General features: G+C 71.9%; 112 protein-coding genes and 3 tRNA genes (1 of these 115 running past the window's edge). 43 read left to right on the top strand and 72 right to left on the bottom strand.

The features are described 5' to 3' along the window. Positions 1-482: 482 nt before the first annotated feature. Positions 483-1,748, bottom strand: coding sequence for a tyrosine--tRNA ligase (gene tyrS, locus L2K70_RS18270; RefSeq protein WP_236404699.1), 1,266 nt, complete (start codon positions 1,746-1,748; stop codon positions 483-485). Between the two features lie 73 nt (positions 1,749-1,821). On the opposite strand from tyrS, the gene L2K70_RS18275 reads away from it, so the two are divergent. Continuing rightward, entirely contained in the window at positions 1,822-3,228 is a 1,407-nt protein-coding gene (locus L2K70_RS18275) for a serine/threonine-protein kinase (protein ID WP_236404700.1), read from the top strand. A gap of 2 nt (positions 3,229-3,230) precedes the next feature. Here the strand turns inward: L2K70_RS18275 and L2K70_RS18280 are convergent, their stop codons facing one another. From L2K70_RS18280 to L2K70_RS18290, 3 genes are all read right to left on the bottom strand, one after another. Beyond that, complete coding sequence (locus L2K70_RS18280) at positions 3,231-3,890, bottom strand: response regulator (RefSeq protein WP_236404701.1); 660 nt, start codon at positions 3,888-3,890, stop codon at positions 3,231-3,233. After that, positions 3,887-5,143, bottom strand: a complete 1,257-nt coding sequence (locus L2K70_RS21815; protein WP_236404702.1) for a sensor histidine kinase — start codon at positions 5,141-5,143, stop codon at positions 3,887-3,889. Before L2K70_RS21815 ends, L2K70_RS18280 begins: the two co-directional genes overlap by 4 nt. Positions 5,144-5,218: 75 nt before the next feature. Then, complete coding sequence (locus tag L2K70_RS18290; protein ID WP_236404703.1) at positions 5,219-5,872, bottom strand: hypothetical protein; 654 nt, start codon at positions 5,870-5,872, stop codon at positions 5,219-5,221. A 157-nt stretch (positions 5,873-6,029) separates the two neighbouring features. Between L2K70_RS18290 and L2K70_RS18295 the strand changes: the two genes are divergently transcribed. Continuing rightward, a complete protein-coding gene (locus tag L2K70_RS18295; protein ID WP_236404705.1) occupies positions 6,030-7,502 on the top strand; it encodes a serine/threonine-protein kinase in 1,473 nt (490 codons plus the stop codon). Between the two features lie 24 nt (positions 7,503-7,526). Here the strand turns inward: L2K70_RS18295 and L2K70_RS18300 are convergent. Continuing rightward, positions 7,527-7,600: transfer RNA gene (locus tag L2K70_RS18300), tRNA-Ile, on the bottom strand. A 284-nt stretch (positions 7,601-7,884) separates the two neighbouring features. Between L2K70_RS18300 and L2K70_RS18305 the strand changes: the two genes are divergently transcribed. The 3 genes from L2K70_RS18305 (at position 7,885) to L2K70_RS18315 (ending at position 11,432) form a co-directional block, all read left to right on the top strand. Further along, entirely contained in the window at positions 7,885-8,523 is a 639-nt protein-coding gene (locus L2K70_RS18305) for a hypothetical protein (protein ID WP_236404707.1), read from the top strand. 151 nt (positions 8,524-8,674) lie between these two features. Continuing rightward, positions 8,675-10,135, top strand: coding sequence for a DUF1800 domain-containing protein (locus tag L2K70_RS18310; RefSeq protein ID WP_236404710.1), 1,461 nt, complete (start codon positions 8,675-8,677; stop codon positions 10,133-10,135). A gap of 1 nt (position 10,136) precedes the next feature. Next, on the top strand, positions 10,137-11,432 hold the full coding sequence (locus tag L2K70_RS18315; protein ID WP_236404711.1) for a DUF1501 domain-containing protein: 1,296 nt from the start codon (positions 10,137-10,139) through the stop codon (positions 11,430-11,432). A gap of 37 nt (positions 11,433-11,469) precedes the next feature. Here the strand turns inward: L2K70_RS18315 and L2K70_RS18320 are convergent, their stop codons facing one another. Further along, positions 11,470-12,672: a sulfite oxidase gene (locus L2K70_RS18320; RefSeq protein WP_236404713.1), complete on the bottom strand. Its 1,203-nt coding sequence runs from the start codon at positions 12,670-12,672 to the stop codon at positions 11,470-11,472. 67 nt (positions 12,673-12,739) lie between these two features. Between L2K70_RS18320 and L2K70_RS18325 the strand changes: the two genes are divergently transcribed. Next, positions 12,740-13,495, top strand: coding sequence for a PIG-L deacetylase family protein (locus tag L2K70_RS18325; RefSeq protein ID WP_236404715.1), 756 nt, complete (start codon positions 12,740-12,742; stop codon positions 13,493-13,495). A 7-nt stretch (positions 13,496-13,502) separates the two neighbouring features. Here the strand turns inward: L2K70_RS18325 and L2K70_RS18330 are convergent, their stop codons facing one another. The 4 genes from L2K70_RS18330 to dnaG form a co-directional block, all read right to left on the bottom strand. Continuing rightward, the gene (locus tag L2K70_RS18330) at positions 13,503-14,306 is read right to left on the bottom strand and encodes a hypothetical protein (RefSeq protein WP_236404716.1); all 804 of its coding nucleotides are present in this window, start codon (positions 14,304-14,306) and stop codon (positions 13,503-13,505) included. 142 nt (positions 14,307-14,448) lie between these two features. Continuing rightward, a tRNA-Asn gene (locus L2K70_RS18335) sits at positions 14,449-14,521 on the bottom strand. A 52-nt stretch (positions 14,522-14,573) separates the two neighbouring features. After that, positions 14,574-15,086: a hypothetical protein gene (locus L2K70_RS18340; RefSeq protein ID WP_236404718.1), complete on the bottom strand. Its 513-nt coding sequence runs from the start codon at positions 15,084-15,086 to the stop codon at positions 14,574-14,576. Beyond that, positions 15,083-16,987 carry a DNA primase gene (dnaG, locus tag L2K70_RS18345; RefSeq protein WP_236404720.1) on the bottom strand — a complete coding sequence of 635 codons (1,905 nt, stop codon included), beginning with the start codon at positions 16,985-16,987 and terminating at the stop codon, positions 15,083-15,085. Before dnaG ends, L2K70_RS18340 begins: the two co-directional genes overlap by 4 nt. A gap of 129 nt (positions 16,988-17,116) precedes the next feature. Between dnaG and L2K70_RS18350 the strand changes: the two genes are divergently transcribed. Genes L2K70_RS18350 through L2K70_RS18360 form a run of 3 tightly spaced genes read left to right on the top strand, consistent with a single transcriptional unit; the run spans position 17,117 to position 18,163 of the window. Next, entirely contained in the window at positions 17,117-17,524 is a 408-nt protein-coding gene (locus tag L2K70_RS18350; RefSeq protein ID WP_236404722.1) for a phage holin family protein, read from the top strand. After that, positions 17,517-17,786 (top strand): DUF3618 domain-containing protein, encoded by a 270-nt coding sequence (locus tag L2K70_RS18355; RefSeq protein ID WP_236404723.1) that lies wholly within the window; start codon positions 17,517-17,519, stop codon positions 17,784-17,786. The genes L2K70_RS18350 and L2K70_RS18355 overlap by 8 nt, the downstream gene beginning before the upstream one ends. 44 nt (positions 17,787-17,830) lie before the next feature. Next, positions 17,831-18,163 (top strand): YtxH domain-containing protein, encoded by a 333-nt coding sequence (locus L2K70_RS18360; RefSeq protein ID WP_236404724.1) that lies wholly within the window; start codon positions 17,831-17,833, stop codon positions 18,161-18,163. A 37-nt stretch (positions 18,164-18,200) separates the two neighbouring features. On the opposite strand, the gene L2K70_RS18365 is transcribed toward L2K70_RS18360, so the two are convergent. From L2K70_RS18365 to L2K70_RS18390, 6 genes are all read right to left on the bottom strand, one after another. Continuing rightward, on the bottom strand, positions 18,201-19,472 hold the full coding sequence (locus L2K70_RS18365; protein WP_236404725.1) for a deoxyguanosinetriphosphate triphosphohydrolase: 1,272 nt from the start codon (positions 19,470-19,472) through the stop codon (positions 18,201-18,203). Between the two features lie 49 nt (positions 19,473-19,521). Continuing rightward, positions 19,522-20,367: a VldE C-terminal domain-containing protein gene (locus tag L2K70_RS18370; protein WP_236404726.1), complete on the bottom strand. Its 846-nt coding sequence runs from the start codon at positions 20,365-20,367 to the stop codon at positions 19,522-19,524. Positions 20,368-20,666: 299 nt separating this feature from the next. Beyond that, the gene (gene dusB / locus L2K70_RS18375; RefSeq protein WP_236404727.1) at positions 20,667-21,836 is read right to left on the bottom strand and encodes a tRNA dihydrouridine synthase DusB; all 1,170 of its coding nucleotides are present in this window, start codon (positions 21,834-21,836) and stop codon (positions 20,667-20,669) included. Positions 21,837-21,872: 36 nt separating this feature from the next. Beyond that, positions 21,873-22,511 carry a hypothetical protein gene (locus L2K70_RS18380; protein ID WP_236404728.1) on the bottom strand — a complete coding sequence of 213 codons (639 nt, stop codon included), beginning with the start codon at positions 22,509-22,511 and terminating at the stop codon, positions 21,873-21,875. A gap of 138 nt (positions 22,512-22,649) precedes the next feature. Beyond that, positions 22,650-24,050, bottom strand: a complete 1,401-nt coding sequence (locus L2K70_RS18385) for a glycine--tRNA ligase (protein WP_236404729.1) — start codon at positions 24,048-24,050, stop codon at positions 22,650-22,652. A 59-nt stretch (positions 24,051-24,109) separates the two neighbouring features. Further along, positions 24,110-24,451: an antibiotic biosynthesis monooxygenase family protein gene (locus L2K70_RS18390; RefSeq protein ID WP_236404731.1), complete on the bottom strand. Its 342-nt coding sequence runs from the start codon at positions 24,449-24,451 to the stop codon at positions 24,110-24,112. A 131-nt stretch (positions 24,452-24,582) separates the two neighbouring features. Here L2K70_RS18390 and L2K70_RS18395 point away from each other — a divergent pair, with 131 nt between their 5' ends. The 4 genes from L2K70_RS18395 to L2K70_RS18410 are packed head-to-tail and all read left to right on the top strand — an operon-like array spanning position 24,583 to position 27,736. Next, positions 24,583-25,524, top strand: a complete 942-nt coding sequence (locus L2K70_RS18395; RefSeq protein ID WP_236404733.1) for a metal ABC transporter substrate-binding protein — start codon at positions 24,583-24,585, stop codon at positions 25,522-25,524. Further along, entirely contained in the window at positions 25,521-26,336 is an 816-nt protein-coding gene (locus L2K70_RS18400; protein WP_236404734.1) for a metal ABC transporter ATP-binding protein, read from the top strand. Before L2K70_RS18395 ends, L2K70_RS18400 begins: the two co-directional genes overlap by 4 nt. Positions 26,337-26,340: 4 nt before the next feature. Beyond that, entirely contained in the window at positions 26,341-27,345 is a 1,005-nt protein-coding gene (locus L2K70_RS18405; protein ID WP_236404735.1) for a metal ABC transporter permease, read from the top strand. Next, a complete protein-coding gene (locus tag L2K70_RS18410) occupies positions 27,332-27,736 on the top strand; it encodes a Fur family transcriptional regulator (protein ID WP_236404736.1) in 405 nt (134 codons plus the stop codon). Before L2K70_RS18405 ends, L2K70_RS18410 begins: the two co-directional genes overlap by 14 nt. Here L2K70_RS18410 and L2K70_RS18415 read toward each other — a convergent pair. The 6 genes from L2K70_RS18415 to L2K70_RS18440 form a co-directional block, all read right to left on the bottom strand. Beyond that, positions 27,733-28,512: an isoprenyl transferase gene (locus tag L2K70_RS18415; protein WP_236404737.1), complete on the bottom strand. Its 780-nt coding sequence runs from the start codon at positions 28,510-28,512 to the stop codon at positions 27,733-27,735. The genes L2K70_RS18410 and L2K70_RS18415 overlap by 4 nt on opposite strands. 21 nt (positions 28,513-28,533) lie before the next feature. Beyond that, complete coding sequence (locus L2K70_RS18420) at positions 28,534-29,040, bottom strand: DUF1697 domain-containing protein (RefSeq protein WP_236404738.1); 507 nt, start codon at positions 29,038-29,040, stop codon at positions 28,534-28,536. After that, positions 29,037-29,765 carry a DNA repair protein RecO gene (gene recO, locus L2K70_RS18425; protein WP_236404739.1) on the bottom strand — a complete coding sequence of 243 codons (729 nt, stop codon included), beginning with the start codon at positions 29,763-29,765 and terminating at the stop codon, positions 29,037-29,039. The genes L2K70_RS18420 and recO overlap by 4 nt, the downstream gene beginning before the upstream one ends. Before the next feature lie 45 nt (positions 29,766-29,810). Further along, positions 29,811-30,677 (bottom strand): alpha/beta fold hydrolase, encoded by an 867-nt coding sequence (locus tag L2K70_RS18430; protein WP_236404740.1) that lies wholly within the window; start codon positions 30,675-30,677, stop codon positions 29,811-29,813. Between the two features lie 16 nt (positions 30,678-30,693). Continuing rightward, the gene (leuA, locus tag L2K70_RS18435) at positions 30,694-32,421 is read right to left on the bottom strand and encodes a 2-isopropylmalate synthase (RefSeq protein ID WP_236404741.1); all 1,728 of its coding nucleotides are present in this window, start codon (positions 32,419-32,421) and stop codon (positions 30,694-30,696) included. 171 nt (positions 32,422-32,592) lie between these two features. Then, a complete protein-coding gene (locus L2K70_RS18440) occupies positions 32,593-33,351 on the bottom strand; it encodes a class I SAM-dependent methyltransferase (RefSeq protein ID WP_236404743.1) in 759 nt (252 codons plus the stop codon). 35 nt (positions 33,352-33,386) lie between these two features. Between L2K70_RS18440 and L2K70_RS18445 the strand changes: the two genes are divergently transcribed. Together L2K70_RS18445 and L2K70_RS18450 are read left to right on the top strand one after the other, a co-directional pair. Next, a complete protein-coding gene (locus L2K70_RS18445) occupies positions 33,387-33,872 on the top strand; it encodes an NAD(P)H-dependent oxidoreductase (protein WP_236404745.1) in 486 nt (161 codons plus the stop codon). Next, complete coding sequence (locus tag L2K70_RS18450; protein WP_236404746.1) at positions 33,869-34,690, top strand: septum formation family protein; 822 nt, start codon at positions 33,869-33,871, stop codon at positions 34,688-34,690. Before L2K70_RS18445 ends, L2K70_RS18450 begins: the two co-directional genes overlap by 4 nt. Positions 34,691-34,706: 16 nt before the next feature. Here L2K70_RS18450 and L2K70_RS18455 read toward each other — a convergent pair whose 3' ends face one another. Further along, on the bottom strand, positions 34,707-35,690 hold the full coding sequence (locus L2K70_RS18455; RefSeq protein WP_236404747.1) for a glycoside hydrolase family 26 protein: 984 nt from the start codon (positions 35,688-35,690) through the stop codon (positions 34,707-34,709). 105 nt (positions 35,691-35,795) lie between these two features. Here L2K70_RS18455 and L2K70_RS18460 point away from each other — a divergent pair, with 105 nt between their 5' ends. Beyond that, positions 35,796-36,440 carry a pyridoxamine 5'-phosphate oxidase family protein gene (locus L2K70_RS18460; protein ID WP_236404748.1) on the top strand — a complete coding sequence of 215 codons (645 nt, stop codon included), beginning with the start codon at positions 35,796-35,798 and terminating at the stop codon, positions 36,438-36,440. Here the strand turns inward: L2K70_RS18460 and era are convergent. The 6 genes from era to L2K70_RS18490 form a co-directional block, all read right to left on the bottom strand. Further along, positions 36,437-37,474 carry a GTPase Era gene (era, locus tag L2K70_RS18465; RefSeq protein ID WP_236404749.1) on the bottom strand — a complete coding sequence of 346 codons (1,038 nt, stop codon included), beginning with the start codon at positions 37,472-37,474 and terminating at the stop codon, positions 36,437-36,439. The two genes, L2K70_RS18460 and era, sit on opposite strands and share 4 nt — an antisense overlap. Further along, positions 37,467-38,243, bottom strand: coding sequence for a siderophore-interacting protein (locus L2K70_RS18470; protein WP_236404750.1), 777 nt, complete (start codon positions 38,241-38,243; stop codon positions 37,467-37,469). Before L2K70_RS18470 ends, era begins: the two co-directional genes overlap by 8 nt. Before the next feature lie 20 nt (positions 38,244-38,263). Continuing rightward, the gene (locus L2K70_RS18475; protein WP_236404751.1) at positions 38,264-39,571 is read right to left on the bottom strand and encodes an SAM-dependent methyltransferase; all 1,308 of its coding nucleotides are present in this window, start codon (positions 39,569-39,571) and stop codon (positions 38,264-38,266) included. After that, the gene (locus tag L2K70_RS18480; RefSeq protein WP_236404752.1) at positions 39,568-40,920 is read right to left on the bottom strand and encodes an FAD-binding oxidoreductase; all 1,353 of its coding nucleotides are present in this window, start codon (positions 40,918-40,920) and stop codon (positions 39,568-39,570) included. The genes L2K70_RS18475 and L2K70_RS18480 overlap by 4 nt, the downstream gene beginning before the upstream one ends. 86 nt (positions 40,921-41,006) lie before the next feature. Then, a complete protein-coding gene (locus L2K70_RS18485; RefSeq protein ID WP_236404753.1) occupies positions 41,007-41,366 on the bottom strand; it encodes a cytidine deaminase-like protein in 360 nt (119 codons plus the stop codon). A 10-nt stretch (positions 41,367-41,376) separates the two neighbouring features. Beyond that, positions 41,377-42,096 carry a winged helix-turn-helix transcriptional regulator gene (locus L2K70_RS18490; protein WP_236404755.1) on the bottom strand — a complete coding sequence of 240 codons (720 nt, stop codon included), beginning with the start codon at positions 42,094-42,096 and terminating at the stop codon, positions 41,377-41,379. A gap of 111 nt (positions 42,097-42,207) precedes the next feature. Here L2K70_RS18490 and L2K70_RS18495 point away from each other — a divergent pair, with 111 nt between their 5' ends. Beyond that, positions 42,208-43,071, top strand: a complete 864-nt coding sequence (locus L2K70_RS18495; protein WP_236404756.1) for a class I SAM-dependent methyltransferase — start codon at positions 42,208-42,210, stop codon at positions 43,069-43,071. Here L2K70_RS18495 and L2K70_RS18500 read toward each other — a convergent pair. The 5 genes from L2K70_RS18500 to L2K70_RS18520 all read right to left on the bottom strand — a co-directional run bounded on the left by L2K70_RS18500 (position 43,052) and on the right by L2K70_RS18520 (position 47,660). Then, positions 43,052-44,380 (bottom strand): hemolysin family protein, encoded by a 1,329-nt coding sequence (locus tag L2K70_RS18500; protein WP_236404758.1) that lies wholly within the window; start codon positions 44,378-44,380, stop codon positions 43,052-43,054. The two genes, L2K70_RS18495 and L2K70_RS18500, sit on opposite strands and share 20 nt — an antisense overlap. A gap of 10 nt (positions 44,381-44,390) precedes the next feature. Beyond that, positions 44,391-44,846 carry an rRNA maturation RNase YbeY gene (gene ybeY, locus L2K70_RS18505; protein WP_236404760.1) on the bottom strand — a complete coding sequence of 152 codons (456 nt, stop codon included), beginning with the start codon at positions 44,844-44,846 and terminating at the stop codon, positions 44,391-44,393. Then, on the bottom strand, positions 44,843-45,901 hold the full coding sequence (locus L2K70_RS18510) for a PhoH family protein (protein ID WP_236404762.1): 1,059 nt from the start codon (positions 45,899-45,901) through the stop codon (positions 44,843-44,845). The genes ybeY and L2K70_RS18510 overlap by 4 nt, the downstream gene beginning before the upstream one ends. Before the next feature lie 185 nt (positions 45,902-46,086). Then, entirely contained in the window at positions 46,087-47,310 is a 1,224-nt protein-coding gene (locus L2K70_RS18515) for a hypothetical protein (RefSeq protein ID WP_236404763.1), read from the bottom strand. Continuing rightward, on the bottom strand, positions 47,310-47,660 hold the full coding sequence (locus tag L2K70_RS18520; RefSeq protein WP_236404764.1) for an HIT domain-containing protein: 351 nt from the start codon (positions 47,658-47,660) through the stop codon (positions 47,310-47,312). Before L2K70_RS18520 ends, L2K70_RS18515 begins: the two co-directional genes overlap by 1 nt. 74 nt (positions 47,661-47,734) lie before the next feature. Here L2K70_RS18520 and L2K70_RS18525 point away from each other — a divergent pair, with 74 nt between their 5' ends. From L2K70_RS18525 to L2K70_RS18535, 3 genes are all read left to right on the top strand, one after another. Further along, entirely contained in the window at positions 47,735-48,682 is a 948-nt protein-coding gene (locus tag L2K70_RS18525; RefSeq protein WP_236404765.1) for a Gmad2 immunoglobulin-like domain-containing protein, read from the top strand. A gap of 69 nt (positions 48,683-48,751) precedes the next feature. Next, on the top strand, positions 48,752-49,294 hold the full coding sequence (locus tag L2K70_RS18530; protein WP_236404766.1) for a SigE family RNA polymerase sigma factor: 543 nt from the start codon (positions 48,752-48,754) through the stop codon (positions 49,292-49,294). Then, positions 49,291-50,286 (top strand): GerMN domain-containing protein, encoded by a 996-nt coding sequence (locus tag L2K70_RS18535; protein ID WP_236404767.1) that lies wholly within the window; start codon positions 49,291-49,293, stop codon positions 50,284-50,286. Before L2K70_RS18530 ends, L2K70_RS18535 begins: the two co-directional genes overlap by 4 nt. On the opposite strand, the gene L2K70_RS18540 is transcribed toward L2K70_RS18535, so the two are convergent. The 3 genes from L2K70_RS18540 to hrcA are packed head-to-tail and all read right to left on the bottom strand — an operon-like array spanning position 50,283 to position 53,233. Next, a complete protein-coding gene (locus L2K70_RS18540) occupies positions 50,283-51,023 on the bottom strand; it encodes a 16S rRNA (uracil(1498)-N(3))-methyltransferase (protein WP_236404768.1) in 741 nt (246 codons plus the stop codon). The genes L2K70_RS18535 and L2K70_RS18540 overlap by 4 nt on opposite strands. Positions 51,024-51,035: 12 nt before the next feature. After that, complete coding sequence (gene dnaJ / locus L2K70_RS18545; RefSeq protein WP_236404769.1) at positions 51,036-52,214, bottom strand: molecular chaperone DnaJ; 1,179 nt, start codon at positions 52,212-52,214, stop codon at positions 51,036-51,038. Continuing rightward, positions 52,211-53,233, bottom strand: a complete 1,023-nt coding sequence (hrcA, locus tag L2K70_RS18550) for a heat-inducible transcriptional repressor HrcA (protein WP_236404770.1) — start codon at positions 53,231-53,233, stop codon at positions 52,211-52,213. The genes dnaJ and hrcA overlap by 4 nt, the downstream gene beginning before the upstream one ends. Before the next feature lie 79 nt (positions 53,234-53,312). Here hrcA and L2K70_RS18555 point away from each other — a divergent pair, with 79 nt between their 5' ends. Then, entirely contained in the window at positions 53,313-54,176 is an 864-nt protein-coding gene (locus tag L2K70_RS18555) for an MBL fold metallo-hydrolase (protein WP_236404771.1), read from the top strand. Between the two features lie 54 nt (positions 54,177-54,230). Further along, complete coding sequence (locus L2K70_RS18560; protein ID WP_236404772.1) at positions 54,231-54,587, top strand: hypothetical protein; 357 nt, start codon at positions 54,231-54,233, stop codon at positions 54,585-54,587. 3 nt (positions 54,588-54,590) lie between these two features. Here the strand turns inward: L2K70_RS18560 and L2K70_RS18565 are convergent, their stop codons facing one another. Further along, positions 54,591-54,896, bottom strand: coding sequence for a hypothetical protein (locus L2K70_RS18565; protein WP_236404773.1), 306 nt, complete (start codon positions 54,894-54,896; stop codon positions 54,591-54,593). A 93-nt stretch (positions 54,897-54,989) separates the two neighbouring features. Between L2K70_RS18565 and L2K70_RS18570 the strand changes: the two genes are divergently transcribed. After that, a complete protein-coding gene (locus L2K70_RS18570) occupies positions 54,990-55,835 on the top strand; it encodes a DUF3097 domain-containing protein (RefSeq protein WP_236404774.1) in 846 nt (281 codons plus the stop codon). A gap of 105 nt (positions 55,836-55,940) precedes the next feature. Here L2K70_RS18570 and hemW read toward each other — a convergent pair whose 3' ends face one another. The 3 genes from hemW to L2K70_RS18585 form a co-directional block, all read right to left on the bottom strand. Further along, positions 55,941-57,158 (bottom strand): radical SAM family heme chaperone HemW, encoded by a 1,218-nt coding sequence (gene hemW, locus L2K70_RS18575; protein ID WP_236404775.1) that lies wholly within the window; start codon positions 57,156-57,158, stop codon positions 55,941-55,943. Positions 57,159-57,212: 54 nt separating this feature from the next. Next, the gene (locus L2K70_RS18580; protein WP_236404776.1) at positions 57,213-59,033 is read right to left on the bottom strand and encodes an AMP-dependent synthetase/ligase; all 1,821 of its coding nucleotides are present in this window, start codon (positions 59,031-59,033) and stop codon (positions 57,213-57,215) included. Positions 59,034-59,213: 180 nt separating this feature from the next. Further along, entirely contained in the window at positions 59,214-60,158 is a 945-nt protein-coding gene (locus tag L2K70_RS18585) for an aminoglycoside phosphotransferase family protein (protein ID WP_236404777.1), read from the bottom strand. Positions 60,159-60,181: 23 nt separating this feature from the next. On the opposite strand from L2K70_RS18585, the gene L2K70_RS18590 reads away from it, so the two are divergent. Then, a complete protein-coding gene (locus tag L2K70_RS18590) occupies positions 60,182-60,634 on the top strand; it encodes an XdhC family protein (protein WP_236404779.1) in 453 nt (150 codons plus the stop codon). Positions 60,635-60,653: 19 nt separating this feature from the next. On the opposite strand, the gene L2K70_RS18595 is transcribed toward L2K70_RS18590, so the two are convergent. Beyond that, complete coding sequence (locus L2K70_RS18595) at positions 60,654-61,127, bottom strand: SRPBCC family protein (protein ID WP_236404781.1); 474 nt, start codon at positions 61,125-61,127, stop codon at positions 60,654-60,656. Positions 61,128-61,202: 75 nt separating this feature from the next. Here L2K70_RS18595 and L2K70_RS18600 point away from each other — a divergent pair, with 75 nt between their 5' ends. Then, positions 61,203-62,294, top strand: a complete 1,092-nt coding sequence (locus L2K70_RS18600) for a DNA glycosylase AlkZ-like family protein (protein WP_236404782.1) — start codon at positions 61,203-61,205, stop codon at positions 62,292-62,294. 1 nt (position 62,295) lies between these two features. On the opposite strand, the gene L2K70_RS18605 is transcribed toward L2K70_RS18600, so the two are convergent. The 6 genes from L2K70_RS18605 to L2K70_RS18630 form a co-directional block, all read right to left on the bottom strand. Then, positions 62,296-63,138 (bottom strand): alpha/beta hydrolase fold domain-containing protein, encoded by an 843-nt coding sequence (locus L2K70_RS18605; protein ID WP_236404784.1) that lies wholly within the window; start codon positions 63,136-63,138, stop codon positions 62,296-62,298. Between the two features lie 44 nt (positions 63,139-63,182). Beyond that, entirely contained in the window at positions 63,183-63,674 is a 492-nt protein-coding gene (locus tag L2K70_RS18610; protein ID WP_236404786.1) for a HutD/Ves family protein, read from the bottom strand. Then, positions 63,671-65,545 (bottom strand): translation elongation factor 4, encoded by a 1,875-nt coding sequence (gene lepA, locus L2K70_RS18615; RefSeq protein ID WP_236404787.1) that lies wholly within the window; start codon positions 65,543-65,545, stop codon positions 63,671-63,673. The genes L2K70_RS18610 and lepA overlap by 4 nt, the downstream gene beginning before the upstream one ends. An 82-nt stretch (positions 65,546-65,627) precedes the next feature. Continuing rightward, positions 65,628-66,155 (bottom strand): GNAT family N-acetyltransferase, encoded by a 528-nt coding sequence (locus L2K70_RS18620; RefSeq protein ID WP_236404788.1) that lies wholly within the window; start codon positions 66,153-66,155, stop codon positions 65,628-65,630. 104 nt (positions 66,156-66,259) lie between these two features. Beyond that, a complete protein-coding gene (locus L2K70_RS18625) occupies positions 66,260-67,060 on the bottom strand; it encodes a maleylpyruvate isomerase family mycothiol-dependent enzyme (RefSeq protein ID WP_236404789.1) in 801 nt (266 codons plus the stop codon). Beyond that, positions 67,057-67,689 (bottom strand): TetR/AcrR family transcriptional regulator, encoded by a 633-nt coding sequence (locus L2K70_RS18630; RefSeq protein WP_236404790.1) that lies wholly within the window; start codon positions 67,687-67,689, stop codon positions 67,057-67,059. Before L2K70_RS18630 ends, L2K70_RS18625 begins: the two co-directional genes overlap by 4 nt. 87 nt (positions 67,690-67,776) lie before the next feature. Between L2K70_RS18630 and L2K70_RS18635 the strand changes: the two genes are divergently transcribed. From L2K70_RS18635 to rpsT, 4 genes are all read left to right on the top strand, one after another. Beyond that, positions 67,777-68,739 carry a phosphotransferase gene (locus tag L2K70_RS18635; RefSeq protein ID WP_236404791.1) on the top strand — a complete coding sequence of 321 codons (963 nt, stop codon included), beginning with the start codon at positions 67,777-67,779 and terminating at the stop codon, positions 68,737-68,739. Next, complete coding sequence (locus L2K70_RS18640; protein WP_236404792.1) at positions 68,736-69,386, top strand: hypothetical protein; 651 nt, start codon at positions 68,736-68,738, stop codon at positions 69,384-69,386. The genes L2K70_RS18635 and L2K70_RS18640 overlap by 4 nt, the downstream gene beginning before the upstream one ends. Positions 69,387-69,528: 142 nt before the next feature. Then, positions 69,529-69,678, top strand: a complete 150-nt coding sequence (locus tag L2K70_RS18645; RefSeq protein WP_236404793.1) for a hypothetical protein — start codon at positions 69,529-69,531, stop codon at positions 69,676-69,678. Between the two features lie 168 nt (positions 69,679-69,846). Next, a complete protein-coding gene (gene rpsT / locus L2K70_RS18650) occupies positions 69,847-70,107 on the top strand; it encodes a 30S ribosomal protein S20 (RefSeq protein ID WP_236404795.1) in 261 nt (86 codons plus the stop codon). A gap of 56 nt (positions 70,108-70,163) precedes the next feature. Here rpsT and holA read toward each other — a convergent pair whose 3' ends face one another. From holA to leuS, 6 genes are all read right to left on the bottom strand, one after another. Beyond that, complete coding sequence (gene holA, locus L2K70_RS18655) at positions 70,164-71,150, bottom strand: DNA polymerase III subunit delta (RefSeq protein WP_236404797.1); 987 nt, start codon at positions 71,148-71,150, stop codon at positions 70,164-70,166. A 119-nt stretch (positions 71,151-71,269) separates the two neighbouring features. Then, positions 71,270-72,454, bottom strand: a complete 1,185-nt coding sequence (locus tag L2K70_RS18660; RefSeq protein ID WP_236404799.1) for an Ig-like domain-containing protein — start codon at positions 72,452-72,454, stop codon at positions 71,270-71,272. A gap of 101 nt (positions 72,455-72,555) precedes the next feature. Next, a complete protein-coding gene (locus tag L2K70_RS18665; RefSeq protein WP_236404800.1) occupies positions 72,556-74,820 on the bottom strand; it encodes a ComEC/Rec2 family competence protein in 2,265 nt (754 codons plus the stop codon). A gap of 3 nt (positions 74,821-74,823) precedes the next feature. Next, complete coding sequence (locus L2K70_RS18670) at positions 74,824-75,690, bottom strand: ComEA family DNA-binding protein (protein WP_236404801.1); 867 nt, start codon at positions 75,688-75,690, stop codon at positions 74,824-74,826. 144 nt (positions 75,691-75,834) lie between these two features. Then, positions 75,835-76,698, bottom strand: a complete 864-nt coding sequence (locus tag L2K70_RS18675) for a DegV family protein (protein WP_236404802.1) — start codon at positions 76,696-76,698, stop codon at positions 75,835-75,837. A 35-nt stretch (positions 76,699-76,733) separates the two neighbouring features. Next, complete coding sequence (gene leuS / locus L2K70_RS18680) at positions 76,734-79,238, bottom strand: leucine--tRNA ligase (RefSeq protein WP_236404803.1); 2,505 nt, start codon at positions 79,236-79,238, stop codon at positions 76,734-76,736. Between the two features lie 171 nt (positions 79,239-79,409). Here leuS and L2K70_RS18685 point away from each other — a divergent pair, with 171 nt between their 5' ends. After that, positions 79,410-80,183 carry a hypothetical protein gene (locus tag L2K70_RS18685; RefSeq protein ID WP_236404804.1) on the top strand — a complete coding sequence of 258 codons (774 nt, stop codon included), beginning with the start codon at positions 79,410-79,412 and terminating at the stop codon, positions 80,181-80,183. Here L2K70_RS18685 and L2K70_RS18690 read toward each other — a convergent pair. Continuing rightward, on the bottom strand, positions 80,176-80,622 hold the full coding sequence (locus tag L2K70_RS18690) for a DUF4870 domain-containing protein (protein ID WP_236404805.1): 447 nt from the start codon (positions 80,620-80,622) through the stop codon (positions 80,176-80,178). The two genes, L2K70_RS18685 and L2K70_RS18690, sit on opposite strands and share 8 nt — an antisense overlap. Positions 80,623-80,816: 194 nt before the next feature. Here L2K70_RS18690 and L2K70_RS18695 point away from each other — a divergent pair, with 194 nt between their 5' ends. Both L2K70_RS18695 and L2K70_RS18700 read left to right on the top strand, forming a co-directional pair. Then, complete coding sequence (locus L2K70_RS18695) at positions 80,817-81,359, top strand: ArsR/SmtB family transcription factor (protein ID WP_236404806.1); 543 nt, start codon at positions 80,817-80,819, stop codon at positions 81,357-81,359. Next, positions 81,356-82,600, top strand: a complete 1,245-nt coding sequence (locus tag L2K70_RS18700; protein ID WP_236404807.1) for an MFS transporter — start codon at positions 81,356-81,358, stop codon at positions 82,598-82,600. The genes L2K70_RS18695 and L2K70_RS18700 overlap by 4 nt, the downstream gene beginning before the upstream one ends. On the opposite strand, the gene L2K70_RS18705 is transcribed toward L2K70_RS18700, so the two are convergent. Next, positions 82,581-83,048: a hypothetical protein gene (locus L2K70_RS18705; protein WP_236404808.1), complete on the bottom strand. Its 468-nt coding sequence runs from the start codon at positions 83,046-83,048 to the stop codon at positions 82,581-82,583. The two genes, L2K70_RS18700 and L2K70_RS18705, sit on opposite strands and share 20 nt — an antisense overlap. Before the next feature lie 22 nt (positions 83,049-83,070). On the opposite strand from L2K70_RS18705, the gene L2K70_RS18710 reads away from it, so the two are divergent. Next, positions 83,071-83,832 carry an SDR family NAD(P)-dependent oxidoreductase gene (locus tag L2K70_RS18710; protein WP_236404809.1) on the top strand — a complete coding sequence of 254 codons (762 nt, stop codon included), beginning with the start codon at positions 83,071-83,073 and terminating at the stop codon, positions 83,830-83,832. On the opposite strand, the gene L2K70_RS18715 is transcribed toward L2K70_RS18710, so the two are convergent. From L2K70_RS18715 to L2K70_RS18750, 8 genes are all read right to left on the bottom strand, one after another. Beyond that, positions 83,833-85,215: a DUF6226 family protein gene (locus L2K70_RS18715; RefSeq protein WP_236404810.1), complete on the bottom strand. Its 1,383-nt coding sequence runs from the start codon at positions 85,213-85,215 to the stop codon at positions 83,833-83,835. It lies immediately after the preceding gene. An 8-nt stretch (positions 85,216-85,223) separates the two neighbouring features. Then, on the bottom strand, positions 85,224-86,462 hold the full coding sequence (gene rocD, locus L2K70_RS18720) for an ornithine--oxo-acid transaminase (RefSeq protein ID WP_236404811.1): 1,239 nt from the start codon (positions 86,460-86,462) through the stop codon (positions 85,224-85,226). Between the two features lie 120 nt (positions 86,463-86,582). Next, positions 86,583-86,658: transfer RNA gene (locus tag L2K70_RS18725), tRNA-Ala, on the bottom strand. Between the two features lie 48 nt (positions 86,659-86,706). Next, on the bottom strand, positions 86,707-87,330 hold the full coding sequence (locus L2K70_RS18730) for a histidine phosphatase family protein (protein WP_236404813.1): 624 nt from the start codon (positions 87,328-87,330) through the stop codon (positions 86,707-86,709). Next, on the bottom strand, positions 87,327-87,686 hold the full coding sequence (rsfS, locus tag L2K70_RS18735) for a ribosome silencing factor (RefSeq protein WP_236404814.1): 360 nt from the start codon (positions 87,684-87,686) through the stop codon (positions 87,327-87,329). Before rsfS ends, L2K70_RS18730 begins: the two co-directional genes overlap by 4 nt. After that, the gene (gene nadD / locus L2K70_RS18740; RefSeq protein WP_308195851.1) at positions 87,683-88,303 is read right to left on the bottom strand and encodes a nicotinate-nucleotide adenylyltransferase; all 621 of its coding nucleotides are present in this window, start codon (positions 88,301-88,303) and stop codon (positions 87,683-87,685) included. Before nadD ends, rsfS begins: the two co-directional genes overlap by 4 nt. A gap of 4 nt (positions 88,304-88,307) precedes the next feature. Continuing rightward, complete coding sequence (locus tag L2K70_RS18745) at positions 88,308-88,460, bottom strand: hypothetical protein (protein WP_236404815.1); 153 nt, start codon at positions 88,458-88,460, stop codon at positions 88,308-88,310. 33 nt (positions 88,461-88,493) lie between these two features. After that, positions 88,494-89,744 carry a glutamate-5-semialdehyde dehydrogenase gene (locus L2K70_RS18750; protein WP_236404816.1) on the bottom strand — a complete coding sequence of 417 codons (1,251 nt, stop codon included), beginning with the start codon at positions 89,742-89,744 and terminating at the stop codon, positions 88,494-88,496. A 38-nt stretch (positions 89,745-89,782) separates the two neighbouring features. On the opposite strand from L2K70_RS18750, the gene L2K70_RS18755 reads away from it, so the two are divergent. Then, a complete protein-coding gene (locus L2K70_RS18755) occupies positions 89,783-91,318 on the top strand; it encodes a hypothetical protein (protein WP_236404817.1) in 1,536 nt (511 codons plus the stop codon). A 60-nt stretch (positions 91,319-91,378) separates the two neighbouring features. On the opposite strand, the gene L2K70_RS18760 is transcribed toward L2K70_RS18755, so the two are convergent. From L2K70_RS18760 to L2K70_RS18785, 6 genes are all read right to left on the bottom strand, one after another. Beyond that, positions 91,379-92,332, bottom strand: a complete 954-nt coding sequence (locus tag L2K70_RS18760) for an electron transfer flavoprotein subunit alpha/FixB family protein (protein ID WP_236404818.1) — start codon at positions 92,330-92,332, stop codon at positions 91,379-91,381. Between the two features lie 19 nt (positions 92,333-92,351). Continuing rightward, on the bottom strand, positions 92,352-93,134 hold the full coding sequence (locus tag L2K70_RS18765) for an electron transfer flavoprotein subunit beta/FixA family protein (protein WP_236404820.1): 783 nt from the start codon (positions 93,132-93,134) through the stop codon (positions 92,352-92,354). A 139-nt stretch (positions 93,135-93,273) separates the two neighbouring features. Next, the gene (locus L2K70_RS18770; protein WP_236404822.1) at positions 93,274-93,936 is read right to left on the bottom strand and encodes an Ig-like domain-containing protein; all 663 of its coding nucleotides are present in this window, start codon (positions 93,934-93,936) and stop codon (positions 93,274-93,276) included. Next, on the bottom strand, positions 93,936-95,111 hold the full coding sequence (locus tag L2K70_RS18775) for an Ig-like domain-containing protein (protein WP_236404823.1): 1,176 nt from the start codon (positions 95,109-95,111) through the stop codon (positions 93,936-93,938). The genes L2K70_RS18770 and L2K70_RS18775 overlap by 1 nt, the downstream gene beginning before the upstream one ends. A gap of 40 nt (positions 95,112-95,151) precedes the next feature. Further along, positions 95,152-95,454, bottom strand: coding sequence for a hypothetical protein (locus tag L2K70_RS18780; RefSeq protein ID WP_236404824.1), 303 nt, complete (start codon positions 95,452-95,454; stop codon positions 95,152-95,154). Positions 95,455-95,528: 74 nt separating this feature from the next. Further along, positions 95,529-96,305 (bottom strand): enoyl-CoA hydratase/isomerase family protein, encoded by a 777-nt coding sequence (locus L2K70_RS18785; RefSeq protein WP_236404825.1) that lies wholly within the window; start codon positions 96,303-96,305, stop codon positions 95,529-95,531. A 92-nt stretch (positions 96,306-96,397) separates the two neighbouring features. Here L2K70_RS18785 and glgX point away from each other — a divergent pair, with 92 nt between their 5' ends. Further along, positions 96,398-98,578, top strand: coding sequence for a glycogen debranching protein GlgX (gene glgX, locus L2K70_RS18790; protein ID WP_236404826.1), 2,181 nt, complete (start codon positions 96,398-96,400; stop codon positions 98,576-98,578). Positions 98,579-98,604: 26 nt separating this feature from the next. On the opposite strand, the gene L2K70_RS18795 is transcribed toward glgX, so the two are convergent. Beyond that, entirely contained in the window at positions 98,605-99,513 is a 909-nt protein-coding gene (locus L2K70_RS18795) for a helix-turn-helix domain-containing protein (RefSeq protein WP_236404827.1), read from the bottom strand. A gap of 98 nt (positions 99,514-99,611) precedes the next feature. On the opposite strand from L2K70_RS18795, the gene L2K70_RS18800 reads away from it, so the two are divergent. The 3 genes from L2K70_RS18800 (at position 99,612) to L2K70_RS18810 (ending at position 100,843) form a co-directional block, all read left to right on the top strand. Then, complete coding sequence (locus tag L2K70_RS18800) at positions 99,612-99,977, top strand: hypothetical protein (protein ID WP_236404828.1); 366 nt, start codon at positions 99,612-99,614, stop codon at positions 99,975-99,977. A 28-nt stretch (positions 99,978-100,005) separates the two neighbouring features. After that, complete coding sequence (locus L2K70_RS18805) at positions 100,006-100,476, top strand: hypothetical protein (protein ID WP_236404829.1); 471 nt, start codon at positions 100,006-100,008, stop codon at positions 100,474-100,476. A 229-nt stretch (positions 100,477-100,705) separates the two neighbouring features. Next, positions 100,706-100,843, top strand: a complete 138-nt coding sequence (locus L2K70_RS18810; protein WP_236404830.1) for a hypothetical protein — start codon at positions 100,706-100,708, stop codon at positions 100,841-100,843. Positions 100,844-100,871: 28 nt separating this feature from the next. On the opposite strand, the gene glgP is transcribed toward L2K70_RS18810, so the two are convergent. Beyond that, positions 100,872-103,454 carry an alpha-glucan family phosphorylase gene (glgP, locus tag L2K70_RS18815; protein ID WP_236404831.1) on the bottom strand — a complete coding sequence of 861 codons (2,583 nt, stop codon included), beginning with the start codon at positions 103,452-103,454 and terminating at the stop codon, positions 100,872-100,874. A 92-nt stretch (positions 103,455-103,546) separates the two neighbouring features. Between glgP and L2K70_RS18820 the strand changes: the two genes are divergently transcribed. The 5 genes from L2K70_RS18820 to glgB form a co-directional block, all read left to right on the top strand. Then, a complete protein-coding gene (locus tag L2K70_RS18820; protein WP_236404832.1) occupies positions 103,547-107,419 on the top strand; it encodes a M36 family metallopeptidase in 3,873 nt (1,290 codons plus the stop codon). Positions 107,420-107,544: 125 nt separating this feature from the next. Further along, the gene (locus L2K70_RS18825; protein ID WP_236404833.1) at positions 107,545-109,512 is read left to right on the top strand and encodes an alpha-1,4-glucan--maltose-1-phosphate maltosyltransferase; all 1,968 of its coding nucleotides are present in this window, start codon (positions 107,545-107,547) and stop codon (positions 109,510-109,512) included. Between the two features lie 65 nt (positions 109,513-109,577). Next, positions 109,578-111,323: a maltose alpha-D-glucosyltransferase gene (gene treS / locus L2K70_RS18830; RefSeq protein WP_236404966.1), complete on the top strand. Its 1,746-nt coding sequence runs from the start codon at positions 109,578-109,580 to the stop codon at positions 111,321-111,323. Continuing rightward, positions 111,320-112,723 carry a maltokinase N-terminal cap-like domain-containing protein gene (locus L2K70_RS18835; protein ID WP_236404834.1) on the top strand — a complete coding sequence of 468 codons (1,404 nt, stop codon included), beginning with the start codon at positions 111,320-111,322 and terminating at the stop codon, positions 112,721-112,723. Before treS ends, L2K70_RS18835 begins: the two co-directional genes overlap by 4 nt. Next, positions 112,720-113,039, top strand: the beginning of a protein-coding gene (glgB, locus tag L2K70_RS18840) for a 1,4-alpha-glucan branching protein GlgB (protein WP_236404835.1). The gene runs 1,573 nt beyond the window's last position; 320 of the gene's 1,893 nt are visible here — the first part of the coding sequence; the start codon lies at positions 112,720-112,722; its stop codon lies beyond the right edge, outside the window. Before L2K70_RS18835 ends, glgB begins: the two co-directional genes overlap by 4 nt.

Consider the following 113,039-nt stretch of genomic DNA (forward strand, 5'->3'; position numbering starts at 1 on the left):
AAAGAAATCCGCGACCACCCCACCCCAACCCCACAAAAGAGGCCAAGACAAGACAGTCAACGGGGCAAAACAAACTAATTCGTCGACTAATCAAACACACTGTTGAGTTCTCAAGGATCAGACGCACTCACATCGCGATCCGGTGAGGATCTCGGTTGCGTGAGGCAACTGGTAAAACCTAGCGAGCGACTTTCTGACGTGGCAAATCCTCGCCTGTTTCGCTCTGACCCGGTGGTGTCACCGTGACCGATGACCGCTTCGGGTTGTCCTGCCCGGGGCCGGGAACCCGACCTGACCGGTCTTGTTCCCCGCCGCTCCCTGGCGACGAAGAGAACAGTATGCGTACTCATGACATCGCGCAAATCGAGACGGTGTGACCGCGGGCACATCCGCGTTTTCGCAGGTCAGAGGCCTGCTGTGACGCATGGGGCGCGTGGTGTGGCGTGTCGACGCCCCGTTCCACGCGCTCCCGGACCGCTGCCTCAGACCGCCTCGACGCCGGCGAAGTTCTTCTTGCCGCGGCGCAGGACCAGCCACGACCCGCCCACCAGGTCGGCCTCGGTCGGACGCAGCTCGGGGTCCTCGACCCGCACGTTGTTGAGGTAGGCCCCGCCCTCCGCGACCGTACGGCGCGCGTCGCTCCGGCTCTTCACCAGCCCGGCGGTGACGAGGAGGTCGAGGATGCCGGGCAGCTCGCCTGCGGGGACCGTCGTACCTCCGGCCTCCCGCAACGCGGCGGAGAGCGTGTCGGGCTTGATCGAACCGAGGTCTCCCCCGCCGAACAACGCCGCCGCCGCTGCCTTGGCCTGCTCGACCTCGTGCTCCCCGTGGACCAGCGCGGTCACCTCGTCAGCCAGCCGCTTCTGGCCCGCGCGCAGGAAGGGCTTCTCGGCCGTCTGCTCCTCGAGGTCCTCGATCTCCTCGCGCGGGAGGAAGGTGAAGATGCGCAGCAGCTCACCGACCTTCTCGTCCTCGACGTTGAGCCAGAACTGGTGGAAGGCGTAGGGCGACATCATCGAGCCGTCCAGCCAGAGGGCGCCGCCCTCGGTCTTGCCGTACTTGGTGCCGTCGCTCTTGGTGATCAACGGGGTGGCGAACGCGTAGACGCTCTCCCCCGTCACCCGCCGCACGAGCTCGGCGCCGCCGGTGATGTTGCCCCACTGGTCCGAGCCGCCGAACTGCAGCGACACGCCATGCTCCCGGAACAGGTTGAGGTAGTCCATGGACTGGAGCAGCACGTAGGAGAACTCGGTGTAGCTGATGCCGGACTCCAACCGACGCTTCACGGTGTCGCGCGCGAGCATCCGGTTGACCGGGAAGTGCTTGCCGATGTCGCGCAGGAAGTCGATCGTCGACAGGGACGCGGTCCAGTCGTAGTTGTTGACCGTCGAGGCGGCGTTGTCACCCTCGAAGCTCACGAAGCGCGAGACCTGCTCGCGCACCCGCTCGGTCCACTCCTTCACCGTGTCGAGCGAGTTCAACGTGCGCTCGCCCGAGTCGCGCGGGTCGCCGATCATCCCCGTGGCGCCGCCGACGAGGATGTAGGGCGTGTGACCCGCCTCCTGGAGCCGGCGCGCGGTCACCAGCTGGACGAGGTTGCCCATGTGCAGGCTCGGTGCTGTCGGGTCGAAACCCACATAGAACTTGACGCTCCCCTCGCCCAGCGCCGCGCGGAGCGCGTCGCGGTCGGTGGAGTGGGCGATGAGGCCGCGCCACTCCAGCTCGTCGAGGACATTCGGGGTCGTCACGTGGATTCCTTCGGGTGGAGTCGGGTTGGTGGTCGGCCACTAGCCTAGGGCGAGCAGTCAGGAGGGACGGCACGTGATCGCAGGCAGGTACAGGCTCGAGCGGGAGATCGGTCGCGGGGGCTCCGGGACCGTCCACCTCGCGCACGACGACGTCCTCGGCCGGCAGGTGGCCATCAAGCGCATCGGGACGATGCCGGGCTCCGACGACGTCGAGCTCGAGCGGGCCGAGCGGGAGGCCCGGCTCGCCGCCGCGCTCAACCACCCCCACGTGGTGTCGGTGTTCGACCTCGTCGACGAGGCCGACGCCCGCTGGCTGGTCATGGAGTACGTCGACGGCGAGACGCTCAGCGAGCGCGTGCGCCGTTCGGGGCCGATCCCCGCTGACGAGGCGGCCGCTCTCCTCGGCCAGACCGCCGACGCGCTGGTCGAGGCCCATGCCGCCGGGATCGTCCACCGCGACGTGAAGCCGAGCAACATCCTCATCTCCGCCGCCGGTGCCAAGCTCAACGACTTCGGCATCGCCCGCTCGGAGAACGACCCCTCGCTCACGCAGACCGGTCTCGTGACCGGGTCGCCGGCCTACCTGGCACCCGAGGTCGCCAGCGGGTCGTCGGCGACCGCTGCCAGCGACGTGTGGTCGCTCGGCGGGACGCTCTACCACGCGGTCACCGGCAGCCCGCCGTACGACGTCGGGGACAACCTGATCGGCGCGCTCTACAAGATCGTCCACGAGGACCCGCCGCGACTGGCCGACGACCACCCGATGGCCGGCCTGCTCGCGGTGATGATGACCCACGACCCGGACGAGCGGTGGTCGATGCAGCGCGTGCGGGACGACCTCGCCCGGATCGCGCGCGGCCAGCGCTCGACCGCGGCCGTCCCGGCGGCGAGGACACCCGCTCCTGCCGCCGCCGAGCCGACCGGCGTGCTGCCGCCCGTCCGACCTGCACCGCTCCCGCGCGCCGCGCGCCGGCGACGGCACCACTGGGGTCTCATCGCCGCAGCAGCCGTCGCGGCGGTCGCCGCGATCGTCGCGGCCTACGTCCTGGCGGGACGCGGCACTCCCGAGGCCGCGCCGGACGACTCCGCGCGGACCTCCCCGGCCAGCAGTGCCAGCACCAACGACTCCCCCGACGACAACCCCAGCGACAGCCCGGCCCAGCCGACGGCCGAGGAGCAGCGCCGGCAGATGGACGAGTTCATCACGAGCTACCTCGCCACGGTGACGACCGACCCCGAGGCGGCCTTCGACCAGCTGACTCCCGAGTTCCAGGACAAGAGCGGCGGCTACGGCGACTACATCGGCTGGTGGAGCCAGGTGGAGTCGGCCCGGCTCGACAGCGTCTCGAGCAACCCGTCCGACGGGACCGTCGACTACACCGTCAGCTACCGGATGAAGACGGGGCGCACCAACACCGACCGGGTGCGGCTCCAGCTCCAGCGCAGCGGCGACCGGTACCTGATCGCCGGCGAGGCCTGACGTCAGTCGCCGCGAGCGTCCAGGCCGTTGCGCTGCACCCACAGCGCGGCCTGGGTGCGGTCGGCGACGCCGATCCGCTGGTAGGCCGACGTCAGGTGGGCCTTCACGGTGCGCTCGGTGATGCCGAGCCGACCGGCGATCTGCTTGTTGAGCAGCCCCTCGACCACGAGGCGGAGCACCTCCGCCTCCCGGGGCGACAGCGCGGCAGTGTCCGCCGTCGCCGTGACGTCGCCCGGGCGCGCCGCCCGGGACAGCAGCCGTCGAGCCGCCCGGGGATCGAGCGGTGACTCGCCGCGCGCGACCGCGCGGATGCCGTCGAGGAGGGCCTCCGGTTCGGCGTCCTTGAGCAGGTAGCCCACCGCCCCGGCCTCGATGGCGGCGTCGATCCGCGCATGGTCGGAGAACGACGTCAGCACCAGCACCTCCGTGCCGAGCTGCTCATCCACGATCGCGCGCGTTGCGGCGACCCCGTCGACCACCGGCATCTGGAGGTCCATCACGGCGACGTCGGGACGGTGCTCGCGGACCAGCTCCACGGCCTCGCTCCCGTCCTTGGCGAGCCCGACGACCTCGAGGTCGTCGGTCGACTCGAGCAGGCCGGCCAGCCCACGTCGTACGACGGCGTGGTCGTCGGCGAGGACGACGCGGATCGTCGTGGTCATGACAGCGGGACCTCCACCCTGACGATCGTGCCCGACCCGGGCGTCGACTCCACCTCCATCGTGCCGCCGTGCTCGCGCACGAGGCTCTCCGCCGCCCTCAGGCCGAAGCCGGCGTCGTCGGACCGTTCGGACGGCGTGAAGCCCACGCCGTCGTCGACGACCTCGAGCACGAGGTGGTCCTCCTCGCGTCGGACGGTCAGTGACATCCGGCGGGCCCGGGCGTGCCGTGCCACGTTGCGCACGGCCTCCTGGGCCAGCCGCCACACCAGCGCGACGGCCGCCGCGGACGCGTCCTCGTCCCCGCTCACGTCCGCGTCGACCCGTACGCCGGCTCCCGACAGAGGGGCGACCAGGTCCTGCACGGCGGCGGCGAGACCGGCGGTGTGCAGGTCGGGCGGGTAGATCTCGACCAGCAGCGAGCGCAGGGCACGCATGCTGATGCGCAGCGAGCGACCGACCTCGTCGAGGTCGCTGGACATCGGCTCGCTGCTCCGGGTGGCGAGGGTCGACAGCGCCATCGACGAGCCCGCGAGGTCCTGCACCACCCCGTCGTGGAGGTCGCGCGCGATCCGGAGCCGCTCGGCGTCGGACGCCCGGACGGCCGCCTCGAGCAGTCGCTCGCGCTCGCGCGACGACCGCGACAGCCGGCGCGTGAGCAGCAGCATCAGCGGAGTCGTCAGGAGGACCAGCGCGGCCAGCGCGCCGATGGTGATCGGCAGGAAGCGGTCGAGGATCGCCGAGCGCTGCTGGCTCAGCTCGTCGGCGGTGAAGTAGGCCTCGAAGAGCAGCGGCTCGTCCTCGGGTGACCAGACCCGCGTGTAGACCTCGAGGAGGTCGCCGCCGAGAGCGCGCTCGTAGCGGTTCTCGGGCCGGCCCAGGTCCGAGAGCTCGGCGTCCGTGCCGCCGTCCTCGATGACCTCGAGCTCGTCGTCACCGAGCGGGTAGACCGCGCCGATCAGCTCGGTGCGGTCGCTGTAGAGGATGGTGCCGTCGGCGCCCCAGATCTTGATGCGGCGTACGTCGCCCACGAGCAGGCGGTCCAGCACGGTGCGGTCGAGCCGGTCGATGGCCGCGGCGTCGCCGGAGACCAGCCCTTCGGGGATCGCCGGCTGGGCCACGGACCTGCCGAGCACCTGGGTGATGGCGCGGGCATCGGCCACCGCCTCCTCGTCGGCCGCCTGGCGGCTGAGGGCTCCGGTGACGAGGACGACGACCACGAGCGTGACGAATCCCGCGGCGAGGAACTGCGCCACGGGATTCGTCAGCCAACGCATGGGACCTCGGGATCGAGCGGGGATCAGGTGGGCCCGACCGCAGATCGAGCCGGGTCAGTAGTTGACCACACCCCGGCACACCTGCCCGTCGCGGACGGCGCGGAAGGCGATCGCGTCCGCGCCCGCCAGGTCGACGATGCGGCGCTCGACGTCGAAGGAGCCGCTGCGGCCCGCCGTCGTACCGGTCCCGCGGTCGCTGACGGAGCCGTTGTGGCGCAGCGTCCACCGCCACTGCTGGCCCGCGACGTTGCTGTCGATCTCGCCCTCGACCTCGAGCCGGCCGCCGTCGGTCTTGACCTTGAGCTTCCAGTCGGCGCTGCCGCTGCAGCCGCCGGTGCGGATCACCCGGTCGTCGCCTCCCCCGCCGGAGCGCGTACCGCCGTTGTCGTCGGTGCTGTCGTTAGTGCTGTCGTTAGTGCTGTCGTCGGTGCTGCCGTGGGTGCCGTCGTCGTCGCTGCCGCCGGTGCGGGTGCCGCCGTTGTCGTCGGTGCTGTCGTGCGTGCCGTCGTCGTCGCTGCCGCCCGTGCGACCGCCGTTGTCGTCACCGGCCGGGTCGTCGTCGCCGTGGCTGCGCAGGGAGAGCGACCCGACGTGTGCCGAGGCGGCCGGGCTGCTCGCGGCGAGCGCGCCGACGGAGAGGGTGGCGAGGGCGGCGCCGACGGCGATCGCGCGGCCGAGGCCGGTGGTGGCGTTCTTGATGGTGGTCATGGATCCTCCTGGGTAGGTGGCTCCAGCCTTCCTGCGGACCGTGGACCCGACGAGATGTCCGATGGTGCTAGTACCCCCCGATGTCCGGTCCGAACGGGTGTGAGCGGCGACCTGCGGCGCCGTTAACGTGAAGGGCGGTCCAGCGAAAGGGGCACGCGTGATCGCAGGCAGGTACACCCTCGACGGGGAGATCGGGCGCGGGGGCGCCGGCATCGTGCACCTCGCGCACGACGAGGTGCTCGGACGGACGGTCGCGATCAAGAGGATCGGCCTGCTGCCCGGCACGACCGACCAGGACGTCGAGCGTGCGGAGCGGGAGGCGCGGATCGCCGCCGGGCTGACGCATCCCCACGTGGTCTCGATCCTCGACCTGGTCAAGGACGTCGACTGCTACTGGCTCGTGATGGAGCACGTCCGCGGCCGGACCCTCTCCGAGATCGTCGCCGCGGAGGGACCGATGGGCGTCGAGAGGGCGGCCGGGATCCTCGCCCAGGCGGCCGACGGCCTGGTCCAGGTCCACCGCGCCGGGATCGTCCACCGCGACGTGAAGCCCAGCAACGTCCTCGTGAGCGACGACGACCACGCGAAGCTCGGCGACTTCGGCATCGCCCGCAGCGCAGGTGACGCGGCACTGACGGTGACCGGCGAGGTCACCGGCTCGCCGGCCTACCTCGCCCCCGAGGTGGCGTCCGGCTCGCCCGCGAGCGCCGCCAGCGACGTGTGGTCGCTCGGAGCCTCGCTCCACCACGCCGTCGTCGGGCGGGCGCCGTACGACGTCGGCCACAACATCATGGGTGGGCTCTACCGGATCGTGCACGACGAGCCACCCCGCCTGCCGGACGGGCACCCCATGGCCGAGCTGCTGGCCCGCACGATGGTCAAGGACCCCGGCCGGCGGTGGTCGGCCGAGCGCGTCCGGGACGAGCTGCGGCACATCGCTCGAGGGACGCCGTCGCCCGCCTCGGTCGACGCCACCCGCACCACCAGGATGACGGCCGTGCCCGCCGAGCCGGCACCGGCCGCCGCTCCTCGTGCGGCACGACCCACCGCTCCGCCCCACCCGGCGCGCGACGACGACGTACGGCGCGGGCGCGGGCCGTGGGGCTGGATCGCAGCGGTCCTCGTCCTCGCGGTGCTGGCCGGCCTCGGCACCTGGCTCGTCCGCTCCGGTGACGACGAGCGCCCGGGCGCCGGGACCGGACGGTCCGCGAGCCCGGATCCGTCGGACGAGCCGACAGGTGACCCGTCCGAGCCGACGGGAAGTCCGTCCTCCGAGCCATCGTCCGAGCCCAGCTCCGAGTCGACGCCGACGCCGGCGTCGGGCGGAACCCGCGCCGAGGTGCGGACCTTCCTGCAGGACTACTTCTCCCTCGTGACGTCGGACCCGGAGTCGGCGTACGACATGCTCACACCCGAGTTCCAGGACGCCAGCGGGGGCTACGGGCGTTACTCCGGCTTCTGGGGCACGATCAGCTCCGCGCGGCCGCATGACATCGCCGTCGACCCGGCGACCCTCACCACGACGTACACCATCGACTACGTGACCACCGCAGGACGCAGCACCAGCCAGCAGGGCCGGCTGCAGCTCCAGCGCGACGGGGACGGCTACCTGATCGCCGGCGAGGGCTGAGCCTCCGGCGGACGACACGTCGCGTAGGGCGGGTGGGGCTCGAACCCACGACCCAAGGATTATGAGTCCTCTGCTCTGACCGACTGAGCTACCGCCCCTCGAGCGGCACCCTATCCGTGCCGCCGACCGCAGAGCCCATCCGCACCGGCGTCGCGGCGGCTGTGACGCAGCCCACTGCCTACGGGCGTTCTAGGGGTGCTGACGCTCCGGTCCAGACGTCCAGACATCTGTTTCCCCCAAAACCCGGTCAACTCTTGAACCGGCCTGCATGGTTCTCGGCCGCCGCAGCGGGTTCCCTGAACCTAGCGCCCGTGAGGTGCGCTGTCAGCGGGGCCGATTTGGGGTCGGTCCCGATCTTGCTAGATCACTGTGGGGAATTGCTATGACCATTCGCGAACGCCGCGATCTGCCCATCGTCGACCGTGTCGGCGGGACTGTCGTCTCCCGGCGCACCGTCACCCGGGGACTTGCCTGGACCACGCCGGCCGTGGCCGTCGCCGCTGCCGCGCCGGCCTTCGCCGTCTCTGCAGGAACCGTCACCTTCACGCCGCTCGGCGTCGCCTGCAAGCTGCCCGGCGCGTCGTGCCAGAAGAGCACCGGTGTCACCAAGGGCTACGTCGTGCGCGTCCGGGTGTGCTCGACCTTCGACTACCCGGTGACCATCACCGTCCGGGACGCGTCGGTCAGCCTCGGCGGCGCCCCGGACCAGCTGTTCCAGGTCGGTCTCGGCGATGCCAGCGAGAGCTGCGCCTTCGTCACCACGGGCACCGTTTCGGATCCTCAGGCGGGCGAGCAGGACGACGTCACCCTCACGTTCAGCCAGGCCGGCTGCTGCGTGGTGGACTTCGCGCTGCAGGGTGAGCCGAACAGCGACAACACCACCATCAGCGGTACGGCTCCCTACACCTACGTCGTGCCCGGGCACGAGGGCGAGACCAACGGCACCGGCGGTGGCACGTTCGCGCTCACGGCCTCGTCGACGCCGCCGTGCGACAAGTGCCAGCCCCCGGCTGCTCCCTGAGCCGGACCATCTTCACCGCGTGAGAGCGCCGGTTCGGCCGTCCAGGCCGGTCCGGCGCTCCTGCGCGCCCACTCTCGTTCCGTGACCCGATAACCCCTCCACGCATGCCCCGCTCGTGGGACAGTGGCCCCCTCGGGAGGGAAGGAACATCGTGGGCAGGGACCGTGGGAGAGACCGTGCTGCGCTGCTGACGCCGTCGCAGCGCCACCTCGTCACGCGCTTCAGCTACGGCATCGACGCCGCGCTGGCAGACGACGTACGACGTGCCGGCGGCGCGCAGGCGTGGTTCGAGAAGCAGCTCACCAAGCCGGGTGCGTTCCCGGACCGCGGTGCCGACGAGGTACGGCGCTGGTGGCCGGACCTCGACCGGAAGCCGGCCGAGCTCTGGAAGCGCCAGGTCGACGAGGTCCGCGGCGGCTGGCAGGTCATGGAGGACTACGGCCGCTGGCTGCTCGTCCGCCGGATCCGCACCCGGCGCCCGGTGCTGGAGAAGATGACCGAGTTCTGGGAGGGCATGCTGCACGTGCCCGTCAGTGGCGACGCCCACTTCACGTGGCGCGCCGACTACGGCGCGACGATCCGGCGCCACGCCCTCGGCCGCTTCGACCAGATGTTGGCCGAGACGACGACGCACCCGGCGATGCTGATCTTCCTGTCGGCCGCGACGTCGACCAAGCGCGCCCCCAACGAGAACCTCGGACGCGAGCTGCTCGAGCTCCACACGCTGGGTGCGGGCAACTACAGCGAGGACGACGTGAAGGCCTCGGCCCGGATCCTCACCGGGTGGCACGTGGACCTCTGGGAGACATGGGCCGCGTCCTACGTCAAGGAGGACCACTGGACCGGCACCGTGAAGGTGAAGGGGTTCAGCGACAAGAACCGCAAGGGTGACGGCCGGGAGCTGACCGGGGACTACCTGCGCTACCTCGCCCACCACCCACTGACCGCCCGCCACATCGCGGAGCGGCTCGCCACCAAGTTCGTCCGTGACGACCCGCCGTCGTCGCTGGTCGACCGGCTCGCGAAGGTCTACCTCAAGAACGACACCGAGATCGTCCCCGTGCTGCGGGCGCTGGCGGCGAGCAAGGAGTTCCGGCGTTGTGCCGGCCAGAAGCTGCGCGATCCCAGCGAGGACGTCGTGGCGACCTACCGCGCGCTCGGCGTCGAGGTCGGCCGCCCCCGCCACGACGACTCCGGTGCGATCGCGATGCTGTGGCAGGCGTCCGGGCTGGGCCTGTCCCCGCACGCCTGGCCGCGTCCGGACGGCACGCCCGTGCGCAACGACATCTGGGCCTCACCGTCCCGCGCGCTCGGCTCGATGAGCATGCACTGGGGCATGGCGGGTGGCTGGTGGCCGACGGTCGACCTGCGCTACCGCAAGCCGTCGGCGTGGGTGCCGGCGAAGAAGCCGATCAGGTTCGCCGACCTCGTCGACGCGGTCAGCCGCGACCTGCTCCACCGCCCCGCGTCGAAGAACCTCCTCGAGACCGCGTGCCTGGCCACGGGCTGCCGGCCCAAGGAGAAGATCGACCGCGAGCATGGCCTCTACCAGTGGGGCTTCGCGCGGCTGCTGGCCGCCGTCCTCGACTCCCCCGACCACCTGGCGTGCTGAGATGACTGACACCTCCCCCACCTCCGACCCGATCCGCTCCTGCGGGTGCCCCGACTACGACGAGGCGCGGCTGGCCCTCAGCCGGCGCGCGCTCCTCGGCACCGCCCTCGCCGGCGGCGCCCTCGCCCTCGGCCCCGGCCTGACGCGCTCCGGACCGCAGGCGTACGCCGTCACCGGCCGCACCACGAACCGGCTGTCCTCGCCCCTCGGGTCGGTCCTGGTCCTGCTGTCGCTCCGTGGTGCCGCCGACGGGCTGTCGCTCGTCGTGCCGCACGGCGACCCGGCCTACTACGCGGCGCGCCCGCGCATCGGCGTACCCCACACCTCCCTGCTCGCGCCGGACGCGATGTTCGGTCTGCACCCGGCCCTGGCGCCGCTGCTGCCGATGTGGAACGCGGGGACGCTGGCCGCCGTGCACGCCACCGGCATGGCGACCCCGAACCGGTCGCACTTCGCCGCGATGGAGGCCATCGAGGACGCCGCGCCCGGATCGAGCGAGCGCAACGGCTGGCTCAACCGGCTGCTCGGCGACCTGCCCGGCACGTCACCGCTGCAGGGCACCGCGATGGGCAACCAGGTGCCCACGTCCCTGTTCGGCGTGAACCCCGCGTTCGTGGTCAACGGCGTGGACCGCGCCGAGGTGGCCGGTGCCGACGACGACGGCCGACGGGTGCAGTCGCTGCAGCACGCGTGGAAGGGCAGCAGCCCGATGAGCCGCGCGATGCGCGACGCGATCGCCGGGTCGCAGACCTTCAGCGCCGCACGCGACCTGCCCGCGAGCGAGTCGGCGGCCACGCCCTACCCCGACACGCAGCTCGGCAACGCCCTCTCCGACGTCTCGCGGATCGTCCGCTCGGGCGTCGGCGCCGAGGTGGTGACCGTCGACCAGGGTGACTGGGACATGCACACCGACCTCGGCACCGTCGAGTGGGGCGACCTGCGTCGCAACGCCGCCGACCTCGCCGGATCGATTGCCGCCTTCTTCGCCGACCTCGGTCCGTTCGCCGACCGGGTGACGCTCGTGACGCTGAGCGAGTTCGGCCGCCGGGTCAAGGAGAACGACAACTACGGCACCGACCACGGCTTCGGCAACGTCATGTTCGTCGCGGGTGCCGGGGTCCGGGGTGGTCGCTACTACGGGTCATGGCCCGGCCTGACCGACTCCCTCGACGCCGACGTGCTCGTCACGACCGACTACCGCAGCGTGCTCAGCGAGGTCGTCACCCGCCGGTTCGGGGTCTCGACGGCACAGGTCTTCCCGGGCTTCGCGCCGACCCCCGTCGGCGTCATGGCCTGATCCCGGCCCGAGCCTGGCCTGATCCCGGCCCGAGCCGTCAGGCGACCTGCACCGGGTGCCGTACGACGGCGTCGAAGAAGTAGCCCTGGGTGTTGTACGCCGCCTCGAGCGGCTGCGTGCGGCCCTGCTCGTCGGTCGCCCGGGCGAGCAGCTCGTGGCGTCCCGGACGCGGGTTGCCCCACCGCACGGACCACTGCGTCCAGCCCTGGTCCTCGCGGCCCCGGCGGTCCAGGACGGCGAGGCGCCACGACCCACCGCCGTCGAGGCTGACGCTGACCCTGCTGATCCGGCCCGCGCCGCTCCACGATCGGCCGGTGAGGGTGACCGGACGGGCCGGCAGCACCTGGTCCCTCGCCAGCTCCCACGCGGAGCGCACCGGGTTGACCGTGAGCGGCGGCGAGTCGGCGGGCCACTGCGGGCCGGTCATCCGGTAGAAGGTCGTGTTCCACGGCGACGTCAGCTGCGTCCTCGACACCTCCAGCGAGCCCAGCCACTTGATGCTCGCGATGCCGACCCAGCCCGGCAGCACCAGGCGCAGCGGGTAGCCGTGGTCGGGCAGCAGGTCCTCGCCGTTCATCCCCCACGCGAGCAGCGCGTCGTCCAGCGCCTTCTCCACGGGGAACGGCCGGCGCACGCGCCCGTAGTTGGTCCCGCCGGACACGAAGTCGTCATCGAGGCCGGTGGCCTGGATCGAGACGGCGTCGGGCGCGATCCCGACGGCGGCGAGCACGTCACGCAGCCGGACGCCGCTCCACCGGACCGTGCCGACGGCGCCGAGCGTCCAGGCCGTACCGGACACCGACTGACCCTGCTGTGTGGTGAAGAAGCTGCGGCCGTTGCCGGTGCACTCGACGACGGCGGTCAGGTCGGTGTGGGGCAGGCGCTGGAGGTCGGCAAAGGACAGGGTGAGCGCCTCGGCCCCGGAGCGCGGCGTGGCCAGCCCGTCGCCGTACACCCGCAGGGCATAGGTGGAGCGGTCGATCGTCGGCGTCCGGGAGTGGTTGCGCACGAACAGCCGTGATTGCGGCGTCAGGTAGGCCTTCGGGTCCACCGAGCTCCACAGCATCTCGGCGTTGGTGCCGAAGTCCTTGAAGAGGTTCGCCGGCGTCGGCTTGAGGATCGCGGGGTAGGCACCGGCGGCGAGCGACGCGCGCCAGACAGAGGCCGGAAGGAGGGCCGCGCCTCCGACGACGGCTGCGGAGGCGAGGAAGCCACGACGGGTGGGCGCGTAGGACGTCATGATCGGGACCTTATACGAGTAATTGGACCATTTCACTACACAACGCTCGGGCTGCCATGCTCGGGGCATGACGGACGACCGCCCCACTCCCCCCACCTTCGAGGCCCTTCCCGAGGACTGGGAGACCGCGTTGTTCGTGGTCGCCCACCCCGACGACATCGAGTACGGCGGGGCGGCGGCGGTGGCGCGCTGGACCGGTCAGGGCAAGCGTGTCGTCTACTGCATGGTGACCAGCGGGGAGGCCGGGATCGACGGCCTGCACCCAGACGAGAGCGGCCCGCTGCGCGAGGGCGAGGAGATCGCCTCGGCGCGGGCCGTCGGCGTCGACGAGGTCGAGTTCCTGCGGCTGCCCGACGGCATCCTGGAGTACGGCGTCGACCTGCGGCGCACCATCGCCGCGGTCGTGCGCACGCACCGCCCGGACATCGTGATGACGGGCAACTTCCGGGACACCTTCGGCGGCACCAACCTCAACCAGGCCGACCACATCGCCGTGGGCCGCGCGGTGCTCGACGCGGTGCGCGACGCGGGCAACCGGTGGATCTTCCCCGAGCAGCTCACCGACGGCCTCGAGCCGTGGGGAGGCGTCCGCGCCGTGTGGGCGGCCGGTTCGCCGCAGGCGGGCCACGCGGTCGACGTCACCGACACGTTCCAGGACGGCGTCGCCTCGCTGAAGGAGCACAAGGCCTACATCGACGGTCTCGGCTGGGAGGGCTGGGACCCCGAGGAGTTCCTCGACGGCATCCTGCGCGGCGGCGGCCAGGGACTGGGCGTCACCCACGCCGCGACGTTCGAGGTGTTCCCGCTCGGGTGGGGGGACTAGGACACCCCTACCGCCCGAAGCGGCGCGCGCGACGCTCCTTGCGCGGCGGTGCCACGCCGCCGAAGCGGGCGCCCACGAGCGGCGCGGGCGCGGGAGCGGGTTCGGGGGCGGCGGCCGGCTGCTCCACCGCGGCCTCGGGCTCGGTCGCCGTACGGACCGACGCGAGGTCGTGGCCGGCGAGGATCGCGCGGATCTCGTCGATCATCGCGACCAGCCCGTCGTCCTCGGCCGGGTCCATCTGTGCGACGAGCGCGTGCCTGCCGAGCGAGGCGCCGACGACGGTGCCGTGCTCGAAGCGCAGCCGCAGGAAGCCCGCGGCGTGCTGGTCCTCCAGCGAACGGAGGATCGCGAGCATCCGGTTGCCGACCTCCTCCAGAGGCGGGAGGCCGTCCCGGTCTCCCTTGGCGGCGATCACCCGTGAGTCCGCCGTGACGACCGAGCACCACTCGACTCCCCCGAGGCTGGAGAGCCGGTCGAGGCAGTGCGCGAGAGCCGCGGAGGTGTCCACGGCGCCGACGACGGTGAACGAGGGGACGGCGCGCTGCGGGAGCGGCGCCACCACGGCGCGGAAGGTGCCCTCCCCCGCGGGTGTCCAGGTGACGCCCACGATGAGCTGGTCGAGCCCGCGAGCCTCGACGAGCCTCAGGTCGCCGCCGCCGACGAGCTCCCCGAGGCGCCGGGCCAGCCGTCCGGTGTAGGGCAGCGCGGCCGCGAGCGCGCCTGACGCGCCGTCGTCCCCGACGACCGACCCGTCGGGACGGACGAGGAACTGGGGCGCGGCGGGCGCGCCGGGGTCGAGGTCCGCGGTCATGGGCCCCACCCTGACGCGGCAGCAGAGCGGACGCGCCTGGTGTTACCCACAGTTCACACGCCGCGCCGAAGCGTTACGTGGGCGAAATGGGGCGGGAAAGAGCGGAAGGGCCCGCGGCATGACGCCTCGGGCCCTTCGGGTGCTCCCCCACCTGGACTCGAACCAGGAACCCTCCGATTAACAGTCGAATGCTCTGCCAATTGAGCTATAGGGGATCGCTTGTGCAGCGGGGCAGAACACTAGCAAGCAGCGCGCGCCCGGGTGAAATCAGGGCAGGCCGACCTCCCCGCGCATCGCCTGCAGGGTCGCCTGCGCGACCTTGCGCACCGCCGGGTCGTCGGGGTCGACGCCTTCGTCGTACTCGTAGACCCACTGCACGCCACCGGCCCCCGACGGTGCCCGGCGCGCGATCACGCGCAGTCCGCGGCGACCCGAGAGCGCGACGTGGCGCTGGAGCACGACGCTCGCGGTGACGCGCTCGCGGACCAGCTCCAGCAGGCGGCCGGGGTCGGCGAGCACGGCCACGTGCACCGGTCGCTGCTCGCCCCACGAGCCGACCTCGGAGAGCCGGAAGGTGTCGGTGTCGCGGTCCCAGTCGGCGGCCTCGACCTGCTCCCACGGCACCCGGCGCGTGTCGTCGTCGGTCCTGACGTAGAACGCGTCGCGCGTGCCGGCGAGGACGGTGCCGTCGGCTGCCTCGGTGACCGCGAGGACCTTCTCCCGGGGACCGACGTCGATGCGCGGAACCGGGCTCCGGCGCCAGCTGACCGGACCCATCATGCCGAGGCCCCGGGCTGGCCCACGGCACCCTCGCGCAGCTTGCGGCGGTGCTGCTCGAGCATCACCAGCTCGCCGAACATCCGGTTGTACTCCAGCGCGTTCTCGACAGGGTTGGTGCGCTGCAGGCGGGCCTTGACGTCGGCGATCCGGCGGGACGTGGTGAGCTCCTGGAGGCGGTAGACGTAGGCGACCGCGAAGGTCGGGGTCGGGTCGGACGTGCCGCGCACGGGCTCGACCCCCAGCTCGGTGATCGCGGCGACCACGGCCGGGTCGCTCGCGCTGCCGCGCACCTTGTTGGCCCAGCCGGGGTCCTCCGCGCCACTGGTCGGTCCCCCGGCAGCGGTCACCGCCTCCCACACGCCTTGGAAGGTCGGGTGCGTGAAGTCGCCGGTCGTGACGTGCGCCGTGGTGCGCCCGACTCCCGCCGGGTGCTGGATGACGAGCTTGAGCATCTCGCGCTCGATGAGGAACCGGGGGTCCGACAGGCTCGGCAGCGCCGGCCGCGGCGGCTCGACGGGCTCCGGGGCCTCGCTCGCCCTCGGCGTACGACGCTCGTCGGGCTGCTTGGCGGGCCGGCTGGCAGCCCGGCGGACCTCGGTGCGGACCTCGTCGACGTCGACGCCGACCATGTGCGCGAGCTCGCGTGAGAACGAGTCCATCTTGGTCTTGTCGCGGATCCCGGCGACCAGCCCCGCGGCGTCGCGGAGGGCGTCGATGCGGCCGTCGGCGCGGTCGAGGTCGTGGCGGGCGAGGATGTTGTCGAGGGCGAAGCGGTAGAGCGGCTGCCGCTTGGCGACCAGCTCACGCACCGCCTCGTCGCCCTCCTTGAGCCGCAGGTCGCACGGGTCCATGCCCTCGGGCGCGACGGCGACGTAGGTCTGCGAGGCGAAGACCTGGTCGGTCTCCAGCACCTTCATCGCCGCCTTCTGGCCGGCCGAGTCGCCGTCGAAGGTGAAGATGACCTCGCCGCTGGTCGTGTCGTGGTCGCCGAGGAAGCGCCGTAGCACGCGGGCGTGGTCGGCGCCGAACGCCGTGCCGCACGACGCCACCGCGGTGCGTACGCCGGCGAGGTGGCAGGCCATCACGTCGGTGTAGCCCTCGACGACGACGGCCTGCTGCGCGTCCTTCATCGCCGTGCGCGCCATGTCGATGCCGTAGAGCACCTGGCTCTTCTTGTAGATCGCGGTCTCTGAGGTGTTGAGGTACTTGGCCTCGATGCGGTCGTCGTCGAAGATCCGGCGGGCCCCGAAGCCGATCGTGTCGCCGTTGGCCTCGCGGATCGGCCAGACCAGGCGGCCGCGGAACCGGTCGTAGTGGGACCTGCCGAGGGCCACCAGCCCGGCGGCGACCGACTCCTCGTCGGTGAAGCGGCGACCGCGCAGGTGGCGGGTCAGCGCCTCGCCGTCGCGCGGGGCGAACCCGACGCCGAACATCTGGGCCGCGGCCTGGTCGAAGCCGCGCTGGTCGAGGAACTGCCGCGCGACCACCGCGTCGGCGGTCCCGAGCTGCTCGGCGTAGAACTCCTGGGCGACCTTGTGTGCCTCGAGCAGCCGCGAGCGCGCCGGACCCCGCGGTCGGACGGGCTCGTCGTCGCCGTCCTCGCGGCGCAGCTGGACGCCGTACTTCTCCGCCAGCCGCTCGACCGTCTCGGTGAACGTCAGCCCGTCGACCTTCATCACGAAGGCGATCACGTCGCCGCCCTCACCGCAACCGAAGCAGTGGAAGAACTGGCGGGACGGGTTGACGTTGAACGACGGCGTCTTCTCGTCGTGGAACGGGCAGAGGCCCTTCAGCGACCCGGCCCCGGCACGCTTGAGCGTGACGTACTGCGACACGACGTCGTCGATCCGCGCCTTCTCGCGCACCTCGGCGATGTCGTCGTCGCGAATCCGGCCTGCCACGCCCGGGAGTCTACGGGCGCGTACCCACCCTCGAGGGGCGGTCTCCACAACGACCGATGTGGGTGGAGTGCACCCTTTCGGGTTGGCGCGGTCTGGTGTGCCTCCACACGCTTTGGCAAGGTCGAGGGCATGACTGCTCAGCAGGGAGCGCCAGAGGGTCAGACCCTCGGCGCGCTCGTCCACCAGCTCTCCCAGCAGATCCCCGAGCTGATCCGCTCGGAGATCCGCCTGGCCCAGGCGGAGGTCGCCGAGAAGGGCAAGCGTGCCGGAGTCGGGATCGGCATGTTCAGCGTCGCCGGTCTGCTCGCCTTCTTCGCGCTGGCCACCTTCGTCACGACCGCCATCCTCGGGCTCGCGAACGTCGTCGACGCCTGGCTCGCGGCGCTCATCGTCGGCCTGGTGCTGCTCGCCGCCGCCGCCGTCGCCGGGCTGGTGGGCAGGAGCAAGGTCGCCGAGGCCACCCCGGCCGCGCCCGAGCGCGCCATCCAGGGCATCAAGGACGACATCGCGACCGTGAAGGGTGCCCACCATGACTGACACGACCGGACCGACCGGCGGGGCGCGCACGCCCGAGCAGATCGAGGCCGAGATCGAGGCCCAGCGCGCCCAGCTCGCCGACACCGTCGACGAGCTCGCCGCCAAGCTGGACGTGAAGTCCCAGGCCAAGGAGAAGGTCGCCTCGCTCAAGGACGCCGCGACGACCGACTCGGGCGCCCCGCGCGCCGAGGTGCTCGCCGCGGCCGGGTCGCTCGTCGCGATGGCCGTGGTGCTGCTGCTCTGGCGTCGGCGCAACCACTGACCACACCCGCTCACCTGCACCACCACACCCCAGGGAGGGAACCCATGAGGAAGCTCAGCCTGCTCATCGCCGGAGGGATCGGCTACGTGCTCGGCACCCGCGCCGGACGCGAGCGCTACGAGCAGATCAAGAAGGCCGCGACCCGCGTCAAGGAGGACCCGCGGGTGCAGGAGAAGGCCTCGCAGGCCGCCGACCTCGCCAAGGAGAAGGCGCCGGTCGTCAAGGACAAGGTCGCCGCCGCCGCGAGCACCGCCGCCGACAAGGTGACCCCGTCGGGCTCCGGGTCGGGCGACCACCGGTCCGACCTCGAGGACCAGCTCAACCCCGAGAGCACCGCGCTCCAGGACAACCCCTACCCCCAGGGCAACCTGCCCTGAGCCGTCCACCGCTGGTCGAGTAGTCGTCCTCGCTCGGCTATTCGACCAGCGCGGCGTGGCGGGCGACGGCGCTGGCGTCGGTCAGGGACGCGACCTGGTCGATGACCACCCGGCGACGGGCGACGTCGTCGGGCGCGTCCTGCCAGTCCTGCACGAAGACCGGGTCGAGGGCGTCGGGGCCGCGGTCCCAGATCGCGTCGACGAGCTCGGCGACCAGGGATCGCTGGCGCTCCATGAGCGAGACCCGGTCGTCGGCCTGCATGACGTAGTGGGCGGCGATGCCCTTGAGCACGCCGATCTCGACCTCGGTGGACTCGGGGACGACGAGGTCGGCGCGGTGCCGCACGAGCGGCCGGCCGTCCGTCGCGGCGAAGGTCGCCTCCTGCACGCTGCCGCAGAAGCGACCGATGAGGTCGCTGGTGAGGTTCTTGATCGCGGCGAGGCTCCGCCTGCTGCCGTCGTACGACGTCCGCGGCCAGGACCCGACCGCCCGTAGGTCGGCGAGCGCCCGGTCGAGCGCGGCGTCGTCGACACCGGGCAGGTACCAGGACCGCACCGTCGCCCACAGGGCGTCGCGGTCGAGGCGGGTCAGGTCGAGCCGGCCGGCGACGATGCCGTCCTCGACGTCGTGCACCGAGTAGGCGACGTCGTCGGCGAGGTCCATGACCTGGGCCTCGAGGCAGCGCCCACGCCCCTCGACGCCCTGCCTGAGCCAGTCGAACACCGGGCGGTCGTCGTCGTAGACGCCGAACTTCACCACCACGCGCGGCGTGCCGTCGGCGTGCACGCCGTGGGGGCCGTCGGCGTCCGAGCGCGGCCAGGGGTACTTCGTGCAGGCGTCGAGGGTCGCGCGGGTGAGGTTGAGCCCGGCCGACCGGCCGTCCGCGTCGAAGGTCTTCGACTCCAGGCGGGTGAGCAGGCGCAGCGTCTGGGCATTGCCCTCGAACCCGCCGCACCCGACGCTCAGCTCGGCCAGCGCCCGCTCGCCGTTGTGGCCGAAGGGCGGGTGGCCGAGGTCGTGCGCGAGCGCCGCCGTCTCGGCGATGTCGGGGTGCGTGCCGAGCGCGCGGGCGAGGTCGCGGGAGATCTGGGCGACCTCGAGGCTGTGGGTGAGCCGGTTGCGGACGAAGTCGTCGGTCTGCGGTCCGACCACCTGGGTCTTCGCGGCGAGCCGGCGCGACGCGGCCGCGTGGACGACGCGCGCCCGGTCGCGCTCGAACGCCAGCCGCACCGGGGCGTCCACGCGCTTGGGCGGCTCGGCGACGGCGCGCTCGCGCGCCGCGTCGTCGTACAGCTCCTCGATGCTCATCGGCCGGTCAGCCTAGCGAGCGCCGGGGACGCCACCGCGGGGAGATCGGTCAGTAGACCGTGACGTGGACGTGGTCGTAGTGGTTGGCCGTCACCGACCCACGGTCCGACATGCCGCGCCAGCCCTCCCCGCTGCGCTCCACCGACCAGATGTGCTGGGAGAAGATGATGTACTCGATGCCCAGGGCCGAGTAGTTGGCGCGCAGGAAGTTGGCCACCGCCCACCCGGTCTCGCCGGTGATCATGATGTCGATCGCCCGACCCTGACCGTGCTCGCCGTCGCCGCGCCACGTGCCGTAGCTGGTGATCTGCGGCCAGTTGGCGCACACGACGTCGTGGATCTCGTAGAGCGCGGCACGGCCGGCCGAGATGACCGACCCGTTGGCGCACGTGCCGCCGAGGCTCGGGCCCTCCGGCTCGGGCTGCGGCTTGTCGGCGCTGAGGTAGTCCGAGCTCACCCAGCGCGACTGGCCGTCGATGACGACCTGCGTGCGACCGAGCTGCTGGCGGCCGGTGACGGTGACCTGCCTGATCGCGCCGATCTCGCCGATCTTGTCGGACTTCTCCGACGGGCCGTCCCAGAGGTTGAGCACGTCGGTGGTCCACATCGACTCGTCGAGCTTCTTGGCGAGGCGGCGCGCCTGCTGGTCGACCGCCATGTCCTTGCGCGCGGCCGACTCGGCCTTCGCGGCGGTGCGGATCGTGGAGCGGGAGACGACATCACCGCGTCGCGCGAGAGCCGACGAGACGTCGTCGGCGCTCGCCTTCGCAGGTCCCGAGATGGACTGCGACCCGGACGCGGCCATCAGGTGGTCATCGGAGGTGGCCGGCTCGGCGGCCAGGACGCCCATGGTCACCGCGGACAGCGTCGCCACGACAGCGAGTGGTGCGGACACCAGCACGGATCGGGGGACGGATCGGGGGAACCGGGACGAGACGGGGGTAGCAGGGGTTTCCCGCTTGTGGCGATGCTGAGCCACAGCGCTGATTCCTTTGCAGTTGCTGACGGGGGGCAGGTGCGTCGATCCACGAGCCAGATCGTTCCCGGGAAGCTCGTGCCCACGTCGACGCGATCATCGAGTAGAGCACACGATTCCGGGCCAGTCCCAAATCTTCACAGCAAAATCACGCGTGTCACCGGTCACCCGCCACGCATTGCCTGCGTACGGCGACAGGTGGCGGCTCTCAGCCCGGATCAGCCGCCCGTGGTCTCGTCGGCGTCCTCCCGCAGCTGGGACCCGCGCCCGTCCGTGTCGTCGAGCCACCCGTCGGGGAGCACCACCTTCTTGCGCGGCGCACCCTGCCGGCCGCGCGGCGTGCCGAGCTCGCGCTCGGGGAACGGAGCATCGTCGTCGAGGCCGTCGAGCAGCACGTCGAGCGCGGCGAGCGAGTCGACGAGGGCCAGCTGGTGGCGCAGCTCGCCGCCGGCGGGGAAGCCCTTGAGGTACCAGGTGATGTGCTTGCGGAACTCCTTGCAGCCGCGCTCCTCCCCCATGTGCTCGGAGAGCAGCTCGGCGTGCCGGCGCATCATCACCTTCACCTCGCCGAGCGTCGGCAGGCCTGGTCTCGAGACAGGACTTCGTCCTTCATCGACCACCGGGGAGGGGCGGAAGGCGGCGGCCAGGTCGCGGAAGAGCCACGGCCGGCCGAGGCAGCCGCGACCCACGACGACACCTGCGACACCGGTCTGCTCGACCATCCGCAGCGCGTCTGCGGCCTCCCAGATGTCCCCGTTGCCGAGCACCGGGATGTCGACGTGCTCGACGAGGGCGGCGATGGCGTCCCAGTCGGCCTCGCCCGAGTAGGCCTGCTGCACGGTGCGGCCGTGGAGGGCGATCGCCGCGACCCCGGTCTCCTGGGCGATCCGGCCCGCGTCGAGGTAGGTCAGGTGGTCGTCGTCGAGGCCCTTGCGGGTCTTCATCGTCACCGGGACGTCGTACGGCGCCGCGGCAGCGACGGCGGACGTGAGGATCTCGCCGAGGAGCCCACGCTTCCACGGCAGCGCTCCCCCGCCGCCCTTGCGGGTCACCTTGGGGACCGGGCAGCCGAAGTTGAGGTCGACGTGGGCCACGCCGAAGTCGGCGCAGAGGATCTCGACGGCCTTGCCGATGTAGACCGGGTCGGTGCCGTAGAGCTGCACCGAGCGGATCGTCTCGAGCTCGTCGAAGACCAGCATCTTGCGGGTGGTCTCGTCGCCCTCGACCAGCCCGCGGCTGGTGATCATCTCGCAGACGTAGAGACCCGCCCCCTGCTCGGCGCACAAACGCCGGTAGGCCGCGTTGGTGATGCCCGCCATCGGCGCCAGCACCACCGGCGTGTCCACCCGGACCGAGCCCAGGGTCAGCGAGGTGGGGAGAGCGGCCATGCCCCCATTGTCGAGCGGGCCGTCGCCGACCTCAAATCACCCGTGCTTCTTCCTGTCCTGCTTCGGCTCGGAGGACTTCCCCTTCTCGGCCGGCCTCGTCACCTCGCCCGACCACGTGATCGGGTCGTAGCCCTCGGTCGGCTCGAAGACCAGGTCGCGGACCCGGCCCCCGTCGGGCACGAGGTAGACCAGGCACATCTCGGCCTCGGCACCGGCGTCGAACGGCGTCGGCAGCGGCCCGCTCTGGCACTCGGAGAAGTCGCCGCCGAGCGTCCACGGCGCGCCCAGGGAACCGGCGTCGTCGCGCAGGTAGATCGGCACCTGCTGACCGCCGAGGTCGGACTCGCCCGCGTTGGCCAGGGTGACCGTCACGAAGTACGGCCGCGCGTCCGGCACCACCTCGCTGACCCACCCATCGAAGACCGACGGCGCCTGCTCGGCCACCGCGTCGACGCTCACGTCCAGCTCGCCGGCCAGGTCGGCCTCGGGCTGCCACACGACGGTGGCCTCCTCGCCGAACCGCAGGTCGGTGCCGGGGTCCGTCCCGGCGACCGGGTCGGCGGCGGTGGTCGCCGCAGGTGCGGGCGAGGCCTCGGGGTCGTCCGGCGCGCACCCCGTGGCGCCCAGCACGAGAGCCGTGACCAGTGGCATCGTGCCGAGGTGGGTGCGCCGCATGGCGACATCGTCACACGCGCTCGCTGCTGCTCGCGCCCCTCGCGTTGGTCGAGGAAGGACGACGTCCTGTCACGAGACCACTCACCTGGTTTCGAGACGGTCGCTGCGCGACCTCCTCGACCAGCGGTGGACCGGCGATCAGCAGCCGACGAGCTTGTCCGCGAACCAGCGGGTGATGCCGTCGAGGCTGACCCGCTCCTGGCTCATCGTGTCGCGCTCGCGGATGGTGACCGCGTCGTCGTCGAGCGTCTCGAAGTCGACGGTCACGCAGTACGGCGTACCGATCTCGTCCTGGCGGCGGTAGCGGCGGCCGATGGCGCCGGAGTCGTCGAACTCGACGTTCCAGTTCTCGCGGAGCTCGGCGGCGAGGGCCTTGGCCTTGGGCGACAGGTCGGCGTTGCGGCTGAGCGGGAGCACCGCCACCTTGACCGGCGCGAGGCGCGGGTCGAGCTTGAGCACGACCCGCTTGTCGACGCCGCCCTTGGTGTTGGGGGCCTCGTCCTCGGTGTAAGCGTCGATGAGGAACGCCATCAGCGAGCGGGTGAGGCCGGCCGCGGGCTCGATGACGTAGGGCAGGTAGCGCTCGTCGGCGGCCTGGTCGTAGTAGGACAGGTCCTTGCCGGAGAACTCGCTGTGCTGGCGCAGGTCGAAGTCGGTGCGGTTGGCGATGCCCTCGAGCTCCTCGAAGTCACGACCCGAGAACCCGAAGCGGTACTCGATGTCGGTCGTGCCCTTGGAGTAGTGCGAGAGCTTCTCCTGCGGGTGCTCGTAGTGGCGCAGGTTGTCGGGGTTGATGCCGAGGTCGACGTACCAGCGGGTGCGCTCCTCGATCCAGTAGCGGAACCACTCGTCGTCCTCGCCGGGCTTGACGAAGAACTCCATCTCCATCTGCTCGAACTCGCGCGTGCGGAAGATGAAGTTGCCGGGGGTGATCTCGTTGCGGAAGCTCTTGCCCATCTGGGCGATGCCGAAGGGCGGCTTCTGGCGGCTCGAGGTCACCACGTTGGCGAAGTTCAGGAAGATGCCCTGGGCGGTCTCGGGGCGCAGGTAGTGCAGGCCGGACTCGTCCTCGATCACGCCGAGGTAGGTCTTCAGCATCATGTTGAAGTTGCGCGGCGGGGTCCACGCGTTGCGGGTGCCGCAGTTGGGGCAGGCGATGGACTCGTTGATGTCGACCGAGTCGGGGTCGTCGATGCCCTTCTTGGCCGCGTAGTCCTCCTGCAGGTGGTCCTCGCGGAACCGCTTGTGGCACGACTGGCACTCGACGAGCGGGTCGCTGAACGTGCTCAGGTGGCCGCTGGCCTCCCAGGTGCGCGTCGGCAGGATGACGCTGGAGTCCAGGCCGACGACGTCGTCGCGGCGGGTGACCATGAACCGCCACCACTGGCGCTTGATGTTCTCCTTGAGCTCCACACCGAGCGGGCCGTAGTCCCACGCGGACTTCGTGCCGCCATAGATCTCACCGCACGGGTAGACGAAACCTCGGCGCTTGGCGAGGGAGACGACGTTGTCCAGGGCGGTCGGGGCGGGCTTGGCCACGGTTCAGGTCCTTTGGTCGGGCCGGCTGGCTGCCGGCTCGGTGCTCGTTGTGCGAGCGGTCAGCCTAACGACCGGGGCTGCGACTCGTTGAGGTCGGTCCCCTCCTCCACGACCTCGTAGGCGCTGGGCTCGTCCACGGCGTGCACCATCAGCGGCTGGATGTGCATCTTGCCCTCGTACGACCCCAGTGCACGGCGGTAGGACCCCACGTTCTCCCAGCGGGTGGTCAGCACCCAGAGGGTCGGGTCGTCGACGTTGCGGCCGACCTCGCCCCCGACGTGGCCGGGCTTGCTCGCGAGGATCTCCAGGGCGTGCAGGAGCCCGCGCCGGAGCTCGGCCTCCGCGGCCGGGTCGGGGCCGCCGGGTCCGGACGGCGTACGCAGGCGGGTCACGACGAGCACGCGCCCACCCTAGGGGCCCCGGGGTTAGTCCAGTGGGTTTCGGTCGTCCTGGAGATCGCGGGACGACCGGAACCCACTGGACCACCCCGCCTGTTTGACAACGGTTCTCAACTGTGGTGAGAATCGTTCTCATGTTGCCCGTCACCCGTCTCGCCCCCCTCGCCGGCGCCGTCGTCGCCTCCGTCCTCCTTGCCGGGTGCGGCGCGATGGGTGGCGACCAGGCCCCGGACGGTCGCCGGGCCGTCGCGTCGTTCTACCCCCTGGCGTGGGTGACCGAGCGGGTGGCGGGCGACGCCTGGACGGTCGACAACCTCACCCAGCCCGGTCAGGAGCCGCACGACCTGGATCTCTCGATCGCCCAGACCGCCGCGCTCGAGGACGCCGGGCTCATCGTCCTCGAGGAGGGCTTCCAGCCCGCCGTCGACGCTGCCGCCGAGGGCTCCGACGCCCCGGTCGTCGACGCCGCCTCGGTACTGGAGCTGCACCCGGCGGAGCACCACGACGACCACTCGGAGGAGGAGTCCGAGGAGGAGCACGCGGACCACGAGCACGGTGACGTGGACCCCCACTTCTGGCTCGACCCGCTGCTGGTGGCCGACTTCGCGGACGCCGTCGCCGACGAGCTCGCCGACGTCGACCCCGACGGCGCGACGACGTACGCCGACAACGCAGCGGCGCTGCGCACCGAGCTCGAGGCCCTCGACCAGGACTTCAGCGACGGCCTCGCGACCTGCGAGCGGACGACGGTCGTCGTCAGCCACGACGCGTTCGGCTACCTGTCGCGCTACGGCCTCGACTTCGAGTCGATCGCCGGCCTCTCCCCCGACGCCGAGCCCACCGCGGCCGACCTGGCCCGCCTCCAGTCGCTCATCACCAGCGACGGCGTGACCACCGTGTTCTCCGAGCGGCTGGTGAGCGCCAAGATGGCCGACACCCTCGCCGGCGACCTCGGCATCACCTCTGCGGTGCTCGACCCGATCGAGGGCCTCTCGGACCAGACCTCCGGTGAGGACTACCTTTCCCTCATGCGCGAGAACCTCACCGCCCTGCAGAAGGCGAACGGCTGCTCGTGACCGCAGCGACGCCACGGGTCTCGCCCGTCACCCTCGACCGGGTCTCCGTCTCCATCGGCGGCCGGCCGATCCTGCGCGACGTCGACCTGGCCGTGCGGGCCGGCGAGATGGTGACCCTGCTGGGTCCCAACGGGTCGGGGAAGTCCACGCTCGTGCGCACCGTCACCGGCTTGCTCCCGCACACCCGCGGCGAGGTCCGGCTCTTCGGCACCCTGCTCGGCGAGTTCGCCGAGTGGCAGCGGCTCGGCTTCGTGCCGCAGCGCTCGACGGCCACCACCGGCGTCCCGTCCACGGTCCGCGAGGTGGTGGCCTCGGGCCGGGTCGGGAGGCGTCGGCTGTTCCGGCCGACCAGCGGCGAGGACCGCCGGGCGGTCGAGGCAGCGCTCGAGGTGGTCGGCCTCGCCGGGCGGTCGTCGTACGGCGTCTCGCAGCTCTCGGGCGGCCAGCAGCAGCGCGTCCTGATCGCGCGGGCGCTCGCGGGCGAGCCCGACCTGCTGGTGCTCGACGAGCCGACGGCCGGCGTCGACCTGCCCAACCAGCAGGCGCTCGCGGACGCCCTCGCCAGCCTCAAGGCGCGCGGCGCGACGATCCTGCTGGTCGCGCACGAGATCGGCCCGATGATGCCGCTCATCGACCGCTCGGTGGTGATGCGCGACGGACGGGTGGCCTACGACGGTCCCCCGCTGTCGCAGGAGGTCGCCTCGCACACCCACCACGCGCACGACCACCCCGACCATCTCGACCACGCGGGCACGCACGACCACGCCCCGCACGTGGCGTCCCCGCTCGACTTCGAGCGACGGAGGAGGTGACGGCATGACGTTCCTCGACCTGCTCTCCTACGACTTCATGCAGCGCGCGCTGATCGCCGCGCTGCTCACCGGGCTCGCCGCGCCCGCGATCGGCACCTTCCTCGTCCAGCGACGGCTCGCGCTGCTCGGCGACGGCATCGGCCACGTCGCCGTCACCGGCGTCGCGCTGGGACTGCTCACCGGCACGTCGCCGACGTGGACCGCGGTCGTCGTGGCCGTGCTCGGTGCGGCGCTGATGGAGCTCATCCGCGAGCGCGGCCACACCAACGGCGACGTCGCCCTGGCGCTGCTGTTCTACGGCGGCCTGGCCGGCGGCGTCCTGATCACGGGGATCGCCCGCGAGGGCGCCGCGACCCTGCAGACCTACCTGTTCGGCTCGCTCAACGCGATCTCGGTCGGGGACGTGTGGTCCACCGTGGTCCTGGCCGCCGTCGTGCTCGTGGTCGTGATCGGGCTGTCGCCGCAGCTGTTCGCCGTCGCGAGCGACCAGGACTTCGCGCGCGTCGCGGGCCTCAGCGTGCGGGCGTACAACCTGCTCGTCGCCGTGCTCGCCGCGGTCAGCATCACCGTCGCGATGCGCACGGTCGGCCTCCTGCTCGTCTCCGCGCTGATGGTCGTGCCGGTCGCGACCTCGCAGCAGCTGGCACGGTCGTTCCGCGCCACCCTGCTCGGCGCGATGGTCGTCGGCTGCGCGGCCTCCGTCGGCGGCCTGCTCCTGAGCGCCGGGCTGTCGTTCACCGTGCCGGTGGCGCCCGGTCCGACGATCGTGCTGCTGGCGCTGGCGATGTTCACCGCGACCTGGCCCGTCGGCATCTGGCTGCGACGCCGCAGCCGCCTGATGGCACCGTTCCCCGAGGTCACGGCGACACCGCACCGCTCCACCGACCAGCACCCGCACGCCCACGGCGACGACTGCGGCCACCCGGCGGTCCCCCACGGCGACCACGTCGACTACGTCCACGACGGCCACCGGCACGCGGTGCACGGAGAGCACTATGACGAGCACTGACCCGCAGCGTCCCGCCGTCCGGCCCACCCGGCAGCGCCGGGCGGTCGCCTCGGCCCTGGCCGGGTTCGACGACTTCCGCAGCGCGCAGGAGATCCACGACCTGATCTCGCAGCAGGGCGAGTCGGTCGGGCTGGCGACGGTCTACCGCACGCTCGCCGCGCTCGCCGAGGCCGGCGAGGTCGACATGCTGCGCAACGAGGACGGCGAGGCGATCTGGCGCAGCTGCTCGGACACGCACCACCACCACCTGGTGTGCCGCTCGTGCGGCGCCACGATCGAGGTGGAGGGTCCCGCCGTCGAGCGGTGGACCAACGCGATCGCGGCCGAGCACGGCTACGCCGACATCAGCCACACGCTGGAGATCTTCGGCACCTGCCCAGAGTGCCGCTAGGTCTCGTTGGGCACCGCGCCGCCGTAGCGGCGGTCCCGGCTGGCGTAGGTCTCGATGGCCGACCACAGGTGTCGCCGGTCCACGTCGGGCCACAGCACGTCGGTGAACACCATCTCGCTGTAGGCGGCCTGCCAGAGCATGAAGTTGGACAGCCGCTGCTCCCCCGAGGTGCGCCACACCATGTCGGCGTCGGGCAGCTCGGGCACGTAGAGGTGCCGGGCGAAGGTCTTCTCGTCGATCCTGTCGGGGTCGAGCCGGCCGGCGGCCACCTCGCGTCCGATCGACCTCGCCGCGTCGGCGAGCTCGGCGCGGCCGCCGTAGTTGACGCACATGGTCAGCGTGAGGACGTCGTTGTCCTTCGTCATGTCCTCAGCGACCTGGAGCTCCTTGATCACGGACTTCCACAGGCGCGGCGCGCGGCCCGCCCAGCGCACCCGCACCCCGAGCTCGTGCATCTCGTCGCGGCGGCGGCGGATCACGTCGCGGTTGAAGCCCATGAGGAAGCGCACCTCGTCGGGCGAGCGCGACCAGTTCTCGGTCGAGAACGCGTAGGCGCTGATCGCCCTCACGCCGATCTCGATCGCGCCCTCGACGACGTCGAAGAGGGTGCTCTCGCCCTCCTCGTGGCCCTTGGTGCGCGGCAGCCCACGCTGCTTGGCCCAGCGGCCGTTGCCGTCCATCACGATCGCGACGTGCTCGGGGACCAGGTCCTTCGGGACCGGCGGCGGGGTCGCGCCGCTCGGGTGCGGGGTCGGCCGCCTCACCTGTCGCTTCACGGCCGCCAGCGTAGTGGTGGGTCAGAGCCGGTCGAGCAGCCGCAGCACCGTGCCCGCGCCACGGGAGGTCGCGGAGACGTCGAGCAGCTTCTCGAGGAGCGGGGTGCCGTTGCTGCGGCGCTCGACGTGGTTCTGAACGATCGCGTGACGCCGGTCGGCGACGAGGACGGTCGCCGCCGCGCGCTCGTCGAAGAACGGCAGCTGCTCGGGGAACGGATCGTCGGTGTCGTACAGCGTGAGCTCACAGCCGTCGGGCAGCGCGGCAAGTCCCAGGTCGTCGAGCCAGGCCACGGAGCGTACGACGGCGAGGTCGGCGTAGTCGCAGACCGAGGTCAGCCGCGCGGCGACCGCGTCGGCCAGCTGCTGCGGGTCCCCCGGCGCGGTGAACGCGACGGTCCCGTTGGACTGGTGGCTCAGGACGTCGGTGGCGCCCTCCGCCGCGAACGCCGCGAGCAGCTGCTCGCGCCCCGGGCTGCGGCGCTGCCCGAGGTTGAGGTTGCGGAAGAAGGCGACCGACGTGGCCGTCATCGCTCGACGTAGGCCATGGAGCGCAGTCCCCGCTCGAGGTGCCAGGCGAGGTAGGCCGAGACGAGGTTGCTGGCCTCGCGCAGGTGGCGCGGGTCGGCGGCGTGCACCACCGGCCAGTCACCGACCAGCAGCGCGCCGAGGACGGTGACGGTCTCCGAGGCGGGGGTCGCGGATCCCGGCAGCCGGTCGGAGGCGCAGAGGACGCCGCCGGCCGAGGGGTTGAAGAAGCGGTGCGGTCCCTCGACGCCGCACTGGACGCAGTGGTCGAACGACGGGGCGTAACCGGCGACGGACAGCGAGCGCAGCAGGTAGGAGTCGAGGACCTGCTTGGCCGGGTGCTCGCCGCCCGACATCGCGCGGAGGCCACCGACCAGGAGCAGGAACTGCTGGACGGCGGGCTCCTTCTCCTCGGTGACGAGGCGCTCGGCGGTCTCGAGCATCACGGTGCCTGCGGTGTAGCGGTCGTAGTCGAGCCCGAGGCGCGCGTGGAACGGGTCGAGGGTCTCGGCCTGGGTGATGACGTCGAGGCTGCGGCCCTCGGCGAGCTGGAGGTCGACGTGGGTGAACGGCTCGAGGCGCGAGCCCCAGCGCGACGTCGTACGACGCACCCCCTTGGCGACCGCGCGCACCCGCCCGTGCTGACGCGTCAGCAGGGTGATGATGCGGTCGGCCTCGCCCAGCTTGTGGGTGCGCAGCACGACCGCCTCGTCGCGGTAGAGGGGCACGGGACCATTCTCCCCCACGCCCGGTCCCGCACCGGGCTGGCGGCGTCAGCGTTTCCGGGCGCGCGCCGTGCTCGCGGCGGCTGGCGTCGCCCAGCAGTCGAGGGCGAAGTCGATGGCGGCGGCCGTGAGCCGGTCCGGGCGGAAGCGCCACTCGAGGATCGAGGTCGCCCGCTCCATCCGGACGTGGGGCAGCTCGGCGGCGAGCATGTCGGCGTCGACGAAGGGGTGGATCGGGTCGATCGGGTGGCCCACGACGAAGGTCGGGGCCTGGATCTGCCGGCGCAGCCGCGACGACGGCGCGAGGCGCCCGAAGATCACGCCGTGCAGCAGCGAGGCGATCGAGTCGGCGCGGTGGTCGATCGTGTCGAGGCCGATCCCGGCCCAGAACGGCACGAGGCCACGCGGCACCGAGCGGGAGACCTTCTGCAGGGTGTTGGCCGTGAACGGCACGTAGCGCGCCGCGAGCATGATCGGCACGAACGCCAGGATCCCGGCCACGAGCGCGTTGTTGAGCACCGGCATCTCCACGATCAGGCCCTTGACCCGCTCCGGGGCGATCACCGCGACCTCGAGCGAGACGTTGGCGCCCAGCGACGTGCCGCCGATGACGGCCTGCTCTGCGCCGAGGTGGTCGAGCAGCGCCACGACCTGCCGCCCGAAGGCCGTCATCGAGTAGACCAGCGGGTCGGCCGGCTGGTCGGAGCGGCCGTGGCCGAGCAGGTCGAGGGTGACGACGTGGAGTCCCTGCGCGGCCATCGCTCGTGCCAGCGGCTGCTGCATCCGCCGCGGCATGAGCAGGCCGTGCAGCAGGACGACCCACTGGTCGCCCGAGCCGTACTCGGTGTACTCCAGCCGGTCGCGCCCGCCGTCGGACTCGACGAAGAACTGTCCGATCCGCTCGCTCACCAACATGACGTGAATGTAACGCTCAGGCGCGGTTGACGGCGCTGATCACGGCCTTCAGCGAGGCGGTGACGATGTTGGCGTCGAGCCCGACCCCCCACAGCACCTTGTCGCCGACGGCGCACTCGACGTAGGCCGCGGCGATGGCGTCGCCGCCGGACGACAGCGCGTGCTCGGCGTAGTCGAGCACCCGTACGTCGTGCCCGACCTCGGCGATGGCGTCCACGAAGGCGGCGATGGGGCCGTTGCCGGTGCCGGTGAGCTCGCGCCGCTCGCCGTCGACGTACACCCCGACGGTGAGCTGGTCCTTCTCCCCGGCCGCGCTGGAGGTGTGGACCGAGTTGAGCTTGAGCGGCACCTCGCGGTCGAGGTACTCGGCGCGGAAGACCGACCAGATCTCCTCGGGCGTGATCTCCCCGCCCTCGGTGTCCGTGTGCTGCTGGACGACCCGGCTGAACTCGATCTGCGCGCGTCGCGGCAGGTCGAGCTTGTGCTCGGACTTCAGCACGTAGGCCACCCCGCCCTTGCCGGACTGGCTGTTGACCCGGATCACGGCCTCGTAGGTCCGACCGACGTCCTTGGGGTCGATCGGCAGGTACGGCGCCTCCCACGGGAGGTCGTGCACGTCGACGCCCAGCGCCGCGGCCTTCCTGTCGAGGTCCTCCAGGCCCTTCTTGATGGCGTCCTGGTGGGAGCCGGAGAACGCGGTGTAGACGAGGTCGCCCGCGTAGGGGTGACGGGGGTGGACCGGCAGGTTGGTGCAGTACTCGACCGTACGACGGACCTCGTCGATGTCGCCCAGGTCGACCTGCGGGTCGATGCCCTGGCTGAAGAGGTTCATCGCCAGGGTGACCAGGTCGACGTTGCCGGTGCGCTCGCCGTGGCCGAACAGGCAGCCCTCGACTCGGTCGGCGCCGGCCATCAGCCCCAGCTCGGTGGCGGCGACGGCGGTGCCGCGGTCGTTGTGCGGGTGCAGGCTGATCGCGGAGTGCTCGCGGCGGGTCAGGCCGCGGCCGAAGTACTCGATCTGGTCGGCGTAGGTGTTGGGCGTCGACATCTCGACGGTCGCCGGCAGGTTGAGGATGATCTCGCGGCCCGCCTCGGGCTGCCAGACGTCGGAGACGGCCTCGCACACGCTCAGCGCGAAGTCGGTGTCGGACTGGGTGAAGATCTCCGGGCTGTACTGGTAGCCGAAGTCCTCGCTGCCCACGATGTCGCCGAGGCGCTCCTCGGCGTACTTCATCACCATCTCCGTGCCGCGGACCGCGATGTTGCGGCACTCGTCGGGGGTGACGTTGAAGACGACGCGCTGGAACAGCGGCGCGGTCGCGTTGTAGAGGTGGATCGTCGCCCGCGGCGCACCGACGAGCGAGTCGACGGTGCGCTCGATCAGGTCCTCGCGGGCCTGCGTCAGCACCGAGATCTGTACGTCGTCGGGGATCCGGTCCTCCTCGACGAGCTTGCGCACGAAGTCGAAGTCGGTCTGGCTGGCGCTCGGGAAGCCGACCTCGATCTCCTTGTAGCCCATCGTCACCAGCAGCTCGAACATCGTGAGCTTGCGGGCCGGCGTCATCGGGTCGATCAGCGCCTGGTTGCCGTCACGGAGGTCGGTGGAGAGCCACCGCGGTGCCTTCTCGACCTTCTTCGTCGGCCACGTGCGGTCCGGTACGTCGACGGGCACGAACGGGGTGTAGCGGCCGAACGGCATCGGGCTGGTGCCCTGCTGGTTGCTGGTGTTGCTCAGGTTGGTCATGACTTCCTCGGTCTGCTCGGGTCGGGGCGACCGGCGCGCACCACACTCCGCAACGAGGGGGCCGGGTCAGGCCTCGCTGCGGCGGCGAAGGAGGAGGCTGCGCATCATGACGGGACAACGATAGCCCGCGCGGCGCCGCGGCGGCGCGCTCGCGGCCACAACGTGGACAGGTCAGGCTCGCGCGCGGGCGGCGTACGCCACGGCGGTGAGGTCGAACGGGCCGTCACCGAGGTTGCGGCGGAGCACGCGCTCGAGCCGCTCGCGGCCGTCGGGTCCGAGCGCGGCGACCGCCTCGCCGGCCGGGCCGACGCCGTGGAGGTAGGGCTCCCACCACTCCTCGAACGTCGGGTGCGTGACGGTCACCGCCAGCTCGACCGCCTCGACGTCGCGCAGCCCGGCGCGCTCGAGGACGTCGACCAGGCTCTCGCGCGAACCGCCCTGGAACTCGCGTTCCCCGGGGTGCTCCGGCTCGAGCTCGGCGACGGCTTCCCACAGCGGCGCCATCGGGGCGCGCGAGCCCCTGAGGTCCCACACGGTGGCCCCGACCCAACCGCCGGGACGCGTCACGCGCGCCATCTCCCGCAGCCCTGCCACGGGGTCGGCCATGAAGTGCACGACGAGGCATGCCGCCGCGACGTCGGCCGAGTCGTCGTCGAACGGCAGCTCTTCCGCGCCCCCTCGTCGTACGTCGACACCGGGGAAGCGTTCGCGACAGGCCGCGACGAACGGCTCGCTGGGGTCGACCGCGACCACGTGGTCGGCGCCGAGCCGCTCGACCAGCACGGCGGTCAGCGCACCCGGTCCGCACCCGACGTCCACCGCGCGCTGCCCGGGCGCGACCTCGAGCCAGTCGGCCAGCCGCCGCGCGAGCGGCTGCGAGTAGCGACCCATGAACCGGTCGTACGCCTCACCCGCCACCTCGAAGCCCACGTCGATCGACGGTACTCGCCTCGTAGGCTCTCGTCATGCCTCGACTCCTGGTGGTCCAGCACTCCCCCACGCCGTCGGTCGGCGCGCTGACCGACGCCGTGGTCGCGGGTGCGTCGGACGACGCGATCGACGACGTCGAGGTGGTGGTCCGGGCCGCGCTCGAGGCCGACGCCGACGACGTGCTCGCGGCCGACGGCTACGTGCTCGGGACGCCGGCCAACTTCGGCTACATGAGCGGCGCGCTCAAGCACTTCTTCGACACGATCTTCCTCCAGGCGGGCGGCGCGCTCGCCGACGACGGGTCGGCGTCGACGGTCGAGGGCGGGCGCAAGCCCTACGGCCTCTACGTCCACGGCCGCTACGACACGACGGGCGCGGTCCGGTCGGTGCAGTCGATCGTCGGTGCGCTCGGCTGGCGCCAGTCGGCGCCGGTCCTCGAGGTGCTGGGCGAGGTCGGTGAGCGCGAGTGCGAGTCGGCGTACGAGCTGGGCGGGACGCTGGCCGCCCTGGTGATGACATGAGGCGGCTCGCCGCGCTCGCGGCTCTGGTGGTGGCCCTCGGCGCCTGCACCTCCACGCCGACCGAGCCGGCGGCCGACCAGACGCCGTCAGCCACGTCGACCCCCAGCCCGACCGAGAGCACCCCGCCGCCGGACCCCGGCCCGACGCCGCGGGTCGGTGAGTGCCACCTGCTGTCCTTCGGGCAGGCCGTCAGCGTCGTGGGCCGCACCGAGCCGGTGAGGTGCCGGCGCAAGCACACCGCGGAGACCTACTTCGTCGGTCGGCTCAAGCTGGCGACCAAGGCCGGGCACGTCCGTCGCGTCGACTCGAGGGCCGCGCAGGAGCAGGCGCGCTCGACATGCGCGGCGCGGCTGCCGAGGCACCTGGGCCGTACGCCGCAGGAGCTGCGGCTGACGATGGCCCGGTCCGTGTGGTTCACGCCGAGCCCGAAGCACGCGGAGGCCGGTGCCGACTGGTTCCGCTGCGACCTGGTCGTCGTGGCCGGCCCGCGTCGTCTGCTCGTGCTGCCGCGCGTGACGAAGGGCCTCGGTGGCGCCCCGGCGCTCGCGATGTGCGCCACAGCCGCGCCCGGCACCAGGGCGTTCAAGCGGGTGGGGTGCGGGGCGACGCACGCGTGGAAGGCCGTCTCGACCGTCGACATCCCCGGCAGGAAGCTGCCGTCGAAGCAGGCCGTGGCCGACCGGATGGACGGCCCCTGCGGTGACGCGGCGCGCGCCAACGCGTCCGACCCCCTGGACTTCACCTGGTCGCAGGAGAGCCCGACGCCGGAGCAGTGGGACGCCGGCCAGCGCTACGGGATCTGCTGGGTCCCGGCCTGAGCCGGCCGGGCGCTGGTCAGAAGACGCGGGCTCCGGCACCCCAGGCGGCGAGGGAGGCATCCGAGCTGTCGATGCGCCAGTCGGCCTCCTTGAGCAGCGAGAACCAGGTGACGCCGCGGACCTCCGGGTGGGCGTCGAGCCAGGCCCACATGTCGGTGGTCCACGCGGCCTTGTCGCCGCCGGCGGCCTCGGGTGCGGCCGTCTCGTCGACGTGCACCGGTCGGGTCGTGATCGAGCGCAGCTGCGCCACCCCGGGGCCGAAGACGTCCCCGAAGGACTGCCACGACGACCACGACTGGGTCGTCCCCCAGTTGTAGCCGTCCAGGCCGACGCGGTCGACGTACGCATCGCCGGGGTAGAGCGACGCGAGCGGCGTCGAGCCGTCGAAGGGGACGTTGGCCGACCAGCTCCAGGTGACGTTGGTCGCCTTGGCGCGCTGGAACAGCGTCACCACGTGGCGCCACGCGGCTGCGTGGTCGCCGGCGCCGTTGCCGTTGACCCCCTCGGCCCACGGGTACCAGCTGCCGTTCATCTCGTGCGCGAAGCGGATCACGATCGGCTTGCCCCACGTCTTGATCTGCGAGGCCCACCGCTTGACGTACGCGTCGTGCTTGCCCGCGACGATGCTGTCGAGGGTGTACGCCGGCTGGACGAGCCCGCCGGCGGGGTCCCACGGCTCCCAGGTCATCACCGGGATCGCGCCCGCCGCCGTGATGCGGCTCGCGTCCGTCGCCGGGAAGTCACCGCCCAGCGACCACGCGCGGTAGAACGCGACCTGGTCGACGTCGGCACCGGTGCGGCTCTCGAGCGAGGTCACCTCCGACAGGTCGGTCGGAGCACCGGCGACCGCCACGCCGACGACGCGCGTCGGGACGGGCGCGGGCGTGCCTCCCCCGCCGGCCGGGCGGGCAGCGAGCGCGGGCGAGGCGAGCGCGGTCAGGACGACCGAGAGCGCGAGGGAGGAGACGACCAGGAGCCGGCCGGGGCGGGGGTGGGGCACGACGGTTCCTCGTGGAGCTCGGGCTTGGTACGACCTGGAGAAATCTACGTCGCCGGGCGGCGCCGCGGAGCAGAACGGGGAACGCGGCACCGGCATGATCTGCTCATGACCACTCGCGAGCGCACCGACGTACGGCGGCTGCCGGAGAAGCAGGTGCGCGACGTCGCCGTGCTGCACGCCATCCTCGACGGCGCCCTGCAGGCCGCGGTCGGCTTCCAGGTCGACGGGCAGCCCTTCGTCCTGCCGATGGCCTGCGCGCGCGAGGGCGACGACCTCCTCCTGCACGGCTCGACCGGCAGCCGACTGATGCGCACGCTCGCCGCGGGCGCACCGGTCTGCGTGAGCGTCACCCACCTCGACGGCCTCGTCTACGCACGCTCCGCCTTCGAGTCGAGCATGCGCTACCGCAGCGCGACCATCCTCGGGACGGCCGTGCTCGTCCCCGACGACGAGAAGCTCCATGCCCTCGAGGTGCTGACCGAGCACCTGCTGCCCGGCCGCTGGGCCGAGCTGCGGGCGCCGAGAGCGAAGGAGCTGGCCGCCACCTCGGTGCTGCGGGTCGCGCTCGAGGAGTGGTCGGTCAAGGTGAGCGACGGCTTCCCCGACGACCCGGACGAGGACCTCGACGAGCCGGTTTGGGCGGGCGTCGTCCCGATGCGGGTGTCGTACGACGACCCGGTGGACGCCCCCGACCTCGCCCCGGACCGTCCAGTGCCACCGCACGTGCGTGCGCTGCTGGACCGCTCCTAGAACCCGAGCTTGCGCAGCTGGCGCGGGTCGCGCTGCCAGTCCTTGGCGATCTTGACCTGGAGGTCGAGGTAGACCGGGGTGCCGAGCAGCGCCTCGATCTGCTTGCGCGCGGCGGTGCCGACCGAGCGCAGGCGGGCACCCTTGTGGCCGATCATGATGCCCTTCTGCGAGTCGCGCTCGACGTAGAGGTTGGCCACGATGTCGAGCAGCGGCTTGTCGTCGGGCCGACCCTCGCGCAGGCCCATCTCCTCCACGACCACGGCGATCGAGTGCGGCAGCTCGTCCCGGACGCCCTCGAGCGCGGCCTCGCGGATCAGGTCGGCGGCCAGCGCCTCCTCGGGGGCGTCGGTGAGGTCGCCGTCCGGGTAGAGCGGCGGCCCCTCGGGCAGGAGGCCCACGAGCAAGTCGGAGAGCAGGTCGACCTGGTCGCCCGCGACCGCCGAGACGGGGACTATCTCGGCCCACTCGGTCGACGTCTCGACGCCGAGCGCGGCGATGTCGAGCAGGTGCTGGCCGAGCTGCTCGGGCGTCACGAGGTCGGTCTTGGTGGCGACCGCGATGCGGGTCGTTCGTCGTACCTTGGCGAGCTCGGTGACCAGGAACCGGTCGCCCGGACCGATCTTCTCGTTGGCCGGGAAGCAGACCGCCACCACGTCGACCTCGGCCCACGTCGTACGGACGAGGTCGTTGAGCCGCTCGCCGAGCAGCGTGCGGGGGCGGTGGAGGCCGGGGGTGTCGACGAGGATCAGCTGCGCGTCGTCGCGGTGCACGATGCCGCGCACGACGTTGCGGGTGGTCTGCGGCTTGGAGGACGTGATGACGATCTTCTGGCCGACGAGCGCATTGGTCAGCGTCGACTTGCCGGCGTTGGGCCGACCGACGAACGACGCGAAGCCGCTGCGGTAGCCCTCGGGCGCCTGGTAGAACGCGGCGGCCGGCGCGACCCCGGAGAGGTCGAAGTCGTCGTCGAGCTCGTCGTCCTCGTCCTCCAGCTCGTCCTCGTGCTCGTCCTCGTCGTGACTGTGGTCAGTCATCGCTCGCCTCCCGCGCCGCGTCGTAGTCCGCCCAGATCTGCTCGTCACTCTTCCCTGCCGTCTTGCCCGCGCGCCAGATGGGGCCGGGGTCGACCGCGCGGGGCTGGCGGGCGAGGGTGGCGCGCCAGTAGCCCATCACGTCGTAGTGGCTGGACGCGAGGCCGACCTCGCGCATCAGGTGCTTGCGGATCGCCCGCATCTGCGCGGACTCCCCCGCCATCCAGAAGTACCCCTCCCCTGCGGGCCACTCGATGGCCTCGACCTCCTGGGCGAGAGCACTCTGGCCCGGTGCAGGAGGCCGGAGCCAGGTGACGTCGGCGTGACCGGGGAGATACCCCGTGAGGTTGTCGGGCACCTCGGCCAGGACGTGCGCCGGCAGGTCGGGGTGCGTCTCGAGGATCCGCGCCATGGCCGGCATCGCCGTCAGGTCGCCCACGAGCAGCAGCCAGGCTGCGTCGGCCGGCGGATCGAACGACGCCTTGGGCTCGGTGATCGTGACCGCGTCGCCGACACAGTCCCGCATCGCCCACTCGGTCACCAGCCCGACGTCGTGGACCACGATGTCGAGGACCAGCTCGCGGCCGTCCCAGGAGCGCACGGTGTAGTAGCGGCTCTGGAACTGCCCGGGCACCACCAGGCCGACCCACTCGTCGGGCACGCCCGTGCTGGTGAACCCGTCGACGTCGTCGAGGACGAGCCGGACGAGGTGGTCCGTCAGCGGTTCGCGGCGTCGTACGGTCGCCTGGAACTGGGCTGCACGGGTGCTCACGTGGTCACGTTATCGACGGCTCACCAGTCGGGTCGCATCGGGAAGCCGGAGCGGCCGTCGTCGTGGTTGCGCGTCATCAGCACCTGGTGCAGCTCGACCTCGTCGCGCTCGAAGCCGACGCGCGAGCCGGCGAGGTAGAGGCCCCACACACGGGCCGTGCCCTCGCCGACCTCGGCCACGCACTCGTCCCAGTTGTCGACGAGGTTGCGGTTCCAGTCACGGAGCGTGGCGGCGTAGTGGGGGCGGAGGTTCTCGGAGTGGTGCACCTCGAGGCCCTGGTCCTGCGCGGCCGAGATGATCGTGCCGGAGCCGATCAGCTCGCCGTCGGGGAACACGTAACGATCGATGAACGCCCCGGTCTGCTGCCGCTTGTTGTGCGGGCGGGTGATGCAGTGGTTCAGCAGCCGGCCGCCCGGCGCGAGCCGGTCGTGCAGGTGCCCGAAGTAGGCGGGGTAGTTCTTCACCCCGATGTGCTCCAGCAGGCCGATGGAGCTCACCGCGTCGAACCCCGTCTCCGTCACGTCGCGGTAGTCGAGGTGGCGGACCTCGGCGAGGTGGGACAGCCCCTCGCGCTCGATCGCCTCCTGCGCCCACTGGGCCTGCTCGGCGGAGAGCGTGACGCCGAGGGCGCGGACGCCGTACTCGCGGGCGGCGTGGCGCACCATCGTGCCCCACCCGCACCCGACGTCGAGGAGCCGCTGGCCGGGCTGCAGCGCGAGCTTGCGGGCGACGAGGTCGAACTTCGCGAACTGCGCATCCTCGAGCGTCGCCGTCGGCGGGTCGTAGAGGGCGCAGGTGTAGGCCATCGAGGGGCCGAGGACCATCTCGTAGAAGCGGTTGGACACGTCGTAGTGGTGGGAGATGACCTCTGCGTCACGGGTCATGGAGTGCCGCAGCCCCTCGACGGCGCGCCGCCAGCGCGGCAGGTGCTCCTGCGGCGGCGGTGCCGGGGGACGCAGGTGGGACAGGCCGAGGCTGCGCACGATCGCGACCGCCTCGGCGGGGGTCGGCACCCGGAAGTGGGTGTGCTCCTTGAGCAGGACCAAGGCGTCGTAGGGGTCGCCGGGATGTACGCCGACGAGGTCGAGGTCGCCACTGGTGTAGGCGCGGGCCAGGCCGAGGTCGCCGGGCGCCGTCATCAGGTAGGACAGCCCGCGCTCGGTGCGCAGGTGCATGCCGAGCTCGGCGTCGGACGGACCCGCGCTGCTGCCGTCGTACGCGGTGAAGCGCAGCGGCAGGCCGCCTTGGAAGAGGCTCCCGATGGCCTCGCCGATGGACAGCCGCCCGGAGGGCACCGGCGCGGACCCGGAGTCGATCTTGAAGCTCATCGTTCGCGAACCACCTTGTCGTAGAGGGAGGTGAGCCGGTCGTCGGGGTCGTGGACCGCCTTGACCCGGGCCAGCTCGGCACCGCCGTAGAGGCGGTCGAACTCCTGCGGGGGGTAGAACGCCTCGGAGTAGAGGCTCTTGTGCCCGCCGAGGTCCGACACGGTCGCCTCGATCGCGCGGTTGCGCGGTGACCGGGGGGCGTCCGGGCCCACGTTGACGACGCCCCAGAAGCCGACGTTGACGTAGGTCGTGTCCCGGGTTAGCGGGTAGCCCGGCCACTCGCGGTCGCGCAGCCGCAGCGGGCACAGCCAGACCGGCCGCATCCCGATCTCGCGGTCGAACCACGCCAGGAACTCGGCGAGCCGGTCGACCGGCACCTCGACGTCCTGCACGACCCGCTCACCCTGCGGCCGGCCCGCCCGGCGGTCGAGTCGGTCACCGATGCCGAAGCGGCGGTCGAGGGCGACGAGCTTCCAGTAGACGTCGGAGCGGCGCAGCCGCCGCGGCCACACCCGGCGTACGAGCGGGTGCTGGGCCCCGAACGCCCGGGAGCACCAGAACCAGTCGGTGTCCCAGCGCCAGAGGTAGTCGAGCATCGTCAGTCGGTCGGTCGGGCGCTGCTGGATCGAGCGGTAGAAGACCTGCTGCCCGGCGTAGTCGCTGGTCGGGCCGGGCTCGTCGGTCCAGCGCGCGAGCGTCAGGTAGAGCTCGCCGGGGCCGAACGCCACGCCGTCGAGGCCGTCGACCCGCTCCCCCTCCCACTCGCGCGTGCCGACGATCGTCGTCACCGCTTCGGCCAGGGCGTCGGCGTCGTGGAACCGGACGTGGCGGAGGGCGACGAAGGAGGGCACGGGCTCGAGCTCGATCCGCAGCCGGGTGGCGTAGCCGAGCGAGCCGTAGGAGTTGGGGAAGGCGTCGAACAGCTCGTCGCCGGGCTTGCACGTGACGATCTCCCCGCTCCCGGTCAGCACGTCCATCTCCAGCACGGACTCGTGCGGGAGGCCGCTGCGGAAGCTGGTCGACTCGATGCCGAGACCGGTCACGGCGCCGCCGAGGGTGATCGTGCGCAGCTGCGGCACGACCAGCGGGATGCGGCCGTGGGCGAGGGTGACCTCGACCAGGTGCTCGTAGGTGCACATCCCCTGCACCTCGGCGACGTCGCCGTCGACCTCGATCACGCCGTCGAGGCCCGAGACGTCGAGACCGGCCGTCAGCGCCGCCCGGCCGCGGAACAGGTTGCTGGTCCGCTTCGCGAGCCGGACCGGCGCGTCGGGCGGCAGGGCCGCGTAGGACTCCTCGAGCCGCGCCACACCAGCAGCGTGCTCCTCCCAGCCGATCGGCGTTCGCACCCCTGCACGCTAGCGACCAGTTCTGACACTTGGCGAGCGACTATCTCGTAGGTCACAGATGGTTGCGGTCCACAACCAATCGTGTGCTATACGAGCCCGGTCGACCGCGTCGAGTGCAGCCGACCCTGCGGGTCCCCCACCATCACCGGCACCCCGTCGCCGGCGAAGTCGGTCAGGGCCGCCAGGTCGGGCAGGTCGCCGTCGGTGAGCACCAGTGCGGCCTCGAGCCCGGCGGAGCCCGACGAGAGCGCCATCGCGACACACACCTCGAGGGCCGAGAGGCTCAGGTGGTCGAGGCGCACGCTCGCAGCGGCGTACGTCCGCCCGTCGAGGTCGCGCACGGCGGCGCCCTCGCTGGCACGGGCGCGGGCGCGCGTGGCACGCGCCAGCGTGACCAGCTTGGCGTCCTCGGGGCTCAGCTCACCGGGCGTGGCGGACTCACTCATGCCGCGCAGCCTAGTGAGCGGCCTCCGGCACCCGTGCGTGCGACCCGGACGCGGACGTCGGTCGCGGGACCGTCGCGAAGGGGGACAGCAGGAACCAGCCCGGCAGGGCGCTCGCGACGTCAGTGGTGGCGTGCACCCGCATCGACCGATCCGAGACCGCGCGCGCCCACGTGCGGTCACCGCGCCAGACCTCGGTGAGCGTGCGCAGCGAGGTCTCGAGCCGGGCGACCGGCTCGTCCCCGGGGTCGTCGTCGCACACGTCGACGTCGCCGGGCGACAGCACCATCCACCACCGCGCGATGCCGGGAGCGACGTCGTCGAACTCGAACGCGACGACGGTGCGCTGCGGTGGGAGCGCGTCGTGGTCGACGTTGCGGTGCATGTCCCACAGCAGCAGCTTGGGGTCGAGGTCGGGGTCGGCCAGGTCGGGGATCCAGCGGGTGCCCCAGACGCCGAGCGCCTCGACCACCGGCCGCAGCTCCAGCCCCGCCTCGGTGAGCACGTAGCGCACCTCTCCCCCGTCCTCCTCACGCCGCACGATCCCGGCGCGGGTCAGCTGCTGCAGCCGACGCGACAGCAGCGTCGGCGACATCCGCGGGAGCCCGCGACGCAGCTGGTTGAAGTGCTGGCTGCCGAGGATCAGCTCGCGGACGACGAGCAGCGTCCAGCGCTCGTCGAGCAGCTCCATGGCCTTGCTGACGGGGCAGAACTGGCGATAGCTCGCGCCCATGCCGCGCACGCTACGCCGCGCACCCGGGGTGGTACAGATCCTGCACTCGTCGGTCTGGTCCGCCCGCTCCTAGCGTCGCTCCCACACGAACCGTCGGGGAGGAGCACCACCATGAGCACCCAGACCACACCACCACCGAACACCGGCGCGAGCCCGCACACCACCCCGGACACCACGGGGGACGCCGCCCTCAAGGACCGCCACCGGGCCATGTGGGCGTCCGGAAACTACGACCGGATCGCCCGCGAGGTCATCCCGGTGCTCGGCGAACGCCTCGTCGACCAGCTCCGGATCACCCAGGGCGAGCGGGTCCTCGACATCGCGGCCGGCACCGGCAACGCGGCGGTCCCGGCGGCCCTCGCGGGCGCCTCCGTCGTCGCTTCCGACCTCACTCCTGAGCTCCTGGAGATCGGGCGGGCCGAGCACCCCGACGTCGAGATCGACTGGCAGGTCGCCGACGCAGAGGCACTGCCGTGGCCCGACGCGTCGTACGACGTCGTGATGAGCACGGTCGGCGTGATGTTCGCGCCCCACCACCAGCAGGCGGCCGACGAGGTCGTGCGGGTCCTGCGCCCCGGCGGCCGCCTCGGGCTGCTGAGCTGGACGCCCGAAGGCTTCATCGGCCGCCTGTTCGCGACGATGCGCGACTTCGTACCGCCGCCACCCGCGGGGGTGCAGCCGCCTCCGCTGTGGGGCGACGAGGCGCACGTGCAGGAGCTGTTCGGCGACCGGGTGGAGGCCCTGGCGTTCGAGCGCGCGCACGTCGACGTCGAGCTGTTCAGCGGGCCGACCGACTTCCGGACCTACTTCCGCGACAACTACGGCCCGACGCTGATGGCCTACCGGGGCCTGGCCGACCAGCCGGAGCGGACAGCCGAGCTCGACGCGGCCCTCGACGCGCTCGCCGCCGGCGCCGACGAGGGGTCGGGGCGGATGCGGTGGGAGTACGTCGTGGTCAGCGGCCGCCGGAGGTGACGTGGGGGGCGGGGGCGTCGTCGTCCTCGGCGTCCTCGCCCTCCGCCGGCAGCACCGAGACCAGGACGGTCTCGATCTTGTTGCGGCGTCCGGTGGCGCGCTCGGCCTCGAGCCGCAGGCCGTGGCACTCCACGACCGACCCGGGGATCGGGACCTTGCCGAGGTGCTTGGCCATCAGGCCGCCGACGCTGTCGACGTCCTCGTCCTCGACGTCGAAGCCGACCAGCTCGTCGAGGTCGTCGACCGGGTAGCGCGAGGACACCCGGATGGCGCCGCCCTCGAGGTGCTCGACCTCGACCTCCTCGGTGTCGTACTCGTCGGTGATCTCGCCGACGATCTCCTCCAGCACGTCCTCGATCGTGATCAGCCCGGCCGTGCCGCCGTACTCGTCGACGACCACGGCGATGTGCTGGTGGCGGGCCTGGAGCTCGGTGAGCAGCGCGTCGACGGGCTTGGACTCCGGCACGTAGTGGACCGGGCGCATCACCTCGTCGACCCGCTGGGTGAACTCGACGTCGGGCGCCTCGAAGTCGCGCCGAACCAGGTCCTTGAGGTAGGCCATGCCGACGATGTCGTCGAGGTTCTCGTCGACGACGGGGATCCGTGAGTAGCCGCTGCGCAGGAAGAGCGAGAGCGTCTGGCGGATGTTCTTGTGGCGCTCTATGTAGACCACGTCGGGCCGCGGCACCATGACCTCGCGCGTCGTGGTGTCGCCGAGCTCGAAGACCGAGTGGATCATCCGGCGCTCGCCGGACTCGATGACCGCGGAGGCCTCGGCGAGGTCGACCAGCTCGCGCAGCTCGGTCTCGGTGGAGAACGGGCCTTCGCTGAAGCCGCGGCCGGGCGTGATCGCGTTGCCGAGCAGGATGAGCAGCGCCGGGATCGGGCCGAGGATCGTGGTGACCAGCGAGATGGGGCCGGCGGACAGCAGCGCGACCCGCGCGTCGTGCTGGCGTCCGAGCGTGCGTGGCGCGACGCCGATCACGACGAACGAGACGACGAGCATCACGCCGACCGTGGTCAGCACGCTCGGCACGATCGCGTCCTGGTAGGCGTCGCGCGACCACGTGCCGACGAGCACGATGGCGCTGATCTCGCACAGCAGGCGCATCAGCAGCGCGGTGTTGAGATAGCGCGGCGGGTCGTCGAGGATCCGGACGAGGCGCTTCGAGCCGGCGAGGCCGTCGGCCCGCAGCTCCTCCGCGCGGGCGCGGGAGAAGCCGTTGAGGGCGGCGTCGGCGGCGGAGAACAGGCCGGCGAGGACGACCAGCAGCGCCGCGGAGCCGAGCTGCCAGACGTCGGCGGTCACGTCGGTCACCTCATTCGGGGCGTGCGCGCCACTTGTCGAGCAGCTCACCCTGCAGCCCGAACATCACGGCGTGCTCCTCCGGCTCGGCGTGGTCGTAGCCGAGCAGGTGCAGGATGCCGTGGACGGTGAGCAGGTCGATCTCGGCCTCGCGGCCGTGGCCGGCCTCCTCGCCCTGCCGCTCGGCGACGGACGGCGCGAGCACGAGGTCGCCGAGGACGCCCTCCTCGGGGTCCTCGTTGACGCGGCCGGGGCGCAGCTCGTCCATCGGGAAGGCCAGCACGTCGGTGGGACCCTCCTTCTCCATCCACTGCTCGTTGAGCTCGGCGATGGTGTCCTCGTCGACCGCCTTGATGCACAGCTCGGCCTGCGGGTGGACGCGCATCTCGTCCATCACGAAGCGGGCGAGGCGCGACAGCCGGCGTACGTCGAACTCGAGGCCCGACTCGTTGAGGACCTCGATGCTCATCGCGGACGCCGTTCGGCCTGTGCCGCCCCGGACGGTCCGCTGCGCGGACGCTGGCTCTCGGCCTCGGCGTCGAACTGGTCGTAGGCCTCGACGATGCGACCGACGAGGCGGTGGCGTACGACGTCGGTGCCGGTGAGGCGGCAGAACGTGATGTCCTCGACGCCCTCGAGGATGCCCTCGACCACCCGGAGACCGGACTTCGTGCCCGACGGCAGGTCGACCTGGCTGGTGTCGCCGGTGACGACGATGCGCGAGCCGAAGCCCAGGCGGGTGAGGAACATCTTCATCTGCTCGGGCGTCGTGTTCTGCGCCTCGTCGAGGATGATGAAGGAGTCGTTGAGCGACCGGCCGCGCAGGAACGCCAGCGGCGCCACCTCGATCGTCCCGGCGGCGAGCAGCTTGGGGATCGTCTCCGGGTCCACCATGTCGTGCAGCGCGTCGTAGAGCGGACGCAGGTAGGGGTCGATCTTCTCGCTGAGCGTGCCGGGCAGGAAGCCGAGCCGCTCCCCCGCCTCGACGGCCGGACGGCTCAGGATGATCCGGTTGACCTCCTTGGCCTGCAGCGCCTGCACGGCCTTCGCCATCGCGAGGTAGGTCTTGCCAGTGCCGGCCGGGCCGATGCCGAAGGTGATGGTGCTGGTGTCGATCGACTCGACGTAACGCTTCTGGTTGAGCGTCTTCGGGCGGATCGTCCGGCCGCGGTTGGACAGGATGTTGAGGCTCAGCACGTCGGCCGGCCGCTCCTGCGTCTCCGTGCGGAGCATCTGGATGATCCGCTCGACCGTCTCGCCCGTGACGCCCTGACCGGTGCGGACGAGCGTGACGACCTCGTCGAGCAGCCGCTCGGCCATCGCCACCTCGGCGGAGTCGCCGGCGAGCGTGATCCGGTTGCCGCGGACGTGGATGGTCGCCTCGAAGGCGCGCTCGATCAGCCGGAGGTGCTCGTCGCCCGGACCCAGGACGGAGACCATGTCGATGCTGTTGGGGACGACGACGGTGTGCGTCGGCGTGTCCTGCTGGCTGCTGGAGCGCGTGCTGCGGGTGCTGTCAGTCATGGATGCCCGTGACGGGCGACCTTCCGGGTCGGTGGCAGAGCCCTTCCATGCTACCGAGCGGGCGGCGTCGGGCACACCTGAGTAAGGGTGGACCCTCCCTCACCATGGGATGTCGACCAATGGGCACTTCCCCATGTCAGTTGACGCAGGGAGGTGCACGTTCGCCTACATCCCATGGTGGACGATCAGGGACGGGTGACCTGCAGCATGCCCAGGCACATCTCGTCGGTGGTGCCCTCGCCCCACACGACGTAGCGGTCGGGCTGGCCCTCGAACGCCGGCAGCTTGTCGCGCAGCCACTGGACGTGGGTGCACGTCACCTTGACCTGCTCGAACGGCTGCAGGGTGATCGGCTCGATCGGGCGGCTGCCCTGGTCGTCGAAGTCCCAGACGGGGATGTCGAGGATCGTCTGCGCCTGCGGGGTGCCCGGCCGGACCTCGATCTTGATGGAGCGGCCCAGCAGGTGCATGTGGCCGGCGACGCCGTGGATCGTGACCGGCTCCGACATCGTGCGCAGGCACGACTGGGTCCGGCCGGGCTTCGGCTTGCCGCCGCACAGGAAGTAGAGGAGGTCTGCGGTGTTGCCCTCCGCTCCGAACCGCTCCTTGACGTCGGCCAGGGCCGCGTCCCGGTCGCACAGCTCGCCGTCGGCGTGGTCTGGTCGGCACGGCAGCTCGACCGGCGCCGGGAGGAGCATCGTGCTGAGGGCCTGGTACTTCCGGCTCCCGGGCGCGAGGCGCAGCTGGGCCGCCGAGGTGTCGGGCTCCTGCCCGGCCAGCAGGTTGTAGTGCACCTGCATCACGATCCGGCTGCCCTTGGCCAGGCGGATGCCGAAGCCGGGCTTGGTCACCGACTCCTTGCCGCCCGGCGCCCACGCGCCGATCCACGAGGACCGGTTGACGTCCTGGAAGCGGTCGAGCCCCGTGCCGCCGAAGCAGGTCCAGCCCTCGCCGTCCTCCGCCGCGTCCTTGGCCTCCGCCGCGGCGACCTGCTCGGGCGTGACCTGGAACAGGATCACGTGGTGCACGACGTCGGGGTTGCCCGGCAGCACCTGGGTGCCGGTCAGCCACGCGTCCTTGTCGAGCTCGGGGTCGAGCAGGAAGCACCGGTAGTCGTCGGTACCGGTGCCGTAGGGCGCGGACGGCGTGTAGCTGCCGGGCATCGCGATCGTCGTACGCGTCTCTCCCGGACGCAGCGGACGGGCCCTGGCCGGCGTCACCTGGTGGCCGTCGTGGCCCTGGGTGAGCTCGTCGTCGGGGCTGGCCTCCGGGCTGCCCGACGCGCTCGGCGAGGCGTCGGACGGCTGCGTGGCAGTGTCGTCGTCGGAGCCGCCTGCCCCGCCGCACGCGGACAGCGTGAGGAGGCTGGTGGCGAGGACGGCGGCCAGCGCGCGGCGCCTGCGGGACATCAGACCAGCGCCTCGGTCATGCCGGTCGACCCGGCGAGGACGTGGACGTGGGTGTGGAACACGGTCTGACCGGCGCCCGCTCCGGTGTTGAGGACCAGCCGGTAGTCGGCGTTGCCGGCCGCCTGGGCGACCTCGTCAGCCAGGGCCACCACGTGGCCGAGGCTGGCCGGGTCGGCGGCCGCGCTGGCGGCGGCGTTCTCGTGGTGGTCGAACGGGACGACGAGCGCGTGGAACGGCGCCTGCGGGTTGAGGTCGCGGAAGGCGATCGCCGCGTCGCTGCGGCCGAGCACCTCGGCCGGGAGCTCGCCCGCGACGATCTTGCAGAAGACACAGTCGGGTGCGGTGATCACCGGACCAGCCTAGGGTCTGGCGCCGCGGCGTGTAACCGATCGAGCGGGCCGCTCGTCCAACTACCGTGAACACCATGACCTTCCCCGTCCGCCGCTCCTCACGACGAGGAGTGCGCGCGCCCGCCGCAGCGCTCCTCGCCACTGTCTGCATGCTCGCCTCGGCCGGGTGCGGCACGGGCGACGACGACCCCGCGCCGACCTCGAGCGACGTCAAGGAACCCGTGTCGGAGGGATCGGCGGAACCGGAGGCGCAGGAGCCCAGCGAGTCCCCGACGGAGACGCCCACGACCGACGAGGGCACCGTCGTCCCGATCTACTGGGTCGGCGACGGACCCGGCGGCGAGAGCCGGCTGTTCCGCGAGTTCCACCGGGTGGAGGGCAACCCGCTGACCGAGGCCGCACGCTTGGTCATGGGGGGCGGCCAGCCCGACGACCCGGACTACCGCACGCTCTGGCCGCAGGTCGAGGTCGCCGACGTCGGCGCCACCGACGGGGTGCTGCTGGTCCAGGTCGCGGGCGACGGGTTCACCGAACGGCCCGACGGGATGTCGAAGCGCGACGCGGAGCTGGCGATGCAGCAGCTCGTCTACACGTTGCAGGGCGTCCAGCAGGAGCGGGTCCCGGTCCAGGTGATGCGCACCGCGGACGACGTACCGCTGCTCGGGATGCCGACGGCCGTGCCGGTCGAGCAGGCGAGCGCGCTCGAGACCCTCAACCTGGTCAGCATCACGTCCCCCGAGGAGGGTGCGACCGTCACGTCCGGCACGCTTACGGTCACCGGCGTGGCGAACTCGTTCGAGGCCTCCGGCCCGTGCCGGCTCCTGGTCGACGACGTGGAGATGGTGGTGCAGCCCTACCAGGCGGAGGGCTGGATGGAGGACCGGCTGTTCCCGTTCGAGGTCGACTTCCCGCTGGAAGGGATCTCGGGCGAGGTCGTCGTCCAGTGCGAGACCGACGACCCCTCCGGTGGCGCCGAGGGCGACGGTCCGTCGATCGACACGAAGACGATCACTGTCGGGTAGCCGTCAACCGGGGCGTGACCTGGCGCGTCCCACTGCGTGATCACCCTGACCAGACGACGAGGTAGCCCCGTGACCGAGTCCCCACCCTCGATCACCGGCCTCGTCGGAGCCGATGCCGACGTGGCCGTCGAGGAGCTGTACGCCGCCCACTGGCGCCAGCTCGTCCGGCTCTCGGTCCTGCTGGTGCACGACCGGGCGTCGGCCGAGGACGTCGTCCAGGACGCGTTCGTCGCGATGCACGGCCGGTGGTCGCGGCTCCGCGACCCGGACAAGGCCCTCGCCTACCTGCGCCAGGCCGTGGTCAACCGCTCGCGATCGGTGCTGAGACACCGCGTCGTGGTCGAGCGGCACGCGCGCAACAGCGCGCCCGACGAGGGCGTCGTCGACGGCCCCGGCCTCGGCGGCCCGCGCCGCGACGCGGTGCAGCAGGCGCTGCGACAGCTGTCGGACCGGCAGCGCGAGGTCCTCGTGCTCCAGCACTACCTGGACTGGTCGGAGTCGCAGGTCGCCGACGCGCTCGGCATCACCCGCGGCGCCGTCAAGGCATACGGACACCGGGGTCGCGCCGCGCTGCGCGACCTCCTCGGCGACTGGTGGGAGGACCCGTCATGACCACGATCAAGGACCTGCTCCACGAGGTCACCGACGCCGTCGAGCCCGGCGACCGGCTCGACGCGATCCGCGCCGCCACGGCGCAGGGCGGACGTCGTACGCATCGGGGGTGGTGGGCGGCCGGCGGCGCCGGGCTCGTGGCCGCGTCGGTCGTGACGGCGCTGGCGCTGTCGACGGGCGGCGGTCCCGGTGAATCGCTTCCCGGGCCGGCGCAGGAGTCGACGGGGACCGCGACCACCTCGGCGACGGAGAACCCGAACACGAGCCGCGTCGTCCCGATCTACTTCGTCGGCGAAACGCCCACCGGCCCCCGGCTCTTCCGCGAGCTCCAGCGCGGCACCGGCCCGATGTCCGCGGAGACCTTCGCGCTCGACGCGGCACTGAGCGGCGCCTCCCTCGACCCGGACTACCGGACCCCCTGGCCCGCGGGCGCCGTCTCCGAGGCCTACGGGATGACCGAGAACCTGATCTCCGTGACCATCATGGGCGACCTCCACGACCGACCGCCCGGGATGAGCGAGGAGGAGGCGAGGCTGGCGATCGAGCAGGTCGTCCGGACTGCACAAGGCGTCTGGGGACACGGTCGCGTGCCCGTCGAGCTCCGGCTCAACGGCGCGACGTCGGACCAGATCCTCGGCGTCCCAACCTCAGAGCCGCTCTCGACGAGTCCCGACCTGGACGTGCTGTCCCACGTGAATCTCTCCGACCCGGTCGAGGGTCAGGTGGTCGACAACGACGAGCCCCTGACGGTGAGAGGTGTCGGCGCCAGCGCAGACGACCGGGTGTCGCTCAGCATCCGGCAGTGGGACGGCCCGGCCGTGCTCTATCAGCTCGACGTCGACCTCGAGCCCTCGGACGCACAGCTCGCACCCTTCAGCGTCAAGTGGTCGCTCGGCAGCCGCCCCCCGGGTGACTACGAGGTGGTTGTCACCGTGACCGATGCTGACGGAACTGTCGACACGGACACTCGCCGGATCACCGTCGTCGACTAGCGCCAGCGGTCGGTGCGCGAGAGCAGCGCGGCGACCGCGACGACGCCGGCGGTCGAGGTGCGCAGGACCTCGGCGCCCAGCCGTACGCTTCGCGCGCCCGCAGCGGCGAGGGCGTCGAGCTCCTCGGGCGCGATCCCGCCCTCCGGTCCGACGACGACCACGATGCGCCCGGAGGCGGCTACGTCGATAGCGCTGAGGGGGTCGGTGGCGTCCTCGTGGAGGACGACCGCGAGGTCGGCCTCGCCGACGATCACGGCGAGATCAGCGGTCGACGCGAGCGGCGTGACCTCGGGCAGCCACGAGCGACGCGACTGCTTGGCGGCCTCGCGGGCGGTGGCCTGCCACTTCGCGTGCGACTTCGCCGCGCGCTCGCCCTTCCAGACCGCCACCGAGCGGGAGGCGGCCCACGGGACGATGCGGTCGACACCGACCTCCGTGAGCACCTCGACCGCGAGCTCGCCGCGGTCGCCCTTCGGCAGCGCCTGGACGACGGTGATCGCGGGCTCGGGGCGATCGTCGTGCGCCACCGACTCGACCGAGACGGCGAGGACGCGCTTGCCGGTCGAGGCGACCGACCCGGTGACGGAGGTCCCGAGCCCGTCGGTCAGCACGACCTGCTCGCCCTCGCGCAGCCGTCGTACGGCGACCGCGTGGTGCGCCTCGTCGCCCGTGACCTCGACGAGCGAGCCGGGCGACGCGTCGGCCAGCGACTCGACCAGGTGGACGGGGAGGGACATCGGCGAGCTCGATCAGCCCTGGAAGGCGTCGCGGAGCCGGCCGAACATCCCCTTGGTGGGTGCCTCGTTCCGGCCGTCGGGCGACTCCTCGCCGCGGATGGCGGCGAGCTCGCGCATCAGCTCCTCCTGGCGCGGGTCGAGCCGCGTCGGGGTGTCGACCTTGATGCTCACGACGAGGTCGCCGCGACCGCCGCGCAGGCTGGGCACGCCGAAGCCGCGGATGACCTGCTCGCTGCCCGACTGGGTGCCGGGGCGGACGTCGAGGTCGTAGGTCGTCACCGGCTTCTCGTCGGCCGGCGTCTCCTCGGACGGCGACAGGTCGGCCTCGAGGAGCGGGAGGGTCAGCTTGGTGCCGAGCGCGGCCGCCGTCATCGGCAGCGACACCGTCGTGTGCAGGTCGTTGCCGTGGCGGGTGAAGGTCTTGTGGGGCTCGACGTGGATCTCGACGTAGAGGTCGCCGGCGGGGCCGCCGCCCGGACCGACCTCGCCCTGACCGGCGAGCTGGACGCGGGTGCCGTGGTCGACGCCGGCGGGGATCTTCACGGTCAGCGTGCGGCGCGAGCGGACGCGGCCGTCGCCAGAGCACTCGCGGCACGGGTCCGGGATGATCGAGCCGTAGCCGCGGCAGGCCGCGCAGGGGCGCAGGGTGCGGATCTCGCCGAGGAACGAGCGCTGGACCACGGCGACCTCGCCCTGGCCGTGGCAGGTCTCGCACGTGATCGGCGAGGTGCCGGGGGCGGTGCCCTCGCCGTGGCAGGTCTCGCAGGTGAGCGCGGTGTCGACCTTGAGGTCACGCGTGACACCGAAGGCAGCGTCGGCCAGCGTGACGTCGAGGCGGATGAGGGCGTCCTGGCCGCGGCGGGCCCGCGAGCGCGGACCGCGGGAGGCGCCGCCGGCGGCCGCACCGCCGCCGCCGAAGAACGCGTCCATGATGTCGGTGAACGAGAAGCCCTGGCCGGCACCGCCGAAGCCCTGGCTGAAGGCGTCGCCGCCCCGGTCGTACGCCGCCCGCTTCTGCGGGTCACTGAGCACCTCGTAGGCGCGCGAGACGTCCTTGAAGCGCTCCTGCGTCTCCGGGTCGGGGTTGACGTCGGGGTGGAGCTGGCGGGCCAGCTTGCGGTAGGCCTTCTTGACGTCGTCGGCGCTCGCGTCGCGCGAGACGCCGAGGATCTCGTAGGGGTCCTGGGTCACTGGTTTCCTTCATCGAGGATCCGGGACACGTAGCGCGCGACGGCGCGCACGGCGGCCATGGATCCGGGGTAGTCCATGCGGGTGGGTCCGACCACGCCGAGGGAGCCGAGGTGGGCATCCATCGGGCCGTAGCCGGTGGCCACGACACTGGTCGCGGCGAGCTCGGAGTAGGGGCCCTCGTGGCCGATCCGCACGGTGACGGCGTCGGCTCCCGACTCCCCCAGCAGCTTGAGCAGCACGACGTGCTCCTCCAGCGCCTCGAGCAGCGGACGCACGGCGGTGTCGAAGTCGCCGTAGCGCGCGAGGTTGGCGGTGCCGCTGACGGCCACCCGCTCGTCGCTGCGGTGGTCCGACATGGCCTCGGTCAGCACGGCCACGATGGCGCGGGTCGCATCGGCCTGGTCGGGGCGTGCGACCCCCGGCAGCTCGCCCAGGGCGGCCGCGGCGGCCGCGATCTGCACGCCGCTGGCAGCACCGTTGACGGCGACCCGGACCTCGGCGAGGTCCGCGTCGGCGATCGGTGCCTCGAGCTCGACGAGACGCTGCTCGACCCGTCCGGTGCTGAGGATCAGGATCAGCATGAGGCGGGTCGGGGTCAGCGGGACGAGCTCGACGTGGCGCACCGTCGAGCGCGAGAGCGTCGGGTACTGCACGATGGCGACCTGGCGGGTCAGCTGGCTCAGCAGCCGCACCGACCTCTGCACGACGTCGTCGAGGTCGACCGCGCCGTCGAGGAGCGTCGCGATCGCCCGGCGCTCGGCCGTGCTCATCGGCTTGAGGGTGGCGAGCTTGTCGACGAAGAGCCGGTAGCCCTTGTCGGTCGGCACCCGGCCGGCGCTCGTGTGGGGCTGGTGGATGTAGCCCTCCTCCTCCAGCGCCGCCATGTCGTTGCGGACGGTGGCCGGAGACACGCCGAGGCCGTGCCGCTCCACGAGTGCCTTCGAGCCAACCGGCTCCTCGGTCGCGACGTAGTCCTCCACGATCGCGCGGAGCACGTCGAGCTTGCGGTCGTCGACCATGGAGACCTCCTCTGCTCGCCGATCTGGCACTCGTGTGACGGGAGTGCCAACTCTACTAGCAGCCCGTAGGGTCCGGGGCATGCCCGACTCCACCTCCCGGTTCACCGAGGTCGCGCCCCGGGTCTGGGTGGCCCACTACGACTGGATGCACGTCAACATCACGCTGGTCGGCGGCTCGGACGGGCTGCTGATGGTGGACACGCACGGCTCGGCGGAGGCCGCGCGGGCGGTCGCGGACGACGTACGACGACTCGGTGCCGGCCCGCTCACCGGGATCGTCAACACGCACGAGCACTGGGACCACCACTTCGGCAACGCGACCATCGTCCAGGCCTTCGGCGAGGTGCCGATCCACGCCACCGACTGGGCGCGCGACCACATCGAGGAGTCGGCCCGGCACACCTTCGAGCACTACGAGCAGGCGGCCGACCACCCGCACCGCGAGGAGATCCTCGCCACGACGCTCCACCTGCCGACCCACACCTTCTCCTCCGCCGTCCAGCTCGACCTCGGCGACCGCGCGGTCGAGCTGATCCACCCCGGCCGGGGCCACACCGCGGGCGACCTCGTCGTCCGGGTCCCGGACGCCGACGTGGTGGTCGGTGGCGACCTCGTCGAGGAGTCCGACCCGCCCTTCATCGGCGACGACTCGTGGCCGCTCGAGTGGCCGCTCACGCTCGACCTCGTGCTGGGGCTGATGACCGACGCGACGGTCGTCGTACCGGGCCACGGCACGGTCGTCGACCGGGACTTCGTGCAGGACCAGCGCGTCGACCTCGGCGTGATCGCCGAGACCATCCGCGACCTCGCGTCCCGCGGCGTGCCGCAGTCGCAGGCGCTGGCCGAGGGCGAGTGGCCATGGGACCCCGCGCTCCTCGAGAGCGCCGTACGCCTGGGCTACGAGCACCTCCCCCGCAGCCAGAAGCGCCTGCCGCTGATCTAGCGGCACACCCGGAGGGGGCTGGACTGGCTGCACGCATCTGGGTAGGCATGAGGGATGAGCGAGAACCCGGACTCCAACGACACCCCCAAGTCCTCGAGCGGCACGAGCGAGGCCGACTCCGACCACTCCGGCGAGACCGCGTCCCCCGACCAGGCGACGCTGGGTGGGATCTCCGACGACCAGCTCCCCGAGGACCTGCAGCCGGGCGAGGACAACCCGCTGGCCGAGCCCCTCGACCCCGACGCCGAGGAGACCAAGAGCCAGGACGAGCTCGAGATGGATGCGACGCAGGAGGACCTGGGCAACCCGCCCGTCGAGTCGTCGAGCGACGACGGCTCCGATGCCGACGAGACAGGCGGAGGCGCCAACAGCGGCGAGGGTGCCGAGGGGTCGGGCATCGCCGAGGGCTGAGCCCTAGCGCGTGAGCGCCAGGAACACGATGAACGCCGTGTAGCCGCCGACGAAGACCAGCGCGACAGCAATCGCCACGACGAGCTCGTACGACGGCAGCAGCCGGCCGAACCACGTCCGGTTCTCGTCGGCGTACTCCTCGTAGTGGTTGTGCGAGTCCTGCCAGTTCAAGAACGCGGCGGTGCGCTCCCACCTGCCCATCTGCTCGCCGGGTCGGTCGAGGCCGTCGAGCTCGTCGGAGACGAAGCCGCTGCGCCCGCCGAACGAACGGGCGATGACCGACTGCTGGGTGGTGCGTCGTCGCGCCATCAGCGCTCCACCACCAGATGGTGTGACGTGGTCCCGCGTGTGCTCACGGCGTGCCCTCCCCCGAGATGGACTGGTCGTGCCTACCGTAGACCGGTGCCTGCTGATCGCTACGGAACCGACGTCCTCTCGGGTGACTGGCGCGCCCCGCGCAACGGCCGCGCCGTCGAGGTGCCCACCGAGATCGGGATGGTCGTCGAGGAGGTGACCACCGACTGGTGCGGTGAGGTCGTCGCCATCGACCGCGACATCGACACGCTCACGCTGGAGGACCGCCGCGGCAAGCGGCGTACGTTCCCGCTCGGGCCCGGTTTCCTGCTCGAGGGCAAGCCGGTCATCCTCACCCGCCCCGTCCGCTCGGGCGCTCCGGCGGCCCCCACCCGTACGGCGTCGGGGTCTGTCGCCGTGCAGGGCGCGAAGGCGCGCGTCGCCCGGGCGAGCCGCATCTTCGTCGAGGGCAGGCACGACGCCGAGCTGGTCGAGAAGGTCTGGGGCGACGACCTGCGGATCGAGGGCGTCGTCGTGGAGTACCTCGGCGGGGTCGACGACCTGGCTGACCACCTGCGCGACTTCAAGCCCGGCCCGCAGCGCCGCGTCGGCGTCCTGGTCGACCACCTCGTGCCGGGCTCGAAGGAGGCACGCATCGCCCAGGGCATCGCGCGCTCCCCCGTCGGCAAGCACGTGCTGGTCGTCGGGCACCCGTTCATCGACGTGTGGCAGGCCGTGAAGCCCGAACGGCTCGGGATCCAGAAGTGGCCGGCCGTGCCGCGCGGCATCGACTGGAAGACCGGGACGTGCCAGCAGCTCGGCTGGCCGCACCGCGACCAGGCCGACATCGCCCGCGCGTGGAAGCACATCCTCGGCCGCGTCACCTCCTACGCCGACCTCGAGCCGGCGCTGCTCGGTCGGGTGGAGGAGCTGATCGACTTCACGACGGGCTAGTCGCTGGTCGAGGTGCGAGGAGCGCCAGCGACGAGCCTCGAGACCTGCGGATCAATGTGATTTCGAGGCTCGCTGCGCTCGCACCTCAACCACCGATGGCACAGCTCAGTCGACGAGGTCGCGGACGATCGCGTCGGCGAGCAGGCGGCCGCGGAGGGTGAGGACCAGCCGCTCGGCGACGAGCTCGACCAGCCCGTCGGCGACCAGGCGCGCGACCTGCGAGCGCCCGGGCGCGTCGAGCGCCGTGACCGGTAGCCCGTCGACGAGCCGGATCTCCAGCAGGATCCGCTCGACCTTCTGGTCGCGGTAGCCGAGCACCTCGCGGGCGAGCGCGGGTGAGACGCCGCGGGCCAGCCGCTCGGCGTAGGCCGCCGGGTGCTTGACGTTCCACCAGCGCACCCCGCCGACGTGCGAGTGCGCGCCGGGGCCGACGCCCCACCAGTGGCCGCCGGTCCAGTAGAGCTGGTTGTGGCGGCACCAGTGGTCGGGCGAGGACGCCCAGTTCGACACCTCGTACCACGCGAGCCCGGCAGCCGAGAACCGCTCGTCGGCGAGCAGGTACTTGTCGGCGAGGTCGTCCTCGTCGGGCATCGGCAGCTCGCCGCGGGCGACCTGCCGCCCCATCGCGGTGCCGTCCTCGACGATCAGGGAGTACGCCGAGACGTGGTCGGGACGGCACGCCAGCGCAGTGTCCACCGAGGTCTCCCAGTCGGCGATGGACTCACCGGGCGTGCCGTAGATGAGGTCCAGGCTGACGTCGTCGAAGCCTGCCTGCCGCGCCCAGTCGACGACCGCAGGCACGCGCATCGGGTCGTGGGTGCGGTCGAGGACGCGAAGGACGTGGTCGACCGCGGACTGCATGCCGAAGCTGATCCGGTTGAAGCCCGCGGTCCGCAGCTCCTCGAGGTCCCACGCGGCGACGCTGTCCGGGTTGGCCTCGGTGGTGATCTCGACGTCGTCGGCCAGGCCGAACTCGGCCGCCGCACTCGCCACGATCGCGCCCAGGTCGGCCGGCTTCAGCAGCGTCGGCGTACCGCCGCCGAAGAAGATCGTCTCGATCTTGACGTCGCGGTGGCCGAGCACGTGGCGGGCGAACCGGATCTCGCGGATCGCCGCCTCGGCGTACGACGACCGGCTGGCGCCGACCTCGTCGCCGAGCTCGAGGGCGGTGTAGGTGTTGAAGTCGCAGTAGCCGCAGCGCACGCTGCAGAACGGCACGTGGACGTAGAGGCCGAACGGCCGCCTGCCGAACTCCGCCCACGCGTCGTCGGGGAGCAGGCCGTCCTCGGGCGCGAGGTCGCCGTCGGGCTGGGCGGGGGGCACGGCGTCATCCAACCACGCGCGCACCCCCGCGCCCGACAGCGACTGCTCGAAGGTCTAGGCGTACATCGCGTCGATGAGCGCCTTGTTGTTCTCCTCGACGACGTTGCGCTTGACCTTCATCGAGGGCGTGAGCTCGCCTGACTCGATGGTGAGGTCGTGGTCGAGGAGCTTCCACTTCTTGATGGTCTCCCACCGGTTGAGCTTGCCGTTGAGCTCCTCGACGTAGTCGCTGACCATCTGGTGCACCGCGTCCGACTGCACGACCTCGGTGTAGGACTTGCCCTCCATGCCGTTCTCGGCGGCCCATCCGGCCATCGCGTCGGGGTCGAGGGTGACGAGCGCGACGACGTAGTTGCGCTCGTTGCCGAACACCATGAACTGGCTGGCGTAGGGGCAGATGGCCTTGAACTTCGACTCGATCGCCGGCGGGGCGATGTACTTGCCACCGGAGGTCTTGAACAGCTCCTTGATGCGGCCGGTGATGGTCAGGTAGCCGTCGGCGTCGAGCGAGCCCTTGTCGCCGGTGTGCAGCCAGCCGTCGGGGGTCAACGTCCTGGCGGTCTCCTCGGGGAGGTTGTGGTAGCCCTCCATCACGTGGGGGCCGCGCAGCATGACCTCGTCGCCCTCCCCGATCTTGACCTCGGCACCGGGCAGGGCCGGCCCGACGGTGCCGATGCGGTTGCGGTCGGGGTGGTTGACCGTCGCTCCGGCGGAGTTCTCGGTCATGCCGTAGCCCTCGAGGATGACGATGCCCGCGGCGTTGAACCACTCGGCGATCTCCCGGTTGAGGGCAGCGGAGCCCGAGATGAAGAACCGCACACGCCCGCCGAAGCGCTCGCGCACCTTGCTGAAGACGAGCTTGTCGAACAGGCCGTGCTGCAGCTTGAGCGGCAGCGGGACCGGCTTGCCCTCGCGCTTGAGCCGCTCGACCTCGAGGCCGACCGCAAACGCCTTGTGGAAGATCTTCTCCTTGGCGCCGCCCTCGGCCGCCTGCATCGTCTGGATCCGGCCGTAGGCCTTCTCGAAGATGCGCGGTGCGGCGCCCATGAACGTCGGCTTCACCGCCGCGCAGTTGTCGACGATCTTCTCGACGCGGCCGTCGACCGCGGACGCGAAGCCGCAGGCGAGCTGGGTCGAGAGGAGCACCTTGCCGAACGAGTGCGACATCGGCAGCCACAGGAACTGCAGGTCGGACTCGTCGAGGATCTTCTGGGCCTTGATCGCCTCGCCCTCGAAGACCCAGGACCGGTGGCGCAGCCGGACTCCCTTGGGCCGGCCGGTGGTTCCGGAGGTGTAGATCAGCGTCGCGAGCTGGTCGGGGGTCACGGCCTCGGACGCCTTGCGGACGACGTCGGGCTCGGCGGCGAGCTTCTCGGTGCCCAGCGCGGCGAGGTCGTCGAGCGAGATCACCCAGTCGCCGTCGGCCTTGCCGTCGAAGGTGACGACCTTCGTCAGGTGCGGCAGCTCGGCGCGGTGGGCCGTCAGCTTCGCGACCTGGGCGTCGTCCTCGGCGAAGACGATGCGGCTCTCGGAGTCGCCGAGGATGTAGGCGACGTCGTCGTCGTTGGTGCTGGGGTAGACGGTCGTGGTGGCACCGGCGGCGCACATCACGGCCAGGTCGGCGAGGATCCACTCGTAGCGGGTCCCGGAGGCGATGCCGACTCGCTGCTCGGGCTCGATGCCGAGCGCGATGAGGCCGGCGGCGAGGGCCTCCACCTTGTCGCCCACCTGCTTCCAGGTGACCGACTCCCAGGCCTCCCCACGCGGGAAACGGAAGGCTTCGGCGTCCGGGGTCTTGGCGACCCGGTCGAAGAACTGGACGGCCACGTTGGCCGGCATCGTGTCGAGGAAGGCCGTGTCGATGGTGGTCGGCATCTGTTACCTACTCATTCGTCGGAGCGTGGCGCGAGGGCGCCACCAGCGGGGGCGTGCTGACTTGGGCTGTAACCTAGATCACGCGCTTTACCGAGCGGTAGCAAACTCGGCGAATTCTCAGCAGCAGTGGTCGAGAACACGACTTTCCGCCCATCGGAGCGCCGATCTGGAGCGCGGTCCTCAGTCCTGCACGGCCTTCACGATGGCGATGCAGCGCGTGATCCAGTCCCGCTCCTCGGTGTCGAGCGGTCGGTTCGCACGCCGGGCGTCCTGCACCGACCAGCCGGCGTTGAGCACCATGCGTACGACGACCCAGTCCCGTGCGCGGTCCTCGTCGAGACCGGCGGTGTCGACGAGCGCGTGGAAGCGCCGTCGCAGCCCGTCCCGCAGCGAACCGACGGCACCGGGGCCGGTGAGCTCGTCCATCCGGTTCCACAGCATCGGAGCGGGCTCGTAGTGCGGGTCGCCCGCCATCGGTTTGGGGTCGATGGCCAGCCACTCCCCCGCGTCGTCGGCCATCACGTTGGCGTAGTGCAGGTCGCCGTGCACGACGACACTCCGTACGTCGTCGGCGAGGAGGTCTGGACCGAGGCCCAGTGCCTGGTCGACGTAGCGCCGCGGGACCGGGATGTCGCGGCCCATCTCGTGACACAGCTCGTCGAGCTCACGCAGCCAGCGGACCACGAAGGACTCGACGGTGGCGAGCTGCGGGAGGGCCGGGACGTGCAGTCGACCGTAGAGGCCGCCGACGACCTCGCACGCCTCGACGTCCCACGCGTCCGCGAGATCGGGACCCGGCAGCCAGTCCAGGAGCATCGCCCGGCGGCGCGGGTCGGCCCGCCGCAGCCGTACGGCGCCGCGGCCGCCCCAGTGCTGGAGCGCGAGTGCCTCGTGCGACGACTCGTCGTCGCCGTCGAAGGTGACCTTGAGGGCGCCGGGCACACCGTCCGCGTCGACGACCGGTGCGACGAGCGAGCAGAACCCGTGGAGCTCGCCCGCCACAGGGCGGAGCCGCCACTCCTCGAGGAGGTCGGCAGTCAGCCGCGGCAGCCGGTCGAGCCATGCCGCCCAGTCCTCACCGAGGGACGCCTGCGCCAGCAGTCCGGCAGGGATGGTGACGGGCACGCACTGACCCTAGGCTGACGGTCGTGAGCGAGCGGCAGCAGGCGTGGGTCGACGAGCCGGTGCAGCGGGGGCGGGTCGTGGTCCTCAGCGACAACCCGATCGCGCGGTGCATCGCTGCGGTCGCGTCGACGGTGGGACGGACGGTCCTGGTCGAGTCGGCCGACGACGGCGGTCCGGGGCTGCACATCCAGCCGGGCGATGCGGTGGTGCTGTGCGACCACGACGCGCCGGACGCACCTGCGGTCCTGCGCGCGGCCCTCGCCTCCGAGGCGGGCTACGTCGCGATGATGGCGAGCCGGGCGCGCGCGGCCGGCCTGGTGGAGGGGCTCGTGGCCGAGGGGGTCGACGTCAGCAAGCTCCACGTGCCGGCCGGGCACGACCTCGGCGGCAAGGCGCCGGGCGAGATCGCCCTCTCGGTGGTCGCCGAGATCGTCGCGGAGTCCTACGGCCGCCCCGGCGGCCCCATGCGCGGCTGACGGGGACCCGCCCCACCGCTCACCGGGCGAGCAGCGCCCGCTCGACCTCCTCGAGCGCCTGACGGGCGTAGCCCTGCCACATCCGGCCGAGTGCCGGCATGACCAGCGTGCCCGCTCGTGTCGGCTCGAGCACCCACTGCCAGGCCACCTCGACACCGTTGCCGGCGGGCGTGAACGACCACAGCCCCTGCGCACCGGTCACGAGCGGCTTCAACGCACCCGAGGTCGGGGCGATGTCGTAGCCGAAGCTCTCGCCCGGGACCACGCTGGTCAGCGTCTCGGCCATCGTGCCGCCGTCTGCCAGCACGATGGTGCGCGTCTGGCCGACGGTCCCCCACTCCCCGTGCTGGTCACGGACCGCCCTGATCGGCGGGAGCGCGAGGTAGCGGCGGCTGAAGATGAGGGGCAGCGGCATCGGCAGCACGGCGGCGTACGCCTCTGCGGCAGGCACGGGGACGGCGCGGCTGGCGCGCAGGGTGACGGAGGACGACATGGCGCCAGTCAACCGCGATCAGCCGACCTCCGGCAGGGGTGTCCGGACCACCGCGGTGCCGCTAGCGTGCAGCGCGTGGGGCTCTCGTGGGACGACCTGGCCGGGCACGCTCTGGCCCGGCAGTTCCCCGCGGCCACGCTCGACGTCCCGGACGCGGTCGCGGCGATCGGACCGATGCAGACGCAGACCGCGCGATCGGCGTTCCTCGGCCTGGCTGCCCGCTTCCCGGGCACGACGCACGCGCAGGTCACCGAGGCGTACGACGACGGGGTGATCGTGCGCGGCAGCACGATCCGCGGCACCGTGCACACCGCGAGCCCCGGGCACTACTCGGTGCTGGCCGAGGCGACCCGGATCGGGCAGCACCCGCGGTGGGCGCGCGTCCTGGGGGTCACCGACGAGCAGCTCGTGGACCTCTTCTCCTCGGTCGAGGCCTACGCGCGCGAGTGGCGCACGCCGGAGGAGCTACGGCTGCACCTCGTCGACTGGCTGGCCGAGCACTCCCCCGCCACCCGCGACGCCGCGGAGGAGGGTCCCGGCCGCTACCTCGCGTTCGGGCACGGCGGCCTGGTCCGGCGCCCGGCCAGCGGCGACAGGTGGGAGGGCCAGGGCAAGCCGGTCTACCGGACCTTCGACCGCACCGCGGCGGCGACGACGACCGACGTCGTGAGGCTCCACCTCGCCAGCCACGGCCCGTCCTCCCGGCACGACATCGCCTGGTGGGCAGGCGTGCCCCTGCGGGTGGTCGACGAGGCACTGGACGGTCTCGACGTCATCGGGGAGGACGGCCCCGACGGGAGGACCTACCTCGACCTCCCCGGTTCGCCACCGCCCCGGGACCTCCCCGGAGCACGGCTGCTGCCAGAGTTCGACGCGCTGATGTGCGGCTACGACCCTCCAGCGCGCGAGCGGTTCGCCGATCCGGCGCACCTGACCCGTCTGTGGAGCGGCGCGAACGGGCTCGTGATGCCGCCGCTCCTCGTCGACGGCCGGATCACCGGCTACTGGCGAGCCAACGGCAGCGCTCGCAGGCGGCCGCTCGAGGTGACCTGGTTCGCCCGGACCCGCCGACCGCGCCGCGACGAGCTCGACGAGCCGGTCGCCGCGCTCGAGGCCGTGCTGGGCATCACGGTCTCGTCGGTGACCATCACGCGCGAGCTGGTGTAGGTCACGTCGCGTCGCGGATCTCGCTCGCGACCATCGCCATGGTGAGGCGGGCGCGGACGGGGTCCTCGGTGAGGAAGTAGTGGTCGACACCGGGCGTCACGTCGTGCACCACGCGCACGCCGGCCGCGCGCAGCCGGTGGGCGTACGCATCGCCCTCCGCACGCAGCACGTCGCGCTCCGCCGTCAGCACCACCGCCGGCGGCAGCCCGGTGAGGTCCCCCGCCAGCAGCGGGGAGGCGTACGGCTCGAGCCGCGTCGCCGGGTCGGGGAGGTAGACGCGGCGGACCAGCCGACGCAGGGCGGGCGAGATCATGCCGGTGTCCCCGTCCTGCGGCTCGGCCGAGAGGTCGAGCGCCGGGATGCCGAGCACCTGCAGCGTCGGCGTGAACGACCCGGAGTCGCGCGCCTGGAGCGCCACGGACGCGGCGAGCCCACCACCCGAGCTGAAGCCACCGACCGACACGGGCGTCCCGTCGGCGGCCAGTGCCGCCGCGACGTCGTGCGCCTGGTGCTGGGCCACCGGGTAGGCCGCTCGTGGGGCGACCTCGAAGTCGACGTTGGCCACGACCACCCCCGCGGTCGCCGCGACGTAGCGGCACCACCAGTCGTCCATCGCCGGGTAGCGCATGAGGAACGCGCCGCCGTGGAGGTGCACGTGGACCGGGAGCGCACCCGGTGCCGGGCGGTAGAGGTGGACCGTCACCCTGCCGTGCCGCGTCGGCACGCGGACCCGCTCGGGCCTGGGGAGGTCCCGGCCGGCGAACCTCAGCTCGTCGCCGTACGACACCGTGAAGCGGGCGGTCGCGCGCATCAGCTCCACCCGGATCCGGTCATCGAGACGCATGCCGGTCCTTCGCCACCGTCGCGTGGACGGATGGGTCGGGAGGGTCAGGTGCGCTCGAGGGTGACGACGGCGACCGTGCCGCGGCCGGCGACCTCGCCGGGGCCGAGCACGAGCGACCCCCTGTCGTCGCCGCCGACGACGTACGCCGCCTGGTCCGCCGCGAGCGGCAGGGCCGAGCCGCGGCCGAGCTCGAGGACGGTCACGAACGGGTGCACGACGCCCGGGTCGACGACCACGTTGAGCGCCTGCACCGGCCCCTCGGGCACCGACGCGACGACCACGGCCTCACCGGAGAACCCGAACGGCCGCTGCGGCTCGACCACGTGCTGGTCGCCGTCGACGTCGAGGACGAGCACCGGCCCGTCGACGACGGTGAGCAACCGCTGGCGGCCGGTGAACGCCGAGAAGGGTCCCTCGCGGTCGACCGTCGCGAGGCTGATCCGCCAGGCCCCGTCGTCGGCGCGCGCCAGCTCCCGCGTCGTACCGCCTCCGTTGGCCCAGGGCTCGGGACGTACGTCGGCGGCGCGGACGATCACTTCTTGCCGGACTTCTCCGCGGGCTGCGTGGTCGCGAGCGCGGCGACGAACGCCTCCGGCGGGACCTCGACCGAGCCGATGTTCTTCATCCGCTTCTTGCCGGCCTTCTGCTTCTCGAGCAGCTTGCGCTTGCGGCTGATGTCACCGCCGTAGCACTTGGCGAGGACGTCCTTGCGGATCGCGCGGATGGTCTCGCGGGCGATCACGCGCGCGCCGATGGCGGCCTGGATCGGCACCTCGAACTGCTGGCGCGGGATGAGGTCCTTGAGCTTGCCGGCCATCATCACGCCGTAGGAGTAGGCCGCGTCGCGGTGGACGATCGCGCTGAACGCGTCGACGGGCTCGCCCTGCAGCAGGATGTCGACCTTGACGAGGTCGGCCGCCTGCTCGCCCGAGCGCTCGTAGTCGAGCGAGGCGTAGCCCTTGGTGCGCGACTTGAGCTGGTCGAAGAAGTCGAAGACGATCTCGCCCATCGGCAGCGTGTAGCGCATCTCGACGCGGTCCTCGGAGAGGTAGTCCATCCCCTGCAGGTTGCCGCGCTTGAGCTGGCAGAGCTCCATGATCGTGCCGATGTAGTCGGCCGGCGCCAGGATGGTCGCCTTCACGACGGGCTCGCGCACCTCGGCGACCTTGCCGTCGGGGTACTCGCTCGGGTTGGTCACCACGTGCTCGGTGCCGTCGTCCATCACGACGCCGTAGACCACGTTGGGGGCCGTCGAGATGAGGTCGAGGTTGAACTCGCGCTCGAGGCGGTCGCGGGTGATCTCCATGTGGAGCAGGCCGAGGAAGCCGCAGCGGAAGCCGAAGCCCAGCGCGCCGGAGGTCTCCGGCTCGTAGGTCAGCGCCGCGTCGTTGAGCTGGAGCTTCTCCAGGGCGTCGCGCAGCGTCGGGTAGTCGTCGCCGTCGATCGGGTAGAGCCCCGCGTAGACCATCGGGTTGGGGTGCTTGTAGCCGCCGAGCGGCTCGGTGGCGCCGTGGTGCTGCGAGGTGACGGTGTCACCGACGCGTGACTGGCGGACGTCCTTCACCCCGGTGATGAGGTAGCCGACCTCGCCCACCCCGATCTCCCCGGCCTTCACGGGCTCCGGGCTGATGACGCCGACCTCGAGCATCTCGTGCACGGCGTTGGTCGACATCATCTTGATCCGGTCGCGGTGGCTGAGCTTGCCGTCGACGACGCGGACGTAGGTCACCACGCCGCGGTAGGTGTCGTACACCGAGTCGAAGATGAGCGCCCGAGCCGGCTTGTCGGCGTCGCCGACGGGCGCGGGGGTCTGCTTGACGATCTCGTTGAGGAGGGCCTCGACGCCGACGCCGGTCTTGGCGCTGGTGAGCAGCACCTCCTCGGGCTCGCAGCCGACGAGGCCGGCGAGCTCGGCGGCGTACTTCTCCACGTTGGCGCTCGGCAGGTCGATCTTGTTGAGCACCGGGATGATGTGGAGGTCCGCGCCCATCGCGAGGTAGAGGTTCGCCAGCGTCTGCGCCTCGATGCCCTGCGCGGCGTCGACCAGCAGGACCGCCGCCTCGCACGCCTCGAGGCTGCGCGAGACCTCGTAGGTGAAGTCGACGTGGCCGGGCGTGTCGATCATGTTGAGCACGTAGGTGCCGGGCTCGGCGCCCTCGGCGTTGTCGGCCGGGATCGTCCACGGCATCCGCACGGCCTGACTCTTGATCGTGATGCCGCGCTCGCGCTCGATGTCCATCCGGTCGAGGTACTGCGCGCGCTGCGAGCGCTCGTCGACCACGCCGGTGAGCTGGAGCATGCGGTCAGCCAGGGTCGACTTGCCGTGGTCAATGTGCGCGATGATGCAGAAGTTGCGGATGATCGACGGGTCGGTCGAGCCAGGCTTCGGCGCGTTTGTGAGGCTCACGGACTGCTTTCAGCTGTACGGCGGCGGGGTCGGGTCATTCTCCCACGCGGGTCGTGGCTCACCGAACCGACGACGGGGCGCGTCAGGTCGTCGGCACCCAGTAGCGGCGCTTGAGGCCGCGGACGTCCTCCAGCACCCCGCCGCACGCCTCGATCACCCGGATGGAGCCGACGTTGTCGTCGTCGCAGGTGACCAGGGCGGGGTCGATCCCGAGGGCGAGGGCCCACGGCAGCGCGGCGCGCAGCATCGCGGTCGCGTGGCCCTCGCGCCGGCGCGTCGGACGGACGTCGTACCCGATGTGGCCGCCGACGTCGAGCAGGAAGTCGTTGAGGACGTGGCGGATCGCGATGCGGCCCAGGTAGTCGTGGCCGTCGACCCACCACAGGGTCGTGCACGGCACGTGCCAGTCCGGCCGCGGGCTGTCGAGCAGCGCATCCGCCTTCACGGCCTCGACGAAGGTGGCGAACCTCTCCGGGTCCTGCCAGCCGGGGGCGTTGACGTCGATCCAGGCAGCCGTCTGGCTGTTCTCCGCTCCCTCGGCGACGAACTCGTCCATCGCCTCGAGGAACGAGGTCATCACGGACGTGGTCGGCAGCACGAGCTCGGGCATGGCGTCATCCTGCCGTCAGCCCACCCACCCCTCAACGGCATATCTGAGGACGTGGTGGACGTCCACGTCGCCGATCGACGTACGCCACGTCCTCAGGTATCGGCTCAGAAGATGACGCGGGCTGCTCGGAGGCGGTCGGCCACCGCCGCGTCACCGTCGGTCGTGAGCCGGCACTCGTCGGAGCGGCCGGACAGCAGGCGCATCAGGGCGACGGAGTCCTCGGTGACGGTCGCGACCGGCGTCCCGCCGCCGACCTGCCACCGTCCGGCACCCCGGCCGGTCAGCTCGAGCACGAGGGCCGGGCCGTCCCACCCGAGGTCGAGGTCGCGGACGACCTGCGCGACGACCTCACCCTCGGCGGACGAGGTCGGCATCGCGACACCGGTCGCCCGCTGGAGGTCGACGCGGTGGAGCCAGACGTCGCGCACGTAGATCACGTCGAGCAGGTGCGCCAGGTCGGTCCCGGGGCGCAGGCCGGTGAACGGCGGCATCGGAATCCGACGCAGCAGGCCCGGCTGCCGGCGCCTGCCGTCGGGCGCACCAGCCGCCCAGCGCCGCAGGTCGCTCGGGAGGTCGGTGTCGGACAGGCCGGCCCGGTCCGCGACCTGCGCGCGGCAGAGCAGGTCCACGATCGACCCGTCGCCGCGCCGCAGTCCCCTCACCGCCGCCACCTGGTGTCGCACCATCACCGGCAGCCGGCACGCCTCCTCGGCGGCGCCTGCGAGGTGGGCGACCATGTCGCGCACCTTCCACTCGGTGCAGTCGGTCTGCAGGTCCCAGTCGGCAGGACCGAAGGCGTCGACCATCGCCACCAGTGCGGCGTACTCGGCCGCGGCGTGGTCGCGCGCCGCGTCGGGGTGGGTCTGCGGGAGGTCGGCGGCGCGGGTGGCGGTGTCGGTGGTCATCGGCGGTCTCCATCAGTGTCGGGTGGTGAGTAGTGCGCGGCGTACATCCGGACGAGCGCCTGGCGGTGCCGCGAGGTGCGCCCGTCGGCGAGCCCGACGCCGGGCTCGTTGGACAGCTGCTGGGAGATGACGCCGGCGACCAGGGCCACCCAGACGGCCACGAGCTCCTCGAGGTCGGCCGCCGCGTCGAGCAGGCCGAGCCGCTGCGCCTCGGCCAGGGAGGAGGCAGTGGCGCCCATGACCTGCTCGGCGGGCTCGTACGCCGACGGCGACGGCTGCCACCGCGCGATGGGGCGCCAGAACATCAGCTGGGCGTCGGCCGGGTGGTCGAGCGCCCACCCCACCGAGACGTCCATCGCCTCGGTCAGCAGCGCACGGATGCCGGTGCCAGGGACCGGGACGAGGTGCGCGACCGCCGCCCCGAAGTCGCTCCACCCCCGGCGGAACAGCTCGTCGCAGAGGTCGGACCGGCCCGCGAAGTAGCCGTAGAGCGACGGCGTGCGCATCCCGACCCGGCGAGCCACCTCGCCGAGCGTGAGGCCGGCCGCGCCCTCCTCGGTGATCACCTCGCGGGCCGTCGCCACGATCCGGTCGATCGTGGCTGCCCGGCGCTCCGCGACGCGTCCCATGTGCCGATATTTCTCCTAACACCATTAGGAGTCAAGGTGGTCGGTGTCCGGTCGAGACCACCGGCGACGGTGGTGGAGGATGCCGTCATGCCGTCCACGCCGTCCGTCGCGCCCTACCCCGTCCCGCACGGGAAGACCGCCCGACGGCTCGAGTGGGCGTTCCTCCCCCCGCACCTGCGGGCGTGGATCGAGCGGAGGTGCGGCTCACCCGTCGCGTCCGCGATCTCCCAGAACGGCGGGTTCACCCCCGGCTTCGCCTCCGTCCTGGTGTGCGAGGACGGCTCGCGCCACTTCGTGAAGGCCGCCTCGGTGAAGGCCCAGCGCCTGTTCGCCGACTCCTACCGCGAGGAGGCTCGCAAGCTCGCCGCGCTCCCGCCCGCCGTGCCCGCGCCGCGGCTGAAGTGGCACCTCGACGACGACTGGGTGGTGCTCGGCATCGAGCACGTCGCCGCCCGAGCACCGCGACGCCCGTGGGTGCGCGAGGAGCTGGACGCCCTGCTCGACTCCCTCGAGCAGGTGGCCGACGCCGTGACGCCCCCGCCGGCCGGGCTCGCGCTCGACACGGCCGAGGCGGACTTCGCGCCGATGCTCGAGCACTGGACGGCGCTGCGCGAGCGTCGTACGGACCTCGGCGCGGACCGCCTCGCGGAGGCCGAGGCACTGGCCCGTCGCTACGCCGACGTGGTCGGCGGCGACACGCTCGTGCACACCGACGTCCGCTCCGACAACGTGCTCATCGACCCGGACGGTCGTGCGTTGATCTGCGACTGGAACTGGCCCGTGCGCGGCGCTGCCTGGTTCGACTCCTTCGCGGCCCTCCTCGCCCCGCGGGCGGAGCGTGTCGACGTCGACGCGGTCATCGCGTCACGGCGGTTGCTGAAGGACGTCGACCCCGAGGCGTTCGACATCAACCTCGCGCTCTACGTCGGCTACTTCCTCATCCAGTGCGAGCTGCCGGCACCGTCCACCTCGCCGCACATCCGCGACCACCAGCGCTGGTGCGGCGAGGTCTGCTGGGACTGGCTGGCCGAGCGGCGGGGCTGGTCGTGACCGCTCCGCGCGCCGTCGGCGTCCGCATCGGGTACGCCGCCGTGCCCGCGGCCGTGCGCACCTGGGTCGACGAGACGCTGGGCTCCCCCGTCGTGGCGACGGCCGAGCAGGTCGGTGGCATGTCACCGGGGTGCGCCACGCGGGTGACCTCCGCCGACGGCACCCGCGCCTTCGTGAAGGCGGTCGGCAGCGAGCTGAACCCCGACACCCCGACGCTCTTCCGCCGCGAGGTCGCGGTGCTCGGCCACCTCGGGTCGCACGAGCTGTGGGCGGACCTGCTGGCGTCGTACGACGACGGGGCGTGGGTGGCGCTGCTCGTCGAGGACGTGGAGGGCCGGCACCCCGACTTCCGCGACGACGCCGAGCTCGGCGCGGTGCTCACCGGTGTCGACCGGTTGGGAGCAGAGCTGCGCGAGCGAGGTGTGCCCGGGGACGTCGACCTCCTCGACGTCTCCCACGTCTTCGGCAAGTGGGCCGAGTCGCTCGCGACCCTCGCCGACGCCCCGGCCGCGACGCCCGTGCCCGACTGGCTGCGCGGCGACCCCCACGGCTGGGCCGCCGTCCTGGACAAGCACGCCGACCGGCCGATGCCCGACCCCGTGCACTGGGACATCCGGATCGACAACATGCTGCCGGCCGAACGGTGAGGTCGTCTTCCTCGACTGGGGCACGACTGCACGCGGTCCCGAGTGGGTCGACCCGCTGCTGGCGCGGCTGGAGCGGGTCGAGGAGCCGTGGTTCGACGCCTCCGTCGCGGCCTCCCCCGCGCTCGCGAGGGCCGGTGACGAGGTGGTCACCGCGTTCCTCGCCGGCTTCGGTGCCCACCTGGCGGTGCGCTCGGTCGTCGCCGTCGACGTCAACCTGCCCACGCTCAACGATTTCCGCATCGCGGAGTCGCGCCGCATGCTGGGAGCAGTGGCCCGCCGCACGCGTCGGTGACCCTCGCAGGCACCCTCACACGATTTGGGCGCTCACCGCGCCTGCCGGTAGTGTTTCTCCCTGCATGTCCGGCACCCGACCCTCTCTCATCACGACGGGGGGTTGCCAGGCAGCCGACAGCACCAGTCTTCTCTGTCCAGACCAGCTCGAGCATCCGAGGATCCACACGTGGCGAACATCAAGTCCCAGATCAAGCGCAACAAGCAGAACGAGGCGCGCCGCCAGCGCAACCAGGCGGTCAAGTCGCGCCTGAAGACCGCTGTGCGCAAGTTCCGCGAGGCCGCCGAGGCCGGCGACAAGGACACCGCCGTGGCCGCTGGTCGCGACGCGATGAAGGCGCTCGACAAGGCCGCCTCGAAGGGCGTCATCCACGGCAACCAGGCCGCGAACCGCAAGTCCTCGATCGCCAAGAAGACCGCGTCGCTCTGACCCGGCCCTTCCCGCCGACACCCGCCCACGTGGCGGGTGTCTCGCATTTCGGGGGGTCAGCGGCTCTCGCGCAGCCCGGCCACGGTGAGCACGAGCCGCTCGAGCGTGTAGGACGCGTCGTGCGCCTGACCCTTGATGTCGGCGTCGGCGTGGGCGACGGCGCGCACGGCGGCGGCGATGCCGTCCGGGCTCCACGAGCGTGACTGGTCGCGGACGGTGCGCACCTTCCACGGTGGCACCCCGAGGTCACGCGCGAGATCGGCGTCGCGGGCACCGCGCGGCGCGCCGAGGTAGCGCGCGAGGCTGCGTGCGGAGGCTGCCATCGCCGAGGTCACCAGCACCGGCGACGTACCGGCGTCGAGAGCCCAGCGCAGCTCCTCCAGCGCGACCGCGCGCTTGCCGGCGAACGCGGCGTCGGCGACGGTGAACGACTTCGCCTCGGCGCGGCCGCCGAAGTAGCGCTGCACCTTGTCGACCGTGAGCTGCTCGCCGTGGAAGTCGTTGGTGAGCTGGTCGGCCGCGGCCGCGAGCGAGCGGAGGTCGTTGCCCACCGCCTGGACGAGGACGACCGCGGCGTCGGAGTCGATCCGCGCGCCGTGGGAGGCGACCTCGGAGGCGACGAACCCGGCCATCTCGCTGGGCCGGACCTCCTCGGACTTCACCTCGGTGACGGCGGGGAGCTTGCGGAGCTTGGTCAGCACCCCGCTCCCCTTCTGGCCGCCGGAGTGCACCAGCACGAGCGCGACGTCGTCGGCGGGCCCTGCGCAGCAGTCCAGGAGCCCGTCGACCGACTCGTCGGGCAGGTCCTCGAGCCCGCGCACGATCACGCAGCGGATCGAGGAGAACAGCGACGGCGCCGACATCTCCCCGAGCGACGCCAGGGTCAGGTCGCTCGCCGCCGACTCGGCGATCTCTGCCTCCGCGTCGTGGACCCGGACGGCGTCGCGCACCGACGCGACGGTGCGCGCGGAGAGGAACTCCTCCTTGCCCGTCACGAGGACGACGTGGCCGAGGACCTGAGCGGCGGAGGGGGTGCGTGCCATGGTGCGGACAGCCTATCGACGGCCGGCGACAGCCCCGGAGGCAGACGCAGAGCGCCCCGCCACGGTGGCCGTGGCGGGGCGCTCGCTGATCGAGGGATCAGGTGGTCACGTGGTGGTGATCAGCGCGTGGTGAACTTCCAGCCCTTGGTGGCGATGGAGTTGCCCGCGAGGTCGGTGACCTTCTTGGAGATCTTGACCTTGTAGATCGTGCCGCGCGCCAGGTCCTTCTTGGGCGTCAGGACGACCTTCCTCTTGCTGGCCTTGTAGGTGACCTTGGCCTTGACGGTCTTGCCGCCGGCGGTCAGCTTGACCGTCTTCTTGGTGACCGTCGACTTGAGGAGAGCCTCCGAGGCCTTGAACTGCACCTTGGCGGTGGTCTTCACGCCGGTGGCGTTCTTCTTGGGCGACAGCTTCTTGGCCGTGGGGGCCTTGGTGTCGAGCACGATCGTGTCGCTGGCGGGCTCGGAGACGTTGCCGATGCCGTCGGCGTACTGCACCCACACGGTCTTGGTGCCGTCGCCGGCGCCGAGGGTCCACGCGGCGGTCGCGGCGTAGGGCTGGAAGGCCGACCAGCTCGTGCCGTCGTTGCTGAAGCGCATGCTGGCCACGCCGGTGGTGAAGGCGTCGGGGTCGCTGGCGGCGAGGCCCAGGGTGACGGCCGAGGAGTCGGTGAGCGCCGCGCCGCCGTCGATGACGACCGAGCCGCTCGGGGCGGTCGGGTCGTTGTAGTCGATGTCGATGGACCAGCCGGCGAGGCTGCCCTCGTCGCCGCCGGCCTGGTCGACGATCGAGAGCTCCCACGTGCCGCTGGCGGCGCCACCGTCGAACGAGGCGAGCGAGGTCGCGACCGGCTCAGGACCGCTCGAGTCGGTGGGCTTGTAGCTGCCGTCGGGCGTCACGACGCTGGACGAGGTGGGCACGACGGTCGCGGCCTCGTCGTCGAGCGTGTAGGTGCGGAAGGCCGTGGTGTCGACCGAGTCGCCGGACGCGTCGAGGAGCTTCACGGCGGTCCCGTTGTGGGTCAGCGTCACCTCGAGGTCCCGCATGTAGGTGTGGGAGAGGCTGTTGAGGGTGACGTCGACGTCCTTCACCTGGCCCTTGCCGGCGGGGATCGTGATCGCCGTCGACCCAGGCGTGCTCGGGCCCTCGTCGGGGATCGCCATGGCCACCGTGCTGAAGCCGGCGACGGTCTGGTCCGGGGCGGCGGAGGCCGGAGCGGCGAGGGCGCCAGCAGCAGTGGTGGCGAGGAGCCCGACGGCGACCGTGGTCGCCAGCGGCCGGAGCCGCGAAGAGGTGTGCGTCATGTGCTGGTGAGTCCTTCTGCGAGGAGAGAACGCCGACGTCGTGCCGGCGACGCCCTCGATCCTCGACCGTGCTCGCGGCGCTCGTGGGCGAATCCGCACTTTCACCCACCCGTGATCACTCCGACTCCACCCCTACGGGCGACCAGGACGACGTCGCCGGAGGTGTCGGTCCGCCAGGTCCGGACGCCGGAGGCGGAGAGCGCGGCCAGCAGGTCGGGGGCGGGGTGCCCGTAGTCGTTGTCGGCCCCCACCGACACCACGGCGATCCGCGCACCCAGCGAGGTCAGCCAGTCGACGTCCTGGTGGCGGCTGCCGTGGTGCGGCACCTTGAGCACGTCGACATGCAGCCCGGCGAGGTCGCGTGCGAGGGCGGCCTGGGCGGACGGCTCGACGTCGCCCGTCAGCAGGATGCGGACGCCGGCCACCTCGGCAACGAGCACGACGCTGGCGTCGTTGGGGGCGCTCTCCCCCGGGTCGACGCGGCTCCCGGGACGCGGCCACACGACCTGGAGCGTCACGTCGCCCACCACCCGCGTGACGCCGTACGACGCCGGGGCGGGCGCACGACCCAGCGCGAGCCCGACCTCGCGCACCCCCTCGGCCGGCTCCAGCAGCCCGGTCGCCTCGACCTCGCCCACGTCCCGTCCCTCGAGGACGCCTGCCATGCCGTCGACGTGGTCGGCGTGGAAGTGGGTCAGCACGAGCAGCGGTACGGACGTGACCTCGAGCCGGTCGAGGCAGGCGTCCATCGCGGCCGGGTCGGGACCGGCGTCGACCACCACCGCCGCGTGCGGGCCCGCACGCAGGACCAGCCCGTCGCCCTGCCCGACGTCGCACGCCACGAGGATCCAACCCTCCGGGGGCCACCCCGGGGTGGGCGGCCGGACCAGGACCACGACGACCAGCAGCCCCGTGCAGGCGAGAGCGGACCCCGGACGCCGCAGCAGGCGCGGCGCGAGCGGCACCGCGGCCAGGCACGCAAGCGTCAGCAGGGTGAGCGGCACCGGGCCCGTGCCCCAGTCCACGGCGGCGGTCGGCACGTCGGCGCCCCACCGGGCGACGGCGATGATCCACTGCGCCGACCAGGCCGCCGGTGCCGCGACGACGACGCCGAGCGGGGTCCAGAGCAGCCCGAGCAACCCGCCGCCCAGCCCGAGCACGGTGGCGGGGGCGACTGCCGGTGCGGCGAGGAGGTTGGCCACGACGGCGACCAGGCTGACCTGCCCCGACAGCGCCGCGACCACCGGCGTGCAGGCGACCTGCGCCGCCAGCGGGATCGAGACTGCCTCCGCCACCCAGCGCGGCGTCCACCGCAGCAGCGCGTCGCGCCACACCGGCGCGAGGAGCAGGATGCCGGCCGTCGCGAGCACGGACAGCGCGAACCCGGCGCTGACCGCCAGGCGCGGCCAGAGCAGGAGGAGCCCGAGCACCGCGACGCCCAGGCCACGGGCGCCGCGGGACCGTCCGTTGCCCGTCATCCCGAGCAGCGCGACCGTGCCCATCGCCGCGGCCCGGACGACGCTCGGCTCGGCGCGTGCGGTGACGACGAACCCGACGATGCCGGCCGCGGCCAGCACGTGCAGCCAACGCCCGCGGACGCCCGCCCAGCGACCGAGCACGAGCATCGCTCCGACGACGAGGGTCAGGTTCGTGCCGCTCACCGCGAGGAGGTGGGTCAAGCCGGTCGTGCGGAAGTCGTCGGCGAGCACCGGGTCGAGCCCGCCGTCGTCACCCACCACGAGCGCCGGCACGAGCTCGCGCGCGTCGGCGTCCCGATGGGCGACGGCGGCCCGCACCGAGCGTCGTACGGCAGCGGCGGCGTCCCACCACACGTCGGGCTCGGCGACCACGCGCGGTTCGCCGGTCGGCCGGACGAGCGCCGCGACCTCGTCGTCGCCCGGCACCAGCCGCGCAGTGGTCTCGATGGTCGTGCCGAGCGGCACGGACGGCCAGTCCGCCCCTGCCATCAGCACGACCGGGGCGTCGAGGGTCCATGCGGTCCCCCGTCCCGCCACCCGTGACACGTCGGCCTCGGCCACCTGGAGGTCGCCGTACTGTCCCGCCACCGTGCGCACGTCGCTCGTCACCTCGAGCCGCAGGTCGACGACCGCACCGTCCTCTGCGAGCACCGCGAGCGGGGAGGTCGCGACCAGCGTCTGCTGGAGCGCGGCGACTCCCCCGACCGCGACGAGCGCCGCGAGCGGACCGAGCCATCCGGGTCCCACCAGCCGATGCGCGACCAGGGCGACGCCGACAGCAGCGACCAGCAGCACGACGGCCAGTGCGACCCGACCGGGGAGCACGATCGCGACCAGTGCCCCCGACCACGCGCCGGCACCCAGCGCCAGGGCCCTCGCGTCCGGCACGACTCAGAGCGTCACGAGCGGCGCGAGGTCCTCCAGCGTCGCCTCGCCGATGCCGTCGACCTCGAGCAGCTCGTCGACGGAGGTGAAGCCGCCGTTGTCGGTGCGCCAGGCGAGGATCGCCGCGGCGGTCACCGGACCCACGCCGGGCAGCGTCTCGAGCGTGGGTTGGTCCGCGGTGTTGAGGTTGACCAGCGACGTCCCCTCCGGCGGCGCGCCGACGACGGTGCCGGCCACGCCGGGAGCCGGCGCGACCCCGACGAGGATCTGCTCGCCGTCCACCACCAGCCGGGCGAGGTTGAGCCCCGTGAGGTCGACGCCCGACCGCGCTCCTCCGGCCGCCTCCAGCGCGTCGACCACCCGCGAGCCCGCGGGCAGCACGGCGATGCCGGGACGCCGTACCTTGCCCGCGACGTCGACCACGAGCTCAGCCCCCGGTTCAGTGACGGGCGACTCCGTGGACACCGGGGCGAGCGGCTGGTCGGTCGACGCTGCCGGGGTGACCGCGACGGGCGGCACGATCTCGGCCTGGTCGCGCACCGCCCACCACGCCGCGAGCCCGACCGCGACCGCCGCCACCACCGCGACCACGGCGAGGTGCACCGGGCCGAGCCGCAGCCCGCCGAGCCCGGTCCCGCCGGGCCTCAGCCCGCCGAGCAGCAGCCGCCGCGACGCGTGCCGGCCCGGCACCGGCAGGACCACCGGTGGCGGCGGGGAGGGAGGTACGTCGCCGGGGCGGGCGCGGACCCGTGTGTGGGTCGCCCCGTCCCATCCCTCCGGCTCACTGCGGACGGCCGCCAGCTCGGCGCTCAGCGTCGCCAGCCGGCGCGACACCGCCTCCGCGTGCTCGGACGAGGACTGGGATCGGCGCATCCCTCCACGCTAGGAACGGCGCAGGTCCCCCGACAGGGGCGACCGGCAATCTGTGGAGAGGGGGTGTCAGGCGTTCCCTACGGTTGTCGGCCGTTGCAGCGCCTGACAACGTCGGTGATCCCCGGTCAGCCGGGGATCACTCCATCACGGCAGAGGCCGGGGCGACACGCACACCGCGACCATCCCCGGCCCGACGTGGGCACCGAGGACGGCGCCGAGCTCGCCACACATCACCTCGCGGCCCTCGAGACCGGCGGCCAGCCGCTCGGTGAGGGCGGCCGCGAGCTCCTCGGCCCGGGCGGCGTTGGCGAGGTGGGAGACGCAGACGTCGACCGGCTGCTCGCCGGCCGCCTCGACGGCGAGGTCGGCGAGGCGGGCGAGGGCACGCGACGCCGTACGGACGCGCTCGCGCGGCTGGACGCGGCCCTCGACGATCTCGAGCAGCGGCTTCACCGAGAGCGCGCTGCCGAAGATCTTGGCCGCGGCCCCGATCCGGCCGCCGCGGCGGAGGTACTCGAGCGTGTCGACGTAGAACAGCGAGGTCGCGGCCTCCCCGCGGGCCAGCGCGGCCTCGGCCGCCTCCTCGGCCGTGCCGCCCGCCTCCAGGACGTCGACCGCGGTCAGCGCGGCGTAGCCCGTCGCGATCCCCACCTGGCCCGAGTCGACGACGTGCACCGGCATCTCGAGCTCGAGCGCCGCGAGCTGGGCGGACTCGAACGTCCCGCTCATCTCGCCGGAGAGGTGCACCGAGACGATCTCCTCGGCGCCCTCGGCCTCCAGCGAGCGGTAGAGCTGGGCGAAGAGCGCCGGGGCGGGCCGCGACGTGCTGACCGGGACGAAGTCGCGCAGCGCCTCCGCGACCACCTCGGGCGTCGCGCCGTCCGGCCCCTCGTCGAGCACGCGCGCGCCGATGACGACCTGCAGCGGCACGACGCGGATCCCGCGAGCCTGCGCCACCTCGGTGGGCAGGCTCGCGGTCGAGTCGGTGACGACGACGACGCGCGGCATGCTGGCGACCCTATAGATGGTGGCTGGGAGGCGGGTCAGACGACGATGTTGACCAGCTTGGGCGCGCGCACGATGACCTTGCGCACCTGCGCTCCGTCGATCGCCCGCTGCACGCCCGCGTCGGCCAGCGCCGCCGCCTCCAGGTCGGCGTCGGACACGTCCGGCGAGACCTCCAGGCGCGCGCGCACCTTGCCCTTGACCTGCACGACGGCCGTCACGGTCTCCTCGACCAGCAGGGCCTCGTCGACCTCCGGCCACCCGACGCGGGCGACGGTGGGCTCGTGGCCCAGCCGCTCCCACATCTCCTCGGCCGTGTAGGGCGCCACCAGCGACAGCAGGATCGTGACCGCCTCGGCGGCCTCGCGCACGGCCGGGTCGGCCGCGCCGACACCCGAGTCGATGGCCTTGCGGGTCGCGTTGACCAGCTCCATCACCCGGGCGACCATCACGTTGAAGCGATAGGTCTCGACCAGCTCGGCAGCGTCGTGGACGGTGCGCGCGGTCGTACGGCGTAGTGCCTCGTCGCCCGTCGTGACGTCGACGCCGGGCTCCGACGTGACGTCGCCCGACAGCCGCCAGGCCCGCTGCAGGAAGCGCAGCGACCCCTCCGGCGACATGTTGGCCCAGTCGATGTCGTCCTCCGGCGGACCGGCGAAGACCAGCGTCAGGCGCACCGCGTCGACGCCGAACGCCGACAGCTGCTCGCCCAGGTTCACGCCGTTGCCCAGCGACTTGCTCATCTTCTTGCCCTGGTTGATCACGAAGCCCTGGTTCAGCTGGGCCGACCACGGCTCGCGGAAGTCGACCAGGCCCATGTCGTTGAGCACCTTGGTGAAGAACCGGCCGTACAGCAGGTGCAGCACCGCGTGCTCGACACCGCCGACGTACAGCTGCGAGGGCATCCAGGCGTTGACCAGGTCGCTGTCGAAGGGACGGTCGTCCTCGTGCGGCGAGCAGTAGCGGAACATGTACCAGGACGAGTCCACGAAGGTGTCCATCGTGTCGGTGTCGCGCCTGGCGGGACCACCACAGGTCGGGCACTCGACCTCGACCCACTCGGTCGCACCACCCAGGGGCGAGGTGCCCTTGGGCTTCAGGTCGGCGCCCTTCAGCACCGGCAGCGTCACCGGCAGCTGGTCCTCCGGCACCGGCACCTCGCCGTCGACCGGGCAGTGGATGATCGGGATCGGCGCACCCCAGTAGCGCTGGCGGCTCAGCAGCCAGTCGCGCAGGCGGAAGTTGACCGCACCCGATCCGCGGCCCTCCGCCTCCAGCCGCTCGATGATCGTGCGGATGCCGGACGCCTTGTCGCGCAGGCCGTCCAGCGGGCCGCTGTTGACGTAGGTCCCGTCGCCCGACGTCGCGACGCCCGACTCCGACGGGTCGTCCTGGCCCGGTACGTCGATGACGGTCCGCACCGGCAGGCCCATCGCGCGGGCGAAGTCCAGGTCGCGCTGGTCGTGCGCGGGCACGGCCATGATCGCGCCCGTGCCGTAGTCGGCCAGGACGTAGTCGCTCGCCCACACCGGGATCTCCTCCCCGGAGACCGGGTTGGTGGCGGTGATGCCCAGGTCGACGCCCGTCTTCGGGCGCTCGGTCGACAGCCGGTCGATGTCGGAGGCCTTGCGGACCTCGACCAGGTAGTCCTCCAGCGCCTGCGTGCGGTCGGGGTGCACGATGTTCGCGGCCAGCGCGGCGTCGGCCGCGACGACCATGAAGGTGGCGCCGTACAGCGTGTCGGGCCGGGTGGTGTAGACGTCGATGTCGCGCTCACCCGCGGCGGTGTGCAGGGTGAAGGAGACATGGGCGCCCTCGGAGCGGCCGATCCAGTTGCGCTGCGCGGTGACCACGCGGTCCGGCCACGTCTTCTCCAGGTCGTCCAGGCCGTCCAGCAGCTCCTGGGCGTAGTCGGTGATCTTGAAGTACCACTGCGTCAGCTCCTTCTTGGTCACCTCCGCCCCGCAGCGCTCGCACGCACCGTTGACGACCTGCTCGTTGGCCAGCACGGTCTGGTCGTTGGGGCACCAGTTGACCGGGCTGTTCTTCCGGTAGGCCAGGCCGCGCTCGTAGAACTTCAGGAACAGCCACTGCGTCCACCGGTAGTACTCCGGGTCGCTGGTGTTGAACGTGCGCGACCAGTCGAACGAGGCGGCGTACTTCCGGCACGACTCGATCGACTTCGCGATGTTCGCGCGGGTGTAGGTGTCGGGGTGCTCGTCGTTGCGGATCGCCGCGTTCTCGGCGGGCAGGCCGAAGGAGTCGAAGCCCATCGGGTTCAGCACCTCGTAGCCGCGCTGCCACCAGTAGCGCGCGACCACGTCGTGCAGCGCGAAGACCTCGGCGTGGCCCATGTGCAGGTCACCGCTCGGGTAGGGGAACATCGTCAGCGCGTAGCGCTTCTCTCGCGGGCTCGCGTCGTCGGCCCGGAACTGGTCGAGCTCGCCCCAGACCTGCTGCCACTTCGTCTCGGTGGCGGCGATGTCGTACGTCGCGCGCTCCGCGTCGTGCGCTGCCTGGTCTGGCGTGTCTGGGCTGCTCATGATCTGTCCTCGGTGCTGGGTGTGCGGGTTCGGGCATGAAAAAACCCCTCGCATGGAGGGGTGGCCGCGCGTCGGTCCTCGTGGGTGGAGGAGTCCGATCAGCGCGGCTGACGAAGAAGGAGCTGCTTCTGCACGGGACCAGCATAACGCCTGTCCCGGATACTGCTCCGCATGGCCGCAGACCTGGGCAGGTACGACGACTGCCTCCGCTTCCTCACCGCACTCCCCCGGCGCGTCCCGGCCCTGCAGGTCGTGGTGGTCAACGGATCCGCGGTCACCGGCGGCTGGGACGACCACTCCGACCTCGACGTCGAGGCGTGGTGCGGCGGCGATGCCGCGACGACGTACGACGCCGTGCTCGCGCTGGCCCGCGACGAGCTGCCCGTGGACCACGTCTGGGAGCTGCCGGAGGCGACCTGGCCGGACGGACGGCAGTGCTTCATCCACTTCCAGCCGGACGCCGCCGACCTCGGCCGGCCCACGCGGCTCGTCGACCTCGTCGTCCTGACCACGCCCGAGCGGCTGACGGTGGACACCCGGCGCCACGGCACGCCGATCGTGCTCCACGACCCCGAGGGTCTGCTCGTCCTCGAGGACGACGACGAGGCGGCGATGGAGGCGGCGCGCCGGCAGGCGGTCGAGCAGACCGCCCAGCGTCGGCAGACAGCCGCCTGGCTGGTCGAACGCGCGGTCGCGCGTGGGGATCTCGCGGAGGCGACGACGCTGCACCTGAGGTTCGCGGTCGAGCCGCTGGTGCGGCTGCTGCGCATCCAGCACTGCCCCGCGCGCTGGGACTTCGGGCTGCGCTACCTGCGCACGGACCTGCCCGACGGGTTCGCCGAGCGGGTGGAGGCGCTGCTGCCCGGGCCCGACCTGGGGGTTCGGACCCGGGCAGCGTTCGCGTGGCAGGACGAGCTGCTGGCTCAGCTCGCCCGCGTCACTTGACGAAGCGGGGCGTGAGCGGCGGGTTCCACCACTCGCCGTTGTAGGCCTTGATCGCACCGATCACGTGCAGCAGGCCGGCGACGAACGGCGCCGCGACCAGGGTGAGCAGCCCCAGGCCGAGCAGCAGGATCAGGGGGATCGAGACGACGATCCAGATGAACATCGTGATCTGGACGTTGAGGGAGTTCGCCGCGTGCGCGCGGACGAACGGGCCACGGTCCTTGTGGATCGCGTAGACGACGATCGACGCGACGAAGCCCAGGAAGCCGGCGGAGCAGATCATCGCGACCAGCGCGCCGGCGTGGCTGATGGCCCCCCACGTGCGCTCGTCCTGGGGCGACATGGTCGCGGGACCGCCGTGGTAGCCGGCCTGCGGCGGTCGCGCGTAGGCCCGCGTCGGGTCCGCGGCCTGCGGGTCGTACGGGTACTGGTCGGACATCTCACTCACTCCTCGGTGGGCCGGGTGCCCTGTCTGGTCAAGCAAAGCAGGCCCGGAACTCGATTTCATCCCGTTCCGGGGTCGACTCAGGGTCGCGTCAGGGGTTGGGCCGGGCCAACACCCCAAGAACCGTTTGACAGTACGTCGAGCCGCTTGCATGCTGAACCCTCCAACGACTCTTGGAGGGTCTGCCAGTGGCCGACGACCTCACCGATCCGCGCGCCGTGTCCGCGCTCCGGTCGGTCGCACACCCGGTCCGGATCCGGATCCTGTCGCTGCTGACGGCGGAGGCGATGAGCGCCGCCGAGGTCGCTCGCGCGCTCGATCTCACCCACGCCAACGCGTCGTACCACCTGCGCGTGCTGCACGAGGCGGGTGAGCTCGTCGTCGAGAGCGAGGAGAAGATCCGCGGCGGCGTGGCCAAGCGCTACCGCTACGTCGTCGCGGACGCGCCCTCCGCGACACCGGCGACGAACGACGACCGCATCGCCTACGTCCGCGCGATCGCCCACGAGGTCACCCGCCGCCAGTCGCAGCACGAGCGTGGCACCGGTCAGATGTCCGATATCGAGACGTGGGTCGACCCGGAGACCTGGGTCGAGGCGGTCGAGCTGCTGCGCCGGGCCAGCGACCTCCTGCACGAGAACGCCCGACCGCCGGGGGCACCGGGGACCCAGCACGTCAGCGCGTCCCTGTTCGCCTTCGAGATGACGAAACCGCAGGAGGACGCGCGATGACGACCGGTTCCCTGGCGCCCCTGCGCGAGCGCAACTTCGCCTGGTACTTCTCCTCGCGCCTGGTCAACACCACCGGCGCGATGATGGCCAACATCGCGCTCACCTTCGCGGTGCTCGACATCGACGGGCGCGCGGTCGCGATCGGCTACGTCCTCGCTGCGCACACCGTCCCGATGATCCTCCTGCTGCTGTGGGGTGGCGTGATCGCCGACCGGTTCCCGCGCGCGGTGGTGCTGCAGGTCTCCAACGTCACGTCCGCGCTGTCGCAGGGCGTCATCGCCTACCTGGTGCTGTCCGGGCGGGCCGAGCTCTGGATGATCATCGGCCTGACCGCCTTCCACGGGGCCGTGTCGGCGATGTCGATGCCGGCGATGTTCGGCATGGTCCCCCAGCTCGTGCCGCGCGAGTCCCTTCAGCAGGCCAACGCCCTGCTGTCGCTGACCCGCAACGGCCTCACGGTCCTCGGCCCGTCCCTCGGGGCGTTCCTCGTCGTCACCGTGGGACCGGGCTGGGCGCTGGCGGTCGACGCCCTGACGTGGGCGCTCGCCGCCCTCCTGCTGCTCCCGATGAGGATCCCGCCGCGCGCGCCCCGTGCCGAGGCGACCTCCACGTGGACCGACCTGCGGGAGGGCTGGACCTTCTTCCGCAGCGTCACCTGGCTGTGGGCGGTCGTGCTGGGCTTCGGCGCCCTCAACATGATCCACAACGGCGCCCTCTTCACCCTGGGCCCGGTGGTCGCCGAGGACACGATCGGGCGTCAGGCGTGGGGCTTCGTGCTCTCCGCCGAGGCCGCCGGTCTCTTGCTGATGTCGGTGGTCCTGCTGCGCGTACGACTGGAGCGCCCGCTGCTGTGGGGCATGGCCGCGATCACCCTCAACGGCCTGCCGATGGTCATGCTCGGCGTCGACCCGGTCGTGGTCGCGCTCGTCGTCGCCGCGTTCATCGGCGGGATGGGCATCGAGGTCTTCTCCCTCGGGTGGAACCTCGCGATGCAGGAGAACATCGACGACGACATGCTCAGCCGGGCCTCGTCCTACGACATGCTCGGCTCGTTCATCGCGATGCCGATCGGCCAGCTGGCCTGGGGACCGCTCGGGGCGGCGTTCGGCAACGAGCGCGTGCTCGTGGCCTCCGGGATCGCGTACGCCGTCATCTGCGGCCTGGTGCTCTGCTCCCGGTCGGTGCGCACGCTCCCCCGCGCCTCCGCCGAACCGGTCGCGGTCAGCTCACCGTCGCCCTGACCCTGGCGGTCCCCCTCGTGCCGTCCGGGGTCTTGATCGTGACAAGGGCGGCGATGCCCGAGCCCGGCTCGAAGCTCCCGTAGACGACGAACGGGCGCCGCCAGGACATCTTGATCGTCACGCTCGGCCAGCGCCCACCGTCTGCGGCGACCCTGCGGTGCCGCACGAACGCCGACACGTCGCGCGACCGCAGGTGCTCGACCGGCGTGACGCGGATGCAGAACACGAACTCGTCGTCCCTCGGCGTGACGTACATCCGGGCAGTGCCGAGCCTGGCCCCGGCCTCGGTGCGGACGGCCGCGCGGTCGCTGAGGGACTCGTCCGGGCACCGGGCCGCGGCTGCCCGCGCACCCACGTCCGACGCAGGTGCCGCCGAGGCGGCGGGCACAGCACCCAGCCCCAGGGCGAGCGCGACCAGCAGGACCGGGACTCCGAGGCGACGCAGCATGGCTGCACTCTAGGCTCTCGGCATGAGCCTCCTGGACCTCTTCCGACTCGACGACAGGGTCGTCATCGTCACCGGCGCGTCGAGCGGCCTGGGCGTCGCGTTCGCGCACGCCTTCGCCGAGGCGGGCGCCGACGTCGTGCTCGGCGCGCGCCGGGTCGAGAAGCTGCAGCGTGTCGCGGACTCGGTGCGCACCATCGGCCGCCGGGTGCACACCGTCGCGACGGACGTGGCCGACCCCGAGCAGTGCCAGCGGCTGGTCGACGAGGCAATGGCGACCTTCGGACGCGTCGACGTGCTCGTCAACAACGCCGGCGTGGGCACCGCCGTACCCGCCACCCGGGAGACGCCCGAGCAGTTCCGCTCGGTGATCGACGTCAACCTCAACGGCTGCTACTGGATGGCGCAGGCGTGCGGCCGCGTCATGGAACCCGGCTCGAGCATCATCAACATCTCCTCGATCCTCGGCATCACCACCGGCGGCCTCCCCCAGGCGGCCTACAGTGCCTCCAAGGCCGGTCTCGGTGGGTTGACCCGCGACCTCGCGCAGCAGTGGACCGGCCGCAAGGGCATCCGGGTCAATGCACTGGCGCCCGGGTTCTTCGAGTCGGAGATGACCGACACCTACCCCGAGGGCTACCTCGACCTCGCGATGATGCGGGTGCCCGCCGGCCGCAAGGGCGACCCGCGGGAGCTGGCCGCGACCGCCGTGTGGCTCGCCTCGGACGCCGCCGGCTACGTGACCGGTCAGATGATCCCGGTGGACGGCGGCCTCACGATCGCGTGATCAGAGCCAGGGATCGCCGGCGACGACTCCGTCCCGACGGCGCCCCGCCGCCGCCTCGGCGAGCCACTGCTCGCCTCGCTCGACACCGGTGCTGGACCAACCGTTCAGGGAGCGCCTGACGACGCCCGAGGCGCCGCGCACGACGTAGACGCCGCCGGACAGCGCCAGCAGGAAAGTGCTGTCGAGCGTGTCGATGAGGTCCGCGGACCCGGTGTCGCAGGCGTCGCAGCCGCAGTCGGGCTGTCGGTCCAGCACCTCGACCGGGTCGCCCACCCCGACCTGCACGAACGTCTCCTCGGCGAAGAGGCCGACGACGACCGGCTGCGTGCCTGCGGCGCCTCGGACGACCGTCACCCTCGTTGCCGGAAGGTGCTGCTCGACCGTCCACTCGACGTCGGCCGGCTCGACCTCGGTCGCGGCGCCGAGGCCCCTGCCGACGATCGCCTCGACCCACGCGTCGGCACGCCGGGCCAGCAGCCGGTAGCGCCCGCCGTCCGTGACCCGGGAGTACTCCTCCTCGGTCGGCGGCGCCCCACCCGGGTGCGGGTCCGGCCAGTCGGTCAGGTCGCCGCGAAGACGGGCGAAGGCCGCGTCGACCGCGGGCAGGAGGGACGCAGCGGAGAACCGTCGCCGGTCGGGTGCCGACGTGACACGGAGGCCGTCGAGGTCGACGCTGCGGGCCTCGTCGACGGGGAGCATGACCGCGATCGACACCGCGGGCTCGTCCGGGTCCTCGGGACCGTCGAGGGTCATCGTCCACGAGCCCTCTCCGAGGTCTTCTGGCTCGCCGGGCGGGCCGAGGGTGAGGCTCGGCCCGCCGTCGGGGTCGTGGAACATCCGCCGCGGCCAGTGCCTGCTCGGGACGAACCCGAGCGCCAGCAGCAGGTCGGCCACCCGGTCGGGGTCGGTCGGGCTGAGGCCGACGTGCGCGACCACGGGGCCGTCGTCCGGGCCCGGCGGCATCGGCGTGGTCCACTCGATGAGGAACGGCAGGGAGCCGTCGTACGGTCCCGGGCCGACGTCGCACACCTTCCACTCGACGACGTCGCCGTCCGGAGTGGTGCGCGAGCCGGCCACGGCGGAGTGGGGACTGAACCCTGCAGCCTCGAGGGCCGCCCTGGCCTCCTCGACGTCCTCGACCGCCACCGCCCAGGAGATCGGGCCGCGGGCCGACCGGACCCGGTCCAGCCAGGGGTTGGACTTCTCGCTGCCGGCCGCGATCAGCTCGACGTACGCCGGCTGCGGGCCGCGGACGAGAACGTTCTCGGTGCCGACGGGGTGACGTCCGCCGCGCACGGCGGGCAGCCCGGCCGCACGCCAGCGAGCGGCCGCCTCGTCGAGGTCCTCGACGGCGACGACGAGGTGGTCGAACCGGGCGCCCACGGGCGAGGTCAGCTGCCGGTGAGGATCTCGGTGACGGCGGCGACCAGGCCGGCGACGTCGTCGTCGCTGGCGACGAGCGGCGGGGCGAAGCGGACGGTCGAGCCGTGGGTGTCCTTCGCGAGGATGCCGCGCGCCATCAGCGCCTCGGACATCTGGCGGCCCGACATCAAGGTCGGGTCGATGTCGATGCCGGCCCAGGCACCGCGGACGCGTACGTCGGACAGGCCCTTGCCGACCAGCGGCGCGAATCCGGCCTCGAGCTGGCGGCCGATCTCGGCCGAGCGGGCCTGGAAGGTGCCCTCCTCGAGCATCGCGACGACCTCGGTGCCGATCGCAGCGGCGAGGGGGTTGCCGCCGAAGGTGGAGCCGTGCGAGCCGGGCGTGATCACGTCCATGACCTCGTGGTCGGCCGCGATCGCCGAGACCGGGTAGATGCCGCCGCCGAGCGCCTTGCCCATGATGTAGATGTCGGGGACGACGTCCTCGTGGTCGCAGGCGAACGTCTTCCCGGAGCGCGCGAGACCCGACTGGATCTCGTCGGCGACCATCAGCACGTTGCGCTCGGTGCAGAGCTCGCGGAGGTCCTTGAGGAACCCCGCGGGCGGCATGACCACGCCGCCCTCGCCCTGGATCGGCTCGAAGAGGACCGCGACGGTCGTCTCGTCGATGGCCGAGGCGATGGCCTCGACGTCGCCGTACTTCACGCTGCGGAAGCCGGTCGTGAACGGCGCGTAGCCCGAGGTGGCGACGTCGTCGTCGGAGAAGCTGACGATGGTCGTGGTGCGACCGTGGAAGTTGCCCTCCATCGTGATGATCGTGGCCTGTCCGGCCGGCACGCCCTTGACCTCGTAGCCCCACTTGCGGCTGACCTTGATGGCCGTCTCGACGGCCTCGGCGCCGGAGTTCATCGGCAGGATCATGTCCTTGCCGGTGAGGCGGGTCAGGGCCTCCGCGAAGCCGCTGAGCTGGTCGTTGAAGAACGCGCGGCTGGTCAGCGTGAGCTTGCCGAGCTGCTCGCGCGCGACCGCGACGAGGCGCTCGTTGGTGTGGCCGAAGTTGAGCGCCGAGTAGCCCGCGAGGCAGTCGAGGTAGCGCTTGCCGTCGACGTCGATGACCCACGCACCCTCGCCACGCGCCAGCACCACCGGGAGGGGGTGGTAGTTGTGCGCGGCGTACTTCTCGGTGGCCTCGATGTGGGCCTCGGTGCCCTCGAGGGTGGTGCGGGGGGTGCTGTCGATCGCGGTCATGAGCACATGGTGCCACCGGCCCTCGCCCAACGCCGATTCGCCTGCTAGGGGTGCTCTGGACCGGAAGATCTCCTGTGGCCGGAACGAGAAGAGGCCCGGTCTCTCGACCGGGCCTCTCGTTGGTGGAGCTGAGGGGACTCGAACCCCTGACCCTCTGCATGCCATGCAGATGCGCTACCAGCTGCGCCACAGCCCCAACAGCCGAGAACACTAGCCGACCGGATCGGTGCAGGTGAAATCGGGGTCAGGCGATCCGGTTCCACGCCATGAGGCGCCACTGCTCGACGCCGCCGGTCCACGTCGAGGCGGAGTGCTCGAGCACCACCCAGCCGCAGTTGGCGAGCACGCCGAGCGACTCGCCGGGGTCGCCCTCCCAGCCGAGGAAGGCCGGTACGGCGACGCGGAGGGCGGCTCCGTGGGAGACGACGAGCGCCGTCTCGCCCTCCCCCAGCGCGTCGACGTACGACGTCAGGGCGGGCACGAAGCGCGCCAGCACGTCCTCGCGGGTCTCGCGGCCCGGGATCGTCTCGATCTCGCCGGCCACGAGGGCGGCGTGCTCGTCGGGAAACCGCTCGGCGTACTCCTCCGAGGTCAGGCCGACGCGGTTCGGTCCGATGTCGAACTCGCGGATCCGCTCGTCCCGGGTCGCCGCCAGTCCGCACTCGGCCGCGACGGCGTCGGCCGTCTGCGCCGCACGGAGGAGGTCCGAGGTCCACACGGCCACCGGTCGGAGGGCCGCCAGGTGTGGCGCGACCTCCGTGGCCTGGGCGAGCCCGACGTCGTCGAGCGGCACGTCGGCGTGCCCCTGCGCCCGTCCGGTGTCGTTCCACTCGGTGCGCCCGTGGCGCAGGAGGACCAGGCGCCTCACGTGAGGGTCAGCGGGATGACCGGGCAGTCGCTCCAGAGCCGCTCGAGGGCGTAGAACAGTCGCTCCTCCTCGTGCTGCACGTGCACGACGATCTCGCCGTAGTCGAGCAGCACCCAGCGACCCTCCTTGTGTCCCTCGCGGCGGATCGGCTTGGCGCCGGCCTCGCGGAGCTTCTCCTCGATCTCGTCGACGATCGCGCCCACGGCGCGCTCGTTGGTGGCGCTGGCGAGCACGAACGCGTCGGTGATCGCGATCTGCTCGCTGACATCGAAGGCCAGCACCTGGTCGGCCTTCTTGTCGTGGGCGGCCTGGGCCGCGACCTCGACGAGCTCGACGGCGTGCTCGGTGGCAGTCATGCAGTGTCCTTGCTGGGATCGGTGGTGGAGGCGTAGAGGTCGTGCTTGGCGATGTACTGCACGACGCCGTCAGGCACGAGGTACCAGACGGGCTCGCCGCGGCGCTTGCGCGCGCGGCAGTCGGTCGAGGAGATCGCCAGGGCGGGGATCTCGACCATCGTGACCCGGTCGGACGGGATCTTGGCCAGCGCCTCGCGGTCCATCGTGTAGCCGGGACGCGTGCAGCCGACGAAGTTGGCGAGCTCGAAGAGCTCGTCGGCGTCGCGCCAGGTGAAGATGTCGGCGAGGGCGTCGGCGCCGGTGATGAAGAACAGCTCCGCGTCGGGCATCTCGGCCTTGAGGTCGCGCAGCGTGTCGATCGTGTAGGTCTTGCCCGTGCGGTCGATGTCGACGCGGGAGACGTTGAAGCGCGGGTTGGCCGCGGTCGCCACCACCGTCATCAGGTAGCGGTGCTCGGCCTCGGTGACGTCGCGGTCGCTCTTCTGCCACGGGTCGCCGGTGGGGACGAAGAGCACCTCGTCGAGGTCGAACCACGCCTGGACCTCGGAGGCGGCCACGAGGTGGCCGTGGTGGATGGGGTCGAACGTGCCGCCCATCACCCCGACGCGACGCACCACGGGATCAGCTGTGCTCGCGTCCGCCACCGAAGGAGACGACTGCAGCGAGCAGCACCAGCAGGAGGCCGAGCGCGATCGCGCCGATCACGTAGGGGTGGACGACGGGGTCGCCGTGCTCGGAGGACTCGGCGGCCAGCGTGATGGCGGTGCTCAGCATGCCCGCGATCCTATCGCCTGCGGTCCGCCCGCCTCACCGCACGTGCCCGTCACCGACGACGACGTACTTGCTCGACGTCATCTCCGGCAGTCCCATGGGCCCGCGGGCGTGCAGCTTCTGGGTCGAGATGCCGATCTCGGCGCCGAAGCCGAACTCCCCGCCGTCGGTGAACCGGGTCGAGGCGTTGACCACCACGGCGGCGGAGTCGACGGCCGCGACGAAGCGACGGATGGTGCCCTGGTCGCGCGCGAGGATCGCCTCGGTGTGGCCGGAGGAGAACCGCCGGATGTGCTCGATCGCGCCCTCGACGTCGTCCACCACGGCCGCCGAGATCTCCATCGCGAGGAACTCGGCGGCGTGGTCCTCGTCGGTCGCCGGCACCACGTCGTCGTACGCCGCGAAGGCGGGGTCGCCGTGCACGAGCACCCCGGCCTCCTGGAGCGCGGCGACGACCCTCGGCAGGAACTCGTCGGCGACGTCGCGGTGGACCAGCAGCGACTCGGCGGCGTTGCACACGCTCGTGCGCTGGGTCTTGGCGTTCATCACGATCGCGAGCGCCTGGTCGAGGTCGGCGGACGCGTCGACGTAGACGTGGCAGTTGCCGACGCCCGTCTCGATCACCGGCACGGTCGACTCCTCGACGACGCTGCGGATCAGCCCGGCCCCTCCGCGCGGGATCAGCACGTCGACCAGCCCGCGCGCCCGCATCAGTGCCTTGACGCTGTCGTGGGTGTCCCCCGGCACCAGCTGTACGACGTCCTCCGGCAGGCCGCTGCCGGCCAGCGCGCCGCGCATCGCCTCGACGATGGCCGCGTTGCTCGACCGCGCGCTCGACGAGCCGCGCAGGAGCACCGCGTTCCCGGCCTTGAGGCAGATGCCCGCGGCGTCAGCGGTGACGTTGGGCCGCGCCTCGTAGATCATCCCGACCACGCCGAACGGCACCCGCACCTGGCGCAGCTCGAGGCCGTTGGCGAGCGTGCTGCCGCGCAGCACCTCCCCCACCGGGTCGGGCAGGCCGGCGACGTCGCGGAGCCCCTGCGCCATCGCGGCGAGCCGGTCGTCGTCGAGCCGCAGCCGGTCGACGATGTTGGCAGGCGTCCCGCCCTCCTCGGCGCGGGCGACGTCGTCGGCGTTGGCCGCCAGGATCACCTCCGACGAGGCGAGGAGCGCGTCGGCCATCGCGTGCAGGGCGACATCCTTGGTGGCCCGCGTGGCGGTCGCCAGGTCGTGGCTCGCCGCTCGCGCCCGGACGGCGACCTCGCGGACCGACTCCTCGCTGCTCATGCGGCCAGCGTAGGGCGGCACCGGCCTAGGGTGGCCCCATGTCTCGCATCACGGGGGTGATCGTCGCTCTGGCGACGGCAGCGGCTGTCCTGTCCGGCTCGAGCGTCGGCGCCGAGCCCGCAGCACCGGCTCCACCCACGGCCCAGCTGCCGCGGCCGATCGAGGGCGGCGTCGAGCTGGCGATGGCCGACGGCGACCGGCTGCGGGTCTGGGCGACCCCAGACCACCGCGCCGTGCTCTCGCGGCGCTGGGACGCGGCGACCAGCACCTGGGGGCCTCGCCTCGACGTCGTGCGGAGGAAGAATCTCTCCTGCGGCAGCGTCGACGCACGCACGGCCAACGGCGCCGTCGCCGTGATCGCGCTCTGCGACCGCGGCGGCTACTACGAGGACCAGGCGCCGACCTCCTCGCAGGCGCTGTGGTCGCCCGACGGCGTCACCTGGAGGTCGTACCCCCTCGAGGGCGAGGCGTACGACGAGCCGGGCATCTCGCTCGGCGGCACCCGCGGCGTCTGGCCGGAGAACGAGGGCTACGTCACCTACGGCCCCGAGGGCTTCACGCGCCACCGGCTGGCGACGCCGAACCAGGAGTACACCGCGACCGCGACCATCACCGACGACGCACAGGTCTCCTACCTCTACGGCACCGCGTCGGGCAGCGGCCTCTGCGCGACCGTCGTGCTCACCCGCACGGGCGACGCCACGCCCAGCCGGCAGGAGGTCCGCAGCTCGTTCGCGTGCTCCGACGTGGGCTTCGCCAACGTCGATGCGAACACCGTCTGGCTGGGCGACCTCTGGGATCGGGCGCAGCGCACCGTGATCTCCCGTCCCGACGCGAGCTCGCCCTGGGCGGTCACGGCGATCGCGCCCGCGGATGCGCCCGGGCTGGAGCAGGGCGGTCGGCTCGAGGTCGACTTCTTCGCGGCGCCCGGCCTCCCGCTGCTGGCCCTCGGCTCGGAGCAGGGACGTCGCGTGCGGGTCCAGGCCTACGACGAGGCGTCGCAGACGTGGGCACCGTCGACCCTCGCGTACGACGCGGGCGGGAGCCGCTGCGCGTGGGGCGACAACTGGTTCGCCACGCAGCTGGCCGTGGTCGCGGCCGAGCTCCGGTGCAACGGCCGACGGGTGGTGCTGACGACGTCGGACGGGGTCACGTGGCAGGCGCTGCGGATGGGCCGTCACGTCAAGGGCGTCTCCGACGACGGACGCTACGTCGCCGTCCCGGGTCGTTCTGGCACCGCGATCATCTCGGCGGAGCGCGGCGTCGTCACGCTGCCGCTGCCGGTGACGGGCCGGTGCGACGTCGTCGTTCCCGACGGGACCGACGGTGCGGTGCTGCTCACCTCGGCGGGCCGCCACCGCGGGTGGCCGACGGTGCTGCAGCACTCCTCAGCCGACGGCTGGGTACACCTGTCCCGGACCGACCTGCCCACCTTCCCCCGCACCTGCCGACGGGTGCGCTCGAACAGCTACGAGCTGCCGTACGGCGTCGACGTCTTCAGCGGCTGGAAGGGCTACACGGTGCGCATCGTCCAGCGCGACGGCGAGTGGACCGCTCGGCGCGTCCGCTACTGACCCGCACATGACGAACGCCCCCGGCCGCGTAGGCCGAGGGCGTTCGTCGTACGGGCTGGCTCAGCCCTTGCGCTCGGTGATCTTCTCCGTGGCGGCGGGCAGGACGGAGTGGAGGTCGCCCACGACGCCGAAGTCGACGAGCTCGAAGATCGGGGCCTCGGGGTCCTTGTTGACCGCGACGATCGTCTTCGACGTCTGCATGCCGGCGCGGTGCTGGATCGCACCGGAGATGCCGTTGGCGACGTAGAGCTGCGGCGAGACCGTCTTGCCGGTCTGGCCGACCTGGAAGGCGTGCGGCATCCAGCCCGAGTCCACGGCGGCGCGCGACGCACCCACGGCGGCGCCGATCGAGTCGGCGAAGCCCTCGACGGGCTCGAAGTTCCCGCCGGTGCCACGACCGCCCGAGACCACGATCGCGGCCTCGGTCAGCTCGGGGCGACCGGTGGACTGACGCGGCTGCGTCGCCACGACCTGCGCGCCCTTCGCCGCGTCGGAGATCGTCGCGGCGAACGCCTCCACGGTGCCGGCACCCTCGGCCTCCTCGGGCGCGGCCGAGTTGGGCTTGACGGTGATGATCGGCGTGCCGGTGGTGACCTTGGCCTGCACCGTGTAGTTGCCGGCGAAGACGCTCTGCGTGGTCACCCCGTCCTCGGACACGTCGACGGCGTCGGTGATCAGGCCGGAGCCGATCTTGATCGCCAGGCGGGCGGCGACCTCCTTGTTCTCGAAGGTCGACGGCAGCAGGATCGCAGCAGGGCTCGCCTGCTCGGCGAGCTGCTGGAGCGCCTCGGCCTTCGGCGCGACGAGGAAGCCCTTGATCGGGGCGTCGTCGACGACGTAGACCTTCGCGGCGCCGTACTTCTTGACCTTCTCGGCCACCGCGTCGCCCTTGTCGGGCGAGCCGAAGAACACCGCCGACGGCTCGCCGAGGCGGCGCGCGATCGTGAGCAGCTCGTAGGTCGGCTTCTTGACCTCGCCGTCGGCGTGGTCGATGACTACCAGGACTTCAGACATGGGTGTGCTCCTGCCCTGCTCAGATGAACTTCTTGGACGCGAGGAAGTCGACCAGCGCGGTGGCGCCGGATCCGTCCTCGTCGGTGACGACCTCGCCGGCGGTGCGCGGCGGGCGGGCGGTGGTGTCCTCCACCTGGGTGTAGGCCACCGAGAGGCCGACCTGCTCGGCGTCGAGGCCGAGGTCGGTGAGCGACCAGGTCTCGAGCGGCTTCTTCTTGGCGGCCATGATGCCCTTGAACGACGGGTAGCGGGCCTCGCCCGACTGGTCGGTCACGCTCAGCACGATCGGGAGGGTCGCACCGATGACCTCGGTCGAGCCCTCGTTGTCGCGCTTGATCCGGACCTGGTCGCCCTGCGACTCGACGACGGAGGCCAGCGTGACCTGCGGGAGCCCGAGGCGCTCGGCGAGCATCGCCGGGACGACCGAGCCGGAGGCGTCGGTGGACGCCATGCCGCACACGACGAGGTCGGCGCCGGCGTCGGCCTTGATCTTCTCGACCGCCTTGGCGAGCACGAGCGACGTGCCGAGGTAGTCGGATCCGGCGATCGCGTCGTCGACGACGTGGACCCCCGAGTCGGCGCCCATCTGGAGCGCCTTGCGGACCGCGTCGACGGCCTTCTCCGGGCCGACGGTGAGCGCGGTGACGGTGATCTCCTCGCCCTCGCGCTTCTCACGGAACTGCAGCGCCTGCTCGACGGCGTACTCGTCCAGCTCGGACAACAGGCCGTCGACACCGACGCGGTCGACGGTGTTGTCGTCCTCGAACTTGCGGTCGGCCGTGGCGTCCGGCACGTACTTCACACAGACAACAATGTTCATGGTGGTGTGGCCTCGCGGCCCCTCCTGTGGACTCGGATGTGCGCTCGAGGTTACTAGCCAGTCACCCCGCACCGGAATGCCGCTCCGGGTGGAGTGGCTCACAGCGTCCGGGGACCTCGGATCAGCGCTGGCGCACCGAGAACGTCGAGGAGCGCTTGGCAGCGAGGTGCTGCGCGTCGCCGGCGTAGGTGACCCGCACGCGGTAGCGGCCCGTGCGCAGGACACCGAGGCGGGCGGTCGCCGCGCCGGTCGTGTCGAGGGCCTTCTCGCGGCGCACGACCCTGCCCGTGCCGAGGTGGCGGACGGTCACGCCGACCGCACCGGTCGGGACCGTCCCGAAGTCGCCCAGCGCACCGACGACGACCGCGGTCGGGATGCGCGCCCCACGACCGGTGACGCGCAGCTGCACGAGCGTGCGGGCCCGGGTCACGACCCAGGTGGCGGGGGCCGACTCGCTCGGCGACTGGTTGGGGAGCCGGGGCACGAACCTCGCGCTCACGGAGTGGTCGCCGACGGCTGCGGTCGTGGGCAGGACGAAGGTCTGGCTGCCGCTGGGCGTCGCGTTGGTCTTGTACGACGTCCCGTCGAGGACGAAGTAGATGTCGCCGTCCACCAGGGCTCCGCCGGCGTCGACCTGGGCCGTCGCCCGGACCGTGTCGCCGTAGGCCGACGTGGTCGCGGTCAACGTGACCGTCGTGGTGGACGGCGGCGCGGCGTGTGCAGGCGCAGCCCACCCACCGCCCGCGAGGACGAGGAGGGAGGCGACGGCGGGTGCGAGGTTCATCAGCCCGGCTTCACCCTGAAGCCCTTGGCCGTCCTGGTCGGCAGGTGGCTGGTGTCTCCTGCGTACCTCACGACCACCTTGTAGCGACCGACCGTGAGGGACCCGAAGCCGACGCGGGCCGACCCTCCGGCGAGCGTCCGCACCCGGGCCCACCGGCCGGCCTTGCCGAGGCGCTTGAGCGTGAACTTCACCTTGCCGGTCGCCACGGTGCCGTAGGCACCGGCGGCCCGGGCGGCGATCCGGGTCGCGCTCCCGGTGCGCTTGCCGGTCACCGCGACCTTGAGCCCGGTCTCGGCCTGGCTGACCGTGAGCAGCTTGCTGACCGACGTGCTGGCGACGTAGAGGAGCGGGTCGCTCGGGACGAACGTCGCGGTGACGGTGGACGTGCCGACGGGGCGGTCGGCCAGCACGAGGGAGGCGACACCGGCCTTGTCGACCTTGACGCGCGTGACGGAGTTGCCGGCCGTGAAGGAGACCTCGCCGCTCGGGACGCCGCCCGAGCCGGTGACGGTCGCCGACGCCGAGACGTCCTGGCCGTAGGCGGCGGTGGTGCGGGCGAGCTCGAGGGTCGTGGTCGTGGACGCGGCCACCGACACCGTGTCGACCAGGGGCGGTTGGCCGTTGGGAACCGAGCAGTCGAGCTTGGCGGTCTGCTTCACGCCACCGTCGTCGAACCAGCGCAGCTCGCCCGTGAGGGCGCCGGCGGCGACCTGGACCGGCCCGGGCGAGGACGGCGCGGTCCAGGGGAACGCACCCGAGGCGGCCCCCAGCCTCACCGGTGGAGAAGGTGTCTGGGCCGGGATCGTCGTGCGGGGCACGCTGGTCGCCGCGGTCGCCGCGAGAGCCCCGAGGGTGAGCTGCTGGCCGAACGACGCCTCCAAGGTCACGCCGCCCTTGTCCGCTATCTGCTCGGCGGTGCTGCCGGGCAGGTAGGCCGTGCTGGTGAGGACCACCTGCGTGGCCTGGTTGGTGGTCATCCGCTGCGGCAGGCTCGTGTCGAGGACCACCGGCATGACGAAGTCGGCCAAGGACGTCGCCGAGCACCTGTAGTCGATCTGCGGGCTCTCCGCCTGCGCCGTCGGCGGGACGGTCGTCAGAGCGACCAGCGCGAGGGAGCCGGCGGCGACCGCGGCCGAGGCGCGGCTGGACCACCGGGGTGCCGGGGACGACGTCATGCCCCGACGATAGAGGTTCGGGCGCGACCTGGTGCGGGATTCAGGGCTTGATGATGCGGTCGAGCAACCGGCCGACGATGAGGTAGGCGATGGCGCCGAGCCCCCAGTTGAAGAGCGCGTTCTTGACCTGCGCGCCGTCACCGGTGAACTGCTTGATCCCGTCGCGGCGTGAGAAGATGTCGAGGTCGATGTAGTCCGCCGTGCGCAGCACGAGGTCGACCAGCGAGTTGCTGCGGTTGGCGTCGAGGGCGATGAGCAGCGCGCCCACGGCCAGCACGAGGGCGGCCAGCGCCGCCAGCAGCCAGATGAGCTGCGCCAGTCGCGCCCGGATCGTCGTCACCACAGTGGGTCTCCTCAGCTGTTCGTCGTCGGTCGTTGCTCGGGTCGAGGTCAGGGTCGGGGATGTCGCGGTGTTGGTCACCGTCCCACGAATGTTGCCTTGCCCGGTCCGTTCTCAACGAACGAGGTCATGCCGCGGGTACGGTCCTCGGTCGCGAAGATCGCGGCGAACTGCTGGCGCTCGATCGCCAGGCCGGTGTGGAGGTCGGTGCCGATGCCCGTGTCGATGCACTCCTTGGCGGCGCGGATCGCGAGGGCGGCCGCACCGCGGAACTGCGCGGCGTAGGCCACGGCCTCCTCCAGCACCTCGTCCGGAGCGACGACGCGGTCGACGAGACCGATCCGGAGCGCCTCGTCGGCCGTGACGAACCGGCCGGTGAAGATCAGGTCCTTGGCGGTCGACGTACCGACGAGCCGGGACAGCCGCTGAGTCCCGCCGGCGCCGGGGATGATCCCGAGCAGCACCTCCGGCTGGCCCAGGACCGCGTCCTCGGCGGCGAAGCGGAGGTCGGCGGCGAGCGCGAGCTCGCAGCCCCCGCCGAGCGCGTAGCCGTTGACGGCGGCGATCACGGGCTTGGGGATCCGCGCGATCGCGGTCGTCGCCGAGGTGGCGGAGTCGGCGATCCGCACCATCTCGGCGTACGAGACCTCGGCCATCTCCTTGACGTCGTTGCCTGCTGCGAAGACGCGCTCGCCGCCCCACACCACCACGGCGCGCACGTCGTCGCGCTCCGTCAGCTCGGCGGCCGCCTCGCGGAGGTCGGCCTGCACCTGCACGCTGATGGCGTTCATCTTGGGCCGGTCGAGCCGCAGCACGGCGACGCCGTCGGTCACGTCGATCGAGACGAACTCCATCGGTTCCTCCTCAGGTCAGGGTGCCGACGCGCGTCTCGCGGCCGGGGCCTCGCATTGTGCCGTGCGGTCCGGTGTCGACCACAATGACCCGGGTGACCCCGCCCCACGACACCGCCACGCCTGTCTGGAACCACGACGGCGAGACACGGGACGTGTGGCCGGGTCGGCACTACCCGCTCGGCGCGACCTGGTCGCGGGAGTCGACGAACTTCGCGGTCTACGCGCCCAACGCGACACGGCTGTGGGTCTGCCTGTTCGACGACGACGGGACCGAGCAGCGTCACGAGCTCACCGTCTCGACCCTCGGCGTGTGGCACGGCGCGATCCCGGGCGTCGATCCCGGCCGCTGCTACGGCTACCGCGCGGACGGTCCGTGGGACCCCGCGGCCGGGCTGCGGTTCAACGAGGCCAAGCTGCTGCTCGACCCCTACGGCAAGGCCGTCTCGGGGGAGCTGGTCGTCGACGACGCGATCTTCGCCCACGTCCGCACCGAGCCGGCGACGAGGAGCGACCTGGACTCGGCGCCGTACCTGCCGCGCAGCGTGGTGGTCCACGACGAGTTCCAGTGGGGTGGCGACACCCCGCCGCGCCGCCGCTGGCGCGACACCGTCATCTACGAGCTGCACGTGAAGGGCATGACCGCGCTGCACGACCGCGTGCCGGAGCACCTGCGCGGGACGTACGCCGGGCTCGCCACGCCCGCGGTCACCGACTACCTCAAGGACCTGGGCGTCACGGCCGTCGAGCTCCTGCCCGTCCACCAGTTCTTCTCCGAGACGGCGCTCGCGGAGAAGGGGCTGTCGAACTACTGGGGCTACAACTCCCTGGGGTTCTTCGCGCCCCACAACGCCTACAGCTCCTCGGGCGACCGCGGGCAGCAGGTGACCGAGTTCAAGGAGATGGTGAAGGCCTTCCACCGGGCCGGGCTCGAGGTCATCCTCGACGTCGTCTACAACCACACCGCCGAGGCGGGTCCGCTCGGTCCGACGCTGAGCTTCCGGGGTCTCGACGACCTCGGCTACTACCAGCGCGTGGTGCCCACGCGGACGCTCGACGACGTCGAGGCCCCGGTCGACACCTACTGGGACGTCACCGGCTGCGGCAACACGGTCGACGCCACCCACACCCAGAGCCTGCGGATGATCCTCGACTCGCTGCGCTACTGGGTCAACGAGATGCACGTCGACGGCTTCCGCTTCGACCTGATGAGCGCGCTGACGCGGACCAACCAGGTCGTCGACATGGGCAGCCACCTGATCACCGCCATCGGGCAGGACCCGGTGCTCCGGCACGTCAAGCTCGTCGCGGAGCCGTGGGACGCCTCGATGGACGGCTACCGCGTCGGCGAGTTCCCACCGCCGTGGATCGAGTGGAACGACCAGTTCCGCGACACGATGCGCGACTTCTGGCGCGGGCACGCCGCCGGCGTACGCACGGTGGCGACGCGGCTGGCCGGGTCGGCCGACCTCTACGCCGACGACGGTCGGTCCCCCTACGCCTCGGTCAACTTCGTCACCGCCCACGACGGGTTCACCCTGCGCGACCTGGTGTCCTACAACCACAAGCACAACGGCGCGAACGGCGAGGACAATCGCGACGGCACCGACAACAACCGGTCGTGGAACCACGGCGTCGAGGGCGAGACCGACGACCAGGCGATCATCACCCTGCGCCGCCGCCAGGCCGCGAACCTGATGGCGACGCTGTGCTTCTCCAGCGGCGTGCCGATGCTGACCGCCGGCGACGAGCGCGGCCGTACCCAGCGCGGCAACAACAACGCCTACGTGCAGGACAACGAGACGTCCTGGATCGACTGGCGACCCGACGACGCCTGGCTCGACGTCTACGAGATCACCAAGACCGCGCTCCGGTTGCGTCGCGAGCACCCGGCCCTGCGCCAGCGGCACTGGTTCGAGGGCCGGCCCACCATGAGGGGCGGCATCAAGGACCTGGTGTGGCTGCACCCCGACGGCCGCGAGATGTCCACCGCCGACTGGCACGACGACTCGTGCCGCACGGTCGGGATGTTCCTCAACGGCGGCCCGCTCCGCTACCCCGGTCCGCGTGGTGAGCAGGTCCGCGACAGGTCCTTCGTCATCTGGCTCAACGCCGGCGTCGAGGACGTCAAGCTCACGCTGCCGGACAACCAGTGGGTGCACCACGGCGAGGTGGTCCTGTCGACCAACGCCGAGATCGAGGTCGGCAGCCCGGTGGTCGCCGGGAGCGAGCTGCTGCTCCAGGCGCGGTCCGTCCTGGTGATGCGCGAGACCTAGCCCGACCTAGCCCGACCGAGCCCGACCTACGCCGTCTGCGCCACCCACTCGATCGGATCGCCGGCCGCGAGGTCGGTGATGCCGAGCTTCTCGTAGGCGCCGAGCACGACGAGTCGCCGTACGGCGCCGAAGGTGAGCACGTGCGCGACCATCCCGCCGTAGGTGAACACCCTCGGGGGGTCGCAGGTGACGTCGACGAAGGTGTCGTCGAGCCGCCCCTCCTCGACCGTGGTGCGCACCTGGCGGAGGAACGTCGACCCCTCCTCGGCGAGCTCGCGCCGCAGGGTGCTGACCGACTTGCCACGCTCCTGGTCCCAGTCGTACCTGCGCTGCGAGGTCGCGGCGTTCCACTGGGCGAGCTGGCCGACGAGCCGGCCCAGCACGGAGCGGATCGTCATGTCGTCGTCGATCGTGCCGATCGGCATGTCGATCGGGGCGTCGAGCTGGTCGTCGGTGAGCCGGTCGGCCCGGTCGATCATCTCGCCGATCAGCCAGGTGTGGTGCTCGACCATGCGCGTCATCAGGTCCATCGGGGTCACCTTTCGGGTGGTCGGCAGCCGCAGGCTGCCGGGCGGGTGGAAGTGCACACCGCTCGGACCTTCGATCTGGGTCCGGGTGGGGTGCTGACGCCAGTGGCTCGGAGCCGACCCGTACTCCCGCACGAACGCCCGGGTGAACGCCTCGTGCGAGCCGTAGCCGGCCTCGAACGCGACGTCGACCACCTGCTGCTCGCTGGTCACGAGGCGGTACGCCGCGCGCTCCAGCAGGAGCCGGCGTCGCATCCGCTCCGGTGGCTCACCGCCGGTCGCCGACACCACACGGTCGAGGTGGAAGCGGGACAGGTGGAGCCGCCGCGCACGCTCGTCGGCACCGAGGTCGAGGGTCTCGGCCAGGGTGTCGAGGAAGGCCGCGAAGGTGTCGGCCGCTGTCGTCATGTCCACCACCCTGCTGCCGCCTCGGCCCGCCGGCTTGATCGCACTTGCGCAGTCTGCACCGAATCGTCGTACGACGAGCGGAGTGGGACAATGGAGCCATGGCCAGCAGCGTTCCGGCACGCCGCACCGAGAAGGGTCGCGGCCACCTCCTCGACATGAATGCGCCCCGTCAGGTCATCAAGGACCCGGAGCAGGACGCCCGCGACCTCGCCCGCGTCCAGCGCTGGGTGATGTCCGTCCTCGCCGTCACGACGATCATCCACCTCGTCGTCGGCATCCTCGTCGCGGCCGTGATGCTCGACGGCCCCACCAGCTCGCGCATCGGCCTCGCCGTGATCTCGGGCATCTTCGGCGCCGGCGCCGTCGCCGCCGGGCTGGCCATCCACGGCAAGCGCGTGGTGTCCCCCTGGCTGCTCCTCGGCGTGGTCCCCACCGCGGTCGGCCTCTGGCTCATCCTCGGCTGAGCTCGTCGGGCAGTGCCACGATGAGCACATGGACCCGGCACGTTGGACGGCTCTGCTCGAGTCGCGCGGAGTGGACGCGCGGATCATCGACCTCGTGCGGGACGTGGCTGCGTCCCGCGCCGTCGAGCCGCCAACGACCGGGACCACGCAGCTGCTGCTCGCCGTCGAACCTGACGGCTATGCCGCCGGCAGGTTCGCGAAGTCGGTGCTGTCGCTGTTCCTGGACCCCGAACGCGCACGACGCATCGGCGAGCAGCATGGCCTCGGCACGGGCACACGGAACACCGACGCCATCGTGCGCGTGCCGGCCGCTCGTCTCGACGATCCTGATTTTCGGGAGCTGACAGTCTCACTGCTCAACGAGGCGCTCGATCGTGTGGCTCACCAAGGTTCTTGGAACCGCGGACTTCCCGACATGCGGAAGGCGCGGGGCGAGATCTGCCCCGTCCATTTCGTCCAGAAGTCCGTGACAGGCGTGTGTCCGGACTGCGAGGGCTGAGGCGAGCGAGGGGTCGATCGTCCACTGTCGGGACGCTGGTGCGGAGATCGACGGACCGAACGCCGACGGTCGCGCCCTACTCGCGCTCAGGCGCAAGCCACGGCGGGCGTTCGGTCCGTTGACCGGTTGGAGGCCAAGCACCCGAACCACCAAGAGAATCCATTGCGGACATCGCGGGGTCGTGGGCCGGACAACGCGGTCGTCCGTTCCAGACGTCTACCCTCGACGCATGGGAGACCCTGACTACCGCACGCTGCCGCCTGCTCCGCGTCTCGATGAGACCGTGGCGAGCACCGATCCCGACCGCGCGCCCGACGCCGACGACGTACGCAACGTCAACCAGCACGCTGCCCTCCGCGACGAGTGACCCGTCAGGCCCTCGCTGACGGTGAGAGTCAGGCGGGCTCGGCCACGAGCCCGAGCTCGGCGACCGAGGCGAGGGCGTCGTTGTGCGGGACCACGCGGACCGTGTAGCCGAAGGGACCGGAGGTCGCGAGGGGCACGGCGGCGTCGAAGCGGTGGCGGTTGCCGTCGTAGGACTCCGCCACCGTCATCGGCGTGACGCTCGTCGCGGTCAGCACGTCGTCGGAGCCGATGCGCCCGTGGACGACCTGGACCTCGACGTCGTCGGCCGACAGCGAGCCCAGCGCCACCCAGGCGCGGACGGCGAGCGTCGCGCCGACCTCGGCCTGGTCACCGACGCCCTCGGAGTCGATGTGCTCGACGCGGACGCCGGGCCACGCGGCGCGGACCTCCTGCTTCCAGGACGACAGCTCGTGGGCGCCGGCGTAGTCGCTGTTGAGCGACCGCGCGGTGTGGGCCGCCGGGGCGTAGAGCTCGCGGACGTAGTCGCGGACCTGGCGGGTGGCCAGCACCTTCGGGCCCAGCGACTTGAGGGTGTGGCGCACCATCTCGAGCCAGCGCGGCGGCACGCCCTCGTCGTTGAGCTCGTAGAAGCGCGGCGCGACCTCGTTCTCGATGAGGGCGTAGAGCGCGTTGGCCTCGAGGTCGTCACGACGATCGGGGTCGTCGATGCCGTCGGCCGACGGGATCGCCCAGCCGTTGTTGCCGTCGTGCCACTCGTCCCACCAGCCGTCGAGGATCGACAGGTTGAGACCACCGTTGAGCGCGGCCTTCATGCCGGAGGTGCCGCAGGCCTCGTAGGGACGCAGCGGGTTGTTGAGCCACACGTCGCAGCCGGGGTAGAGCGGCTGCGCCATCGCGATGTCGTAGTTGGGCAGGAACGCGATGCGGTGCCGGACCTCCGGGTCGTCGGCGAAGCGCACCATCTCCTGGATGAGCCGCTTGCCCGTCTCGTCGGCCGGGTGCGCCTTGCCGGCGATCACGAGCTGGACCGGGCGCTCGGGGTCGAGCAACAGCTTCTTGAGGCGGGCCGGGTCGCGCAGCATCAGCGTCAGGCGCTTGTACGTCGGCACGCGACGCGCGAAGCCGATCGTCAGGATGTCGGGGTCGAGGGCGGTGTCGACCCACGTCGTCTCGGCCGGCGCGAAGCCGCGCTTGGCCGCGGACCTCTTCATCCGGTCGCGCGCGTCCTCGATGAAGCGGGTGCGCAGCGTGCGCTTGAGGTCCCAGATCTCCCGGTCGCCGAACTGGTCGACCATCGGCCACAGCGCGTCGGTGTCGTCGCCGTCGATGTCGGCGCCGCGGCTGGCGGCGAGCTCGATGACCTCGCGGGCGATCCACGTCGGGCCGTGCACGCCGTTGGTGATGGACGTGATCGGCACCTCGGCCTCGTCGAAGGCCGGCCAGAGGCCGTTGAACATCCCGCGCGACACGTGCCCGTGGAGCTGCGAGACGCCGTTGGCGCGCTGCGCGAGGCGGAAGCCCATGACGGCCATGTTGAACACGCCGGCGTCGCCGCCCTCGTAGTCCTCGGCGCCCAGCGCGAGGATCCGGTCGACCGGCACGCCCGGGGTCGGGCTGTTGCCGCCGAAGTACTGCGAGACCAGCTCGCGCGGGAAGCGGTCGATGCCCGCGGGCACCGGGGTGTGGGTGGTGAAGACCGTGCCGGCGCGCGACACCTCGAGCGCGGTGTCGAAGTCGAGGTGCGGGCCGTGCTCGTCGACGGTGAGCTCGCGGATCCGCTCGATGCCGAGGAAGCCGGCGTGGCCCTCGTTGGCGTGGAAGACCTCGGGGGCCGGGGCACCCGTGATGCGCGACCACACCCGCAGCGCGCGTACGCCGCCGACGCCGAGCAGCAGCTCCTGGCGCAGGCGGTGCTCGGAGTTGCCGCCGTAGAGGCGGTCGGTGACGTCGCGGTAGTGGGCGCTGTTCTCCTCGATGTCGGTGTCGAGCAGCAGCAGCGGCACCCGGCCGACGTGCGCGACGAGGATACGGGCGACCAGGTCGGGCCCGTCGGGCAGCGCGAGGGAGATCGTGGCGCGGGACCCGTCGGCCTCGCGGAGCACCGTCAGCGGCAGCTCGTCCGGATCGAGCACCGGGTAGCTCTCCTGCTGCCAGCCGTCGCGGTCGAGCGCCTGCTTGAAGTAGCCGTGCCGGTAGAACAGCCCGATGCCGACCAGCGGGATGCCGAGGTCGGAGGACGCCTTGAGGTGGTCGCCGGCGAGGATGCCGAGACCCCCGGAGTACTGGGGCAGCACCGACGTGATGCCGTACTCGGAGGAGAAGTACGCGATCGCGCGGGGCGCGTCGGCACCGGCCTTGCGGGCGTACCAGCGGTCCTCCGACAGGTAGCGCTGGAGGTCGTCATGGGCGGCGTCGAGCCGGTTGCGGAACTCGCCGTCCTCGACCAGCTCGTCGAGGCGCTCACGGCTGACCGCGCCGAGGAAGCGGACGGGGTCGCGCTTGACCTCACGCCACAGCTCGGGGTCGACGGCCTCGAAGACGTCCTGCGTCGGCGGGTGCCACGACCAGCGCAGGTTGCCCGCGAGGACGGACAGGGCGCCCAAGGGCTCGGGCAGGACAGGACGGACGGTGAATCGTCGGAACGCACGCACGATCGTGCACGCTAGGGCATTTCTTGGAACGATCCAAGCACTCGACCGCAACCCGTCAGTAACCTGCGCCCCTCCCCGGCAGTTGTCGCGGCATGACCCCTCGCCCCCGTTTCGGCCGCACATCCCTCGCGGCCGTGTCGCTCCTCGCGATCTCGACCTTCACCACGATCGCCACGCCGGCCACGGCCGAGCCGTCCCCCTCGGGGACCGCAGCGATCCCGCCCGGCCCGGCCCCGAAGGACGTCCGCACCCCCGGTGACCCGGTCGCAGGTCCGCGCGACACCGACACCCGCGGGACGGCGCTCCCGACGCCCGCGCAGCGCCAGGCGGTCGCGGCTCTCGGCGAGCTCACCTCCCGGTGGAACAGCCTCGGCACCCCCGCCTCGCTCCTGCCGGCCGACGGCAGCCTCGGTGCCGCGCCCGGCGACCCCGCGGCGGCCGCACGCGGCTGGCTGCGCGACCACGCCGCCGCCTTCGGCATGACCGCGGCGCAGGTCGACGGCCTCGTCCTCGTCAGCTCGCAGAAGCTGGCAGACTCCCCCGCCCGCGCCGTGCTCTTCCGCCAGGACTTCGACGGCGTCGCCCCGGCCCTCGGCGGACTGGTGACGGTCGGCGTCGCCGACGGCCAGGTGGCCTATGTCTCGTCGTCGCTGGCCCGCACCACGGGCACGATGCCGGCCGCGATGCTGACCCCCCTCCAGGGCTGGTTGAAGGCGGCCGACGACCTGTCGGTGGGGATCCCCGCGGCGAAGGTCGCCGACGTCGTGAAGACCGTGAGCGGCGGGTGGACCCGCCTGAGCGTGCCGGGCTTCGCCCAGGAGCAGCAGGTCCGCCTGCGCGCGCTGCCGATGGCGGACGGCACCGTCCGCCCTGTCCTCGAGGCCAACGTGGTCAACGTCGCCGGCGGTGCGTCGCTGGCGTTCACGAGCCTGGTCGACGGCGTCACCGGTGAGGTGCTCGCGCGTCACAACAAGGTCGACAACTTCGTCTACAACGACCTCTTCCAGGGTGCGGTCGACCCGACGACCGGCTGCGGTCCCCAGCACCCCTTCGACCTCGATGACGACGCCACGAGGACCATCACGGCGATCGCCGCAGGCGCGCCGGTCGACGACTTCGTCCTCAAGCTCTTCCGCGGCTCCACCCTGGTGACCTCGACGGACACCGCCACCAACCCGGAGGCGCTGGCCTACAGCGCCGCGAGCATCCCCGGCGGCACGTACTCGGTGCAGGTCTGCGAGTTCGAGCCCGGGGCGGTGATCCTCGGCCAGTACGCCGTCGCCGTCAGCACCAGCGACACTCCGGCCCCCGGCACCGGCGACCTCACCGGGAACCCGCGCTGGCGCTACTTCACCGTCAACCCGACGCTCGACTCCCCCGACGAGGTCCCGACCAACTCGGTGATCGGCTGCTGGCGCCTCGAGGCAGGATGCACGACCCCGCCCGGTGAGCTGCGCAACGTCGCCGCCTTCGGCCCGTGGGACACGATCGGCCCGCTGTCGACCCTCACCACGGTCGGCAACAACGCCAACACGCACGAGGCGTGGGTCAGCCCGCTCACGCCCGGCGGCCTGTTCCAGGCCCCCGTGTCGCCGACACGCGAGTACACCGAGGAGTTCACCGACGCCTGGAACAACAGCAGGTGCGACGTCGCCGAGCTCACCCCCGGCGGAAACGACATCAACGCCTCGGTGGGCAACCTGTTCGTCGCGCACAACCGGATGCACGACTTCTCCTACTACCTCGGCTTCACCGAGGAGAACTACAACCTCCAGTTCGACAACGGCAGCCGCGGCGGCGTGGGTGGCGACCAGGAGGTCGGAAACGCGCAGGCCGGCGCCGTCACCGGCGGCAGCCCCACCTTCCAGGGCCGAGACAACGCGAACCAGATCGCGCTCCAGGACGGCGTCCCCGGCATCACCAACCAGTACCTGTTCGAGCCGATCGCGGGTGCCTTCTACGCACCCTGCACCGACGGCGGGCTCGACATGGGCATCGTCGGCCACGAGTACACCCACGCCATCAGCAACCGCATGGTCGGCGGGCCGGACGAGGGCCTGACGTCCGAGCAGGGCGGGGCGATGGGTGAGTCGTGGGGCGACCTCGTGGCGGGCGAGTACCAGTTCGCGCACGGCTACAGCAACGGCGGCAACGTCTGGGCAGTCGGTGCCTACGCGACCGGCAACACCGACACCGCCATCCGCGACTACTCCATCGACCAGAACCCGCTGAACTACTCCGACTACGGGTTCGACACCACCGGTCCCGAGGTCCACGCCGACGGCGAGATCTGGAACGGCACGATGTGGGAGGTCCGCCAGGCGCTCGTCGAGAAGTACGACGCCCAGTTCCCGTACGACGACACGGCACTGCAGCTGGCCTGCGCGGACGCCACCGCGGCCGCGACGCCCAGGTCCGCCGACGCCTGCCCGGGCAACCGGCGCTGGGTGCAGCTGATGTTCGACGCCTTCCTGCTGCAGCAGGGCGCCACGTCGATGCTCGACGCCCGCGACGCCATGATCGCCGCCGACCAGATGCGGTTCGGCGGCGCCGACAAGGACGTCATGTGGGCGGCGTTCGCCCGTCGCGGCATGGGGGCTGGTGCTTCCGTCGTGGACGCGGACGACAGCGAGCCGACGCCGAGCTTCGCGACCCCCACGGGCCCGAACTCGACGATCACCTTCGCGACCACCGGCAGGGCGAAGATCTACGTCGGTGACTACGAGGCGCGGGTCAGCCCGGTCGCCGACACGGACCCGACCACTCCCCTCGGTGCCGGCGCGAGCTTCACCCCCGGCACCTACGACATGGTCGCCGTGTCGCCCGACCGCGGTTTCACGCGCTGGACGATGACCGTCCTCCCGGACGGCCAGGCCCGCACGGAGACGCTGGGCGACGTGGTCAACCTCGCCTCGGCCGCGGCCGGCGGCTCGGTGATCGGGTCGACGGACGGCTCGCTCAACCCCGAGGCGCTCATCGACGGCACCGAGCAGACCAACTGGGGCGGCGTGACCGAGGCCCAGGTCGACGAGTCGAACCCGTCCGTCGCGGTCGACCTCGCCGGTGGGGTCCAGACGGTGCGGCGCGTGCAGGTGAGCGCCTACCTCACCCCGGCGCCCGCGTCCGCGACCGACGTCCCACTTGCGCAGGACGACCCGGACTCGGGCTCGCGCTTCACCGCGCTGCGCCAGTTCGCCCTCGAGGCGTGCACGGCGAGCTGCGACTCGCCCGACGCCACCTGGACGCGGTTCTACACCTCGCCGGCCGACGCGTTCCCGAGCGGGCTCCCCCGCCCGGTGGCGCCGACGCTGAACATGCGCGAGTTCGACGTGCCGGACACCGAGGCGGCCGCCGTACGGCTGGTGACCCTGGAGAACCAGTGCACCGGCCAGGAGGCCTACGCCGGCGACCAGACCGCCAGCGCCGCCAGTGGCCTGCCGACGGCAGTGGCCACCGACTGCAAGACCGGCTCCGACCGCGGCACGATCGTGCACGCCTCCGAGCTCCAGGTCTTCGGTGAGTCCGCGACCACGCCGACGCAGCCCACGACGGGCGGCGGCAGCGGCGCGGGCTCAGGGACCGGAACCGGGACCGGAACCGGGACCGGCGCCGGGACGGGGACAGGGACGGGGAGCGGCACGACGACGACCACCGGTGCGGCCCGCACGAAGATCCGGATGATCGTCAAGCGGGCCTTCCAGACCACGCAGAAGCCTGCTCCGGTGCTGTTCCTGGCGGTCCGCTCCGCGGTCGAGAAGGAGGCCGGCACGTTCGTGGTCCGGGTCAACAAGAGGAAGTACACCGCCGTCGCGACCGCGGACGGCACGGCCCGGATCAAGGTGAGGAAGTCGCGGCTGCAGCCGGGCCGCAACACGGTCCGCGTGCGCTTCGCGCCGACCGACCCGTCCACGTTCGCGTCGTCGAGGACGCGGCTGCGGCGGATCACCGTCGAGCGGACCGGCTGACCGCACCGCCTGCCGATCGACCGACCGCGGCCGGAGTCGTCCCAAGGGGTGGCACCGGCCGCGGTCGGCTTGCGTAGGGCCACCGGGTTCGCAAGTGTGGGGCCATGGTTGGACGCATACCCGTGATGGACGTTTCACCAGTCGTCGACCTCGGTCGGCTGTCCGCGAAGGCCACGGTCGGAGAGCCCCTGCCGGTGCGCGCCACCGTCTTCCGCGAGGGCCACGACCAGCTCGCGGCCGAGGTGGTGGCGATCGACCCGAAGGGCGTACGACGCGACCCGGTCCGCATGGTCGCCGAGGGCGAGGAGCCCAACCGCTACGTCGCCCACGTCACCCCTGACGTCGAGGGTGAGTGGACCTTCGAGATCCACTCCTGGTCCGACCCGATCGCGACCTGGCAGCACGACGGCGGCATCAAGATCCCCGCCGGCGTCGACGTCGAGCTGATGTTCACCGAGGCGCGGCTGCTGCTGGAGCGCGTGGCCGCCGGCGAGAAGCCGCTCGACAAGCAGGCGTCCGCTCTCGTGGCGGGAGCCATCGCCGCTGCGTCCGACACCGAGCGACCCGCCGCCGCCCGACTCGCCGCGCTGCAGGACCCCGAGCTGGAGGCCGTCCTCCTCGCGCACCCGCTGCGCGAGCTCACCACCGTGAGCGGCCCCTACCGGTTCCGTGCCGACCGCAACCGCGCGCTCTTCGGCAGCTGGTACGAGTTCTTCCCGCGCTCGGAGGGCGCGACGCGCGACGAGAAGACCGGCACGATCACCTCCGGATCGTTCAGGACGGCGATCAAGCGCCTCGACCGGGTCGCCGAGATGGGCTTCGACGTGCTCTACCTGCCGCCGATCCACCCCATCGGCGAGCTCAACCGCAAGGGGCCCAACAACACCCTCACGCCCGGTCCCGACGACCCCGGCTCGCCGTGGGCGATCGGCAGCAAGGACGGTGGCCACGACGCCATCCACCCCGAGCTCGGCACGTTCGAGGACTTCGACGCCTTCGTCGCCCGCGCCACCGAGCTCGGCCTCGAGGTCGCCCTCGACCTCGCGCTCCAGGCGGCGCCCGACCACCCGTGGGTGACCACGCACCCGCAGTTCTTCACCACCCGCGCGGACGGCACCATCGCCTACGCGGAGAACCCGCCCAAGAAGTACCAGGACATCTACCCGATCAACTTCGACAACGACCCCAACGGCATCTGCCGCGAGGTGCTGCGGATCGTGCGGCTGTGGATCTCCCACGGCATCAAGATCTTCCGCGTCGACAACCCGCACACCAAGCCCGTCGCGTTCTGGGAGTGGCTGCTGGCGGAGGTGCGCCGCACCAACCCGGAGGTGATCTTCCTGTCGGAGGCCTTCACCAGGCCGGCGATGATGCACGGCCTCGGCGCGGTCGGCTTCCACCAGAGCTACACCTACTTCACCTGGCGCAACAGCAAGCGCGAGATCGAGGACTACCTCCGCGAGGTGTCGTCGCAGTCCGACCACCTGATGCGGCCGAACTTCTTCGTGAACACCCCCGACATCCTGCCGACCTACCTGCAGTACGGCGGCCCGGCGGCGTTCAAGGTGCGCGCGGCGCTCGCCGCGACCGGCTCGCCGAGCTGGGGCGTCTACGCCGGCTACGAGCTCTTCGAGCACGTCGCCATCCGGCCGGGCGCCGAGGAGTACCTCGACTCCGAGAAGTTCCAGGTCCGCATCCGCGACTGGGACCGCCACGACGAGGAGGGCACCACGCTCGCGCCGTACCTCACCCGGCTCAACGAGATCCGCCGTCAGCATCCCGCACTGCAGCTGCTGCGCAACATCACGATCCACTGGAGCGACGACGACAACGTCCTGGTCTTCAGCAAGCGGGCCGCCCTGCCGGGCGGGGGCGACGACGTCGTGATCACCGTCATCAACCTCGACCCCCACGGAGCACGCGAGACGATGATCCACCTCGACATGGAGGCCCTCGGCCTGAGCTGGCACGACTCCTTCGTCGCCCACGACGAGATCACCGGTGCCGACTGGAGCTGGCACCAGCACAACTACGTGCGCCTCGACCCCGGGTACGAGCCCGCCCACATCATCAGCGTGAGGAGCCCCCGTTGACCGAGACCTCCCCCTCCCACTCCTCCCCCTCCCACTCCTCCCCCTCGCACTCCTCGTCCGCCCCGATGTCGGCCGACGCCGGCGCCGCGACGGCTGTGCTCAACTCCGAACCGGAGTGGTTCCGCACCGCGGTCTTCTACGAGGTCCTGGTCCGGTCGTTCCGCGACTCCAACGGCGACGGCACCGGCGACTTCAAGGGCCTGATCGAGAAGCTCGACTACCTCGAGTGGCTCGGCGTCGACTGCCTGTGGGTGCCGCCGTTCTTCACCTCGCCGCTGCGCGACGGCGGCTACGACGTCGCCGACTACAACAACATCCTCCCCGAGGCCGGGACGGTCGAGGACTTCCACGAGTTCCTCGACGCCTGCCACCAGCGCGGCATCCGCGTGATCATCGACTTCGTCATGAACCACACGAGTGACGCCCACCCGTGGTTCCAGGCGAGCCGGAGCGACCCCGAGGGCCCCTACGGGGACTTCTACGTGTGGTCCGACACCGACGAGCTCTACGAGGAGGCCCGGGTCATCTTCGTCGACACCGAGCCGTCCAACTGGACGTGGGACCCGGTGCGGCAGCAGTACTACTGGCACCGGTTCTTCCACCACCAGCCGGACCTCAACTTCGACAACCCGAAGGTCCACGACGCGATGCTGGACGCGATGGCGTTCTGGCTCGACATGGGCCTCGACGGCTTCCGCCTCGACGCCGTGCCGTACCTCTACGAGCGACCCGGCACGAACGGCGAGAACCTCAAGGAGACGCACGACTTCCTGAAGAAGTGCCGCCGGTTCGTCGACGACAACTATCCCGGTCGCGTGCTGCTCTGCGAGGCCAACCAGTGGCCGGCCGACGTCGTCGAGTACTTCGGGCCCGAGGAGACCGCGGACGGGCGCTGGATCGGCACCGAGTGCCACATGGCCTTCCACTTCCCGGTCATGCCGCGCATCTTCATGGCCGTGCGCCGCGAGTCGCGCTTCCCGATCTCGGAGATCCTCGAGCAGACCCCGGCGATCCCCGAGGGCTGCCAGTGGGGCATCTTCCTGCGCAACCACGACGAGCTCACGCTCGAGATGGTGACCGACGAGGACCGCGACTACATGTGGTCCGAGTACGCCCACGACCCGCGGATGAAGGCCAACATCGGCATCCGCCGACGCCTCGCGCCGCTGCTCGACAACGACGTCAACCGGATGGAGCTCTTCACCGCGCTCCTCCTCTCGCTCCCGGGCTCGCCCGTCCTCTACTACGGCGACGAGATCGGGATGGGCGACAACATCTGGCTCGGCGACCGCGATGGCGTGCGCACGCCGATGCAGTGGACGCCCGACCGCAACGCCGGCTTCTCCAACGCCACCCCCGGCAAGCTCTTCCTGCCGGCGATCCAGGACCCCGTCTACGGCTACCAGTCGGTCAACGTCGAGGCGCAGCTGGAGAACAGCTCGTCGTTGCTCCACTGGACCCGTCGCCTCGTCCACGCGCGGCGACGGCATCCGGCCTTCGGGCTCGGCGACTTCCACGACCTCGGCGGCTCGAACCCGAGCGTGCTGTCCTACGTGAGGGAGCATTCCCCCGAGGGAGCCGGACCCGACGAGCGCGACGTGATCCTCTGCGTCAACAACCTCTCGCGCTTCCCGCAGCCGGTCGAGCTCGACCTGCGCCAGTGGGAGGGCATGGTGCCGGTCGAGCTCCTCGGCGGCGTGCCGTTCCCCGCGGTCGGCGAGCTGCCCTACCTGCTGACGCTCGGCGGCTACGGCTTCCTCTGGTTGCGGCTGACCGAGCCCAGCAACACCAGCCAGGGGGTGGAGGGATGAGCGCGCCCCTGGACCACCTGCGCGGCTGGATCGAGCAGGCCCGCTGGTTCGGCGGCAAGGGCCGCAGCTGGAGCCTCGCCGGCGTGCGGCGGGTGGGTGACCTGCCCGACGCCCCCGACGGCCTGCGGGTCGCCATCGAGCTCGCCGAGGTCGCCTACGACGGCGGCACGACCGACTACTACCAGCTCCCGCTCGCCTACTACTCCGAGCCGCAGGACCGACTCGGGCACGCGCTCGTGGGTGAGTGGGACGGCGCGTTCGTCTACGACGCCGTGCACGACCGCGAGTCGATGGCGCTGTGGCTGGCGGCCTTCAACGCCCACGCGGTCGACCCGTCGAGCCCGTCCGACGTGCGCGGGGAGCTGATGTTCCACCGCCTCCCGGGCTACGACCTCGACATCGAGGCCCACTCGACGCTCTTCTCCGGGGAGCAGTCGAACTCCTCGGTCGCCTTCGGCGAGGACGCGCTGATGAAGGTGTTCCGCAAGGTCACCCCCGGCGTCAACCCCGACATCGCGATCCACCAGGTGCTCACCGAGGCCGGGTCGACGCACGTCGCCGCGCTCTACGGCTGGCTCGACCTCGTCGACGACGACGCCGACGGCACCGGCTCGACGATCCAGCTGGCCATGCTCCAGCAGTTCCTCCGCACCGCCAGCGACGGCTGGGACCTTGCGCTCGCCAGCGTGCGCAACCTCTTCGCGGAGGCCGACCTCCACGCCGACGAGGTCGGCGGCGACTTCGCCGGCGAGGCCGCCCGCCTCGGTACGGCGCTCGCGGAGGTGCACGCCGACCTCGCCGCGCACTTCCCGGTCGAGCACCGCGACGCCGACGCGACCTCCGCCCTGGCCACGGCGATGGAGGGGCGGCTCGACGCCGCGCTCGACGTCGTACCCGAGCTGGCGCCGCACGCGGACCGCCTCCGCGAGACGTTCGGCCGGCTCCGCGACCTGGACGGCATCGCCGTGCAGCAGGTGCACGGCGACCTCCACCTCGGTCAGACCCTGCGGACGTCCAAGGGCTGGAAGATCGTGGACTTCGAGGGTGAGCCCGCGAAGCCGCTGGCCGAGCGGCTGCTGCCGGACTCGGCCTGGCGCGACGTGGCGGGGATGATCCGGTCCTTCGACTACGCCCCGCGGGTCGTCGCGATGACCGCGGGCCCCGCGGTCGGGGACGAGGCCGACCAGCGGTCCTACCGTGCCGCCGAGTGGGCCGCCCGCAACCGGGCCGCCTTCCTCGATGCCTACACGACCGAGCTGGGTACTGCACTCGACGGCGAGGCCGGCACCCTGCTCGACGCCTACCTCGCCGACAAGGTCGTCTACGAGGCGGTCTACGAAGCACGCAACCGACCCGGATGGGTGTCCATCCCCCTGGCTGCACTTGAGGAGAGCCGATGACAGACCAGAAGAGCACCGACCCGTACGCGCCCGGTGAGCTCGACCTGCACCTGATCGGCGAGGGCCGGCACGAGGAGCTGTGGACCGTCCTCGGGGCCCAGGTCAGCGACACCGGCACGTCGTTCCGCGTCTGGGCGCCCAACGCGCTCGAGGTCCAGGTCGCCGGCGAGTGGGCCGGCTGGGACGGCTCCCGGCACCCGATGACGCGCCTCGACGGTTCGGGCGTCTGGCACGTCCACGTCGAGGGACCGGGCGTCGGCGCCCAGTACAAGTACCGGCTCCGCGGAGCCGACGGCCAGTGGGCCGACCGCGCCGA

This window comes from Nocardioides potassii (assembly GCF_021648885.1).
In the GTDB taxonomy this organism is placed as follows: Bacteria; Actinomycetota; Actinomycetes; order Propionibacteriales; family Nocardioidaceae; genus Nocardioides; species Nocardioides potassii.

Coding starts and splice junctions, on each gene's coding strand:
- L2K70_RS18810 (WP_236404830.1), top strand. CDS start 100,706: ATGGGAGACCCTGACTACCGCACGCTGCCGCCTGCTCCGCGTCTCGAT.
- L2K70_RS18595 (WP_236404781.1), bottom strand. CDS start 61,127: ATGTCGTCCTCCGTCACCCTGCGCGCCAGCCGCGCCGTCCCCGTGCCT.
- L2K70_RS18340 (WP_236404718.1), bottom strand. CDS start 15,086: ATGATGGGTCCGGTCAGCTGGCGCCGGAGCCCGGTTCCGCGCATCGAC.
- L2K70_RS18700 (WP_236404807.1), top strand. CDS start 81,356: ATGACGACCGGTTCCCTGGCGCCCCTGCGCGAGCGCAACTTCGCCTGG.
- L2K70_RS18420 (WP_236404738.1), bottom strand. CDS start 29,040: ATGACGGCCACGTCGGTCGCCTTCTTCCGCAACCTCAACCTCGGGCAG.
- L2K70_RS18690 (WP_236404805.1), bottom strand. CDS start 80,622: ATGTCCGACCAGTACCCGTACGACCCGCAGGCCGCGGACCCGACGCGG.
- L2K70_RS18660 (WP_236404799.1), bottom strand. CDS start 72,454: ATGACGCACACCTCTTCGCGGCTCCGGCCGCTGGCGACCACGGTCGCC.
- L2K70_RS18560 (WP_236404772.1), top strand. CDS start 54,231: ATGAGCGAGAACCCGGACTCCAACGACACCCCCAAGTCCTCGAGCGGC.
- L2K70_RS18635 (WP_236404791.1), top strand. CDS start 67,777: ATGCCGTCCACGCCGTCCGTCGCGCCCTACCCCGTCCCGCACGGGAAG.
- L2K70_RS18750 (WP_236404816.1), bottom strand. CDS start 89,744: ATGAGCAGCGAGGAGTCGGTCCGCGAGGTCGCCGTCCGGGCGCGAGCG.
- L2K70_RS18460 (WP_236404748.1), top strand. CDS start 35,796: ATGACCACTCGCGAGCGCACCGACGTACGGCGGCTGCCGGAGAAGCAG.
- dusB (WP_236404727.1), bottom strand. CDS start 21,836: ATGGCCGCTCTCCCCACCTCGCTGACCCTGGGCTCGGTCCGGGTGGAC.
- L2K70_RS18565 (WP_236404773.1), bottom strand. CDS start 54,896: ATGGCGCGACGACGCACCACCCAGCAGTCGGTCATCGCCCGTTCGTTC.
- L2K70_RS18620 (WP_236404788.1), bottom strand. CDS start 66,155: ATGCCCGAGCTCGTGCTGCCGACCACGTCCGTGATGACCTCGTTCCTC.
- L2K70_RS18795 (WP_236404827.1), bottom strand. CDS start 99,513: ATGACGACAGCGGCCGACACCTTCGCGGCCTTCCTCGACACCCTGGCC.
- L2K70_RS18670 (WP_236404801.1), bottom strand. CDS start 75,690: ATGCGCCGATCCCAGTCCTCGTCCGAGCACGCGGAGGCGGTGTCGCGC.
- L2K70_RS18745 (WP_236404815.1), bottom strand. CDS start 88,460: ATGCTGAGCACCGCCATCACGCTGGCCGCCGAGTCCTCCGAGCACGGC.
- L2K70_RS18280 (WP_236404701.1), bottom strand. CDS start 3,890: ATGACCACGACGATCCGCGTCGTCCTCGCCGACGACCACGCCGTCGTA.
- L2K70_RS18510 (WP_236404762.1), bottom strand. CDS start 45,901: ATGACTGACAGCACCCGCAGCACGCGCTCCAGCAGCCAGCAGGACACG.
- L2K70_RS18805 (WP_236404829.1), top strand. CDS start 100,006: ATGGACCCGGCACGTTGGACGGCTCTGCTCGAGTCGCGCGGAGTGGAC.
- L2K70_RS18625 (WP_236404789.1), bottom strand. CDS start 67,060: ATGACCACCGACACCGCCACCCGCGCCGCCGACCTCCCGCAGACCCAC.
- L2K70_RS18685 (WP_236404804.1), top strand. CDS start 79,410: ATGGCCGCAGACCTGGGCAGGTACGACGACTGCCTCCGCTTCCTCACC.
- leuS (WP_236404803.1), bottom strand. CDS start 79,238: ATGAGCAGCCCAGACACGCCAGACCAGGCAGCGCACGACGCGGAGCGC.
- L2K70_RS18555 (WP_236404771.1), top strand. CDS start 53,313: ATGCCCGACTCCACCTCCCGGTTCACCGAGGTCGCGCCCCGGGTCTGG.
- L2K70_RS18365 (WP_236404725.1), bottom strand. CDS start 19,472: ATGAGCATCGAGGAGCTGTACGACGACGCGGCGCGCGAGCGCGCCGTC.
- L2K70_RS18760 (WP_236404818.1), bottom strand. CDS start 92,332: ATGTCTGAAGTCCTGGTAGTCATCGACCACGCCGACGGCGAGGTCAAG.
- L2K70_RS18710 (WP_236404809.1), top strand. CDS start 83,071: ATGAGCCTCCTGGACCTCTTCCGACTCGACGACAGGGTCGTCATCGTC.
- L2K70_RS18445 (WP_236404745.1), top strand. CDS start 33,387: ATGCCTCGACTCCTGGTGGTCCAGCACTCCCCCACGCCGTCGGTCGGC.
- holA (WP_236404797.1), bottom strand. CDS start 71,150: ATGGCACGCACCCCCTCCGCCGCTCAGGTCCTCGGCCACGTCGTCCTC.
- L2K70_RS18535 (WP_236404767.1), top strand. CDS start 49,291: ATGACCACGATCAAGGACCTGCTCCACGAGGTCACCGACGCCGTCGAG.
- L2K70_RS18800 (WP_236404828.1), top strand. CDS start 99,612: ATGGCCAGCAGCGTTCCGGCACGCCGCACCGAGAAGGGTCGCGGCCAC.
- L2K70_RS18605 (WP_236404784.1), bottom strand. CDS start 63,138: ATGCGTCTCGATGACCGGATCCGGGTGGAGCTGATGCGCGCGACCGCC.
- L2K70_RS18705 (WP_236404808.1), bottom strand. CDS start 83,048: ATGCTGCGTCGCCTCGGAGTCCCGGTCCTGCTGGTCGCGCTCGCCCTG.
- L2K70_RS18405 (WP_236404735.1), top strand. CDS start 26,341: ATGACGTTCCTCGACCTGCTCTCCTACGACTTCATGCAGCGCGCGCTG.
- hrcA (WP_236404770.1), bottom strand. CDS start 53,233: ATGGTCGACGACCGCAAGCTCGACGTGCTCCGCGCGATCGTGGAGGAC.
- L2K70_RS18450 (WP_236404746.1), top strand. CDS start 33,869: ATGAGGCGGCTCGCCGCGCTCGCGGCTCTGGTGGTGGCCCTCGGCGCC.
- L2K70_RS18525 (WP_236404765.1), top strand. CDS start 47,735: ATGACCTTCCCCGTCCGCCGCTCCTCACGACGAGGAGTGCGCGCGCCC.
- L2K70_RS18775 (WP_236404823.1), bottom strand. CDS start 95,111: ATGACGTCGTCCCCGGCACCCCGGTGGTCCAGCCGCGCCTCGGCCGCG.
- L2K70_RS18820 (WP_236404832.1), top strand. CDS start 103,547: ATGACCCCTCGCCCCCGTTTCGGCCGCACATCCCTCGCGGCCGTGTCG.
- L2K70_RS18630 (WP_236404790.1), bottom strand. CDS start 67,689: ATGGGACGCGTCGCGGAGCGCCGGGCAGCCACGATCGACCGGATCGTG.
- L2K70_RS18325 (WP_236404715.1), top strand. CDS start 12,740: ATGACGGACGACCGCCCCACTCCCCCCACCTTCGAGGCCCTTCCCGAG.
- L2K70_RS18495 (WP_236404756.1), top strand. CDS start 42,208: ATGAGCACCCAGACCACACCACCACCGAACACCGGCGCGAGCCCGCAC.
- L2K70_RS18410 (WP_236404736.1), top strand. CDS start 27,332: ATGACGAGCACTGACCCGCAGCGTCCCGCCGTCCGGCCCACCCGGCAG.
- L2K70_RS18360 (WP_236404724.1), top strand. CDS start 17,831: ATGAGGAAGCTCAGCCTGCTCATCGCCGGAGGGATCGGCTACGTGCTC.
- L2K70_RS18290 (WP_236404703.1), bottom strand. CDS start 5,872: ATGACCACCATCAAGAACGCCACCACCGGCCTCGGCCGCGCGATCGCC.
- L2K70_RS18330 (WP_236404716.1), bottom strand. CDS start 14,306: ATGACCGCGGACCTCGACCCCGGCGCGCCCGCCGCGCCCCAGTTCCTC.
- L2K70_RS18755 (WP_236404817.1), top strand. CDS start 89,783: ATGTCTCGCATCACGGGGGTGATCGTCGCTCTGGCGACGGCAGCGGCT.
- L2K70_RS18305 (WP_236404707.1), top strand. CDS start 7,885: ATGACCATTCGCGAACGCCGCGATCTGCCCATCGTCGACCGTGTCGGC.
- ybeY (WP_236404760.1), bottom strand. CDS start 44,846: ATGAGCATCGAGGTCCTCAACGAGTCGGGCCTCGAGTTCGACGTACGC.
- L2K70_RS18320 (WP_236404713.1), bottom strand. CDS start 12,672: ATGACGTCCTACGCGCCCACCCGTCGTGGCTTCCTCGCCTCCGCAGCC.
- L2K70_RS18785 (WP_236404825.1), bottom strand. CDS start 96,305: ATGGAGTTCGTCTCGATCGACGTGACCGACGGCGTCGCCGTGCTGCGG.
- L2K70_RS18540 (WP_236404768.1), bottom strand. CDS start 51,023: ATGTCCCTCCCCGTCCACCTGGTCGAGTCGCTGGCCGACGCGTCGCCC.
- L2K70_RS18430 (WP_236404740.1), bottom strand. CDS start 30,677: ATGTTGGTGAGCGAGCGGATCGGACAGTTCTTCGTCGAGTCCGACGGC.
- L2K70_RS18485 (WP_236404753.1), bottom strand. CDS start 41,366: ATGAGTGAGTCCGCCACGCCCGGTGAGCTGAGCCCCGAGGACGCCAAG.
- L2K70_RS18515 (WP_236404763.1), bottom strand. CDS start 47,310: ATGTCCCGCAGGCGCCGCGCGCTGGCCGCCGTCCTCGCCACCAGCCTC.
- rocD (WP_236404811.1), bottom strand. CDS start 86,462: ATGACCGCGATCGACAGCACCCCCCGCACCACCCTCGAGGGCACCGAG.
- L2K70_RS18770 (WP_236404822.1), bottom strand. CDS start 93,936: ATGAACCTCGCACCCGCCGTCGCCTCCCTCCTCGTCCTCGCGGGCGGT.
- L2K70_RS18315 (WP_236404711.1), top strand. CDS start 10,137: ATGACTGACACCTCCCCCACCTCCGACCCGATCCGCTCCTGCGGGTGC.
- L2K70_RS18355 (WP_236404723.1), top strand. CDS start 17,517: ATGACTGACACGACCGGACCGACCGGCGGGGCGCGCACGCCCGAGCAG.
- leuA (WP_236404741.1), bottom strand. CDS start 32,421: ATGACCAACCTGAGCAACACCAGCAACCAGCAGGGCACCAGCCCGATG.
- era (WP_236404749.1), bottom strand. CDS start 37,474: ATGACTGACCACAGTCACGACGAGGACGAGCACGAGGACGAGCTGGAG.
- L2K70_RS18395 (WP_236404733.1), top strand. CDS start 24,583: ATGTTGCCCGTCACCCGTCTCGCCCCCCTCGCCGGCGCCGTCGTCGCC.
- L2K70_RS18825 (WP_236404833.1), top strand. CDS start 107,545: ATGGACGTTTCACCAGTCGTCGACCTCGGTCGGCTGTCCGCGAAGGCC.
- L2K70_RS18475 (WP_236404751.1), bottom strand. CDS start 39,571: ATGAGCTTCAAGATCGACTCCGGGTCCGCGCCGGTGCCCTCCGGGCGG.
- L2K70_RS18835 (WP_236404834.1), top strand. CDS start 111,320: ATGAGCGCGCCCCTGGACCACCTGCGCGGCTGGATCGAGCAGGCCCGC.
- L2K70_RS18675 (WP_236404802.1), bottom strand. CDS start 76,698: ATGCCGCGCGTCGTCGTCGTCACCGACTCGACCGCGAGCCTGCCCACC.
- L2K70_RS18350 (WP_236404722.1), top strand. CDS start 17,117: ATGACTGCTCAGCAGGGAGCGCCAGAGGGTCAGACCCTCGGCGCGCTC.
- L2K70_RS18490 (WP_236404755.1), bottom strand. CDS start 42,096: ATGGGCGCGAGCTATCGCCAGTTCTGCCCCGTCAGCAAGGCCATGGAG.
- L2K70_RS18580 (WP_236404776.1), bottom strand. CDS start 59,033: ATGCCGACCACCATCGACACGGCCTTCCTCGACACGATGCCGGCCAAC.
- treS (WP_236404966.1), top strand. CDS start 109,578: ATGTCGGCCGACGCCGGCGCCGCGACGGCTGTGCTCAACTCCGAACCG.
- L2K70_RS18380 (WP_236404728.1), bottom strand. CDS start 22,511: ATGCGGCGCACCCACCTCGGCACGATGCCACTGGTCACGGCTCTCGTG.
- rsfS (WP_236404814.1), bottom strand. CDS start 87,686: ATGACTGCCACCGAGCACGCCGTCGAGCTCGTCGAGGTCGCGGCCCAG.